This window comes from Burkholderia sp. AU31624 (assembly GCF_020420065.1).
Lineage (GTDB): Bacteria > Pseudomonadota > Gammaproteobacteria > Burkholderiales > Burkholderiaceae > Burkholderia.
In genome coordinates this window covers 56,565-171,907 of record NZ_JAIZRT010000011.1, presented here as the reverse complement: position 1 = coordinate 171,907, position 115,343 = coordinate 56,565, and the positions used below count along the sequence as shown (strand labels likewise).

Genomic DNA, 115,343 nt, shown 5'->3' with positions numbered 1-115,343 from the left:
CGGACAGCGCGACGCTCTTGCCCGGCAGCCATTCGAGGTTGCCGTGCTTGCCGAGATGGATGACCGCGTCGATGCGGTACGCATCGCGCAGCCAGAAATAGAACGCGAGATACGCATGCGGCGGCACGAGATCCGCGTCGTGGTAGCTCGCGTAGTCGTTCTCGCCGCGCGAGCGCGACGGCTGGATGCCGACGAACACGTTGCCCGCGCGCCAGCCCGCGATCGTGAAGCGCCCTTGCCGCAGCGTCGGGTCGGCTTCGGGCGGGCCCCAGCGTTCGTTCAGCGCGTCGCGCACGGCCGCCGGCAGGCGCGCGAAACGCGCGACGTAGTCGGCCAGCGGGAAGCTCTGGAATGCGGGGCGCAACGCATGCACGGCCGCGTCGTTGGTCACGCCTTCGGTGAGCCGCGCAATCAGCGCGTCGCCGTCGGGCGGCAGGTCGGCCACCGTGTAGCCCGCGTCGCGCAGCGCCGCGAGCACGCGCAGCGCGGACGCCGGCGTGTCGAGCCCGACGCCGTTGCCGATCCGCCCTTCGCTTTGCGGATAGTTCGCGAGAATCAGCGCGACGCGCTTGTCGGCGTTGTCGAGCGTGCGCAGCCGGCACCAGCCGCGCGCAAGCGCCGCGACGAACGCGATCCGCTCGGCGTCCGGCTGGTAGCGCACGACGTCGACCTCGGTGTGCGGGCAGCGGTACGCGAGCCCCTTGAAGCTCACCGCACGCGTGACGATGCGGCCGTCGACCTCGGGCAGCGCGATGTGCATCGCGATGTCGCGCGCATGCAGGCCCTGGTTGTCGGCCACCCACGCGTCGCGATTGCCGCCGGACAGGATCACCTGCAGTACCGGCGCGTCGCCGGCGAGCACGTCGTGCCCGGGGCTGTCGATCGCGCCCGCCGCGAATGCGGTCGTATTCAGCACGAGCGCGACGTCGTGCGTGTCGCAGAGCTGCGTGATGACTTCGCGGCTCACCGCGTCCTTCAGCGACGTGACCGCGATCGGCAGCGGATTCAATCCTTCGTCGATGAGCGCATCGGCCAGCGCATCGAACACGGCCGTGTTCGCGGCCTGCCAGTGCGCGCGATAGAACAGGATCGCAACGACGGGCGCGCCGGGCGTCCAGCGCGGCCGCCAGTCGTCGACGCTCGCGCGGTCGCGCGCCGGGTGATACAGCGCGGCGGCCGGCAGCGGGCGCGGCAACTCGGGTTCGTCGCCGAAGCCGAGCGTATGGAACGCAATGCTGCGCAGCAGCGCCTCGGCGTTGTGCACGCCGCCTTCACGCAGGTAGCGCCACCACAGCCGGCACAGGTCGGGCGCGACGGTGCTCTTCGCGACGAGGTTCGGGTCTTCCTGCAGGTCGCCCGAAAACATCGCGAGGTGCTGCCCGCGCTTCGACGCGAGCGACACGGCCTGCTCGATCCCGTACGGCCAGTACGCCTCGCCGCCGAGATGATCGATCACGACCGACTTCGCGTGTTGCAGCACGTCGTCGACGTAGAAGTCGACCGACGCCGGCTGCCGCAGGAACGTGACGTTCGCGAGCCGCACGCTCGGGAAGCCGGCCGGCAGATGCGGCACGACGCTCGCGAGCAGCGACAGCGTCGTGTCGGCCGAGCTCAGGATCACGATGTCGGCCGGTTGCTGGTCGATCCGGACGACACCCTGCGTATCGTCGACGAAGCCGCCCGGCGTGGTGCGCAGCAGATGCATCGTGCGTTACGCCTGTTGCGGCTCGGCCGCGCACGCGGCGTCGAACGCGCGTTGCAGCGCGGCTGCGTCGAGATCCTCGCCGATCAGCACGAAGCGGCTCGCGCGCGTTTCGCCGTCCTGCCAGCGACGGTCGAAATAGCTGTCGAAGCGGCGGCCGACGCCCTGGATCACGAGCCGCATCGGCGCGCCGGGCAGCGCGGCGAAGCCCTTTGCACGGTAAATCGTGTGCGCTTCGACGACGCGTTGCAGCGCGGCGATCGTCGCTTCGCGCGTGCCGGCGTCGCCCGACACGACTACCGAGTCGAAATCGTCGTGATGGTGATCGTGATCGCCGTCGTCGGCCGAGCCGTGATGGTCGTGACGCAGGTGGATCGTGTCTTCCGATGCCGATTCGAGGCCGAGCAGCATCGCGAGGTCGAGCTCGCCGCGCGTCGCGCGCACGATCTTCACCTGCGGCGGGATCTCGTCGCGAATCGCGGTTTCGATCTGCGCGAACTCGGTGTCGCCAACGAGATCGGCCTTGTTCACGATCACGAGATCGGCGGACGACAGCTGATCGGCGAACAGCTCGTGCAGCGGCGATTCGTGGTCGAGGTTCGGATCGGCGCGGCGCTGCGCGTCGACGGCTTGCGGATTTTCCGCGAACTGGCCGCTGGCGGCCGCCGGCCCGTCGACCACCGTCACGACCGCGTCGACCGTGAAGCTGTTACGGATCGTCGGCCAGTTGAACGCCTGCACGAGAGGCTTCGGCAGCGCGAGGCCCGACGTCTCGATCAGCACGTGGTCGATGTCCGCGCGGCGCTCGACGAGCGCTTCCATCACCGGGTAGAACTCTTCCTGCACGGTGCAGCACAGGCAGCCGTTCGCGAGTTCGTACAGCTGGCCCGCCGCTTCGCCCTGCGCGCCATCGGCATCCTCGCAGCCGATGCCGCAGCCCTTGAGGATTTCGCCGTCGATGCCGAGCTCGCCGAATTCGTTGACGATCACCGCGATGCGGCGGCCTTCGGCGTGCTGCAGGATGTGGCGCATCAGCGTCGTCTTGCCGCTGCCGAGAAAGCCCGTGACGATCGTGACGGGAAGCTTGCGTAGGGTCATGGTAGGTCCTGTGTCGAAAATGGAATCAGCCCGGGATCGTCGCGTCGAGGGCGGCGTGGCAGTTCATCTGGCGGATCGCGGGCATGCCGCCGCGCGGTCCGCACGGACAGTCGCGGGACGGGCGGGACGACGAATCGGACATGGTGCTTCCTTGCGAACGGTCGACATCGTGAATGCCAACACGGCTGCCGCTGGCCCGGCTCGCGCTGCCTGCCATTCGCCACGCCGGTCGGCCGGCGCGGGTTCGCGCGGGGACGGATCGGTGGAGGAAGCGGGCAATACGCGGGCGTCGGGCCGGCTGCGGCCGTGGACGATGCGCCGCCTCCCCGCGGCGCTGAACCCCAACGTTTCGGCCGGTATCCGGGCTGACGAACACGCCGCTTCGCCTTCCCGGATGCGCGGCATCCAGTGGCGGTCGTCCGCATGCACGCGGCATGCGGCGAAGCGGCGTTGCGTGGCGCTTCTCGCGCGACGCGTTCGCTTACCGTTGCGGGGGCAGCACAGGTTGGCTCGACTGCGGCGCAGGCAGGCTCCCTGTTTCCCGTTTAACTGCGCGCACCGGAGCGGCGCGCGCGAGCACCAAAACGCGTGCGAGTGTAGGCGGCGGTGCGGGGAGCGTCAAGGCGGAGCGGGCCGCCGGGCCCGGTTCGGGATGACCGCCGCGCGTGGCCGGAAGCCGTGCGCGGCGGTTCGCGCGGGGGAGGCGCTGTGCTATCGTAGCGCCGCGTTCGGTGCCCGCATGCGCATTCCGCGCGTGCAGTTAAACGGGAAACAGGAGGCGGACCCCCGCCCGGCCTGTGCTGTCCCCGCAACGGTACGCCGCCCGCGCGACGCGCTTCCCCGCGCACGCGCCCAGGCCGCCCACGATGCCACTGCCCGTCAACCGGGCGGGAAGGCTGCGGCCTGGCAAGCGGCCAGCCCGGATACCGGCCGACGCAAGGGGCGAGCCCGACGCTCGCCGAACGCCCGATCCGCGGGGGACGGATGAGGTGCGCATTCCGCCCGCGTCCGCGCGGGCTTCGTTCGATCCATCATGGTTGACCTGTCCGCTGGCCGCCGCCGCGCCGCCCGCCTGCCCTATTCCCTTGTTTCGACACGGTGTGCGCCGTGCCGCGTCCGATGAGCCGCGCCTGGCTCGTCGGCGCCGGCCCCGGCGACGCCGACCTGCTGACGCTCAAGGCCGTCCACGCGATCGGCGCGGCGGACGTGCTGCTCGTCGACGATCTCGTGAATCCCGACGTGCTGCGCCATGCGCGCGCCGATGCGTACATCGAGCACGTCGGCAAGCGGGGCGGTCATGCGTCGACGCCGCAGGAGACGATCGTCGCCGCGATGCTCGCGCATCTGCGCGCGGGGCGCAGCGTCGCGCGGCTCAAGGGAGGCGATCCGTTCGTCTTCGGCCGCGGCGGCGAGGAGCTGGCCGCGCTCGGCGCGGCGGGATTCCCGGTCGAGGTCGTGAACGGCGTCACCGCGGGCATCGCCGCGCCGGCCGCGATCGGCATCCCGGTCACGCAGCGCGGCGACGCGCAGGGCGTGATCTTCGTCACGGGCCACGGCGCGGGCGCCGACGAACCCGACTGGCGCGCGCTCGCGGCCACGCGCATGACGATCGTCATCTACATGGGCATCCGCCGGCTCGACGCGATTGCCACCGCGCTGCGCGATGGCGGCCTGCCCGGCGAGACGCCGTGCGCGGCGATCGAGCATGCGACGCGCGCCGAACAACGGCACGTGCTCGCGACGCTCGACACGCTCGTCGAACGCATCGGCACCGCCGGTATCGGTTCGCCGGCGATCGTCGTGATCGGGCGCGTCGCGGCGTTTGCCGACGATCCCGCGGTACGGGCCGCGCTCGGCGGCGGCGCATGATGCGTGTCGCGCTCGGCATCGGTTTCCGTGCAGGCGTGACGGCCGCGCAACTCGATGCCGCGATCCGCGCGGCGCTGATGCTTTACCCGGCCGCCGAACCCGCGCTCGTGGCCACGCTCGCCGACAAGGCGCGTGCCCGCGCGCTGCGCACGCTGTGCGCGCAGCGCGGCTGGCCGCTCGTCGCGTTCGATGCGGCGCAACTCGCGAGCCGCCCGGAACTGGCCGCGAGCGGCCCGTCGGCCGCCGCGCTCGCCCGCTTCGGCGTCGCGGGCGTGGCCGAGCCGTGCGCGCAGCTCGCGGCGCCGCACGGCCGGCTGCTGGGCCCCAAATCCATCCGGGACGGCGTGACGGTCGCACTCGCCGGCCCGCTCTGAACCCTTTGTTTCGCTTTCTTTCGACAGGACGAATCCGATGAAAACCGACGCCGAATCCCATCAACGGATGACCGAACGCCGCCGTGCCGGCCACGAGAAGAAGCAGGCCGCCGCCGTCAACGAAAAGGGCCTGCTGATCGTCAACACCGGCAACGGCAAGGGCAAGAGCACGGCCGCGTTCGGCATGGCCGTGCGCGTGCTCGGCCACGGCATGCGGCTCGGTGTCGTGCAGTTCATCAAGGGCGCGCTGCACACGTCCGAGCGTGACTTCCTCGGCGCGGTGGCCGAATGCGATTTCGTGACGATGGGCGACGGCTATACGTGGAACACGCAGAACCGCGACGCCGACATCGCGACCGCGCGCAAGGGCTGGGACGAGGCGCGCCGGATGATCGAGAGCGGCGATTACCGGATGGTGATCCTCGACGAGCTGAACACGGTGCTGAAGTACGAATACCTACCGCTCGACGAAGTGCTCGCGACGTTGACCGCGCGTCCCGAGTCGGTGCACGTCGTCGTGACCGGGCGGCATGCGCCCGATGCGCTGATCGACGCGGCCGACCTCGTCACCGAAATGCGGCTCGTCAAGCATCCGTACAAGGAGCAAGGCGTGAAGGCGCAGCGCGGCGTGGAGTTCTGAGTATGGCCGCCTGCCCCGCGCTGTTCGTCAGTGCGCCCGCGTCGGGCCAGGGCAAGACGTCGGTGACGGCGGGCCTCGCGCGGCTGCACCGCCGGCTCGGCCGGCGCGTGCGCGTCTTCAAGACCGGGCCCGATTTTCTCGATCCGATGCTGCTGGCGCGCGCGAGCGGCGCGCCCGTGCATGCGCTCGACCTCGGGATGGTCGGCGAGGCCGGCTGCCGCGCGCTGCTGGCCGACGCCGCGCGCGAGGCCGACCTGATCCTGATCGAAGGCGTGATGGGGCTGTTCGACGGCACGCCGAGCAGCGCCGACCTCGCGGCCGCGTTCGGCGTGCCGGTCGTCGCGGTGATTTCGGCGAAGTCGATGGCGCAGACCTTCGCGGCGATCGCGTTCGGGCTCGCGCGGTTCCGGCCGGGGCTGCCGTTTCATGGCGTGCTGGCGAATCGCGTCGGGTCGGCCCGGCATGCGGAACTGCTGCAACAGGCGCTGCCCGACGACTTGCGCTGGCTCGGGCACGTGCCGGCCGATGCGGGCATCGCGCTGCCGGAGCGGCATCTCGGCCTCCATCAGCCGGGCGACATCGACGATCTCGATGCGCGGCTCGATCGCGCGGCCGACGTGCTCGCGCAAACGGCGCTTGCCGAGTTGCCGCCGGCCGTTGCGTTCGCGGAACCGGATGCAGCGGCGCCGCTGCCGCGTGCGCTTGCTGGCAAGCGGATCGCGGTGGCGCGCGATGCGGCTTTTTCGTTCATCTATCCGGCGAATCTCGCGTTGCTCGACCCGCTCGGTGCGCAAGTGCGATTCTTTTCGCCGCTCGCCGACGAACCCGTGCCGGACGACTGCGACGCACTGTTCCTGCCGGGCGGCTATCCGGAATTGCATGCGGCGGCACTCGCGGCGAATGCCGCGACCGCGCGGTCGATTCGTGCGCACGCAGCGGCTGGCCGGCCGATCGTCGCAGAATGCGGGGGGATGGTGTATCTGTGTGAGTCGCTGACCGATGTCGACGGCGTGACGACGCCGATGCTTGGGCTGTTGCCGGGTCACGCGACGATGCAGCGCCGGTTCGCGGCGCTCGGCATGCAGCAACTCGACACGCGCAGCGGGACGATGCGAGGGCATACGTTCCACTACTCGCGGCTCGCGACGCCGCTGGAACCGGTCGCGCATGCCGCGCGTCCCGATGGCGCGGCGGGCTACGGTGAAGCCGTCTATTGTTGCGATGCGATCGTCGCGACGTACATGCACATGTACTGGCCGTCGAATCCGGATGCGGTCGTGGCGTTGTTCAGCGGGGAAGCGTTGTAGATTGCTCGATGCTGCGCCGCTTGCGTCGCGTCGATCATCAGGTCAGGGTTTTTCGCGGCCCGGCGCTTCCGAACGCGAAGTCCGGATCACGGTGCCGTCGGGCGAGAAATGCGCGTTGAACATCGCGTCGCCGGATACGCCGCCCTCGGCCCAGTGCCAGCTCCACACCTCTTCATGGCTCAACGCGTATTGCGCGACCTCGGTCGGCTTGCCGAGCAGTTGTCGCACGTCGTCCTTCGACATTCCGGGCACGACCTTCGTGATGTTCGCCGCCGTCAGCGCCTGCGTGATCGACACGAGCCGGCCATCGGGCCCAAAATCGAGCATGTAGGTGCTCGTGCCATAAGGACCGCGTGGATACTCGAACCGCTGCGAGCCGTCTTCGCCCTGCCTGACCATCTCGGGCTTGCCTGCCTGACGGAGCACGTCCTCGATCGTCGAAACGCCCGGCTGCAGGTTACCGAACGCCATCGGATCGGGCTTGATCGCATTGACCGCGTCAGCCACTTTCTGGTCGTCGCACCCGGCCACCAGAACGCCGACCGCACAGGCCGTCAGCACGGTCAGAATCTGTTTTCGCATTTTCGTCCACACCTGTATTCATCGAGCCGATTCGGCGTCGCGCGCAGCGTAGCACGCGACCTGTCCCGCCGATGTCAAGGAGCGTCAAATTCACGCGCATCCCGTCGCGTCCGATGTCGCGGACGCGACGGGATGCGCACCGGGTGGCAGCTTCCGCGCCGCCGCGCCGCGGTGTCAGGTCAGGAACGTCTCCGCCAGCTTCACCCAGTACGACGCGCCGGTCGGCAGCGCCGCGTCGTTGAAGTCGTAGCCGGGGTTGTGCACCATGCAGCCGCCCTCCCCGTCGCCGTTACCGATGATCAGGTAGCAGCCCGGCCGCTTCTCGAGCAGGAACGCGAAATCCTCGCTGCCGGTGAGCGGCACCATCCCGTCGATCAGGTTCGCGTCGCCCACCCACTCGCGGGCGACGTTGCGCGCGAACGCGGTCATTTCCGCATCGTTGACGAGCACCGGGTAGCGGCGCTGGTAGTCGATCGTCGCGGTCGCGCCGAACACGGCCGCCTGCGCATGCACGACTTCCTTGATGCGCGTCTCGAGCAGGTCGCGCACCTCCGGCTTCAGCGCGCGCACCGACAGGCGCATCTGCGCGCGATCGGGAATCACGTTCGGCGCCTCGCCCGCATGGATCGCGCCGACCGTGACGATCGCCATGTCGAGCGGCGACACGTTGCGCGACACGATCGTCTGCAGCGCGATGACGATCTGCGCGCAGACGACCACCGAATCGACCGCCTTGTGCGGCACCGCGCCGTGGCCGCCCCGGCCCTGCACGTCGACGATCACCGTATCCGACGACGCCATGAACGACCCCGGCAGGAAGCCGAACTTGCCCGTCGGGAAACCGGGCATGTTGTGCATCGCGAAGATCGCGTCGCAGGGGAACAGCTCGAACAGCCCTTCGTCGAGCATCTTCTTCGCGCCGCCGAGCCCTTCCTCGGCCGGCTGGAAAATCAGGTTCAGCGTGCCGGAGAAACGGCGCTCGCGCGCCAGATGCTTCGCGGCCGCGAGCAGCATCGCCGTGTGACCGTCGTGGCCGCACGCATGCATCTTGCCGGCGATCCTGCTCTCGTACGGCAGGCCCGTGGCCTCGTGGATCGGCAGTGCGTCCATGTCGGCGCGCAGGCCGAGACGCTGTGCGCCGCTGCCGACCTTCAACTGCGCGACGACGCCCGTGCCGCCCAGCCCGCGATGCACCGTGTAGCCCCATGACTGCAGTTGCTCCGCGACGAGGTCGCTCGTCGCGAATTCCTCGAAGCCGAGCTCGGGGTGGGCGTGGATGCGGTGCCGGATCTCGATCATTTCGTCGGCGAGGCTTGCGGGAATCACGCTGTGCGTCACGGTGTCGTCTCCTGTCCTGAGGGGAATATGCAGGCAAGGATAGTGGGTTCGGCGGCAACCGGGCAGATGGAAAGTCGTCGCGGTAGCAACCGGCGGTTGCCATATTCAGCATGATGCGCGGCACGCGCAAGCCGGCCATCCGGACGACTGCCGCGCGGAAGCCGAACGCGCAAAACTGTGTGCCACCCATCGATTTCTTGCGCATGAGGGCCCCGGTGACTATCGTTCAGAATCAAAAAATAGTTCTGATACATCAATATCTTGCGAATTCTTGTTCACTTTTTGACGATTGTACATTTTTTGTGTACGCTGACAAAAAGGTGAACAAGCGATTCCCTTTGATGCCCGTGAACACTTCCCTCTCCGTGTCGGAACAGCACGTGCTCGACGAAGCCTGCGCCGCGTTCGAAAACGCGACCCGGCGCTTTCGTGCCCGGCCCGTGCGTGTGCCGGCCGCCTGCAAGGCGCGCGCCGACGCCATGATCCGCTTCGACGTTGCCGGGCAGGCATTCGAGATGCCGGTCGTCATCAGCCTGCGCGTCGAATCGCTGGCGGGCGCGCTCGCGGAATTGCGCCGCCGCGGCGACACCGCAGCGCCCGGCGAACGGTCGCTGATGCTGGTCGCACCGTATCTTTCGGCGGAACTGGCCGCCGGCCTGACCGAGCAGGGCATCCCGTTTCTCGATACCGCCGGCAACGCATGCCTGATCGAACCGGAGGCGACCGTGATGATCGCGGGCCGGCCGAAGCCCGCACGCACACCGCGCCGACAGGCGTCGCGCGCGACGACGCCGAAGGGGCTGGCCGTGATGTTCGCACTCGCGACACAGCCGGGCCTGGTCGCGCAACCGTATCGGGCGATCGCCGCTGCATCGGACGTCGCACTCGGTACGGTCAATCTCGCGATGGACGACCTGATCGCGCGTGGCCTCGTCGGGCAACGCCGCAACGGCGAGCGCCTGATGCCCGACTGGCCGCGCTTCGTGCAGGAATGGGTCGCGCTCTATCCGAGCCGCTTGCGCGCGAAACTGCCGAGCCGCCGGTTTGCCAGCCTCGCGCCCGACTGGTGGCGCGGCGTAGATTTCGCGGCATTCGATGCGCGATTCGGCGGCGAGCCGGCAGCCGACCTGCTGACGCACGGCCTGAAACCCGCCGCGATCACCGTCTATACGCACGGCACCGCGTCGAACCGGCTGCTGCTTCAGGGCCGCCTGCGTCCGGACGAGCGCGGCGATGTCGAGATCGTCGAAGCGTTCTGGCCGCGGTCCGCGGAGCTTGCCTGGCGCGAGCAGGAAGTACCGGTCGTACCGCCGCTGCTGATCTACGCGGATCTCGTCGCGTCCGGCGACAGCCGCAATCTTTCCATCGCCGATCGCATCCATGACCGATACCTCGCCCAACCGCCCGCTTGAGGTCGACGCACGCCGGCCGCTGGAGCCCGCGGCGGTCGCGTTGCTGCAGGCCGTCGGCTCGGCCTGCGCGCGCCTCGACACGGCGTTCGTGGTCGCCGGCGCCACCGCGCGCGACATCCTGATGTGGCACGTGCACGGCATCCGGCCGGTGCGCGCGACGCGAGATGTCGACGTCGCAGTGTGCGCGGTGAGCTGGCCGTTTCACGCGCAACTCGTCGAGGCACTTGTCGCGACCGGGCAGTTCACGCGCGCACCGAAACAGCAGCAGAAACTGCTGTTCGAAAGCGGCGCGCACGGTTTTCGTACGGAGCTGGATCTCGTTCCGTTCGGGCCGCTCGAAACGCCTCCGGGCGAAATCGCATGGCCGCCCGACGGTGAATTCTTGCTGAACGTGCTCGGGTTTCAGGAAGCCGTGGACACCGCACAGCCTGTGTCGATCGATGCGCGCACCGTGGTACCGGTGGCCAGCCTGCCGGCACTGGCGCTGCTGAAGCTGCTCGCATGGAAGGACCGGCGTGCGCGCCAGAACAGCGATGCGTACGACCTGCTGTTCCTGCTGCGGAATTTTCACGACGCGGGCAATCGCGAACGTATCTGGGATGCCGCGCCGGACCTGCTCGAGATCCACGCGTTCCAGCCGGGACTCGCCGCTGCCGCGCTGCTCGCGCGAGAGGCGAAACGCATCGCTTCGCCGCAAACGCGTGACGCGATCCGTGCGCTGTTGTCGGACGAAGCAACTTATGCCGTGCTCGGCCAGGACCTGCTGGCACGTGCCTTTGCGCTGTTACCCGGTGAATTCAGCGATGACGCCGACCGGTATCTCGACGCATTTCGCAACGCCTTTCTCGCAGATGAACCCGCGTCGCGCGCTTGACGCGCCGATGCGCAACAGCCGAGCGATCGAACAGATCCCGAACGGCGCTCACGCCGCCCAGTCTTCGAGCGACAACCCCGCGACACGACCGAACTCGCGGCTGTTGTGCGTGACGAGTACCGCACCGGCGGCGATCGCATGGCCGGCGATCGATGCGTCGTTCGCGCCGATCGGCGTGCCGCGCGCGGCGAGATCGGCACGAATCGCGGCCGTTGCATCGACGGCCGCCGTATCCCACGACAGCACGCCGTCCAGCCGCGCAACAAAGGCCGTCACGAGTTCCGCATGCTTCGGCGACGCCTTCCTGCCGACCGCGCCGAACCGCATTTCGGCATAGGTGATTGCCGAGACGACGATCCGGTGCTGCGCATTGACGCACGATTGCAGCCGCGACAGCACCACGGGCGGCCGCTCGCGCATGATGAACGAACAGATGTTCGTATCGAGCATGTAGAGCGTGGTCACTGGCCGGACTCCGTCGGTGCGGCGCCACCGCCATCGGACAGGTCGAAGCGGCCGGACTCGATGACGGCCGGGCGTTCGGCGAGGAAGTCGGCGTCGGCCGGCGGTTCGCTCGCGAACGAGAGCCACGTGGGCCGCACCGGCCGCAGCAGCAGCGTGTCGCCTTCGCGGCGGATCTCGAGTTCCGTCACGCCCTCGAACTCCATGTCCTTCGGGATGCGGATGGCCTGGTTACGGGCGTTCTTGAAAATGGAAACGGTGCGCATGAGCCACTCCATGGGAGTACGATGCGTCCATTCTAGGCATATGCTGGCATATGTCAATGCGGGCGCGCGCGAATCGGATGTCGCGCCCCATGCTGTCGCGGATGTTTTTGCCATGTCGCGGGCCTGTCGTCGATGAGGAGAGCGATCCATTCTTCACGACGCAGGCCGCGCGGTCCATATCCCGGACGGCCGATGCCCGCGAGCCACGGTGCGGCGCGCACCCTCGCGCCGCACCCCGCCCCCGCGCCGTCACGGCAATTTGAAAGTGTCGAAGAATGTATCGCGCTCGATCACGGTGAGCGCCGCGCGCTTGTGCGGGAAGTCGAACTCCTTCAGCGTGTAGAACCCGAGCCGGTGCATGTACGCGATGTGCCGCACGTGATCGACGCGCGGCTCGCCCACGAGCCGCTGCGTGCGCGGTTCGTCGACGAACATGTAGTGCAGCACCCCGCTCCACCACGCATGCAGCTTGCCGGCGCTCTGGAAGCGCGAATCGCCGATCAGCAGATGCAGCCCGCGGTCGTAGTCGTGCGCGTCGTAGAACGGCGCGAGACGGTCCTCCTTCGCCCAGTAGAACTCGAAATAGCCGAACGGCGTGTCGTCGAAATAGCCGATCATCGGGTGCATGTGCGGATCGGCGAGCCGCTCGGCGAGATACGCCGCATGTTCGTCGCGCGTGCCGCGCTGGTCCCAGAAATGCGCGACGCGATCGAGGTTCATCCAGCCGCTGAACAGGTCCGCGTGCGCGTCGACATCGACGGTGCGCAGGCTGAACGTCATCCCGACCTGCGGCATGGTGCGTGCGTAGATCTCGCCGGCCGGCGACGGCGGCCGCACCGGGTGCCGGTGGCCGTTCGTGATCACATGGCGCAGCGGCATGCCACCCGACGCGGGCGCCTTCAGCCACGGCCGCGGGTTCTGCCAGAACGTCGCACGCGATACGGTGAAGCGCAGCGCGTCGCCGGCAACCTGCGCGCCGTCGATCACGCCCTCGCGTACCGCGCGCGCGACGTACGCCGCCACGGCTGCCGCGTCGGCGCCGCCGAGCGGCGCCGTGATCGTCGCCGCGTCGTAGCGCGTGTCGGTGTTGAACAGCGCGACGAATGCCGCGAGCAATACGTTCGGCGAGTCGTCGGGCCGCCACGCGTCGAGCGTGTGTTCGGCGACGGCCATCGCCTGCCCGGGTGCGGCGCCGTCGAGCGCGGCGGCCACTTCACCTTCGACGGCATCCGCGGCGCCGGCCGGTTTCGTCAACGTGTCTTCCATCACAGTGCTCCCGCGTCGTGGCGATCGGCGAGGACGTGCAGCCCCCGCTCGAGTGCCGGAAACAGGCTGCGCTGGAAGTTGTTCCAGCGCAGTTCGAGAATCGTGTCGTCCGGTGAGATCGGCGTGTCGAGCACATCGCAGATCACCTCGCCGGAATCGATGCCGTTGTCGACGTAGTGAAACGACGCGCCCGTCATCGTCACGGGCGCGACGGACGAGGTCGTGCCGTTCGACCAGTCGATCCGTTCGCCGCGCGCGCCGTGCAGCGCGTCGAGCGTCGCCCACGCGCCGCGCCGCTGGTACGGCGAACCGTCGGCGGTGATGCCCGGGTGGATGTTGGCGATGCGCCGGTGAAAGCGCGCGCCGGGCCGCACGAGCTCGTCGAGGATCACGAGCAGCCCGTCGAGCACGACGACGTCGGCGTCGAGTTCGAGCAGGCGCTCGAGCAGGCGGCGCTCGAACGCCTGTTTGCCAGCCACGCGCTCGCGCGCGTCGCGCGGCAGCCGCCGGTACGTCGATGCAATCGTGCAGAACAGTTCGTCGACCGGCCGGCCCTGCACCGCCAACCCTTCCGGCAGGATCCACGGACGGCCCGGCGTGCGGGCGAAGCCGTAGTCGGCGACTTTCGCGCGGTCGGCCGGCGAACCGTCGTCGTCGTCGACGATCACGCCCTTGAGCGTGTAACGCTCGCCGAGCGACGAGTCGTTCAGGCGTTCGACGAGATATTCGAGCGGCGCCTTCATGTAGCGCGTGCCGCCCCGATAAGCGACCGGCTGGCCGGCACGATCGGCCGCGCCGTTGCGCAGCGACTGGATGTAGACGAGATTTTTCTTCGGCATGGATGCGTCGTGGAAAAGCGGACGAAGGCGCCGCGGCCCGCCCGCGCCGGCCGCGAGGGCCGGCCGGCGCGACGCGGCGCGCCTCGTCACCAGTTGTATTTCGCGGTCGCGATCACGGTACGGTCGGTGCCGAACACACAGACGTTCATCGACTGGCAGCCGCTGATGTAGTGGCGGTTGGCCAGGTTCGTTCCGTTCACGGCGAAGCGCCAGTTACGCGTGTCGTAGTGCACGCCCGCGTCGAACAGCGTGACGCTCGATACCGTCAGCGAGTTGTCGGCCCCACCGGCCGATGCGCTCTGGTAACGAATGCCGCCGCCCAGGCCGAAGCCCGCGAGCGGCCCCGTGTGCCAGGTCCAGTCGGTCCACAGCGACGCCATCTGGCGCGGGCGCGGAATGTCGACCGGCCAGTTGTTCAGCGACACGTCGTTGGCCTTCACGTTCTTCACGTCCTGGTACACATACGAGGCAATCACCGACAGGTTGCGCGTGACCTTGCCGGTCGCGCTCAGCTCGATCCCGCGCGAACGCACCTCGCCCGTCTGCACCGACTTCGTGCCGGTCGGGTCCTGGCTCGGCAGCGCGGTCGTGAGCACGTTGGTCTGGTTGATCTGGTAGATCGCCGCGTTCAGCATCAGGTTCTTGCCGGGCGGCTGCCAGCGCAGGCCGGCTTCGATCTGCTTGCCGCGGGTCGGTTGCGGCAATCCGCCGCCGACCAGGTTCACGCCGATCAGCGGATTGAACGACGTCGCGTAGCTGACGTACGGCGACAGCCCGTAATCGCCCTGGTACGTGAGGCCGACGCGACCGGTGAACGCGGTGACGTTCGCCTTCGTCGACGTGCCGGCCGCGCGGTCGTCCATCCGCATGTTGACCCAGTCCTCGCGGCCGCCGAGCGTCAGCGTCCAGCGGTTCCATTTGATCTGGTCCTGCGCGTACAGGCCGAACGTGTTCATCGTCGTGTACGTGTTGGTGCGGAACGTCGAGTCGGGCGTGAACACCGCCTTCGTGACGGGCAGGTAGACCGGGTTGTAGATGTTCAGCGGCGGCGCGGCGGCGAGCCACTCGCTGTCGGTCGCGGTCTGGCGGTTGTACTGGAACCCGAGCAGCAGCGTGTGCTGGAGCGGCCCCGTGGCGAAGCGGCCTTCGAGGTTGTTGTCGATGTCGAAGCGGCTGTAGTTCATCTGGAACACGCCGGCCCAGCGCGACACGTCGGTCGTGCTGCCGTCGACGAAGCCGTTGCCGAATACCGAGCCGTTGTCGAGCGACAGGTGCATCAGGCGCGTGTTCTGGCGGAACGTCCACGCCGGCGTCAGGTTCCGCTCGAACTGATAGCCGACCGACCACTGCTTCTTGCGGTAGTAGTTGAAGTTCGGATCGCCTTCGTACACGTCCTTGTTGATCTGGCCGTTCGGGTTCGGCAGCACCGTCCCCTGCGCGGGCAGGAAGTTCGACGAGATGTCGCCCCAGTCCTGCAGATAGGTGGCCGACAGCGTCAGCGACGTATCCGCGTTCGGACGCCAGCGGAACGACGGCGCGAGCGCGACGCGCTGGTCGTTGTTCGGGCCGGTCAGCGCGTTGCCGTCGCGTGCGACGCCGACGAAGCGATACGCGTACTTGCCGTCCGGGTCGAGCTTGTCGCCGACGTCGATCATGAACTGCTTGCGCGCGTAGTTGCCGATCTGCACGCCGGCCTCGCGCACGCGCTCGCCGTCGGCCAGCTTGGTCTGCACGTCGACGATCGCGCCCGGGTCGCCCGCGCCGTACAGCACCGAGGTCGGCCCGCGCAGCACGCTGATGCTGTCGATCATGTACGGATCGACGCGCCAGCTCGCGAGGTTGATCGTGTTCGGCACCTGCAGCCCGTTCACGTACGCGGTCGGCGTGAAGCCGCGCAGCGCGGCGTACCAGTCGGAACGGTTGTCCGAGCCGTACGACGAGAAGCCCGGCACGTAGCGCAGCGCAGCGTTCACGTCGGTCGCGCCGGTCATCTCGATCTGCTGCGCGGTGACGACGTTGATCGTCTGCGGGATCTCGTTGATCGACGTGCTGGTCTTCGTGCCGGTGCGGCTGCGCTTCGCGACGAGCCCGACCGTGCCGTCTCCTTCCGAGGCCGCGTTGACGTTGATCGTCGGCAGCGTACCGGTCGACGCACTGGCCGCCGCACCGTTCTGCGCACTGCTGGTCGACGCCGCCGCGCCTGCGTTCACGGCCGGCGCCGTCTGGGCCTGTGCGTGCCCTGCCGCCACCCCGAACGCCACGCTCGCCGCGGCTGCGATCGCACGCAAACGCGTGCCTGTTGCCCACTCCATCTTTCTCTGCTCCACTTTTTTCATGCGGTCTCCGACCGCGCCTTTGTCAAAGAGCGAAAGCCATCCGGCTCGCGCTCGCCCCGTTTTCCTGTCGTTTTTCCTGTGTTGCCCGGGCCGCGCCTTCTTCATGGGCGGGCGCGATCCCGTCTTCCAGCGACGCGCAGATTTCGTCCGCGCGGCGCGCCAGTACCGACAGCAGCGTGTCGGACAGGCCGTGGCTGTCTTCGCAGCAGCCTTGCAGGTAGATGCGCGGCGCGAAGTGCTCGGGCGTCGCGAGCAGGTAGTCACGCGTGACGTCGCCGCGTGAAAGCGCATCGCCCAGGTGCGGCGCGAGCCCCTCGAGCAGCGCCGAATGCGTGTCGCGGCGGTAGCCGGTGGCCAGCACGAGCGCGTCGAAGCACTCGACGCGCGTGTCGCCGCTCATCCGGTCGCGCAGCGTCAGCTCGATGCGGCCGTCGGCGGTGCGCACCGCGGCCTCGATCGCGCTGTTCGCGAGCAGCGCATGACGCGGCGTGCCGTCGATGCGTTGCAGGTACAGCATTTCGTAGATCTGTTCGATCAGCGGCCGGTCGACCACCGCGTAGTTCGTGTCGCGATAGCGCTCGAGCAGCGCGCGTCGCGCGTCGTGCGGCTGCGCATAGACGACATCGGTGAACTCGGGGCTGAAGATCTCGTTGACGAACGGGCTGTCGTCCGCCGGCTTCAAGGCGCCTGCGCGCATCACGAGGCTCGCGTCGACGTGCGGGAAGCGGCGCGCGAGATCGATGAACACCTCGGCCGCGCTCTGCCCCGCGCCGATCACCGCGACGCGGCGGCGCTCGCCGTCCGGCGACGCGACGAGCCGGTCGATGTCGGTCAGGTACGACGACGAGTGGATCACGCGGTCGCGGCCGAGCGCGGCGAACGCGTCGGGGATCGCCGGCGTGCCGCCGACGCCGACCGACAGCGCGCGCGTGACCCGCTGGCGCTCGTGGCCGGCGGCGTCGCGCGACAGCACGCGCAGTGCGTCGATCTTCTCGCCGTCGCCGTGCACGGGCTCGATCGCGAGGACAGTCTCGCTGTAGTGGACGCTATCGTCGAACGCGTCGGCCACCCAGCTCAGGTAGTCGTGGAATTCGACGCGGGTCGGATAGAAGTTCTTCAGGTTGACGAATTCGTTCAGCCGGCCGCGTTCGAACAGGTAGTTGATGAACGTGTAGCGGCTGGTCGGATCGCGCATCGTGACGAGATCCTTCAGAAACGAGATCTGCATCCGGCAGTCGTCGAGCAGCATGCCGCGATGCCAGCCGAATTCAGGCTGGCGCTCGATGAAGCAATGGGCGAGCGGGCGCGCCGCGCGCCGTTCCTCGAGGCGGATGGCCAGCGCCAGATTCGACGGCCCGAAGCCGACGCCGATCAGGTCGAATACGGTTTCTCTCTGCATGTCTCAGCTCCCTTGTCGGTGAATCCGGCGCGTCAGACGTGACGGCCGGAGAAGAACGTCTCGCGCAGCGTGTGCATCCACAGCGGCTGCGCGTCGGCCAGCGCGAGACGGCGCTGCCGCGCGAAGCCATGCCGCGCGAGATGGTCGGCAACCCGCGCGTGGCCGGCCGGAACGGCACAGCCGACCGCTTCGGTACGCGGGTCGTCGAGAAACAGGTAATGCACGACGGACGGCAACCAGCCCGCCACGCAATGCGGGTCGCGCCAGCGCGACTCGCCGACCAGCATCCGCAGCCCGCGGTCGTAGTCGCGCGCCGCGACGTGCGGCGCGAGTGCGTCTTCCTTCAGCCAGTACGCCTCGACATACGCGAACGGTTCGCCGTCGAAGCAGCCGACGAGCGGAGTCACGTGCGGATCGATGTCGGGCGCGGCGCCTTGCGGGCCGTTCAAGCCGGGCTGCGCACCAGGCCAGCCGTCGCGCACGCGCGGTTCGTCGAACCAGCGCGCGAGGCGTTCGGCATCCTCGGCCGGCTGCCAGCCGCGCAGCGTGAAGCGCACGCCGAGCGCCGGCAGGTCGCGCGCGTAGACCTCGCCGCGCGGCGCGGGCGGCCGGCGCGGATGACGGCGGCCGTCGGTGAACATCGGCAACGTCGCGCACGGCAGATGCGCGCCGACGCGCCACAGATCGGCCTGCTGCGCCCAGCCTTCACGCATGCAGCGGCCGCCGTCGGCGAGCACGCCGCTCGCGCGCAGCGCATCGAGCGCGACCGCCGGCCACGCGGCCGGGTCGAGCCGGATCGCCGCGTGGCGCGCGCTGTCCGAAAACGCCGCGGCGAGTGCCGCCAGCAACGCACGCCGCTGGTCGGCCGCTGCCGCGCGATGGTTGTACGCGACGAGGCGCAGCGCGCCGTCGTCGCCGAGTTGTGCGCGCAGCAACTGCGCGCCGATGCCGTCGCCCTGCGCGACGCGGATCTCCGCGCCGTCGCGCACGGCGAACAGGCCGTCCGCGAATGCGAGGCGGTAGGTATCGAGCATCGTGAATCCGTCCGGACGCACTTCAGCCAGCATGGCGCGCCTCCTGTCCCGTTTCCGTGTGCGCATCGAGCCGCGCGCCGAGTGCCGCGAGCGTCGGCGACGCGAACACGTCGGCGACCGTCAGCGTGTGGCCGGCGCGGCTGGCCGCGTCGACGAAGCGCACGACATCGAACGACGTCGCGCCGGCTTCGAACAGGTCGGCGTCAGGTTCGGGCGCGGCTGTCGCGAAGGTGTCGGACCACAGCGCCGCGAGCACGGCCGCCGCATGCGGTGCGCGGAATGGCGCTGCGGCGCGTGCGTTGCTTTCGGTCTGCGCGCGATGCGACGCCTGTGCAACGACGCGCTTGTCCGGCGCACCGAGCACCGCTTCCGACGCGCCGGCGAAGCGCGCGACTTCGTCGTGATAGAGATCGACGAGCGCATCGACGAAACCGCGATCGAGCAGTTCGTCCGCATACGAGAACGCGGCGCTCACGCGGCCGTCCGGATGCTCGACGACGTCCAGCTCCAGCGTAAATACGACGCGATGGCGCACATCGTCGAATCCGGCCAGCGCCAGGCCGGCCCAGTCGCGCGCCGCGGCACCGGTCGGGCGCAGGTAGTTGAACATCACCTGGAACAGCGGATTGGCCTGCGCGGCACGCGGCGCGCGCAGCGCCGCGACGACGTCCGCGAACGGCACGTCCGCATGCGCGTAGGCCGTGAGCGCCGTGTCGCGCACTTGTGCGAGCACGTCCGCGCGACGCGCGGCCGGGTCGAGCCGCGTGCGCACGACGACCGAATTGATGAAGAGGCCGAGCGCGGCGCGGGCCGCATCGCCCGTCAGCTCGCGCGTCGAAGCCAGCACGCCGACCGGCTGGTCGGCCGCCCCCGTCGCGCGGAACAGCGCGGTGTTGAGCGCCGCATGCAGCAGCATCGGCAGCGTCGCGTGCGCGGCCGACGCCGTGTCGCGTGCGGCGCGGATCAGCGCGCCGTCGAATTCGAACGCGATGCGGGCCGCGCGCCATTGCGGCACGGCCGGCGCGTCCGCGCGCTGCGGCAGCACGCTTGCCGGCAGATCGGCCAGCGCGTCACGCCAGTAGGCGACGCGGGCCGGATGGCACGGTGCGGGCAGCACGAGCGGCTGGGCGGCCAGTTGGTCGGCCTCACCGGCCGGCACGGCACCGGCGCCGCCCTGCACGCGGGCGACATAGCGTGCACGAACCGCATCGAGCCACAGCTCGATCGATTCGCCATCCGACACGATGTGATGAATCGTCACCGACAGCACGTGGTCTTCCGCATCCAGACGCAGCACGCGCGCACGCCACAGCGGCGCATCGGCGGCCAGATCGAACGGTGCGAGTGCATCCTCGTCGGTCAGCGCTGCGGCGCGGGCGAGCACATCGGCTTGCGCGGACAGGTCGATCACCGGCAGTTCGACAGAAGCATTGGCATCGATCCGCTGGCCCGGCAGTGCGCCGTCACGCACCACGAGCCGCGCGCGCAGCGCCGGATGCTCGACGGTGACATCCGCGAACGCGGCACGCAGCGCATCGACGTCGAGCGGGCCGCGCACCCGCAGCGCGACCGGAATGTTGTACGCGGCGCTGTCCGGCTGTGCGCGCCACAGGAACCACAGGCCGAGCTGCGCCGGCGACAGCGGCCACACGCCGTGTGCATCGGGTTTGGCGACGGCCACGCCCGGCGCCGCCGCACCGGCATGCGCGGCGCGCGGCGCATCGGCCACCTGCAACGCATACTGCGCGAGCACCGGCGCCTCGAACAGCGCGCGCACCGGCACGTCGCGGCCGAGCCGTTCGGCCACGCGCGTCGCGACGCGCACGGCCGCGAGCGAATGGCCGCCGAGATCGAAGAAGTGATCGCCACGGCCCACGCGCTCGAGATTCAGCACGTCGCACCAGATCGCCGCGAGCGCGGTTTCGTCGCCGTCGTGCGGCGCTTCGTACGCACGTTCGACGCGTACCGGCGCCGGCAGCCGTGCGCGGTCGACCTTGCTGTTCGCGTTGCGCGGCAGCGCGTCGAGCACGATCAGCTGCGCGGGCACCATGTAGTCGGGCAGCGTGCGGCGCAGGTGCGCGTCGAGCGTCGCGGCTTCGACCGGCTGCGCGGCCGCCTGTGCGTCGGCGGTCAGTTCGACATACGCGACGAGTTGCGCCAGTGCGCCCTGCCCGTGCACGACCGCGCAGGCTTCGCGCACCGCGTCGTGCGCGGCAAGCTGCGCCTCGATCTCGCCGAGTTCGATGCGCAGCCCGCGCAGCTTCACCTGGTGGTCGACGCGGCCGATGAAGTCGAACACGCCATCCGCGCGTCGCCGCACGAGGTCGCCGGTGCGGTACAGCCGCGCGCCCGGCGCGCCGTACGGATCGGGCACGAAGCGCTCGGCCGTCAGCGCCGGGCGGTCGAGATAACCGCGCGCGACGCCGATCCCCTCGCCGCCCAGGTACAGTTCGCCGATCACGCCGACCGGCAGCGGATGCAGCCGTTCGTCGAGCACGTGCGCGGTGCGCGCGCCGACCAGCGTGCCGATCGGCAGGTACGCGGCGTCGCCGAGTTTCGCGAGATCGTCGCCGGGCCGGAACATCCATAGCGTCGGCGTGATGACCGTCTCGGTCGGGCCGTAGCCGTTGACCACGCGCACGTTCGGCAGCGCGCGGCGCAGCAGCGCGAACGCCTCGCGCGACGTCGCCTCGCCGCCGACGGTCAGCGAACGCAGCGTCGTCGGCGCACCATGCGCGAGCGCCCATTCGGCAAGCTGCGCGGCGCAGCCGGGCGGCACGTAGGTCATCGTCACGCCGTCGCGGACCATCATCGCGCAGGTCTGCGCGGGCGGCCACAGCACGTCGGCCGTCACCGACACGGCGGCGCCCGACATGTATTGCGAAAACCAGCCTTCGTGCGCGCCGTCGAAGTTGACCGACTGGAACAGCAGGAACACGTCGTTCTCGCCCGCGCCGTAGCGTTCGGCGATCGCCGCGCAATGCAGCGCGAACGACGCGTGGTCGACGATCACGCCCTTCGGCTTGCCGGTCGAGCCCGACGTGTAGATCGCATAGGCCGCGTGGCCCGGCAGCACGTCCGGAAGCATGACGTGCGCGGCTTCGTCGAGGGCATCGACTTCATCGGCGCGCCACACGCGCAGATCCGGCAGCTCGGGCAGCGACGCGGCGCTCGCGCCGTCGGTCAGCACGTGCGCGATGTTCGCGTCGTCGACGATCTGCGCGAGCCGTTCGCGCGGATGCGCGGGATCGAGCGGCACGAACGCGGCGCCCGATTTCAGCACCGCGATCAGCGCGACGAGCAGGTCGACCGAGCGCTGCAGCGCGACGCCGACGCGCATTTCCGGGCGGACGCCGGCCGCCACCAGATGGCGCGCCAGGCGTGCCGCGCGTGCGTCGACTTCACCGCGCGTCAGCGCGCGGTCGATGTCGGCCACGCCGCGTGCGTCGGGCCGTGCCTGAGCATGCGCGGCGATGCGGGCATGCACCGGCACGAACGGTTCGGATTCGGTCGCGCCCGCCGGGGCGTTCCATGCGAAGAGTTGCGCGCGTTCAGCGGCGGGCAGCCAGTCGAGATCGCCGATCGGCATGTCCGGGCGCGCGAGCGCATCGGCGAGCAGCGTGACGAAGCGTGCGGCCAGCCGGGCGATCGCGTCCGCCTCGAACAGGTCGAGCGCGTAGATGAAGGCGGCGTCGAACGTGCCGTCCGGCGTCGCTTCGACCGACAGCGTCAGGTCGAATTTCGCGGATGGCGTGCCCGACGGCAGCAACGCGGCCGCTGCCGCGCCGAGCGCCGGCAGCGCACGGCGCTCGCCGTACGCGGCCATCACCTGGAACAGCGGATGGTGGCTCGCGCTGCGCGGCACGCCGAGCGCATCGACCACCTGCTCGAACGGCACGTCCTGGTGCATCTGCGCGTCGACGAGCGCGCGCTGGGTGCGCGCGACCAGCGACGAGAAATCGCCGTGCGCGGGCACGTCGACGTCGATTGCCAGCGTGTTGACGAAGAAGCCGATCAGGCCGGCGACTTCCGCGCGTTCGCGGTTCGCGGCCGGCACGCCGACGCAGATCCGCGCGTCGCCGGTCGCGCGCGCCAGCAGCGCATCGAGCGCGGCGAGCAGCACCGCGAACGGCGTGGCGCCCGATGCGGCAGCAAATGCGCGCAGTTGCGCACCGATGCGCGTGTCGAGCGAAAACCCATGGCGGGCGCCGCGCGCACTGCGGCGTGCGGGTCGTGCCGTCGCGCCCGGCAGCGTCAGTACGCCACGTTGCGGATCGAGTCGTTCGCGCCAGAACGCGAGCTGGCGATCGCGCTCGCCGGCGTCGAGCCAGCGGCGCTGCCACAGCGCGTAATCGGCGTACTGGATCGGCAGCGGCGCGAGCGACACCGACCGGTTGGACGCATACGCGCGATAGAACGCCGCGAGCTCCTCGAGCATCACGCTCGACGACCAGCCGTCCGACACGATGTGATGCACGGTCAGCGCGAGCCAGTGATGCGTCGCATCGAAGCGCACCAGATGCGCGCGGACGAGCGGCGCCACGCCGAGATCGAACGGCTCGGCTTCGTCGGCCGTCGCGACGGCTGCCGCGCGCGCCGTGCGTTGCGCGTCCGGCAGCGCTTCAAGATCGGTTTCACGCCACGGGCAGCGCAACGGTGCGTGGATCGTTTGCGCGACGCCGTCCTGCGCTTCGTCGAAGGTCGTGCGCAGCGCCTCGTGGCGCGCGATCAGCGCATCGCACGCAAGACGCAGCGCATGCGCGTCGAGCGGGCCCGTCAGCGCCAGCCGCTCGGTGATGTGATACGCATCGGGCGCATCGATCAGCCGTGCGTGCAGCCACAGCCGCGTCTGCGCGAACGACGCCGGCACGCGGTCGTGGCGCGGCGTGCACGGCGGGATCGGCAGCACGCGGAAGTCGATGCCGGCCGCGCCGAGCTTGTCGATGAAGACCGCGCGCTGCGCGTCCGGCAGTTGCGCGAAACGCGTCGCGAGCGCGAGCCAGTCGGGTTGAACCTTCGTCATCCGTCGTCCTTATTGGGTTTCCAGTTCGCCAAGCAGCGCATCGATCGCGCTCGCCGCATCGGTCGCGCCGCGGGCCGCGCAGGCCGCGTCGATCGCCTCCGCGCAGCGCGCCAGCGTGCGCGTGTCGAACAGCGTGCGCAGCGGCAACGCGAGTCCCCAGTGCAGGTTCGCCTGCGCGTGGGCCTGCGTCGCGAGCAGCGAATGGCCGCCGAGCAGGAAGAAATCGCCGTCGCGGCCGATCGCGTCCACGTGCAGCACGCGTTGCCAGATCCCGGCGAGCGCACGTTCGGTGTCGGTCGCGAGCGCGACTTCCGTGGCCGCTTCACGCACCGGCGCGGGCAGCGCATGACGGTCGCACTTGCCGTTCGGCGTCACGGGCAACGCGTCGAGTTCGATCAGTTGCGACGGCACCATGTAGGCCGGCAGTTGCGCGCGCAGCGTGTCGAGTAGCGCCGCCCGGTCGAGCGGGCCCGCGTCGCCGCGTGCGACATAGCCGATCAGTTGCTCGTCGCGCACGATCACGACCGCGTCGTTCACGCCGGGCGCCGCGCGCAGCAGCGCCTCGATTTCGCCCGGCTCGATCCGCTGGCCGCGCAGCTTCACCTGCGTGTCGACGCGGCCGAGATAGTCGAGCGCGCCGTCGGCACGCCGGCGTGCGAGGTCGCCCGTGCGGTACATGCGCGCGCCCGGCACGAACGGATCGGGCACGAACCGCTCGGCGGTCAGCGCCGGACGGCCGAGATAGCCGCGCGCGAGGCCCGCACCCGCGAGATACAGTTCGCCGGTCGCGCCGGCCGGCACCGGCTGCCAAGCCGCATCGAGCACGTGCAGTTGCAGGTTCGCGATCGGATGGCCGATCGGCACCGCGGCCGCCTGCGCATCGCCGGGGCCGCAGGTCCAGTGCGACACGTCGATGGCCGCTTCGGTCGGCCCGTACAGGTTCACGAGCGTCGCGTTCGGCAGCAGCCGCGCCATCTTCGCGACGAGTTCGGGCGCGAGCGCCTCGCCGCTCGCGACGATCAGGCGCACGCTGTCGCACTGTGCAGCGGCCGAGAAATCGTCGAGATGCGCGGCGAACGCGGCGAGCATCGACGGCACGAAGTGCAGCACCGTCACGCCGTGCGCATGGATCGCGGCCGCGAGACGCGCCGGATCGCGATGGTCGCCGGGCGCGGCGATCGCGAGCTTCGCGCCGATCGCCAGCGGCCAGACGAATTCCCACACCGACACGTCGAAGCCGAACGGCGTCTTGTGCAACACGACGTCGTCGCGCGTCAGCCCGTAGGCGTGCTGCATCCACGCGATCCGGTTCGCGAGCGCGCCGTGCGTGTTGCCCGCGCCCTTCGGCTTGCCGGTCGAACCGGACGTGTAGATCAGGTACGCGAGCTGGGCGTCGTCGATCGCGGCGGTCACCTCGGCAGCGTCGCTTTCGGCTTCGTCGGCAAGCAGGTCCGCTACCGTCAGCAGCTGTGTCGCGACGCCCTCGCCGAGCGCGGCCTCGACCTGCTCGCGCAGATGGGCCTGCGTGATCGCGACGGCCGGCCGCGCGTCGCGCAGCATGTAGGCGATGCGCTCGGCCGGATAGTCGGGATCGATCGGCAGGTACGCCGCGCCGGCCTTCAGCACGCCGACCAGCGCCATCACCATGTCGAACGAGCGCTCGACGCACAGCGCGACCGGCGTGTCGGGCTGCACGCCGCGCCGGCGCAGCGCAGCCGCGATGCGTGATGTGCTGACGTCGAGTTCGCGATAGGTCGCGCGATGCACGCCGCCGTGAACGTCCGCGTATTCGAGCGCGACCGCGTCGGGCGTCGAACGTGCCGCATCCGCGAATTGCAGGTGCAGCGGCTGTTGCTGCGCAGCCGGCCACGCTTGGGCGGTGTCTTGCGCCCGCGCCAGTGCGTCACGGGTGGCTTCGTCGGCGATCGACAGCGTGCCGAGCCGCGCATCCGGCGTGCGGGCCAGTGCATCGAGTGCGCACACGAACGCGCGGTGCCAGGTCTCGACCTGCCGCGCGTCGACGCGCGCGGTGTCGTAGCCGTAGTCGATCGTCAGTTCGGCACCGCTCTCGATCACCAGCGTCAGCGCGAAATCGGTCGATTCGATGCTGCGCACGTCGCTCAATGCGAGTGCGCGCGGATCGGCGTCGCGCGCCGTGTCGTCGACCGGGTAGTTCTCGAACACGACCAGCGTGTCGAACAGTGCGCCGCCCGCGCCGCGCGCCCAGCGCTGGATGTCGGCGAGCGGCGTGTGCGCGTGCTCGGCGGCGGCTGCGTTCTCGCGTTGCAGCGTTTGCAGCCAGTCGGCCGCGCGTTGCTGCGGCGCGGGCGCCGTGATCACCGGTAGCGTGTTGATGAAGAGACCGAGCACCGAATCGACGTCCGCGAGGGCATCGGGGCGGCCCGCGACGGTCGCGCCGAACGCGACGGCCGGCTGGTGCGTCATCCGCTGCAGCGCGAGCGCCCACGCGCCCTGCACCAGCGTGTTGACCGTCACTTTCAGTGCGCGCGCCGTCTGCGCGACACGCGTCAGCGTGTCGGCATCGAGCGTCGCCCGCCACGTGACCATGTCGGCATCCGCGCGGTCGGCCGTGCGTTCCGCGATCAGCGTCGGTGCGTCGAGGCGTGCGAGGCGTTCGGTCCAGAAACGCTCGTCGGCGTCGCGGTCGCGCGTGCCGAGCCACGCGATGAAGTCGCGATAACGCAGTGCCGGGCGGCTCGCGAACGGCGACACGGCATCCGGGTCGCGATAGTCGCGCAGCACGTCGGCGAGCAGGCGCGCGGTGCTCCAGCCGTCGAGCAGCACGTGGTGACGCGTCCACACGACGCGCCACGCGTCATCGCTCACACGGATCAGCGTGAGCCGCATCAGCGGCGGCTCGCGCCAGTCGAAGCCGCGTGCGCGATCGGCGGCGAGCCAGGCGTCGAAATCGGCATCGAACGTGTCGCCACGCGTGCGCCAGTCGAGCTGTTCGACCGGCATTTGCGCGTGGCGATGCACGCACTGCAGCGGCGCGGCTTCGTCCGGCATCACGCTCGTGCGCAGGATGTCGTGGCGCGCGATCGACGCGTCGAACGCGGCCGCGAGCCGGTCGGCGTCAAGTGCTGCCGCGGTCGCGACGAGCTGGTTCACGTAGCTGGCGTGACCGGGGGCGAACAGCGCATGGAACAGGATGCCCTGCTGCATCGGCGACAACGGATAGACGTCGTCGATCGTGCGCCAGTCGAGCGGCGTGCGCTCGATCGCGGCCTGCGTGAGCCCGGCGGCCTGCGCGAGCGGGAAATCGCCCGGCGTCGCGCCACCGCCGCGATGCGCGACGCGCGACGCGCACGCGTCGACGAGTTCGCGCAGCGCCGCCGCGAAGCGTTCGGCGAATGCGTCGATCGTCGCGCGCTCGAATTGCGGTGCGCCGTAGACCCAGTGCACTTTCAGCGTGCGAGCGCCGTCGCGATCCGTGTCGAGGTACGCGTGGATCGCGAGCGTATTGCCGAGCGGCCCCTGCGGATCGCGCTCCACGCCGGTGCCGCCGAAGCGCGGCACGAGCGCGGCATCGCGGGGCGCGTCGAACTGGCCGAGATAGTTGAAGGTGACGCGCGGACGCGGCACGGCGGCCAGCGCCGCACGCGTCGCCGCATCGCCGTAGTGCGCGAGGACGCCGAAGCCGAGCCCCTTGTGCGGCACCGCGCGCAGCGCGTCCTTGACCGCGCAGAGCGTGTCGCTTGCCGTGGCCGCGACCGGCAGCGTCACCGGGTAATGGCTCGTCAGCCAGCCGATCGTGCGGCTGGCATCCACGTCGTCGAACAGCGCCTCGCGGCCGTGCCCTTCGAGTTCGACTCGGCACGATGCGGCACCGCTCACGCCGGCCAGCGCCCGTGCGAGCGCCGCGCCCAGCAGTTCGATCGTCTGCGTGCGATAAGCCGCGTGCGCGTCGGTGAGCGCCGCGCGCGTCAAGGCCGCGTCGATCGTCTGCACGACAGCGGCCGCATCGGCGTTCGTCGCCGCTGCGTCGGGATGATCGGGCACGATGTCGTCGCCCTGCGCCATGCCGGCCCAGTACGCGGCCTCGGCCGCGAACGGCGATGCCGGTTCCGTTGCCGCACGGGCAAGCCGTACCGCCCATGCATCCGCACGCAGGCCCGGCTGCGACAGTCGGACCGGCGCGCGTTCGCATGCGGCGCGATAGGCTGTGTCGAGGTCGTCGAGCAGGATGCGCCACGACACGCCATCGACGATCGCATGGTGAATCGCGAGATAGAGCTGCGTCGAGCCGTCCGGCAAGCGTGCCGCGCAGGCGCAGGCAAGCGGCCCGCGGCCGAGGTCGAGACGGCGCTGCAATGCGTCGAAGCGCGCGAGCGCGTCGGCTGCGTCGCGGGCGGCGACTTCGACGAACGGCAGCGCGTCGTACGGCTTTGCCGCATCGCTGGCGTGCCACGTGCCGTCCGCGCCGCGCGCGAAACGCTGGCGGAACGCGTCGTGATGCGTCAGCAACGCGTCGAACGCGCGCGCGAATGCGTCGGCGTCGAACGGCCCGCGTACGTCGAACGTGACCGACTGGTTCCAGTGCCCCGAATGCGGGATATCGAGCGCGAAGAAGCGCTGTTGGGCAGGCGTGAGGACCTGCGCCGTCACCGGCGCGCCGGCAGCGGCTGCGACCGCAGGTTTCACGGCGGCAGCGGCAGTCACGTCCTCCGTCTTCGCGATACGCGCGAGTTCGGCGACCGTCGGGCCGTCGAACAGCTGCTTCGGCGTGAAGCGCACGCCGCGCTTGCGCGCGCGGGCGATCACCTGCAGCACGAGGATCGAATCGCCGCCGAGCTCGAAGAAGTTGTCGTCGCGGCCGACCTTCGGCGCCTTCAGCACGGCCTGCCAGACTTCGGCGAGCACCGTTTCGACCGCGCCCTGCGGCGCATCGCCGGAGGCCGTCACGACCGGCGCGGCCGCCAGTTCGCGCAACGCAGCGCGATCGATCTTCCCGTTCGCGGTCACCGGCAGGCGTGCGAGTGCGACGAATTGCGCCGGCACCATGTAGTCGGGCAGCTTCGCGGCAAGCGCCGCGCGCAGGGCCGCCTCGTCGAATGTCGAACCGTCGCGCATCACGACGAACGTCGCGAGCCGCAGACGGCCGTCGTGTTCGATCGCGAGCGTTTCGGCCTGCGCGACCGGGCCGGCCGCACGCACCGCCGCACTCACCTCGCCCGGTTCGACGCGATAGCCGCGAATCTTCACCTGGTCGTCGATACGGCCGAGGAACGCGAGGCGGCCGTCCGCGCGCAGGCGCACGCGGTCGCCGGTGCGATACAGCCGCGCGCCGGGCGTGAACGGATCGGGTACGAAGCGCTCGGCGGTCTGCGCCGGACGCCCCAGGTAGCCGCGCGCGACGCCCGGCCCGCCCAGATACAGCTCGCCTGTCGCGCCGGCCGGCACGCACGCGCCGAACGCGTCGAGCACCAGCGCGCGCGCATTCGGCAGCGGCAGGCCGAGCGGCACGCCGCTCGCCGGATCGCGCGCGTCGGCGGCGATCGACGCCGTGTCGCAGGCGATCGCGCCGACGGTCGCTTCGGTCGGCCCGTAGTGGTTGATCACGCGGCAGGCCGGGGCCAGCGCGGCCAGGCGCGCGACGAGCGCCCACGTGAGCGTTTCGCCGCCGGTCACGAGCGCGTGGCGCGGCAGCACGTCGGCCGGCACACGTGCATCGAGCAGCGCTTGCAGGTGGCTCGGCACGATCTTCAGCACGCCGACGTCGCGGCGGCGCATTTCTTCGGCGAACAGGTCGGGATCGAACGCGCAGGCGGCCGGCAGCAGGTGCAGCGTGCGGCCCGCGCACAGCGCGCCGAACAGCGTCGTGTGGCCGAGGTCGGCCGCGACGGTCGACACCATCGCGAACGACGCGTCCGGGGCGAACGCGAGTTCGTCGAGCATCCCCTGCACGTAGTCGGCCAGCGCGCCGTGCGACACGACGACGCCCTTCGGCGTGCCGGTCGAGCCCGACGTATAGATCAGGTACGCGCCCTGCTCCGGATGCGGTGCGAGGCGCACGCCGGTGGCGTGGGCGAGCGTCGCGTCCTGCGCGAGCGCGTCGACGTCGAGCGGCTGTGCGTCGATGCCGGCAGGCCATGCGGCCGGGTCCGCGACGAGCGCCCAGCGCGCGCCGCAGTCCGCTGCCGCCGCGGCCAGTCGCGCGGCAGGCTGCGCGGGATCGAGCAACACGGCGAGCGCACCGGCCTTCAGCGCGCCGAGCAGGCCGACGACGAAGCGCGCCGAGCGTTCGATGCAGACGATGACGGATGCTTCGGCGGCCACGCCTCGCTGGGTCAGCGCGCGGGCGATCCGGTTCGACGCATCGTCGAGTTCGGCGAACGTCAGCGACGGCGACGCATCGGCGAGCGCAATGCGGTGCGGATACGCGGCCGCCTGCCGCGCGAACGCGGCGACGATGTCCGCATGTTCGACGCGCAGCGCACGGCCGTCGCGCGGCTGGCGCGAAGCAGCCGACGCGTCGCACGGCAATACGGCCGTCGTTTGGTGCGGATCGCGCGCGGCCGCACCGACGAGCGCCGCGTAGCTGTCGAGCCACGCCCGCGCCGTGTCGGCGTCGATGCAGTCGGTCGCATAGGCCGCGACCAGTTCGATGCCATTCGCATCGTCGGTGAAATCCACGGCAAAATCGAAGCGTGCAGCGAGGTCGGGCCCCGGCGTGGCAACAGCCGTCGCGCCCGGCAGCACGCTGTCGTGCCGCGCGTCGAACTGCTGCGCGAATTTCACGCGCAGCCATTCGTCGCCGCGCTTGACCGGCGGCTTCACCGCATCGACGACACGCTCGAACGGCACGTCCTGATGCGCGAGCGCATCGAGTGCCGCCGTGCGCGTCGCATCGACGAGCGCACGGAACGGCAGCGTCGGCGCCACGTGCACACGCAGCGCGACCGTGTTCAGGAACAGCCCGAGCAGCGCACGGGTTTCCGGGCGCTGGCGATGCGCGACCGGCACCGCGACGACGACGTCCGTTGCGCCGGTCAGGCGCGACAGCCATGCGTCGAGCCCGGCCAGCAGCACCGTGAAGACCGTTGCCTGCGCGTCGCGCGCGAGTTGCCGCACGTCGGCCGCGACCGCGTCGGGCAGCCGCACCGACACGCGCGCGCCTTGCAGCGTGCGTGTGGCGCCCGGCTGGCGATCGACCGGCAGCGCAAGCGGGCCCGGCACGTCGCGCAACGCGCCGCGCCAGTAATCGAGCTGCCGCTCGCCCTCGCCGTCGGCCAGCATGTCGCGCTGCCAGTCCGCGTAGTCGGCGTACTGGATCGGCAGGTCGGGCAGCGACGGCTCGCGGCCCTCGGCATACGCGCGATAGGCGGCCGACAGTTCGTCGAACGCGCAGCGCGAGCTCCAGCCGTCGGTGATCGCGTGATGGGCGGTCAGCAGCAGACGGTGACGGTCGTCGGCGAGTGCGACCAGCGTTGCGCGCAGCAGCGGGCCGCGTGCGAGGTCGAACGGCTCGGCCGCCTCGCGCTCGGCGAGACGGGCGGCTTGCGCGTCCCGCGCGGCGGGCGGCTGGTCGCGCAGGTCGAGGTCGGCGATCGACACCGGCAGATGGGCATGAATCCGCTGCATCACGACGCCGTCGTCGTTGTCGACGAGCGTCGTGCGCCAGGCTTCGTGGCGTCCGATCACGTGATCGAGCGCGCGCTGCAGCGCCGCGCGATCGAGCGTGCCGTCGATCGTCCAGTGTGCGGCGATGTGATACGCGGCGCTTGCATCGCGCGTTTGCGCAAGTACCCAGAAACGTTGCTGGGCGAGCGATGCGGCGCGGTCGACATACGGTGCGGTGGACACGGCCGCATCGGCCGGTACACGGCGTGCGGAAATCGTGGCCAGCGGCTCGCCGGTTTCGCGTTCCGCACGGTCGACCGCGTCGGCCAGTTCGACGAGCGCCGGATCGGCGAACAGCGTGTCGAGCCGCAGGTTCACGCGTACTTCGGCACGGATCGCGGCCTGCAACTGCATCGCCGCAAGAGAATCGGCGCCCAGCGCGAAGAAACGATCGTCACGCGACGGCGTGACGTCGAGGCCGAGCAGCGTCTGCCAGAGGCCGGCGAGCTGCTGCTCGGTCGGCGTGCGCGGTGCGTCGCCGCTGCCTTGCGCGGTGTCGCGCGCGGCGGCGATCTGCTCGCGCAGCGCGGCACGATCGAGCTTGCCGTTCAGCGTATACGGCAGCGCATCGCACCGCACGAACCGGTGCGGCTGCCAGGCGGCCGGCAGTTGCGCGGCCACATGCGCTTTCAGCGCCGCATCGTCGGCCGCCGCGCGCAGCGCGACGCATGCGATCAGCCGTATCGGCCCGTTGCCGGTTTCGGCGACCACGGCCGCGTCGGCCACGGCCGGATGCGAACGCAGGCACGCGGCGATTTCAGCGGGCTCCACACGCACGCCGCGCACCTGAACCTGGTCGTCGAGGCGGCCAAGGTAATCGAATGCGCCGTCGTCGCGCAGCCGTGCGAGGTCGCCGGTGCGGTACACGCGCGCACCAGGTTCGCCGTCCGCATCGGGAATGAAGCGTTCGGCCGTCAGCGCCGGGCGGCCGTGATAGCCGCGCGCGACGCAGACGCCGCCCAGCAGCAGCTCACCCACGCCATCGGCCTCGCCGCCGTCGACACGCGCGACGCGCGGCCCGATCACGCGGCCGATCGGCAACGACGCATACGCATCGTCGGCGGCCAGCACCGGCGTCTCGCCCGGCTCGACCGGCCACAGCATCGGCGAGATCACGGCCTCGGTCGGCCCGTAGCCGTTGATCAGGCGTACCGACGGGAACGTGCCGCGCACGAATTCGAACGCCTGCTGCGGCAGTGCTTCGCCGCCGAACGCGAGCACGCGCAGGGCCGGCGGCACGCCGTCGCGTGCGGCCACCGCCGCGAATTCGCGCAGGTATGCGGGCGGGAACGCGGCCACGTTGACCGATTCATTCACCAGCAGCGCATGCGCGGCATCCGGCGCGAACGGCTGCGGCGGCGCCACGACGATGCTGGCGCCGGTCGCGAGCGGCGCGAGCCAGCATTCATGCGCGGCGTCGAAATTGACCGATGCGAAATGCAGCAGGCGGTCGCCCGCCTCGATCGGCAGTGCGGCCGCGAGCGCGTCGCAGTGCGCGGCGAGCGGCCCGTGTTCGACGACGACCGCCTTCGGCGTGCCCGTCGACCCCGACGTATAGATCATGTAGGCGGCCGCACGCGGGTGAACGGGCACTGCTTCGTCATCCGCAACGATCTCCTGCCCGTCCGCCGCGCCGTCGGCCGCGTCAAACGTGTGGTCGAACGGCGTGCCGAGCGCCGCGCGGCCGGCCGCGTCGACGATCCCGTGGCGCAACTGCGCATCCTGGACGATCCAGTCGAGGCGCGCGGCCGGATGACGCGGATCGAGCGGCACGAACACGCCGCCCGCCTTCAGCACGGCCAGCAGCGCGACGAACAGTTCGGCCGAGCGCTCGACGCACACGCCTACCCGCACTTCCGCGCCGACGCCGGCCGCGCGCAGTTGCCGGGCCAGCCGCGACGCCCGCGCGTCGAGCGCGCCGCGCGACAGGCGCAAGTCATTCTGGAAAGGGACCGCGATCGCGGGTGCGTCGGGCGCGACGCGCGCCAGTTCGCGGATTCGGTGATGCAGCGCAGTCGGGAAACTCGTCATGTGCGTGAAGTCCTTCGGTCCGGCCGCTTCGGCCAAGTCTCGGGGCCGCTTGGGGGCGGCTTCACTGGTGTGACGAACGGCGCGGCCGATTTTTTACCGTTTCGTGCGCAACGCGCGTGCGGACGCTTTTTTTGAACGGGCCGCTAAATATTTGCGCGGCCCGTTCGTCTATCAGGGAGGAAAGCCGGAACGGGGCCCGCCTCGCCCGCCGCTTTCGCGTCAGTTTTGCCGTTTCCGCGTTTTCGCTTGCCTTCCCTTTACCGACGTTGCCGATGACAGCCGCCCACGAGCCTTCCTCCCCGCCGTCCCTCGACGCTTCCCCCGGCCGCCCCGCGGCGCGCCTGATCCTTGCGCTGTTGCGCGAAAGCCGCGTGTCGCTCGCGCTGGCGCTCACCGCGTGCGTGCTGAACGGCGTCGCGAGCGTGCTGCTCGTCGCGACGCTGAACCGCGCGCTGTCGCAGCCGGGCGCGGCCGACGCGTCGCTCGCGTGGCGCTTCGCGCTGTGCGCGGTGATCGCACTCGTCACGCGGATCGTGTCCGGCACGCTGTTTGCCCGCCTGTCGCAGGACACGATGGCGCGGCTGCGCGTGCATCTCGCGCGGCGCGTCGGCGCGGCCGAGCTGCGCGACATCGAGCGGATCGGCGCGGCGCCCGTGCAGTCGGTGCTGACCGACGACGCCACCAACGTGTCGATGCTGTTCTTCGCGCTGCCGAATCTGGTCATGCACGGCTCGATCGTGTTCGGCTGCCTCGGCTATCTCGCGTGGCTGTCGTGGCCGGTGTGCCTGCTGGCATTGGCCGCGATCATCGCCGGCTCGCTCGGCTATCACACCGGCGACCGCCGCGCGATCGCATCGCTCGAAGCGGCCGGCCAGGCGCAGGATCGGCTGTTCGGCTATCTCGGCTCGCTGTTTTCCGGCGCGAAGGAGCTGAAGCTGCACGATGAACGTGCCCGCCAGTTCGTCGACGGCCAGCTCGGCGCCGCGATCGGCGAAGTGCGCGACCACCGCCGCCGCGCGTTCAGCGCGTATGCGGTCGGGGTCGGCTGGATCATCTTCCTGTTCTATGTGTTCCTCGGCATCGCGTCGTTCTGGCCGCAGCTCGGCGTGCATGCCGATCCGGCCGCGGCCGCCGGCTACGTCGTCGTGTTCCTGTTCATGCTCGTGCCGCTCGACGGGTTGCTGAACAACCTGCCGACCGTCAACGCGGCCCGCGTGTCGCTCACGCGGATCGAAGGCGTGATGGCCGAATTCGGCGCGCTGCGCACGGTGCCGCCCGCGTCCGACGCCCCCGACGTGCCGCCGGCCGGCGCCGTCACGCTGCGCGGCGTCACGCATGCGTACTTCCACGAACGCGACGAACGGATGTTCAGCATCGGGCCGATCAACCTGACGATCCAGCCGGGCGAGCTCGTGTTCATCGTCGGCGGCAACGGCAGCGGCAAGACGACGCTCGCGAAGGTGCTGACGGGCCTCTACGAACCCGAGGAAGGCACGATCGAGGTCGACGGCCGCACGATCGGCTGGCGCGAGCGCGCCGCGTACCGGCAGCGCTTCAGCGCGGTGTTCAACGATTTCCACCTGTTCGATGCGTTGCTCGGCATCGTCGATCCCGACGATCCGTCCCGTGCGCAGGCCGATGCGCGCGCGAACGCGCTGGTCGCGAAGCTCGCGCTCGACCACAAGGTGAAGGTGGTCGACGGCGCATTCTCGACCCGCGCACTGTCGACCGGGCAGCGCAAGCGGCTCGCGCTCGTCGTCGCGTACCTGGAGGATCGGCCGTTCTACCTGTTCGACGAATGGGCGGCCGACCAGGACCCGTCGTTCAAGGCCGTGTTCTACGAGCAACTGCTGCCCGAGCTGCGGGCGCGCGGCAAGGCCGTGATCGTGATCACGCACGACGACCGCTACTTCGATCTCGCCGACCGTCTGTTGAAGCTCGACAACGGGCGCATCGTCAGCGATACGATGCCGGCGCGGTCTCGCGCGCAGGATGGTGTCGATGCGCTGAGCGCGTAATTCGACAGTCGATGGAAAAAATCGCCGACGTGCTGCAAGGGCAGTGCGTCGGCGATTTTCGTTTCAGGAAGCGATGTGGCTGGCGCGTTGCGCGACCGCAGAACGCCTGGGGCGATTCACCGCGCGTCCCGCGCACTTGCAGCGGCCGCCGTCGGCAAGGACGCCACTCGACCGAAGCGCATCACATCGAGCGCGACCGCCGGCCACGCGGCCGGGTCGAGCCGGATCGCCGCGCGGCGCGCGCAGGCCGACCACAATGCCCTGCCCGTCGAAGTCGAAGCAGCGTCGTCCGCCGATCGACCGCCGCGCACTCGGCTCAACGCATGGCCGGCAGCTTCAGCATCGTATCGGTCATCACGTCGGCCAGCTTCAGCGCCGACATCGGGCCGCCAAACCCCCAGATGTTCCGTTCGATGAGCGCGATCCGGTGTTCCTTCATGGCGGGCACGAAGCGCCACACCGGCGAATCGAGTTTCGCGGAAAGCGGCACGTCCAGCCCCGACGCGGTCACGAACAGCACGGCCAGCTCGCGCTGCCTGAGTAAATCGGCCGACGTCACGTACAGCGTGCCTTCCCGCGTCGGCTTCTTCGGCCACGGGTCGAGCCCGAGCGCCCGCGCGAGCCCCGCTGACGTGCTGTTGCCGGTATACGCCCAGTAGCGGTCGGGCAAGCCGAGATCCTGCAGCAGCGCGACACGCTCGCCCTTGCGGCCCGCGGCCGCGAGCCGCGCCGCATTGCGCGCGATGCCCGCATCGAGCTGCGCATCGACCGCCTGCGCACGCGCGTCGCGCCCTGTCACCGCACCGATCGTCCGAAAGATCTGCCGCATCCAGTCAAGCTGCGTGACCGGCACGCCGCCATCGGACACATTCGGGCTGAACTGGAACAGGATCGTCGGTGCGATTCGATCGAGCGCGTCGAAGATCGGCGCATGCCGGAAACCGACACCGATGATCAGGTCGGGCTTGACCGCCGCGATCGCCTCGAGCCCCGGCTCCTGGCGCGAACCGATATCGGTCACGTTCGCGAGCCGTTCGCTTTGATAGCCGAGCCAGCCCGGATAGAACGCGGTATCGGCCATCCCGACCGGCACGAGGTCGAGCGCGATCACGCTTTCCGCGAACATGAAGTCGAGCGCGACCACGCGCTGCGGGCGCACCGGCATCGTCGCGCTCGCCTGCGACACGACGGGGTTACCGGCCAGCGACACCGCCCCCGGCGCACGCGCGCCCTGCTCGCGATGGGCATCGAGGGTCGCGGCAACCGCGCCGGACGATGCGGCAAGCGCGCCGCAGCACGCGGCGCCGAGCGCCGCGAGTGTGCCGAGCGCGTGCCGGCGGCCGGCGTCCATCACCGGATCGCGTCCTGCTCGGCCAGCGCCGCGTCGTCCATCGTCAGTAGCAGGGGGCAGCTTCCACACAGTTGCGTTTCTCCAGGAATTTCATAGCGCAGGCAGCACACGCGGCGCGCACGAAACGGCGTCGGCAGCAGCGCCGAGCGCGGCACGGCATCGCGCACGGGCACGCGCAGCGGATTCGGCTCGCCATGCACGCAGCGCGAGCCGAACAGCCAGTCCGCATCGCGGACGGGATCGGCCGCGCATGGCAGCGCACGATACGTATCGAGCAGATAGTCGAGCAGGTTGCCCGCGTTGCTCCACAGCACGCGCGGCGTGACACGGCCCATCGCCGCGAGCAGGTCGATCACCGCGCCGAGATGCGCGACGAGCCCCCCATAGCGGGGCGCCGGGTCGTCGCACGGTACGCCGAGCGCATCGTGCGGGAAGTACAGCGCGGCGGGCATCCCGTCGTCGAGCGCGACGAACGTGCGCTCGGGCGACATGTCGAGCGGCCGGCCGAGCGTCAGCGCGGCGACGACGCCGGCCGGCGCCGCGCGGCCGAAATAGTATTTGCTCCATTGCGACATCAGCGCGCGCGCATGCTGCGCCGGATCGCCGCCGTAATGGCCGACCATCACGTCGAGGATTGCCTCGCGGTGATCGGGCAGCGTGATGACGGGTACGACGATCCGGCCCGGCGCATCGTGAGCGTCGTCCGGCATGCCGAGCCAGACGACGTCGAGGTGTTCGGCGAACGGTTCCGGCGCGAACGTCGAAAAACGCGTGGCGCGCGCGTCGTCGAGCGCGGGCGTCATCGCCCTGCGCGCCGGGCGCGGCGCCCCTCGAGGATCAGCAGTCCGAGCAGGTACGGCGCGCCGATCAGCGCGGTCAGCACGCCGGCCGGCACTTCGCGCGGCGCGACGACCGTACGCGCCGCGAGATCCGCCACGCCGAGGATCAGCGCGCCGCACGCGGCCGCGAGCCACAGCCGCGTCCGGTGCCGGCGCGCGCCGAGCATCGTCGCGACGTGCGGCGCCATCAACCCGATGAAACCGACCGGCCCGACCGCCGCGACAGCCGCGCATGCGGCGAGCGTCGCGATCGTCAGCGCGAGCGGCCGCAACGCGGCCACCGGCAGGCCGAGCGCGGCCGCCTGGTCGTCGCCGAGCGCGAGCATGTCGAGCGGTTTCGCGAGCCATGCGAACACGGGCACCGCGAGCACGCACCACGGCAGCAGCATCGACACCTCGCCCCAGCTCCGGCCATAGGTACCGCCGACGAGCCACACGACGAAGCGCGCGGGCTGCACGCTTTCCTGCGTGATCAGCCATTGCGCGAGCGTGGTCCACAGCGCGCCGATCACGATACCCGTCAACGCCACCGCGAGCGGCGCATAGCGATGCCGGTGATTCAACGCGAGCGTGACCGCGAGCGACAGCCCGCCGCCGATCAGCGCGGCCGCCGCGAGCGTCACATGGCCCATCAGCGGCCACGTCGACAACGCGAACAGCGTGACGAGCCCCGCGCCCTGCGTGACGCCGAGCACTTCGGGGCCCGCGAGCGGATTGCGCACGACGCTTTGCATCGCGACGCCGCTCACCGCCAGCAACGCGCCGGCAAGCAGCGCGCACAACAGGCGCGGCATGCGCAGGTCGATCAGCATCCGCGCGAGCGCATCGTGGCCGGACAGCGCAGCCGACCAGCGCGCGATCGACAGCCACTCGGGGCCGGCCGACACGCCGACGAACACGATCAGCACGCCCGCCACGACGAACAGCGCCGTGCGCAGCGGCCAGCCGAGTCGTTCGAGCCAGCCGACGAGCCGCGTCGAGCCGCCGCCCGATGCGCGTTCGGCATCCGCGTGCAGCACGCCCGACCACGCGGCGCCGCGCCGGATCATCGCCAGCATCAGCGGCGTGCCGACCAGCGCGATCGCGACGCCGGTCGACAGCGTCGCGTCGAGACCCGACGCGAGCACCGCACTGTCGGTGACGAGCACGAGCGCACCGCCCGCGAGCGCCGACAGCGGCACCAGCACGCCGAGCCGCGCCGCGCGCGCGCCGCGCACCTGGCGCAGCAGGTTCGGCGCGACGAGGCCGACATACGACAGCGGGCCCGCGATACTGACCGCCACGCTCGTGAACGCGACCGCGACGATCGTCGCGGCGAGCCGCGTCGCATCGACGCGCACGCCGGCCGCGGCCGCCGCATCGTCGCCGAGCGTGAGCGGATTCAGCGGCCGGATCACGAACGGCAACGCGACGAGCGGCACGACGAGCCAGCGCGCGGCGAGCGCGAGGCCCGTCGCGCCCGGCTGGTAGAGGCTGCCGTTGGTCCACAGCGCGGCGCCCGCGATGTTCTGCTCGAAGAACGCGAGCACGAGCGTCGACAGCGCCGCGAACAGCAGCATGCACACGCTGCCCGCGAGCACGAGGCGCAACGGCGTCGCGCGCCAGCCGCCGGCCGCGACGATCGCGCAGGCGGCCGCGGCCAGCCCGCAGACGAACAGCAGCGGCACCGATGCGACACCGGCCAGCGCCGGCACGAGCATCGCCGCGAGCAGGCCGAGCTGGGCGCCGCCCGTCACGCCGAGCAGGTCGGGCGACGCGAGCGGATTGCGCGTGAGCGACTGGAACAGCGCGCCCGCGATGCCGAGGCAGCCGCCCGCGACGAGCGCGGCCGCGACGCGCGGCAGGTTGAGGTCGAACAGGAACACGTGCGCGAGCGCGGCGGCATCGCTACCGGGCACCGCGTCCCACCACACGCGCAGATCGGGCGCGACGCGCAGCGCCGCGAGCAGCGCGATCAACGTGACGAGGCCGAACGCGATCGCGCCGGCCCGGCCCGATGCCGTGCCCTTCCCCGCCGCCGCGAGGCGCTTGCGCATCGCGAACGTCGTCATACCGCGAGATCCCGGTCGAAGACGCCGGCCGCCTGCGGCACGCCGTCGGTCGTCGGCCCGTAGGCCGGCACGCACATCGGCGCGCCCGTCTGCGGATGCGAAAGCTTCAGCATCTCGACGCCGAACGCCGCGCGCAGCCGCGCCGGATCGAGCATCGCGTCGGGCGTGCCCTGCGCGACGAGGCGGCCCGCGCGCATCAGTACGATTTCATCGCTGTACGCGGCCGCCTGGTTCAGGTCGTGCAGCACCCACACGATCGTCAGCCCGCGCGTGCGGTTCAGCGTGCGCAGCGCATCGAGGATGTCGAGCTGGTGATGGATGTCGAGATAGGTCGTCGGTTCGTCGAGCAGCACGATCGGCGCCTGCTGCGCGAGCGCCATCGCGATCCACGCGCGCTGACGCTCGCCACCCGACAGCGCGCCGACGTCGCGGTCCGCGTCGCCCGCGAGGCCGCTCGTCTCGAGCGCCTCGTCGATTGCCGCGTGATCGGCCCGCGACAGGCCGCGCAGGAAGCCGCCGTACGCATAGCGCCCGTACGCGACGAGCTCGCGCACGGTGAGGCCCGACGGAATCTGGTTGAACTGCGCGAGCATCGTCAGCTCGCGCGCGAGCGCGCGACGGCGAAACGCCGCAAGCGGCCGGCCATTGACTTCGACATGGCCGGCACGGGCGGGCTGCAGGCCCGCGAGCGTGCGCAGCAGCGTGCTCTTGCCGCAGCCGTTCGGTCCGCACAGCGCGGTTACGCGGCCGGCCGCGATCGACAGGTCCAGCCCGTCGATCACGACATGGTCGCGATACCCTACCGACAGCCCGCGCGCGGCAAGCGCGGCGGTACGACGCGTCATCAATCCTCCGTTCGGCCGCGCGGGACCGTATAACTCTGCGCCATCGCGACGACGACCTTGCGCGGCCCCTCGAACGGGTCGCGCGCATGCGCGGTCAGCATGTTGTCGAGCATCAGCACGTCGCCCGTGCGCCACGGGAACACGATGCGCTGCTGGTCGAGCACGCCGCGGATCTCCGCAAGCGCGTCGGCTTCGAGCGGTTCGCCATCGCCGTAATACACGTTGCGCGGCACGTTCTCGAGCCCGACCGCGTCGACGAGCGCTTCCTGCATGTCGTCGTCGAGCGCCGACAGGTGAAACAGGTTCGCCTGGTTGAACCACACGCGCTCGCCGGTGCGCGGATGCCGTGCGACGGCCTGGCAGCGTTCGCGGGTGCGCAGCAGCAGCTCGCCGTCATCGTCGGTGCGCCATGCGCATTCGATGCCGCGCGCCGCGCACATCCGCTCGACTTCGGCCGGCTCGTCGGTGCCGAACGACTGCTGCCACGGCAGGTCGAGCCCCTGCCCGAAATTGCGCACGTACAGCAGCTCGCGCTTCTCGAAACGCGCAATCAACGCCGGATCGAGCGCGCGATAGACGGCGCGGCTGTCCGCGATCGGCGTCGCACCGCCCTTCGGCGCGGCGAGCGCGCAGTGGAACCAGATCCGCAGCGGCCATTCGCGCGTATACGACTGCTCGTTGTGCAGCGGAATCGCGCGGTGCGGCGGATATTCGGTCGACGTGTAGACCGCGCCCTCGACCTGGCTGCGCGGCGTCGATGCGTATTCATAGCCGATCAGCGGATCGCCGAACGATGCCGCGAACTGCTGGAACGCGTCGATCGACGGCACGTGAAAACCCGTGAACAGCACGCCGCCCGCCCGTTCGAGCGTGTCGGCCGCGATCTCGCGCGCCAGCGGCGCGACGTCGTCGATCGACATGCCGTCACTGCCGCGCGGCGACACGACGGTGGGCAGCCCCGGCTCGATACGCAGGTCGTCGAGCGTCGGCAACGAAAGCAGGGTCATGCAACGTCCTCTTCAGGTGGCGCGCCGGATCTCGGCGCAGCGGGTCACGACGCGCGCGAGGCGCGCTCGCCGTCCATCGCGCGGCGCAGGCTCGCGGGGCGCATGTCGGTCCAGACGGTCTCGATGTGCGCGAGACAGTCGGCTTTCGGGCCGCTCACGCCGATCTCGCGCCAGCCGGCCGGCACGGGCCGGAACGTCGGCCAGATCGAATACTGTTCTTCGTCGTTGATGACGACCGTATAAACGAGGTCGTCGGTGTCGGCGGAAGGCGTCGTGGCTTGCGTCATGATCGGAAATCGCTGAGGCGGTTGAAGGTGGCGAAGCGGCGGTTTCGGCCGCTCCTGTCTGATAGACGTTTGGCCGGCGCGGATTTTTACCGGCGCCGTGCGCGGCCGCCCAGGAACACCGGGCACGCGACGCCGCGATGGCACGCGTCGAGGCATTCCGCGCAGTGGCGCTCCGCGTCGCGCACCATGAAATGCACGAGCGTCTGCGACACGTTCAGCGCGCGCGCCGCGGTCTGCAGCGTCTCCTCGCGCAGCCGCACCATCTCGAACGCCGCGCGGCTGCGCGCCGGCAGGTCGTCGAGCGCCGCCCACACGCGCCGCAGCGTGTCGCGCGTCAGCAGCGCGGCTTCCGGCGTCGGCTCGGGCGACGGCACGTCGAAGCCGTCGTCCTCTTCCGTGTGATAGACGTTCTCGAGGCTTTGCCGGCGGCACGCATCGATCGACGCATTGCGCACCATCCGCGTCACGTAGGCGACCGGCTGGCGCACCGCGTCCTGGTTCGGGAATTCGACGAGCTTCACGAACACGTCGTGCACGACGTCCTCGGCGCGGCTTGCACAGCCGACGAAGCCGCGCGCGACATTGACGAGCATCGTACGATGCGAGATCAGCACGTCCAGCAGCGCGCCCTGCGCACGGGGCTCCGCGGCGCGGCGCGCACGCGGCGGCCGGTCGGGAAAACTGCCGAGGAACGGGTTTGCCGCTGCCGCCGCCGGTCGGTCGAGCACTTCCGCCATCGCCATCGATCTGCTCCGTCAAATTCCGAGATAGCGAAATTTAACGTAAACGCAAATCATTCTCAATACGATTACGAAATGACCCTTTCGGTTGTCAGGATTTGTCTGAACAATCAGCGAAATCGTTGTCGGGTCAGATAGGACGCATGCCGCCGGTCGTGGCAGGCGGCGATCGATGCGTCCGTCCGGCGGATACGGCTGCCGCTGCGTTCACGGGATTCTGACGAAACGCCTGGGGCGTCGTGTCATGTGCGGTAGCAACTTCTTACCACGTGAAATTTTGAGGGCCCGTACGATCGACGTGCCGTTTCCCCAAGGGAGAACCACATGAAATCCATCGTGTTATCCGCCGTCATGATTGGCGCGCTGTCGAGCGTGATGCTCACTGGATGCGTCGCCTATCCTGGGCCGGCCGAAGTCACGATCGGCTGGCATGGCGATCGTTACTGGGACGGAAATCGCTACTGGGAGCGCCGCGACTGGGAGGCTCAGCATCGCGGCGGGCATGACGACCGCCGGGACGATCGCCGGGACGACCATCGCGACGATCAGCGGCCTCAGTGGTAACGCGCTGCCGCTCCCGTGACCCACTATTCAACGACAGGACCTCAAACATGAAGACGCTACTCAAGACCCTGACCGTCGCGGCGCTCGCCGCCGCCGTACTCGTGCCGGCGATCGCCGAAGCCCATCCGCACCGCGTGTGTCACTTCGAGCATCACCATCACAAGGTTTGCCGCTGGGTGCGCTGAGCATCGCGCAGCAGATGCGAAAAACGCCGGCTTGCCGGCGTTTTTTTCGTCTTACCGATGCTGTTCTCCGCGGGGTAGCGCCCGACCGGCTGGCGCCCGGCATACCGCGTCAATAGATGAACAATCGTATCGTCGCCGTTCCGTTGAACGGCCCGATCTTGGGTGGGCCGAACGCCTTCAGCACGGCATCGAGCGTCACGCTCTGGTAGTTCACGCTTCCCGGCATCTGGGCGAGCACGAACTGTTCGTTGAACGCGATCGCCTTGCCGTTCCGGTCCTCGATGCCGATGCCGAAATTGCTGTTGGCGTCCGGTACGAGCAGCCCGTTACGCACCGTCTGCGACGTCTCGAAGTAGCCGTCCACGCGCACCGGGACGTTGCATTGCTTCGTCAGCGCGAGACTGAACGACTTGCGCGGCACCGCAGGCGAAAAACCGTTGCCCGTCGCCTGAACCTGACCGAACTTCACGATGCCGGGCTCGGGTGTGACCTTCACGTCGACCATGCAGGGTGTCGGCTTGAGATTCTGCAGACCGCTCAGCTTGTAGCGGAAGCTTCCCTTGCTGTTCAGCCCGCGCTCGCCGTCGAACTGAAACACCGCGTAGATATCCGAAGGCGGTCTCGTCCACGCTCCCCGCTTGCGAATGACCACCTGATACGTAATGCTGATGGGCCATTTCGGACACATCCCGGCATTGACCTGCCGGTCGTTCATCTCGCAGATTTTCACGGAGCGGTGCGTGTCGATGCCGTTCCCCGGCTGGCTGCTGCGTCCGTAATAGTCCGTGCCCTCGAAGCGAATGCCGACTTCGAGCCCCCACGCGGCCGGATTCTGTTTCTCCGGGTTCGCGTAGAAGTAGATCTGCTCGGGGAAATCCTGCAGCCCGCCGATATCCTTGTAGCAATAGCCCGTCGTCGTGCGCGGCGGCGATACCCAGATCACGTAACCATCCGGCGCGTCGGTCGGATACGACGCGACGTTGCCGATCGTCTCGGTCAGCGACAGCCCGCCGTTGTCCGCAATACACTTCAGCGCCCACGCCGGCTGCGCAACCGCGACGAACAGCGCGAGCACACACCACCTGATCCAGGCCGGCATGGGCGAAGCGATGCGGTTTCGTCGAACGGCGCTCATTTCTTCACGCTCTTGCAAGCCCCTGCCTCACACGCATACTCCACCGCCACCTGGCCACCGTAATCATCGACATGCGTGACGAACAGCGTCGACGGCGTCGCGGCCTTGAACGGCACGTCCGTCCTGCTCATCGGGCTCACCATCACCGGCTCCAGCGGCACCTGCGTCTTCTGCGCCCCCGAAGCCAGGTTGACGATCGTGATGTGATACGGCGTCGGATTGTCGAACACGAGCGTGTGCGCGGCCGAGTCGACCCGCACCGTCATCGGCAGCGTCCAGTCCTCGTCGCGCGCCGGCTGCACGGCCTTCGGGCGATAGAACAGCTTCATCTGCGTATGCAGCGCGATCTGCAGCGTGTTCGGCGTATCCGTCTTCGGCGGCACTTCGCGGATGTTCAGGTAGAACACCGTTTCGCGATCGGCCGGCAGTTCGGTGCCCGGCAGCTTCGCGATCCGCAGCACGTTGCGCTCGTTCGCCTCGACGCGCTGCAGCGGCGGCACGACCATCAGCGGCGACGTGATCTTGTTGCCCTTCGCGTCCTCGAGCCACGACTGCACGAGATACGGGTACATCGTGCTCTTGTTGGTGATCGTGACGATCGCGGCCTGTTCGCCTTCGTTGAAGATCACGCGCGTGCGATCGGGCACGATCGCCGCCTGCGCGGCGCCTGCGAACAACGCGCCGGCGGTCGCGAGCACGCACCATGCGCGCCGCGAAAAGAAAAGGGAAAGGGAGAAGGAATGTTTCATCGCGGGATCCGTGAATTCATCGTTCGACCCGTGCGGCCGCTGCATGCGACTCACCGGGCGTCTGGCACGTCACCGGAATCGGCGTGCCTTCGAGTTGGAGCTGGTTCGGCAGCGTGTCGATCGTGCAGAGCGTGCGTTCGCCCGCCCGCACCGCCAGCGTGGATTTCGGCTGAACCTGGGTCAGGAACGCCGCACCGCCCTCGCCGACGATGCCGAGCTCCTTGCCGTTCGCCACGTCCTGCACCGATGCACCGAACGGCAGCGGCTTGCCGGCCGGGTCGGTCAGCGTCAGGTACAGGTTGCTGCCGCGCGCGGCGGAAAACTTCACGAAGCCGATCGCGCCGTCGGTCAGCACCATGCGCTGGATCGGGTTCGTCACCTGCACTTCGAGCGGCAGCTTCTCGACGTTGACGGTCGCGTCGTACACGTTGTACGGCGAGATGCCGTCGAGCACCGCATAGCCGCGCGAATCGGTGTGCGAGAGCGTGCCGGACAGCGGCACGTCGGGCACGCCGTCGGTCGACACCAGCAGGCGCGTGTCGCCCGCATTGCCGTTCGCGTGTGCCGACACGCCGTATTGCGTCGCGACGAACGAACCGTCGACTTCGAGCGATGCCGCCGCATACGCATTGGCGAGCGTCGACGCCTGCGCGGTCAGCTGATACGCGGACGAGCGCTGGCGGTAGCTCGCGTTCGCCGACGCGCGTCCGTCGGTCGCACCCGCGTTGACCTGGTAGGTCCGGCCGTTCGGATCGTCGTAGATGTAGCCCGCGTTCACGCTCGTGCTGCCGCTGCCCGTCGTCAGGTTCGACGTGACGGTGTGACGGCCGCCGATCGGCAACGTCGCGGTAACCGAGACCTGGTTGCCGCTTGCACCGGCGCTCTGCGTGCGGAACGCCGACACGCTCACGTTCAGGTTGCGCAGCGTGCCGATCGAGAACGCCCGCGTCAGCGTGAGGCCGACGCGCTGCTCGTTCGCGCGTTCCCAGTAGGTCGTCTGGTCGTACGAGAAATAGGTCGAGGTATCGCCGAAACGTTTCGACAGCGTCGCCGAGTAGCGCTGCTTGCTGTTGGCAAGGCCGTACGCGGTCGGGTCGCCCGAGAACTGCGCGAAGTTCGTGTACTCGCGTTCGGAGAAGCGATAACCGAAGAAGCGCACGTCGGCATCGAGCCCGTCGAAGTGCTTCGAATAGTTGATGCGGTACGAGTTGCCGTTGCGCGTCGCGCCGTTCCACCACAGCTTCGCCCGCGCATGCGTGACGTCGGCCGACAGCGCGCCGAACGCGCCGAAATCTCGGCCCAGGCCGAGCGCGATCGACGTATAACCCGACGCGGCGATGAAGCCGCCGTACGCCGTGACGTCGAACGGCAGACCGTAGGCGATTTCGCCAAAGCCGAAGAACGGCGTGATGCCGGCGCCGCCGAACTGGCGCGGCTTGCCGACGGCGGCCTTGTAGCGCAACTGCCCGGCGCGTGCGAGGAACGGCACGGCGGCCGTCGTCACCTGGAAGCGCTGCACGCTGCCGTCCTCTTCCTCGACCGCGACGTCGAGCGTGCCCTGCACGCTCGTATTGATGTTCTGCAGCGCGAACGCACCCGGCGACACGCGCGTCACGTACAACACGCGGCCTGCCTGCGACACGGTCACGGTCGCGTTGGTGCGCGCGACGCCCGAGATCAGCGGCGCATAGCCGCGCAGCGACGGCGGCAGCATGCGATCGTCGCTGCGGATCGACGCGCCCGTCAACGCGAACGTGTCGAAGATGTCGGAAGTCAGGTAGTCGTCGCCGAACGTCACCGTCGACTGGATCGACGGCAACGCACGAAATGCATAAAGCCGGCTGAAGCGGAACGTGCGGTCCGCGTAGGCCGTATTGCCCACGTTCGATTGCGCCTGGTAGTCGCCGCGAAAGCGCCATGCATCCCAGTTCGCGCCCACCGTGCCGTAGGCCTGGATCGAATTCGTCTGGCGGCCGCCCGTCCCGAAGTTGCGGTTCGTGTTCGCGATCACGCGATAGTCGAGCATCGCCCCCGGAATCCCTTCGGACCAGCGCGACGGCGGCAGGTAGGTCGAATCGGTGAATTCGAGTGCGGCCTGCGGAATCGTGATCTTGAGCCGCCCGTCGCTTTTGAGGTAGCGCACGGTCGCGCCCTCGATCGCGCCGAGGTCGACGCAACGTCCGCCCTGGAAGCGCGGCAGGTCCTTCAGGAGCGACGGCTTCAGCCCGAACTGCGCGACGAGTTCCGGTGGCAGGCACGGCTTGCCCGCCCCTGATGTATCGACGGCGATGAATTCGATCGCCTGCAGCCCGTAGAACAGGTCGTTGACCTGCACGTCGAGCATGTACTCGCCCGGCAGCGTGAAGTCCGCCTGCGAGAACTGCGACAGATCGACGTTGTTCGAGCCGTCGATGTTCAGGAACGACGAATTGAATTCCGTCGCATGGCTCTGGCTGCCGACCATCAGCACGGAGACGCAAAGGAAGGAATGTCTGATTCGCACGCGGCGCTACCGGAAGTCCAGGGAGGGAGAAAAGGAGGAAAAACGAACGAGGAAGGGTGCGCGCACCCTTCCCCGGTACGGCGGCTTACTGGTAGCGAACCGTGAAGTTCGCGACGCCTTCGGCGGTACCCGGCGTCACGCCGGCTGCGGTCGCCTCGTACATCGCAGCGAAGCGCGCGATGTTCGTGCCGTTCTGCAGCACGGTCGGTGCCTTCTGCTCGGCGCCGTTGTCGAGGTATTCACCCGACGCTGCCTGCAGGCGGATACCGACGTTGGTCGCCGAACCGATCGTCGCGAGCAGCTTCGGCTGGCCTGCGCTCGACGTGCCCGTGAACGTGAAGTACGCGTTCTGCGCGACGCTCGTGTCGCAGTCGGTCAGCTTGATGTCGAAGTTGGTCGGCGTGGACTTGTCGCCAGCCTGCTTGAACACGTTGGTCGGCACCTTGCCGAGGTTCACGGTCTGGTTGACCGAACCCGAATCGATGCCGCATGCGCCCGCGACGATCTCGCCCGTGAAGTTGATCGTGCCGGTGCCCGCTGCGAAGGCCGAGGTCGACAGGGCCGCGAGTGCGACAGCGGTCAGGATGGATTTTTTCATGACGTTTCCCGTAAGGACTGCAAATGGAGTAGTTGACGTGGCGGACACAAACGGCAGCGCATGGTGGCTTCCGTCCGACACGAGGCGGCATTATCGAGATAATCGTGAAAGTTTTCTGTAAATCATTGTCAAATGCATCTGACAATGTCCGATTTACCCCTCTAAATCCACACTCTTTCCTGTCGACTTACAATCCTTCAACTTTTATCCGCAGTCCTTTTTTATTTTCAGGAAGCAATTGAAGATTAAGGAAATTTTCGATCGACAGCCGTAGCCACCCTGCTCACCCATGCTGGGATTGGCTCTCGCGAAATCATCGTCGAAAAGGACAAAGCATTGTCCAATGCCGCCATCGTTGCAGAACGACAACGCCAATATCAAATCATTTTCAACAAACAGGAAATTAAACGGCGATTCAATCAATTCCATTCTTTCGCGCAAACGATTGCGACATGAATACAAACGTTTTACTGCGACACTTTGCCGCTCTCATTATTTCCAATATATTGATTAATCAGATCGTCAATTCCGGATCGTAAATCACATGCATGCGCGGTCGCCGGAACCCGTCATCCGGTCCGGATCGCGGCAGCGCAGGAAGGAAAAATGGACCGCACACGTTTGCGCGGAATGGCGACACGAGCGGTCGCATGGCGAGGGCTGTTCCGGAACGCGCACGTGCGCGTTCCGGCAGGATGAAAAACGTCCTGGCCAGCCTGTCAGTGAAGGGGAAGATATCGCCGGAACAGCGGTATGGATCGAAGAAAGCGGCGGCGGCACGTCGAAGCGCACCGCCGCCCTCATGCCGCCCGACGCGTTGTCGCGTCAGGCGACAGGCATCACGCGGATGCCGCGGCCTCCACCGACGCCGGCGACCAGCCGCCGCCGAGCGCGCGGTACAGCGTGATCGCATTCGCGAGCCTGAGTTGCTTGAGCCGGATCAGCTCCTGCCCCGACTCGTACGTGCTGCGCTGAGCGTCGAGCAGTTCGAGATACGTCGCGACACCGCCCGCGTAACGGCGCTCGGCGAGCTTCAATCGCGCGCCGTCGGCCGCATACACGTCCTGTTGCGCGGCAAGCTGGCGATCGATCCAGTCGCGCGCGGCGAATGCGTCGGCCACTTCTCGGAATGCGGTCTGCACCGTCTTCTCGTAATCGGCCACCGCGATGTGCTTGCGCGCATTCGCGACGTCGAGGTTCGCCTGATTGCGGCCGCCCGCGAAGATCGGCAGCGTGACGCGCGGCGCGAACGTCCACACGCTCGTGCCGCCGGCGAACAGGCTCGAGAACGCATCGCTGACCGAGCCGTAGTCGCTCGTCAGCGTGATGCGCGGGAAGAACGCCGCGCGCGCGGCGCCGATCTGCGCGTTGGCGGCCTTGAGCCGTGCCTCCGCCTGCCGGATGTCCGGCCGCCGTTCGAGCAGTGCACTCGGTGCGCCGGGCGCCACGGGCGCGATCGACAGTGCGTCGAGCGCGGTCGTGTCATCCGGCACGTTGCGCGCGAAGTCGCCCGCGAGCAACTGCAGCGCGCGCACGGATTGCGCATGCTCGCGCTGCAGTGCGGCCTGCGACGCGCGCGCGGATGCCACCAGCATCTCGGCCGAACGCAGCTCGATCGCGTCGCTCGTGCCGGCCGCATAACGGCGCTGCGTGAGCGCGGCCATGCGTTGGCGCGCATCCAGCGTGCGCTGCGCCAGCGCAAGTTGCTCGTGCAGCGCGCGCTCCGATACGTACGCGCCCGCCACGTCGGAGATCACGCCGATGCGTACCGTGCGTTGCGCGTTGGCCGTCGCGAAATAATCGGCGAGCGCCGCGTCCGACAGGCTGCGCACGCGGCCGAACAGGTCGAGCTCATATGCGCTGATGCCGACGCCCGCGCGATACAGCCCGCTGATCGCGCTTTCGCGCACGACCGGGTCGTACTGGCGGGTACGGTCATAGCCCAGATTCGCATCGACCGACGGCATCCGGTCCGCGCGCTGCACGCCGTACAGCGCGCGCGCTTCCTCGAGGCGGCCGGCCGCGACCCGCAGGTCGCGGTTGTTCGCGAGCGCCGCGTCGATCCACGCCTGCAGCGCGGCATCGGTAAAGTAGCTGCGCCAGTCGTCGAGCAGCGCGGCGTCGGCGGGCGACACCTCGGCCGCCGGTGCGGCACTGCCGTCGACCGGCGCATAGGTCGCCGGCACCGGCGCCGCCGGCCGCTCGTAACGCGGCGCGAGCGTGCAGCCGGCCAGCGCGAGCGCGGCGGCCAGCGCAACCTGGGCCCGCAGCGCGGCGCGTGCATTCAGCGCAAACATCATTGAGAACCCTCCATCGTCACCGGCTGTGCCCCGCCGCGCCGGCGCGGGCCGACGTCGAACAGGCGGCCGACGATCACGAAAAACAGCGGGACGAGGAACACCGCGAGCACGGTCGCCGTGATCACGCCGCCCAGCACGCCGGTGCCGATCGCCATCTGCGCGCCGGACGCGGCGCCCGACGCGAACGCGAGCGGCAGCACGCCGACACCGAACGCGAGCGACGTCATCACGATCGGCCGCAGCCGCAGGCGTGCGGCCTCGAGCGCCGCGTCGACGAGCGACATGCGCTGCGCGACCAGGTCCTTCGCGACTTCGACGATCAGAATGGCGTTCTTCGCGGACAACCCGATCGTCGCGATCAGCCCCACCTTGAAGTAGATGTCGTTCGGCATCATCCGCAGCGTGACGCCGAGCACCGCGCCGATCACGCCGAGCGGCACGACCAGCATCACCGCGAACGGAATCGACCAGCTCTCGTAGAGCGCCGCGAGCGCGAGGAACACGACGAGCACCGACAGCGCGAACAGCATCGGCGCCTGCGCCCCCGACAGCCGCTCCTCGAACGACTGCCCCGACCACGAGAAGCCGGTGCCCGCCGGCAGCTTCCCGGCGAGCCGCTCGATCGCGCTCATCGCCTCGCCGCTGCTGTGGCCTGCCGCGGCCGAGCCGTTGATCGTGAACGACGGAAAGCCGTTGTAGCGCGTGAGCTGCGGCGGCCCGAGCGTCCAGTGCAGCGTCGCGAACGCCGCGAGCGGCACCATCTCGCCGCGCGTGTTGCGCACGCGCAGCTTCTTCACGTCGTCCGGATCGAGCCGGTGCAGCCCGTCGGCCTGCACGATCACGCGCCGCACCTGCGTGCCGTGCATGAAGTCGCCGATATAGTCGGAGCCGAACATCACCGCGAGCGTCGTGTTGATCTCGTCCATCGACACGCCGAGCGCGGACGCCTTCGCGCGATCGATGTCGAGCTTCAGTTGCGGCGCGTCCTGCGTGCCGGCGAACATCAGGTCGGTCAACGCCGGATCCTTGCGGCCCGTCTCGAGCAACTGCTCGCGCGCGGCGCTGAACGTCGCGTAGTCGAGCCCGCCGCGGTTCTGCAGCCGGAAGTCGAAGCCGCTCGACGAGCCGAGATCGGGCAGCGCCGGCGAGTTCATCGCGAACACCGTCGTGTTCGGCGTGCTCGCGAAGCGCTCGTTGATGCGCGCGATGATCGCCTGCACGTGCGCTTCGTCGGCCTTGCGCTCCTTCCAGTTCTTCAGCGTGACATAGATCATCCCGCCGTTCGGCCCTTCGCCGTACAGGTTGAAGCCGCCGAGCGCGTACGTGAACGCGATCGGCTCATCGCGGCGGATGGCCGACTCGACTTCCCGCACGCTCTGCATCGTTTCCGCGAGCGGCGTGCCTTGCGGCCGGATCACCATCACCATGAAGTTGCCCTGGTCCTCGTCCGGCAGGAACGCGGTCGGCAGTTGCGTGAGCATCAGTGCCGCAGCGCCGGTCAGCGCACCGTATACGACGAGCCAGCGCACCGGCTTCTTCAGCATCGTGCCGACGCGCGTCGCATAGCGCTGCGTCGCGTTCGCGACGAAGCGGTTGAACCAGCCGAAGAAGCCGCGCTTCTCGTGATGGTCGCCCGACACGGGCTTGAGCAGCGTCGCGCACAGCGCGGGCGTCAGCGACAGCGCAAGGAAGGCCGAGAAGCCGATCGACACCGCGAGCGACAGCGCGAACTGCCGGTAGATGTTGCCCACCGCGCCGCCGAAGAACGCCATCGGCAGGAACACCGACGTCAGCACCACGGTGATCCCGATGATCGCGCCGCTGATCTGCTTCATCGCCTTGACGGTCGCGTCGTAAGGCCCGAGCCCCTCCTCGACCATCAGCCGCTCGACGTTCTCGACCACGACGATCGCATCGTCGACGAGGATGCCGATCGCGAGCACCATCCCGAACATCGTCAGCACGTTGATCGAGAAACCGGCCGCATACATCACGCCGAACGTGCCCGCGAGCGCGACCGGCACGACGAGCGTCGGGATCAGCGTCGCACGCAGGTTCTGCATGAACAGGAACATCACGAGGAACACCAGCACGCCGGCCTCGATCAGCGTCGTGACGACCTTGTTCATCGATACGCGCACGAACGACGACGTCTCGAACGGGATCTGGTACTTCACGCCCGGCGGGAAATACGCGGACAGCTCGTCCATCGTCGCGCGCACGCGCTTCTCGGTGGAGACCGCGTTCGAGCCCGGCGCGAGCTTGATGCCCATCCCGGTCGCGACCTTGCCGTTCACGTACGACGGATAGTTGTAGTCGTTGCCGCCGAACTCGATGCGTGCGACGTCGCGCAGGTAAAGCGCGGCGCCGTCGGCCTGCGTGCGCAGCGCGATCGCGCCGAAATCGGCCGGCGTCTTCAGCGGCGCGTCGGCGAGCACGGTCGCCGCGATCGGCGCGCTTTCCGGCACCGCGGAGCGGCCGATGTCGCCGATCGTCACGCGCGCGTTGTGCGCACGCACGGCCGATGCGATATCCGACGCGGTGAGGCCGTGACCGGCCATCTTCACCGGGTCGGGCCAGATCCGCATCGCGTACTCGGTGCCCCAGACCTGCACCTTGCCGACGCCCTCGACGCGACGCAGCGCCTGCACGACGTTCGCCGACGCATATTCGCCGAGCTGCACGGCGGTCATCCGCCCGTCGTCGGACGTCAGCGACACCACGAGCTGGATGTTGTCGGCGGCTTTCTCGACCTGGATGCCGTCGCGTCGCACCGGTTCCGGCAGCCGCGCCTCGACCGTCTTCAGCCGGTTCTGCACTTCGACGGCCGCGAGATCGGCGTTCACGCCCTGCTTGAACGTCAGGTACAGCGACGCCATCCCGGCGCTGCTGGTGGCCGACGTGTACATCAGCCCCGGCGCGCCGTTCATTTCGCGCTCGATCAGCGCGGTCACCGATTCCTCGACGACCTGCGGGGACGCGCCCGGATACGTCGCATAAAGGCTGACGACGGGCGGCGCGATGTCCGGGTACTGCGCGACGGGTAGCGCGCGGATCGCGAATGCGCCGCCCAGCATGATGAAAATTGCGATCACCCACGCGAAGACGGGGCGATCGATGAAGAAACGTGCCATGGTGGTGTGGTGTTGACCAGTCAGGTTTGACGGGCGGCCGCCTGCGAAGCGGCCGCGGCCGGCGCCGCCTTCGACGGCGGCGCCTGCTCGACGGGCTTGACGGCCGTGTCGGGCGCGAACTGCGCGGCGTTGTCGACGATCACGCGCTCGCCGCCCGCGAGGCCGCGCGTGATGCGCCAGTCATGGCCGCTCATCTGGTCGGCCGTGACCTCGACGTCCTTGACCTTGCCGTTCGTGCCGACGACGCGTACCGACGTGCGGTCGGCCGTGCGCAGCAGTGCATCGCGCGGCACGAGGATCGCCCGCTGGTCGACCGCCGTATCGAGCGCGATCCGCACATACGCGCCCGGCAGCAGCTCGCGCTCCGGATTCGGGAACAGCGCGCGCATCGCGACGGTGTCGGTGGTCGGATCGACCGCGAGATCGCTGAACAGCAGCCTGCCCTTCAGCGGATACGCGGTGCCGTCGGCGCGCAGCAGCGTCACCGCGATGTCGTGCTGCGCGATGCCCGTCGCCCGCCCGCTCTTCACCGCGCGGCGCAGCGCATCGACGTCGGCCGCCGGTTGAGAGAAGTTCACGTAGATCGGATCGAGCTGCTCGACGGTCGTGAGCGGCGTCGCCTGGTCCTGGCCGACGAGCGCGCCTTCGGTCACGAGCGCGCGCCGGGCGCGGCCCGCGATCGGCGCGGTGACGGTCGCATAGTCGAGCTGCAGCTGCGCCCGCGCGAGCTCCGCCTTCGCGGACGCGACGTCGGCCTTCGCCTGCGTGTCGGCCGCGACGGCCTCGGTGTGGTCGCGTTCGCTCACCGCGCGATCGCGCACGAGATCGTCGTAACGGCGGCGCTTGTCGCTCGCCGCGAGCGCGGCGGCCTGCGCCTTCGCGAGCGCGCCCTGCGCGGCGTCGCGCGCGGCCTTCAGCGGCGCGGGATCGATGCGGAACAGCACCGCGCCCTGCTTCACTTCCTGGCCTTCCTCGTAAGTGCGCGCGGTCACGATGCCCGCGACCCGCGCACGCACTTCCGCCTGCCGGTACGCGTCGAGCCGGCCCGGCAATTCGACGGTCATCGGCACGGCCGTCGGGCGCACCGTTACGACCGTCGCCTGTTTCGCGGCCTCCGGCGCGGCGTCCTTGTCGCCCTTTCCACATCCGGCCAGGGCCAGCGCGGCCGCCAGCGCGAACGGCGCCAGTCGGTGGCGCAACAGGGAGCGATTGTTATTCATGTGTGACCTCGGATCGTTCGCCACCGATAAAATGCGGCGGCTCAGGGTGGCCGATTATAATCAGTCACGACTGATTAAATACGCGCCGTTTCAATCTGACCGTCACACTGTCTCAATAAAACGACAGCGAACTGTAAGGAATTTCAGGACATGGCTCGCAAGACCCGCGAAGAATCGCTCGCCATCAAGCACCGGATCCTCGACGCCGCCGAGCTCGTGCTGCTCGAGAAAGGCGTGGCGCAAACCGCGATGGCGGACCTCGCCGAGGCCGCCGGGATGTCGCGGGGCGCCGTCTATGGCCATTACCGCAACAAGATGGAAGTGTGTCTCGCGATGTGCGACCGCGCGTTCGCGCGCACGTCGGAAGGCTTCGACGCCGGCGAAGGGCTGCCCCCGCTCGCCACGCTGCGGCGCGCCGCGTCGCACTATCTGCAGGAATGCGGCGAGCCGGGCCCGATGCAGCGCGTGCTCGTGATCCTCTATACGAAGTGCGAGCAGAGCGAAGAGAACGGCGCGCTGCAGCGGCGCCGCATGCTGCTCGAATTGCAGATGCTGCGGATCACGAAGGCGCTGCTGCGCCGCGCGATCGCGGCCGGCGAAGTCGCCGCCGATCTCGACGTGCACCTGGCCGCCGTCTATCTCGTGTCGCTGCTCGAAGGCGTGTTCGCGTCGATGATCTGGACCAACCGGCTGCGCGGCAACCTGTGGAACGACGCCGAGGCCATGCTCGACGCCGGCTTCGACACCGTGCGCACGTCCGCCGCGCTGCGAGGCCGCGCGCACAAATTGCCGGACTGACGGAATTTGTCGTAATAAATGCTGATTTAGCCCGATTTACCGCACTGCGAAACGAATGAGCTGACCCCCTTTAAAATTTTTAACGTTTCGCGGAACATCGGTAGACTGACGCTGTCATCTTTCTTTAGCGTCTTCGTGATAACCGGGTACGACCCGGCATGCACGCCGCCGTTCGAAGCGGGTCCGCCCCGCGCGTTGGGTCGAACGGAAACGATACAGGCCCCTGGCGGGGCCTGTTTTGTTGCACGCCCGCCGCCCGCCCCGTCGCTGCCCGACGGATGTGCCGCCGGTGGACCCTGCCCACACCCCTTTGAACCGCTTTCCTGGATGTGGACACCTTGGTCAAGTCTGCCGCTACCCCTGATGCTTTCGCGCCCGGCCGCGCGCAGCGCATTGCGCGCGCGCTCGTGCCGGCCGCCGTGCTCGGCGCCCTCGCCGCACTCGGCTTCGCCGCGCTGCCGGCCGTGTCGCAACTGCCGGGCGCCGTCGATTCGGGCACGGCCGCGCTGCCGCAGCGCGTGCTGTCCGACACGCCGTTTCCCACCGCGCAGCATTTCGTGACGAGCGAGCTCGCCCGCACGATCGGCGAGCGCAACGATGCCGGCGAACGCAATGACCGCAGCCAGCAGCCGGGGCTGTTCGCGCCGCTCAGCGCGCACCGCAACGAGATGCTCGGCTACGCGAACCTGTTCCAGTTCGCGGCCCCTGAAAACCAGCACGGGATGCGCGCGGGCGACATCGAGCTCACGCTGTCCGATACGCTGAACCGTCTCGACGTGCCGCCCGAGGTGCGCATCCAGCTCGGCGATCTCGTCAGCGGCAAGGTCGCGATGCGGGCGAGCGCGCAGCGCGGCGACTACTACCGCGTCGCGTTCGATACGAGCGACGGCACGCCGCGCCTCACCGCGCTCGAACTGCGCGTCGCCGGCCGCACGTTCGGCGCGATCTGGTTCCGCGCGCCGGGCGCCGAGCACGGCGCGTACTACGCGCTCGACGGCTCGCCGCTCGAAGCCGCCGCCTTCACGATGCCGGTCAAGTGGACACGCATCAGCTCGTTCTTCGGCGAACGCATTCACCCGCTGTCGCAGGCGATGGCGTTCCACACGGGCGTCGATCTCGCCGCGCCGAGCGGCACCCCCGTCGATGCGGCGGCCGACGGCGTCGTCTCGTTCGTCGGCACCGATCCGGGCGGCTACGGCCGCTACGTGATCGTCGATCACGCCGATGGTTACTCGACCTACTACGCGCACCTGTCCGCGTTCGCGCACGGCCTCAAGACGGGCGAGACCGTGAAGCAGGGCCAGCGCATCGGCTCGGTCGGGATGACGGGCGCCGCGACGGGCCCGCACCTGCATTTCGAGGTGCGCGTCGCCAACAATCCGGTCGATCCGCTCGTCACGCTCGCGAGCGCGCAGACGGCACTGTCCGACATGCAGCTCACCGCCTTCCGCCAGGAAGCGGCGCAATGGCGCTTCCGTCTCGCGTCGATCCGTACGACGCCGTTCGCGTTCGCGCAGAACGACGGGCCGCTGTGGGGCGATTTCGCGACCGATTCATCGACGCTGCGCGCCGTCTTCAATACGCATTACTCGGCATCGTGATGCACGTGCTGCGCGCCGTCGTTCGACTCGCAGCGGCGCACAGCAGGCGCTCAACCTTCCGTGCCCCTGCCCCCGAGCGGGGCTGGCCTGCGTGACGCGCTGTCCGCTGCGCGGACTTAACGACACGCCGTCTTCGGCCATTCGAAACGGCCGCGGCATGCCGTCACCGCGCGGGTTCCGTATATTCGGCCGCCGCGTGCGCGGCGCGTTCCGCGCGCGGGCGCCGCGACAGCAGCCAGCGTGCCGCGCCGTCGAGCGACGTGCACAGCACCAGATAGATCAGCGCGACGAACAGGAAGATCGGTGCCGGATACACCATCAGCCGGTTGTTCACCTGCGTCGCGACGAACGACAGCTCCGGCACGCCGACGATATACGCGAGCGACGTGTCCTTCACGAGCGCGACCCACTGGTTGACGAATGAAGGCGTCATGATCCGGATCGCCTGCGGCAGCAGCACGTAGCGCACCGTCTGCCAGCGCGTGAGCCCGAGCGACAGCCCGGCCTGCCATTGCCCGTCGCCGGCCGCGACGATGCCCGCATGCACCGCGTGCGCGAGATACGCGCCGCCGATCAGCGCGAGCGCGCACACCACCGTCGCGAGCCCCGGCACGTCCATGTGCAGCAGCATCGGCATCAGGAAGTAGGTCCAGAAGATCAGCATCAGCACCGGAATCGCGCGGAAAAAGCCGATGAACGCGAGCAGCAGCACGCGCACGGGGCCGCGCGCAAGCGCCATCGCCACGCCGAGCGCGATGCCGAGCACGGCCGAGGCGACGGCCGACGCGATCGCGAGCAGCAGCGACAGCGCGGCGCCGCCGAGCGGCCCTTCCGGGAACGCGCCCACGAGCAGGTACGGCAGATTGGCGAACAGCAGCGAGAGATCCATCGTCAGCGCCCCGCTTCCAGCCGGTCGCGCCATTGCGTGGCCGCATACGCGAGCGCTTCGATCGCGGCCACCGCCGCGACGTACAGCACGGTCGCCACGCCGAAGGCGGCGAAGGTCTTGAACGTCTCGGTCTCGACCTGCCGCGATGCATACGACAGCTCGGCCACGCCGATCGCCATCGCGAGCGACGAGTTCTTCACGAGATTCATGTATTGGCCGAACAGCGGCGGCAACGCGATGCGCACCGCCTGCGGCAGCACCACGTAACGCAGCGACTGCATCGGCGTGAGGCCGAGCGCGGCCGCTGCGTCGTGCTGCGCGCGCCGCACGCCGCGCAGGCCGGCTTCGCACTCCTCGGCGACGAACGCGGCCGTATAGGCGCTCAGCCCGACCCAGCCCGCGACGAATTCGAACGACGGCCACGCAAGCGTGAACGGGCCGATGCTCAACGCATGACGCGCGTTCAGCCACGCGATCCATGGTTCGGGCAGCAGCGACGCGATACCGAAATACCAGAACAGCAACTGCACGAGCAGCGGCGTGTTGCGGAACGTGACGACGTACGCGGCCGCCATCGCGCGCGGCGCCGTGCCGCGCGCATGGCGCATGACCGCGAGCAACAGCCCGCCGGCGGTCGCGACGACGGCCGACGCGGCCGCGAGGCCGAGCGTCAGCAGGAAACCCTGCCAGAGCCAGGACAGGTATTTGGGAGCCAACCCGAGCATGCTGTGTTGCGGGCGCGAAGCGCGCGATCGGAAGAATGCGAAAAGCGCCGCTCGGCCGATGATGCTTTGGCCAGTCGCGGCGCGCGTGCGATGCGGATCAGGTCTTGTCGCCGATCCGGAAGATGCGCGTGAGCGGCGTCTTCGTCGTCGGCCCGAACCATGCGTCGTAAATCTGCACGGCGCGGCCGTTCGCCTCGAGCCCCTTCAGCGTGTCGTTGACGAAGCCGAGCAGGCGCGTCTCGCCCTTCGGCACGCCGACGCCCATGTAGTCGTTCGAGATCGTGAACGCCGGGATCTCGTAGTTCTGCTTGTCCGGCACGTTCGCGAGCAGCCCGATCAGCTTCGGGCCGTCCTGCGTGATCGCCTGCACGTTGCCGGCGCGCAGCGCGGCGAACGCGAACGGCGTGTCGTCGTACGCGACGATCGTCGCCTTCGGGAATTTCTCGCGCAGCGTGATCTCGTTGGTCGTGCCCTTGTCGGCGCCGACGCGCAGCGCGTTCAGCTGGTCGGCCGATTTCAGCACGCCCTTCTTCGCGAGAAACTGCTGGCCCGACGAGAAATACGGAATGCTGAAGTCGACCTGCTTCGCGCGCTCGTCGGTGATCGTGAAGTTCGCGAGCACGAGATCGACCTTGCCGGACGTCAGGAACGGAATGCGGTTCGCCGGGTTGGTCGGCTGGAGCTGCAGCTTCACGCCGAGCTTGTCGGCGAGTGCCTTCGCATAGTCGACGTCGAGGCCGACGATATGATTGCTTTTGCCGTCGACATAGCCGAACGGCGGGTTGCTGTCGAACGTCGCGACGCGCAGCACACCGGCCTTCTTGATGTCGTCGAGACGGTCCGCATGCGCGACGGTGCCTGCGGTGATGAGCGCGGCTCCGACGAGCCACGTAGCGAGCGTGTGGAATTTCATGAGCACGACCTGATTTGTTATGAAGGCCGCCGCGGATCGCGCGGCGGCCCGGTTCGAAGAACATCGCGACGGAGTGTGTCGTCGCGAAGCCGCTAACGTATCAGCGCATGCCGCGAATCCGAACCAACAAATGGTGCTTTGCTCAGCGGGTTTCGTGATGAAGCGCGCCCGTCGCGGCGCGCGCCATCACGGGAACGTGAACGTGAATTCCGCGGCCCCGTTTGCGTTTCCGGGCCGCAGCTCGCCATCCGCACCGGTTCGGATGTACCGGGCACTGAGCGGGATCGTCGCCGTGTCGGCTTCGCGATGCATCGGATAGGTCGGGGCCGTGCCCGGCTCGCCGTAGGCGATCCGCTCGTTCGTATCCCGGTGCGTCATCACGATGTTGAACCCGTGCGCAACCGACCGGCCGGCCGGCGCGCTCAACTGCAGCAATGTCTTGTCCGGATTCGGCTGCGCTGCCTTGTCGCGGAAACTGATCTTCGGTTTGGCCGCGGCCGCGCATTGGCTGAGCGTGATATCGAAGCTGACCGGCTCCGACATCGCGTTCAAAGTCGGGAAATTGTCGATCGCGACATTTCCGAGCGTTACCGGCTTGATCCAGTTCGACTGGATCTCGCAGCGATTCGGCACCTGGATCTCGCACTCGCTGCCGATGCAGACGTTGCCCGCGCCGACGAAGGTTATCGCCTGTGCGCACAAGGGCGTCTGTTCAGGCACCGTCACCGTGCTCCCTACCGATGCGACGCCTTTCGGCAAGTCGATCGCATAAATCTCGACGGTCGGATTGCCCGGCAGGTTCTTGACGACCAGCTTGCCTTCCGGCAACTGCGAGGCCGGCTTTTCGAGGACGAGATACTGCCGGAAGATCATCGCCTGCGTGTTTTCGGTACCGCTTTGGTTCCCACGACCGAGATTGTGCTTCACGGTCACCATCGGCAGCGAATCTTGCGGCAGGGTATTCTCGTCTTCGTTGCCGGATACGCCTGCCCACTTGAAGCCGATACCGTTCACGTTCGTCTTCGCGACTCCGTCCGTGACAATAGGCGTTGTCTTCCAATGCCCGGCCCCCACCAGTTCGTGCTCCCCGGTCGCAGTGCCGTATGTGAACTTAACGAAGAGCGAAACGGTGCGTTGATACAGGATCGTGTCGACGGGTGTCGCACTCGTCAACGCATTGATCATCTTCCAGGGTGACGCGTTGGTGTTGCTGAACGCGCATTTCTGCGCCGTCGAGCCACTGGCGGTCTGCGCGTTGACGTGCGGGCCGAATGCAAGCACCAGATATCCCGCCATCGCCAGGCGACGTACGGCCCGGCCGACTCGCCCGGACCTGCGCCATTGAATCGTCTTCATGCTGCCTCCCGTTGCGGCAGCGGCAGGCGCCGGTCATGCTCGCCCGCCGCCCGTTGCATTACTCGATCACGCCGAGATTGATACCGGCAACCTTCTGCAGCCCGGCCTCGCCGGACGCAATGCTGTTGCGGAACGTGCCCCGGTTGATGCCGACCAGACCGCCAAAGGTCTGACTCGACGATCCGTTGATCCGCCCGCTCGCGGCCGAGCGTTCGATGAGCCCCGCGTTCAGGCCGGCCAGGCCGCCGAGGGTCGCGTAATTGCCGGCGCCGACCGTTCCCGACGCCGACGCATCGCGCACGGTACCGAGGTTTTCTCCGGCAAACCCGCCCACCGTGCTCGACGAGCCGCCCGTCACGTTGCCGGTTGCCGACGCGGTGTCGATCTCGCCGGATGTCGTGTTGGCGCCGGCGAAGCCCCCCACCGATGCACCGACACCGCCGTATACGTCGCCGCTCGCATCGACGTTGGTCAGTTCGGCCGCGTTGCTGCCGACGAAACCACCCGTCTTGCTGTAGTTGCCGCCGGTCGTCTTGCCACGCGCGACCGAGTGTGCAATCCGGCCGCCGAGATGGCTGCCGACGAAGCCGCCATTGGTGCCCTGCCCACCGGTGACCGCGCCGTGCGCTTCTGCCATGTCGATGAACGCATACATGCCCAGGTTGATGCCAACGAAACCGCCGGTCGAACCCGTCGATGCGCTCATGACGGCGCCCAGCGCCTTGCTGTCGGTCACGATGCCCTGGTTCAGCCCGACGAAGCCGCCGATCGCTTGCGCATATCGGCCGTCGACGACACCGCTTGCGCTCGAATTGGCAATCTTGCCGGTATTGACGCCGACGAGTCCGCCCGCCGTACCGCCCGAGCCCCCTGTCACGCGCCCCACAGCCGTTCCGTCGTCGATCCTGCCAAGCAGATTCGCGCCCACGAGCCCACCGACGTTCACGCCGGCGATATTGACGCCCGACGTGGTGCCCCGACTCGTCGACCTCAGAATGTCGCCGCCCCGATTCATGCCGACGAGACCGCCGATCGACGCCTGGTTCGATGCGCCGCCCGTGACGGTGGCGTTGGATTCGCTGTCGGACACGATCCCTGCCCCCATCAAATCGATGCGGTTTTCGCCGACCAGGCCGCCAACGGCATACGACATCCCGTTCCCGGCCACGGATCCGGCAAATGACGACTGCGAAAGCTCGCCGCTATTGATGCCGACGACGCCACCCAACGCATTGCCGCGGTTCGCACCGGCACTCACCTGCATGCCCGTCGCGGCCACGTTCGTGATCTTGCCGACGTTTTCGCCCACCAGCCCGCCGATGGCCACCGGACCGACACCGGACGCGGCACTGACGCGCAACGACGCCAGCTTGAGGTTGGCGAGCGTACCGGCGTTGCGGCCGAACAGCCCCGCGTACGGATCGCTGCTCGTGATGACGAGGTTGCTGATCGTATTGCCGAGGCCATCGAACACGCCGGAGAACGACGCCCCCGACCCGATGGTCCTGAACGTGGGGCAGGAATACCAGGAGCAGGAGCCGGCGATGTTGTTGCCGAGGACGTACAAGCCGTCGAGATTCGTATTGATGCCCTGCAACTGCTGCAGGTTCTGGATCACGGTGTAGAGATAGCCGTTCGACTCGAAGCCGGCTCCGGTGCCCGACAGCGTCACGGCCGCGGCGCCCGTCAGCGAATACGCGACGCCGTAGTCGAGCGTCAGCAGCGCATTCGCGCCGGTCAGTGCGATCGGCGCCGCGATCCGCACGCTGTTCTTCGCGTCGATGGCCACCCGCGCGTTCGCCCCCGTCGCGCGCAGCGCACCGTTGACCGACACGTCGCCGTTCCGGCTGGCCAGCGCCAACCGGTTGCCGCTTGCCCAGGTCACCGGTCCGTCGACCGACATCCCGCCGCGTTCGGCGACCAGTTCGACATCGGTCGTCGCGAGGTTGCGCGACAGCGTATCGGCCACGATGGTACCCGGCTGGTTCGCGCCCGCCTTGACCGACACGTCGGACGATGCGATGCGCCAGGTGCCGCCGCGCCCGTTGGTCGCGCGCGTATCGACCATCGCGCCCAGCGCCACCTTCACGTCGGCGCCGCGGGTGTGGACCGTGCCGCCGTTGCCCGGCGTCGTCGCGCTCGCGTTCATCACGCCCGCGACGTTGACGGTGCCGGCGTCGTGACCGTCCAGCGAGATCCGGCCCGCGACACTCCTGAGCGTGCGCGCCTCGATGGTGCCCTGGTTGTTGACCACCGTGCGCAACACCGTATCGACGGTCTTCGCGCCCATCAGCACCCGCCCACCGTCGGCCTTCAGCAACTGCTCGTTGCTGACCAGTGCGTTCATGGTTCCCTGATCGATCTGCACGCTGAGCAGCTTGCTGCCGTCGAAGTTCAGCGTGGCGTCACTGCCGGCGCCCAGCGCGACGGTGCCCATCTGCGCCTGGACGATCCCCCGGTTGACGACTTTCGCGCCGAGCAGCGCGATCGCGCCGCCTTCGCTCGCGACGAGATTGCCGAAGTTCTGCACTTCGCTCGGCGACTGACCGGAGAACCGGAAGCGGCCGGCTTCGAAGTCTTCGTTCTTGATGTCGAGCGTCGTCGCCACCAGACCACCGACGTTGACCTGTGCGCCCTTGCCGAACAGGACGCCGTTCGGGTTGACGAGGAATACGCGGCCGTTCGCGTCGATGTTGCCGTGGATTGTGCTGCCGTCCTGGCCGATCACCCGGTTCAGCGCAAGCGACTTGTCGGACGGCTGGTTGAACGTGACGCGCTGCCCGCTGTCGACGTTGAACGACTGCCAGTCCGTCACCAGCTTGTCGCTGTGCTGGTTGATCGACATCTGCTTCCCGTTGTCGTAGCGAAGAATGTCGGCCTTCCCGGACACGATGTTCTCGCCCGCCGGAAGCGCCTGGGCGGACGTCGCCGCGCCGCCCGCGAGCAGCGCGAGCACCGCGACGACACGCGCGCGCGTCGCCGACTTGCCGTGCCGGCGTACCCGTTCGCCGGCCACCTGCCAAACGCCCTGCCCGGCGTTCCATACCAAAGCGTATGTCTTGTTCATTCTCGTTTTCCTTGTTGTGGTTGAAACCCTGTCGATTCCCCGACAGGACGGGTACTGCAACTCCCGGCGCGCAGCAGCAACGGCACATGGTGCCGCGTGCCGCCGCTCCGCTACGGCTCCAGCTGCCTCCGGTATTCCTGGGATGCCCCGCTGTCGTCGACCGCGTCGAACACGATCTCGCCCGATCGCACGCCGCTTGACTCACCGATCGGGACGCGGGTCAGGCCGAACGGCGGAACCTCCACAGCCTCACCGACCAATGCGACCGGCTCCCCGTGCAACAGCACGCGCGTGAGCGTCACGTAGTACGGTGTGGGATTGGTGGCGACGATCGATGGGGAGTCCTGCTGATCCGTGCGCGTCCAGGTCAGTGCGCTCGGCGCCTGATCCGGATCGCCGGCAAGGCCGGGCGGCCGATACAGGAGCTTCAGGCGCAGCCGGTACGCGATGCGCAGCGTGTTGTCGCTTGCCGGTGCGGCCGGCGGTACTTCGAGCAGGTTGATCCAGAAGCAGGATTCGCGATCCAGCGGCAAGTCGCCTCCGATGGACTGCACGCGGATCGCCAGCGACTGCGCCGGATCGAGTCGAGCGAGCGGCGGCGAAACGACGAACGGCACGCGCAGGTGGTCGGGATCGGCATTCGCGTCGCCCACGTCGAGCCACGACTGAACCAGGATCGGCGCGGCGCCACCGTTGCGCGCGACGATCGTCAGCGCACGGGCATCGCCGGGATAGATGAAGCGGGTTCCGACCACGGACAGCGCCGCGTGCCCGTTGATTGTCCCGACGCTCGCCGCGCAAGCCGCCACCGCCGCACGCACGATGCGGGCAAAGCCGGCCCAGCGACCTGTACGGCGCGGCGGCCGGGACGCCGCCAGGGCGGAACGGACATCGAGAACACGCATCGAACTATGGCTCCACGTGCTGGCCGCGCGCCGTCGCCGCAACAGGCACAATCGCTGGAAGTGCGCGGCAGACACGCGTCAGCGTCACATAGCCGCGGGACGTACGTTCCGGCGCCGGCACCGCATAGTCGATCACGCACCGCTGATCGGCGCGCGTGCCCCATTCGACACGGATCTGCCCGTCGTCGTCGGCACTGCGCACCAGCAGGCGGCTACCCTGCCCGACCGCGCCCAGCAAAGTGCCGGTGCGTGCGTCGAGCGCACGCGCCGCGAACGGCAGTGGCCGGCCGTCGTCGGTCTGCGCGTCGATCAGCAGCGCGCGCGCCTTCAGTGTGTCGTACGACAGCATGACGACCGAGCCCGAGCGGGGTGCGACGCTGCGCGATACCGTCTTGAGTTCGACATCGTCGGCGATATCCTTCGGATCGATGTCGATCTTGTTGAGCTGATACGGCGTGAGGCTCGGTACGATCGCGTAGCCGAACCGGTCGACGCGCGCGTTCGAGTTCCCCACCAGGGCACCGCGCGCGTGCGGTGCGTGCACGACGCCGACCGTCTCGCTCAAGGTGGGCGCCAGCGTCAGGCCGCCCGGGTGCAGCACCAGGCCGCCCACCGCGTTCGCGGACGCCTGCTGGTAGCCGCTTCCCAAGCCGACGTTCGCCGACAGCGACACGGCCGGCAATTGATAGCCCACGCCGAAACTGCCCGACGACGCGCGGTTGTTGCCGTCGTAGCTCGACGACAGCGAGTACGATCCGGCGCTCTGCTCGCCGAAACGGCCGGCCAGGCTCGCGGTGGCACTGGTGCCGGCGCTGGTGTCATGCGTCGTGAGCGTGCTGAAGATCGGCGCGCGCCGCGTGTTGCGTCCCAACGGAATCGAAACGTTCAGGCTCACGAGCGTGCTGCCCGCCCCGCCGCCGAACGACGGTTGCCGAGCGGACAGGTTGCGCACGCGCTGCACCGACGCCGTTACGGTCGCATCGCGCCATTGCGTGCTGTAACCGAGCGTGAAGCTGAGCGATTGCCCGCCTCCCGCCCAGTAGCTGAGTGCCGATCCGTTCGCGTAGACGCTGCCCGATCGCCCGATCTGCTGACTCACGTTGAGATCGACCCGATTGCGCAGCCGCGCGAATGCCTCGGCGCCCACGCGCTGATCGCTCCGGCCGTTCAGTATCAACGCATCGCGCAGGCCGAGATAGCCCTTGGTCGAGTAGCGATACGCGAGCAGCGAAAAGTTCGTGCCGCTGTTCGGCAGGTTCTTGCTGTACGACACGCGGATACTCGAACCGGTCAGGCGCTCGCTGCCCGGCGGCTGGGTTCGCGCGATCGTGACGTCCGCTGCGAAGCCGCCGATCGACGTATTGAGCCCGACACCCATCAGCACCGACTGGTAGCGGCTCGCAAACGCGGCGCCGCCGTAGGCCGTCAGTGCGTTGCTGACGCCGCGCTGCACCGTGAACTGGCCGACGTATTGCGTGCCAATGCCGCCGCCGACGTCGATCGCCCGGCCCGCCATCGCGCTGAATCGCGTGCTGCCGGGACGCAGCAATTGGACCGCAGTCGCGAACGGCACCACGAAGCTGCGCGTTTCACCGTTGGCCTCGGTCACCGTCACGTTCAGGTCGCCGCCGTAGCTCATCGCCTGCAGGTTGTCGATCGCGAACGGCCCCGGCGCGACGGTCGTCTCGTGAACCAGATAGCCGCGCTGGTAGATCGCCACCTTGGCATTCGACTGAGCGACGCCGCGCACCACGGGCGCGTAGTAGCGCTGTTCGTCGGGCAGCATGCGGTCGTCGCTGGCGATCTGCACGCCGCGGAACGACACGGCGTCGAACAGTGTGCCGCTCGTCGAGCTCTCGCCGGCCAGCAACTGCGCGTTCCAGTCGGGCAGATCGGTTTGCGCGTAGACGTAGCCGCGCTGATAACGGGCGCCGCCTCGCTGCGACCAGGTGAGGTTGCCGTTGTGGCGAATCCGGAACCGCCCGGCGCTCGCCGCCATCGAGAGGCCTGTGTAGAACTGCGTGAATTCGTACCCGCCCGAACGCGTCGTGAACACACTTGCGTTGTAGTTCAACCGCGCGGCGGGCACGCCGTTCGTCCAGTTGGCCGGATCGACGTAGGTACTCTGACCGGCGAAACGCATGTAGAACCGCGGAACCGTCAGATACAGTTTCTGCTCGGCCGCATCGAACGACAACATGGCGCCGGGAACGTATCGGGACAGGGCCTCGCAGATCAGCCCGTCGGGCATCGGATTCGGAGGCTGGCTGCCGTCCTGCCCGCGCGCGCTCCGGTCAAGATCGACACCTGCCCGCTGCAGCAGCAGCCGGTCGTAGCAAGGCAACACGTCATCGCGCGCGTCGCGATGGAAAGTGATGCCCTCCACGCCGCGCCACTGCCCGTTGACGATCAGATCCACACGATGCAGCCCCGGCTCGACGGCGTTCGGACGCTCGAACGGCGTCGTGTCAATCGGCTCGCTGCCATGGCCGTGCATCAGCATCGAGTCGTCGAAATGCGTCTTGCCGGCCGCCGGCGGTACGTCCGTGGTCTCGCTGCGCTCGTCGTCCCGCGCCACCGCGACGGCCGTATCCGCGACGGCGTTTGCACCCGACGTCATCGCGATCGACGCAAATACCGACGCGACCGCCATCAGGCAAGGCCGCTGCGGTAGTCGCAGCGGTAACTCCGATACGCATGAAGAATGGAAACCTGCTGAACTGCGCATGTTGTTACAGTTATTTCGCATACCGATCCAATACATCGGGATCGGCATGCCGGGTGGTGCCTTCTGGATGGATGCGTTGCGTGAAAAAACTGCTCAGTCGGTCAGTTTTTTGGTTATCGTGCTGCGTCCGCCGTAATCGTCGATGGCCATATAGCGCACGGCCCTCGCGCGATGCGACTGCGTGAAGACACCCGGCAGCGGAAAGCGTTGGGTACCGAACGGCGCGACCATCCCGCCACCAGCTTCGACGAAGGTGCCGCCGACCTCGGCCTCGACCATCCCGAACGACACGTAGTACGGCGTCGGGTTCGACACCTCGAGCGTGATCCGTCGTCCGCCCGCGCGCTGCGCATCGGCAGACGCTCTCCAGACCAGCGCGTCCTGCGCCATGTCGACGTCGTTCTCGAGCGCCGAGGGCCGGTAGAACAATTTGATGCGGGTTCTGAACGCGAAGCGCAACTGGTTGTCCGCGTCTTGCTGCACCGTCGGCACCTCGAGCACATTCAGCCAGAACACCGATTCACGGTCGGACGGCAGCGACGCCTGCATGTTCGTGATGCGCAACACCGCGCCCCGCCCCGCTTCGACGCGCACCAGAGCAGGTGCAACGACAAACGGCGTACGCATCTGCTCGGGCGGAACGTCGGCGCGACCGTCGTCGATCCAGCTCTGGGCGAGGACCGGTTGCGTGCCGGAATTTTCCATTCGGACCGTCACGTCGCGGGCACGCTCGGGAAAGATCACCCGGGTACCGTTCAACAGTAGGGCTGCCTGCGCCAGCGTGGCGCAGGCAGCCCACGCCACGACACCGGCCACGACTCTTGAATAAGGAATCCGAATTGACAATGTCATGACGTGTAACGGGAATGGGACCGATCAGTGGTAAGCGAGCACGTACCGGATGAACGAGTTGCCGGAACCTGCCTTGATGCCAGCCGGCAAGGCCGTCGACACGTATGCCGCCTTGTAGGTCAGGGTCGCGGTGTTGTTCTCGACGGTCGCGATCTGCGGGTCGGTCTGCGGCGTGCCGAGCATGATCTTGCCGTTCTTGGTGTTACCCGCGTCCTTGATCTGGATTTCGATGCCCTCCGCCGGTTTGGTGCCGATGAGCTTCAGGTTGCCGGTCGACGGGTTGATGTTGACCGACACCGGATCGAATTCCATCACGACCTTCGTGCCGTTAGTACAGCCCGTATTGCCGCCAATCTTCACACTGAACTCGACGTCATTCGACGTCTTGCCGATCGCGTCGAACATGGCCGGGTCGACGCGATCGCCAAGTTGCACCTCTTGCCGATTGCTGGAGCCAGGTGCCTGGCCGTTGACGTTGCAGGTGACGTCGGAGATGCTGCCGTAGAAGGCCAGCTCACCGTCGAACGCGTGGGCAAGCGACGGTACCAGCGCGGCGCTGGCGATGCCTGCTGCAACGCAACCCCGAAGCAAGTTCATTTTCATCTTTGGAATTCCTCTCAAATGGATGGTTTTTCTCGAAACATTCCGACCGGCTCAGGAGTTTCCATGGGACTTGAAATCCCGAAATACAGATCGCATCGCGCCATCTCGAATAAATGAATTTTTATCCTCGAAAAACGACGACATCGCAATTCTATTTGCCCGGAAATTTTCCTCAAATAGTACGAGTAAGAAATATGAATTCCATTTAGCCATTCGAGCGCCTTGTCTCGCGGCGATGATTGTGGCAGGCAACTCACTGCGGCGCTGCTTGCGGCTGCAACGTATCGCGCATGCGCCACTGACAATGCGATATCGCACGTCGACATAAGAAATAACAATCAATTTGATTGAATAAATAATCAAAACAATGTGACTTTAACTGGAAAATCTTGAGAATTTTCCATTTCTCAAAATTTCAAAATAAGAAAAGTCAAATCCCCACTCTCCAGCATGAGTAAGTTGCGCAAGATCGAGAGTCGACGTGTCGATCGGGTTTTCGAAATCGAAATCCCGTCGCGGCGTCGCATTTCACCGAGGTCGCATGCAGTCAGATCGCACACGAACCGGCTGCATGCGGCACCACTGGCGGGCAGGAACCTGTTGGCGTATGGAAGGAGTGGGACCCGTCGCTTCGCGACGAGATGTGCGTTGCCGCACCGGCCCGGAGCGCGGCACCGCGCCGTGCCCTGCTACATCACCCGGCGAGCGCGGCCGCCGCCTCGTCGATCAACGCTGCGACCGCAACCGGTTTCGACGTGAGCGACGCATGGCTTGCATCGAGCGTGATGACCTTGCGCGCGTCCATCCGCGCCGACATCCGCGGCTGGTTCTCCGGCGCGATCATCCGGTCGTCGCTCGAGATCGGGTACCACGACGGCTTCACGCGCCAGGCCGGCGCGTGAATGGTGTCCGCGAACGTGCTCGCCACCGGCGTCTTCCGCGTGACGGCCATCACGAGCGCTTCTCTCCTTGACATGGCAAGTCATCGAACCGCCACCGGCCCGGCCGATCCGGGTCATCACGCGGACATGCAGCAGCCGGCATAGGCGAGCCGCCGTGCGCGACCGACCCCGCCGCGACCGGCGTGAGACGCAGCGCATCAAAAAAGACGCCCGCTGCAAGCAGCGGGCGCGAATCCCAGTCAAGGAGGTGTCACACGAACTACAGGCCCAGATTAAGGAATTCGCCCGTCATGGACAACGAATCGATTTCAATATCGATATGACGGGATTCGCTCACGCCGGCACCTCCCGCGTCGAGCAGTGGATGCCGCCGCCGCCCGACGCGATGCCGAGGATGTCGACCTGCACGATTGCCCGGTTCCCCGCATACGGCCGGATCGCGGCGACTGCGGCCGCGTCGGCGGCCGCGTCATTGAACTTCGGCATCACGATCGCTCCGTTGCAGGCGTAGAAATTGATGTAGCCGGCCGCGAAATTCGTCATCTGCCGGTCGGTCAGGCGGGTGCCGGCCGACGTGCCGAAATTGACCGGCGGCACCAGCTCGACGATCTGCAGCGGTCGGCCATTCGCATCGGTCTGGCCGGCAAGCCGTTGCCGGTTCGCGTCCGTCAACGCGCGCTCGCCGGTCGAGTTCGACACGTCGTAACAACACGCGACCACGCCGGGCGCGAGAAAGCGCGCGTAGAAATCGACGTGCCCGTTGGTGATGTCGGTCTCGCCGGCCGGGGTCGCCGCGCCGCCGGCACCGCCCACGCCGCTGCCACGCGGATAGGTCGCCGTACCGGGCAGCCAGATGATCTTCCGCACGCCGAGCGTGCGCTGCAGTTCGGCGAGCACCGTGTCTTTCGCCGTCGGCAGCAGCGTCGCATTCGCGATCACGCCGTTCGGGATGTCGAACAGCTGCGGATTCCGGTTCACGTGCAGCACGGACGATTCGGTGAGGATCGCCGTCGCGTCGCCGTCGAATTCGATCGCGCCGCCTTCGAGCGTCAGCGTGCTGCGGATCAGGCTCGCGCCTTTCCGCTGCGCCATCCAGCCCGCCACCGCGTTGTCGCGGCTGAACGGCTGGAAGAACTTGCCCGCCTTCGACCGGTTGCTCGCGGCCGCGACTTCCGGCGGGACCGTCGCGCCCGGGCTCATGCCGGCGCCGTCGGTGTTCGCATTGCCCCAGCCGTTGAAATTGAAGCCGACCGCATTCAGCGCATCGCCGTTCGTCGTATCCCTGACGAACAGGCACCCCGTGTCGCGCACCCAGAAATCGTTGAAGCCGTCGGCGAGCGGCACGAGGTTGATCCCGCCGGCTCCCGCGGCGCGGGCCGCATAGCGCGCGTGCAGGTCGGGGTTCGCGACGCTCGCAGTCGCGAGCAGCGCGCGGGCCGCGTCGAGATCGGCCGGCAGCACCAGCATGTCGACCGGTTCGGTCGCGCCGATCGCTTTCGCGACGTCCATCAGGTCGGCCCGCACGCGCTCGATGCCGGCATCCGTGCTTTGCGGCGTGACGGGCATCCAGATGCCATCCGCGCCGGACGCGAATGCCATGTAGGTCGACGCATGCGGCGCATCTTCGGCCGGCAGCCGGTACTTGACCTGCCGCGTCGACGGCGTCGTGCCAGATGTCGTGCCTGGCGACGTGGAAGCCGCGCCGGATGCACCATCGCCGCTGCCACCGCAAGCGGTCAGGCTGCCCAGCAGCGGCACGCCGAGAAAGGCGGCCGAATACCGGATAAAGCCGCGCCGGCCGTTATCGGCTGTGCGCTGCATGCGCTCACCGGTGTTCGCATGGGTACGTCGTTTCATCATGTTTCAACTCCCTTGTGCGGTCGGCGCGCACGCGTGCACGCCGGCTTCCGTCTCGCAAGACGGACTCCGCATTTTCTTCAGTAGTCCTGAATGAATGGCTGCCTGCTACGGTCGTACGGGCCGGTCACGCATGCCGGCCCGCGGCCGCGCTCAGGCCGGCTGCTGTTGCGTCGTGCAGTGGATGCCGCCGCCGCCCGCGGCAATGCCGTCGATGTTCAGCTGGATGATCTCGCGCCCCGGAAACAGGTCGACGAGCGTGTCGCGCGTATTGCGGTCGGCGCGGCTGTCGCCGAACGCCGGCGCGATCACCGCACGATTGCACACGTAGAAGTTGATGTAGCCGGCCGCGAACTCATCGTTCTCGTATTGATGCCGGACGGACTTCGGCCCCGGCAGCACGACGACTTTCAACGGGCGGCCCTTTGCATCGGTGGCTTTCCGCAGGATCTCCAGATGCTGCCGCGTCACCGCGTGGTCGTATGAAGACGGATCGGTATCGAGCCCGGCCACCACCACACCCGGGCTCGTGAAGCGCGCATAGAAGTCGGTATGTCCGTCGGTGATGTCCTTGCCCGCGATGCCCGGCAACCAGATGATCTTCCTCAGCCCGAGCAGCCGGCTCAGCTCCGCCTCGCACTGTGCCTGGCTGACGCCCGGATTGCGGTTCCGGTTGAGCACGCAGCTGCGCGTGATGATCGCCGTGCCCTCGCCGTCTACCTCGATGCCGCCGCCTTCGAGCACCAGCCGCGTGTCGAGCAGCCGCGCACCGGCGCGCTCCGCCACGAACGGCGCGACTTCCGCGTCCTGGTCGTGCTCCTGCTTGTTGCCCCAGCCGTTGAAATTGAAGCTCACGCCGCCGAGCTGGCCCGACGCGTTCTTCACGAACACGGGCCCCGTGTCGCGCATCCACAGATCGTCGACCGGGTGCTGGACGAGCTCGACCGATGATCCGCACAGCCGCGATGCGATCGCATAGTCCTGCTCGCGCACCAGCATCTTGAGCGGCTCGTGCGCGGCGATCGCCTTCGCGATCGCGGCCAGGTTCGCGCGCGCAACGGGCAACAGCCGCGCGCCCCAGATGTCCTCGCTCGGGCCGAACGCCATCCAGGTCGCCGTATGCGGCGCGCCCTCGTCCGGCATGTGCCAGGTTGCGCCCTGCTGCGCGTGCGCGGCGCGGCCGAGCAACCCGCCCAGCGCGCCGGCGGCGAGCGCCGCCCCCGATACGGACAGGCCGCGTTTCAACAGTTGACGTCTCGTTGTCATGGCATTCCTCATTCGCTTGCCGATTGCTTCGTTTGCTTCGGTGGTTTCAATCGTTCGGCGGCTTCATGATGCGCGGTCACGGCCGCGCCGTCTTGAAGCCGAGCCAGGTCCGGCCTTCCAGACGCATCGCGGCCGGCGATTCGGCGATCGGCGTGAACAACGTACGCCGCGTCGCCTCGTCCGGATAGATGCCCGGATCGCGTACCAGCGCCGGGTCCATCAGCTTCAGCGCGCCCTGGTTCGCATTCGCATAGCGCGTCGAATTCGAGATCTTCGCGATCACGTCCGGACGCAGGATGTAGTTGATGAACGCATGCGCGTTGTCCGGATGCTTCGCGGACGCCGGAATGACCATCGCGTCGAACCACATCAGGGTGCCGATCCGCGGAATGGCGTACACCACGTCGCGTTTCGGATCGCGCGCCTTCGCCTTCTGCGCGGCCAGGTTGATCGCGCCGGAGAAGCCGACCGTCACGCACAGCTCGCCGTCGATCAGCTCGTTGGCATCGGACGAATTGACGAACTCGCGGATGAGCGGCCGGATCTTCATCAGCATCGCCTGCGCGGCCGCATAGTCCTGCGCGGACGGGTGCATCGGATCGCGGCCGACATAGCGCAGCGCCAGCGGCAGCACGGTGCTCGCGGAATCCTGCAGGCCCAGCCCGCACTTCGCGGCGACGCGCGCCGCGATCTCCGGCCTGAACAGCAGGTCGAGGCTGTCGGCCGGCATGTCCTTGCCGAGGATCGCGCGCACCCTGGCGCGGTCGTAGCCGACGCCCACGGTGCCCCACATGTACGGCACGCCGTACTGGTTGCCCGGATCGGATTGCGCCATCTGCTTCAGCAGCGACGGATCGAGATACTTCAGGTTCGGCAGCCGGTTCCTGTCGAGCTTGCGAAACACGCCGGCCTGGATCTGCTTGGCCATGAAGTCGTTGGTCGGCCACACGAGGTCGTAGCCGCTGTTGCCGGTCAGCAGCTTCGACTGCAGCGTCTCGTCGCTCTCATACGCATCGTAGCGCACCTTGATGCCGGTTTCCTTCTCGAAGCCGGCCAGCGTATCCGGCGCGAAGTAATTGCTCCAGTTGTACAGGTTCAGCACCTTCTCTTCGTCGGCGCGGGCCGTGCCGGCCATCACGCACAGTGCGAGGCCCGGCACCGCGAAGCGCAACCCTCCTTTCCGTTTCATCGGGCCTCCCTCATCGATAACACGACGACACGCCGTCGCTGGTCAGCAACGTGCGGTACATCTCCGGGCGGCGATCGCGGAAAAAGCCCCACGATTGCCGGTCGGCGCGGATCGCGTCGAGATCGAACGTGTGCACGAGCACGGCTTCATCGGTGCGGTTCGCCTCGGCCCGCTTCTCGCCGGTGTGATCCGCGATGAAACTCGACCCGTAGAACACGCCGGTGAGCCCCTGCTGCGCCGGATTGCCGTTGCCGAAGCCCACTTCGCGGCCGATCCGGTTCGCGGCCACGACCGGCACCATGTTGGCGGCCGCGTGGCCCTGCATCGTGCGCTGCCAGTGGCCGGACGAATCGAACGCACTGCTGAACGGCTCCGAGCCGATGATGGTCGGAAAGCACAGGATCTCGGCGCCCATCAGCGCGAGGCTGCGCGCGGTCTCCGGGTACCACTGGTCCCAGCAGATGCCGATGCCGATCCGGCCGAAGCGCGTGTCCCACACCTTGAAGCCGGTGTCGCCCGGCGTGAAATAGAACTTCTCCGTATAACCCGGCCCGTCCGGGATATGCGTCTTGCGATAGACGCCGAGCACGCGACCATCCGCGTCCGCGACGGCGACCGAGTTGTACGCGGCATTGCCCGCGCGCTCGAAGAAGCCGATCGGCAGCACGATGCCGAGCTCGCCGGCCAGCGCCGCGAAACGGGCGATCTGTGCGTTGCCTTCGAACGGCTGCGCGAGTTCTAGATGACGCACGTTCTGGTCGAGGCAGAAGTACGGCATCGCGAACAGCTCCGGGCACAGCACGAGATTCGCGCCCTGTGCGGCCGCCGCGCGGATCAGGCGCTCCGCGGTGGCCATGTTGTCTTCGAGATTCCAGCTGCCCGACGCCATTTGGACGGCGGCGACGGTGATGTGTTTGGACGGCATTGCGATTGCTCCTCGGTCGAACCGGAAACCGCTGACGAAACGCCGCTCAGTGCGCGACGGACGGCTGCTGCTGCGTCGAGCAGTGGATGCTGCCCCCGCCGATCGACAACGTCGGGATCGGCAGCATCTCCACGTTACGCCCGGGAAACGCGCGGCCGAATGCCTCGCGCGCCGCCTGATCCTGCTCGACGCCGAACGCGGACACGATCACCGCGCCGTTCACCAGAATGTAGTTCGCGTAGCAATCGCAGTAGCGCTCGGAGCCGAAGCGTTCAGTGACGATCGGCGACGGCAGGTCGAGCAGCTCGAAGCGACGCCCCGCCGCATCGGTCGCCCGCTCCAGCGCGCGACGGTTTTCCCGCATCACGTGAAAATAGTCGCCCTGCTCCGGCAGCGCGGTCTGGCACAGCATCCGGCCGGGTGCGATGAACGACGCGATGCCGTCCACGTGCCCGTTTGTCTCCACTTCATCGGGATTGCCCGGCAGCCAGATGATCTTCTCGACGCCCAGCATCCGGCGCAGCTCCGCCTCGATCTCCGCGCGGCTCAGGTGCGGATTGCGATTCGGATGCAGCAGGCAGCTCTCGGTGGTGACCAGCGTGCCCTGCCCGTCGACATAGAACGCGCCGCCCTCCAGCACCAGGTGCGAATTGAAGATCTCCGCGCCGGCCGCGCGGGCGATGTCCTGCCCGGCCTGCTGGCAGCCGTCGTACGGCTGGTATTTCTCGCCCCAGCAGTTGAAGCGGAACACGGCCGCGCCGAGCCTGCGCTGTTCGCTCACCAGGAAGACCGGCCCGCAGTCGCGCAGCCAGTTGTCCTCGGCCGCGACCGGCAGCACGTCGACGCTCGCGCCGACCATCTCGCGCGCGGCGTCGGCCTGGCTGTAGTGCGCGGCCACCACGCAGCGCTGGTAGCGGGCGATCGTCCGCGCGACCAGCGCGAATTCGCGGCACACCTGCGCATAGTGGCTCCCCCACAGATCCTCGCGATCGTGGAGAACCGGCCATCCGAGCCACGTGGCGTCCATGGATTCCCATTCCGCGGGCATCCGGTAACCGCGCTGGCGAGCATCAAAGCGACCCATCGTTCAGCCTCCGTTGTGATTGATGGCCGATTGTGCGTCAGGTTAAACTTGATGAATATTGATATTTATTGGCCAAATCAATCAATCTGCCTCATACCTCTATGCAACGCGTTCCGTCCCTGAAACTGCTGACTGGCTTCGAAGCCGCGGCCCGATTGGGTAATTTCTCGCGCGCGGCCGACGAGCTGCACCTGTCGCAATCGGCGATCAGCCATCAGATCCAGCAGCTCGAAGCGCAACTCGGACAGCCGCTGTTCCGCCGGCGCGGCCGCGGCGTCGAACTGACCATCGCCGGCGAGGTCCTGCAGCGCAGCGTGCAGCGCGCGATGGACACGTTGCGCGGCGGCCTCGACCGCATCGCGACCTACCTGAACCCGGGGCTCGTCGTGCTCGTGTGTCCCGCGCCGTTGCTGCATGGTTGGCTGCAGCCGCGCCTCGAGCAGTTGCAGCAGGCGCTGCCCGACCTGTGCCCGCTGCTGTCGACCGACGAAACCGCGCGCTACGTCGACGAGATCGACGTCGACATGACGATCGGCACGCGGCCAATGCTGCAGCCCGGCCTGCTCGATATCCCGTTCATGCACGACGAATGGGTGACGGTGTGCGCGACGCCGCTGGCGGAACAACTCGAACGCGTGCCGCGCGACGCGCACCCGCAGCACGCAGGCGTCATCTGTCTCGAAGCCAGCCTGACCGACGAGCGCCTGGCGACCGTATTCCGCGAGCGGCTGTCGGCGTTCCGGATGCATGCGATCTACGACGACCAGCGGCTCGTGCTGGACGCCGTGCTGCGCGGCCGCGGCATCGCGTGCCTGCCGCGCCTCGTCGCGCAGGCGGGCATCGACCAGCGCACGCTGAGCGTGCTCGCCGATTACCCGCGCCTGCCCGGCACCACGTGGTGGCTGTCGCGCATGGAAGGCCCGTCGCGCTCGCCGATCGTCGAGCGGATGTTCGAATGGCTGGTCGAGCAAGGCAGCCGGTCGAGCGCATCCGATCCGGCGCCCGACCACGCGACGCCTCCGCCCGCGTAATCGCACGCCGCAAAAAAAAAGTCCCGCCGGATGGCGGGACGTCTGTCGACCTTCAAATGCACATGCGCAGCCGATCACGGCTCGTGACGCAGATACCCCTCCTTGCTCGGATCGCGCATCCGCCACGACACGAGCAGCGAAATCGCGCACAGCACGGTCACGTACCAGTAGAAGGTTTCCTCGCTGCCGATCGACTTGAACCACAGCGCGACGTACTCGGCGGAACCGCCGAAGATCGCGTTCGCGACCGCGTACGACAGGCCGACGCCCATCGCGCGCACTTCCGGCGGGAACATCTCGGCCTTGATCAGCCCGCTGATCGACGTGTAGAAGCTGACGATCGCGAGCGCGACGGTGATCAGCACGAATGCGGCCACCGGGCTCGTCACGTCCTTCAGCGCATGCATCAGCGGCACCGTGCCGATCACCGCGAACGAACCGAACAGGATCATCGACGTGCGGCGGCCGATCTTGTCGGACAGCGCGCCGAACACCGGCTGCATCAGCATGTAGACGAGCAGCGCGACGGTCATCACGTTGCTGGCCGTCTTCGCATGCATGCCGGCCGTGTTCACGAGGTACTTCTGCATGTACGTCGTGAACGTGTAGAAGATCAGCGAGCCGCCGGCCGTGAAGCCGACCACCGTGAAGAACGCGCCCTTGTGCTGCCACACGCCGCGGATCGTGCCCGCGTCTTTCTTGTCGCGCGATGCGGTCGTCGACGTCTCGTCGAGCGACTTGCGCAGGTACAGCGAGATCAGCGCGGCCGCCGCGCCGACCACGAACGGAATGCGCCAGCCCCACGCCTTCAGTTCATCGGCCGACAGCGTCTGCTGCAGGATCACGAGCACGAGCAGCGCGCACAGCTGGCCGCCGATCAGCGTCACGTACTGGAACGACGCGAAGAAGCCGCGACGGCCCTTCAGCGCCACCTCGCTCATGTAGGTCGCGCTCGTGCCGTATTCGCCGCCCACCGACAGCCCCTGGAACAGCCGCGCGACCAGCAGCAGCGCCGGCGCGAGTGCGCCGATCTGCGCATAGGTCGGCAGCACCGCGATCACGAGCGAGCCGCCGCACATCATCAGCACCGAGATCATCATCGCGTTGCGGCGGCCGTGGCGGTCGGCGATGCGGCCGAACAGCCAGCCGCCGATCGGACGCATCAGGAAGCCGGCCGCGAACACACCGGCCGTGTTCAGCAGCTGCGTCGTCGTGTTGCCGCTCGGGAAGAACGCCGGTGCGAAGTACAGCGCGCAGAACGAGTAGATGTAGAAGTCGAACCACTCGACGAGGTTGCCTGACGAGGCGCCGACGATGGCGAACACGCGCCGCCGGGTGTCATGCGCGGACAGCGCAGCTTGGTCGGTCTGGACGTCCATGGATGGGTCAGTTCCTTTTTAGTGCTTTCTGGGCGAGACGGCTGAGGGCCGCCGCGTGCGATCGTACGTGGCACCGGTTCCGGCGCACGGCGCTACGGGATTTTAGCGAAATGTAAAGTAACGGGCTCTCCGGGTTCGTCCGGATGTAGAAAATTTTTCTCCCACCACGCGTTCGTCATATGAAAACGCCAGCCGCAAGGCTGGCGTCCGATGCAAACATTCCGCAGGCAACACGTTCAGATCCGCACCTCCGGCGGCACGTAGCGGCACTCGTAGCGCTTGCGCACGGTGCCGGCCTCGTCGACGCTTTCCAGGAACACGTCGAATTGCCACAGCCGCGCCATGTGCTTGAGCACCTCGTCGCTGTCGTTCGACAGGTGGCGGTTGTCGGTCATGAAGTGGCGCAGCGTGAGACTGCGATCCCCGCGTGTATTCACCGCCCACACCTGGATGTTCGGCTCGCGGTGATGGATGTCGTACTGCCGCGACAGCGCCTGCCGCACGTACTGGTAGCCCGAATCGTCGTGGATCGCCGACACCTCGAGCGAATCGCGCATGTCGTCGTCGAGCACCGAGAAGAGCCGCATGTCGCGGATCAGGCTCGGCGACAGGTACTGCGCGATGAAGCTCTCGTCCTTGAAGTTGCGCATCGCGTAGTGCATCGCCGACAGCCACGGGGTGCCCGCGATCTCCGGAAACCACTTGTAGTCCTCTTCCGTCGGCGCTTCGCAGATCCGCCGGATGTCGCTCATCATCGAGAAGCCGAGCGCATACGGGTTGATCCCGCTGTAGTACGGCTTCGTGACGGGCGGCTGGTAGACCACGTTGCTGTGCGAGTGCAGGAACTCCATCATGAAGCTGTCTTCCAGCTTCCCCTGGTTGTACAGCGTGTTCAGCAGCGTGTAGTGCCAGAACGTCGCCCAGCCTTCGTTCATCACCTGCGTCTGCCGCTGCGGGTAGAAATACTGGCCGATCTTGCGCACGATGCGGATCACTTCCCGCTCCCACGGTTCGAGCAGCGGCGCATTCTTCTCCGCGAAATACAGCAGGTTCTCCTGCGGCTCGGGCGGATAGCGGTCTTCCTGCTCTTCCATCAGCTCGGGCTTCTTGCCCGGCAGCGTGCGCCACAGTTCGTTCACCTGCGATTGCAGGTACGCCTCGCGCTCGCGCCGCAACGCGGCTTCCTTCGACAGCGAAGGCTTCTGCGGCCGCTTGTAGCGGTCGACGCCGTAGTTCATCAGCGCATGGCACGAATCGAGCAGTTCCTCGACGCGATCGAGGCCGTAGCGCTCCTCGCATTCCGCGACGTAGTTCTTCGCGTACACGAGATAGTCGATGATCGCGTGCGCGTCGGTCCACAGCCGGAACAGGTAATTGCCCTTGAAGAACGAGTTGTGCCCGTACGCCGCGTGCGCGATGACGAGCGCCTGCATCGTCATCGTGTTCTCTTCCATCAGGTACGCGATGCACGGGTTCGAGTTGATGACGATTTCGTACGCGAGCCCCATCTGGCCGCGACGGTAGCTCTTCTCGGTCGACAGGAAATGCTTGCCGAACGACCAGTGACGGTAGTTGACGGGCATCCCGACCGATGCATACGCGTCCATCATCTGCTCCGCGCTGATCAGTTCGAGCTGGATCGGGTAGATATCGAGCTCGTATTGTTCGGCAACCTGCGAGATGTGCGTGTCGTATTCCTCGAGCAGTTCGAACGTCCAGTCGGACGGGCACGGCAGCGGCTTGCGTTCGGCAACGTTCATACGCGCTTCCTTTCGCCCGGAGCCGGGCAAGTCGGCGGCCGGCGGCGGTGGTTCGGCCTGCCCGCGTTGCTGCGATGCGGCAGGGCCGGCCGTGTCGTCGCCGGAAGGGCGCGGCGCATAGCCGCGCGACTCGTTGTGCAGATGGCGGGTCGTCATGACATTTCCACCTGCTTTTCGAACAATTCGCGAAACACCGGGTAGATGTCGGCAGCCGATTCGACTTTTTTCATCGCGAGGTGCGGCTGAGACAAGGCCAGTTGCGCGTATTCCAGCCACAGGTTCTGCTCTTCCGGCGCGACCTGGATATACGCGAAGTAACGCGTCTTCGTGAGGATATCCTCTTCCAGGATTTTGCGACACTTGGGCGAATCGTCGGTCCAGTTGTCGCCGTCGGACGCCTGCGCGCCGTAGATGTTCCACTCGGTCGGCGAGTAGCGCTCGTTCATCACCTTGCGCATCAGCTCGAGCGCGCTCGACACCACCGTGCCGCCGCTCTCGGTCGAATGGAAGAAGGTGTCCTCGTCCACTTCCTCGGCTCGCGTGTGGTGACGGATGAACACGACCTCGATGCGCTCGTAGTTCCGCTTGAGGAACAGGTAAAGCAGGATGAAGAAGCGCTTCGACAGATCCTTGCGCTGCTCGTCCATCGAGCCCGACACGTCCATCAGGCAGAACATCACGGCCTGGCTCGACGGTTGCGGCTGCTTCACGCGGTTGATGTAGCGCAGGTCGAACGGATCGATGAACGGAATCCGCCAGATGCGCCCCTTCAGGTGATGGATCTCGGCCTCGAGCACCGCGATCTCCGCGCGCCGGTCTTCCGGATCGCGCTTCATCGCCTCGAGCTGCGCCTCGAGTTCGCGCAACTCGTTGACGAGCGGCGAGCCGAGCGCGATGCGACGCCCGAGCGCGCTGCGCAGCGAACGCACGACGTCGATGTTGTTCGGCGTGCCTTCCGCCGACCAGCCCGCGCGCACGTTCTTCCAGCTCGGCACCGTCAGCAGGTGCGTCTTCACGAGGCGCGGGAGTTCGAGATCGTCGAAGAAGTACTGCATGAACTCGTCGCGCGACAACTCGAACACGAAGTCGTCCTGCCCTTCGCCCTCGTTGCTCGCCTGACTGCCGCCCCCGCCGGAACCACCCTGCGGACGCGGGATCTTGTCGCCGCGCACGTAGTCCTCGTTGCCGGGGTGCACGTATTCACGACGTCCGCCAGGGGCGTGCCGAAAATTCGGCTCCGCGATGTCCTTGCGCGGGATCGTGATGCTTTGCGTGCTCTGGATATCCTTGATGCTACGGTCGCGCACCGCGTCGGACACGGCACGACGAATGTAGTTCTTGACGCGACGCAGAAAGCGTTCGCGGTTGGCGATACTCTTGTTCTTGCCGGCCAGCCTGCGGTCGATGATTTGATGAAGCACTCCCGGTCTCCCGCTCGAAAGTCGATATGCCGGGACGCTCGCCGCACATGCCGTCTCCCGTCATGCCGGCGGCGTCTCTGAAAACACCCGTACGGCGACGCCGTACGGGCGCGGTACCGCGCGTGTCATGACGACTTGCGCACGCGCAGGTACCAGTCGCAAAGCAGCCTCACCTGCTTCGGCGTATAGCCCTTCGCGACCATCCGGTTCACAAAGTCCTCATGCTTGCGCTGCTCCTCCGCCGAACCCTTGGCGTTGAACGAAATCACCGGCAACAGTTCCTCGGTGTTCGAGAACATCTTCTTCTCGATCACGACGCGCAACTTCTCGTAGCTCGTCCACACGGGGTTCTTGCCGGCATTCGCCGCCCGCGCACGCAACACGAAGTTCACGATCTCGTTGCGATAATCCTTAGGATTACTGATGCCGGCCGGCTTCTCGATCTTCTCCAACTCCGCGTTCAGCGCGGCGCGGTCGAAGCTCTCGCCCGTGTCGTGATCGCGGAATTCCTGGTCCTGGATCCAGAAGTCCGCATACGTGACGTAGCGGTCGAAGATGTTCTGGCCGTACTCCGAATACGACTCGAGGTACGCCGTCTGGATCTCCTTGCCGATGAATTCCGCGTAGCGCGACGCGAGCACGTCCTTCACGAAGGACAGGTACTTCTGCTCGGTTTCCGGCGGGAACTGCTCGCGTTCGATCTGCTGTTCGAGCACGTACATCAGGTGCACGGGGTTGGCCGCCACCTCGCTCGAATCGAAGTTGAACACGCGCGACAGGATCTTGAACGCGAAGCGTGTCGACACGCCCGTCATCCCTTCGTCCACGCCCGCGTAGTCGCGGTATTCCTGGTACGACTTCGCCTTCGGATCGGTGTCCTTCAGGTTTTCGCCGTCATACACCTGCATCTTCGAGAACAGGCTCGAATTCTCCGGCTCGTGCAGGCGCGACAGCACCGAGAACTGCGACATCATCTTCAGCGTGCCCGGCGCGCACACGGCTTCGGCCAGCGACGAGTTCCGGATCAGCTTCTCGTAGATCTTGGTCTCTTCCGACACGCGCAGGCAGTACGGCACCTTCACGACGAAGATCCGGTCGAGCAGTGCCTCGTTGTTGCGGTTGTTGCGGAACGCCTTCCACTCCGACTCGTTCGAGTGCGCGAGGATGATCCCGTCGAACGGAATCGCGCCGAAGCCCTCGGTGCCCTTGAAGTTGCCTTCCTGCGTGGCGGTGAGCAGCGGGTGCAACACCTTGATCGGCGCCTTGAACATTTCGACGAACTCGAGCAGCCCCTGGTTCGCCAGGCACAGGCCGCCCGAGTAGCTGTACGCGTCGGCGTCGTCCTGCGCATACTGTTCGAGCTTGCGGATATCGACCTTGCCGACCAGCGACGAGATGTCCTGATTGTTCTCGTCACCCGGCTCCGTCTTCGCGATGCCGACCTGCCGCAGGATCGACGGATAACGGCGCACCACGCGGAACTGGCGAATGTCGCCGTTGTATTCGTGCAGCCGCTTGACGGCCCACGGACTCAGGATGTTCTTCAGGTAGCGGCGCGGAATGCCGTACTGTTCCTCGAGGATCGGGCCGTCTTCGTCGTAGTCGAACAGCCCGAGCGGCGATTCGTTGACGGGCGAACCCTTCAGCGAATAGAACGGCACGCGCTCCATCAGTTGCTTCAGACGCTCGGCGATCGACGACTTGCCGCCGCCCACCGGGCCAAGCAGATAGAGGATCTGCTTCTTCTCTTCGAGCCCTTGCGCAGCGTGTCGGAAGTAGGCGACCACCTGCTCGATCACCTCCTCCATTCCGTAGAACTCACGGAATGCGGGATAGACCTTGATGACCTTGTTCGCAAAGATCCGCGACAGGCGCGGGTCGTTGCGGGTATCGATGTGTTCAGGTTCCCCGATTGCTTCCAGCATGCGTTCACCAGCCGTCGCGTACGCGGATGGATCGTTCTTGCAGAGCGCGAGATACTCCTCCAGCGAGAGCTCTTCCTCTCGCGTTTTTTCGAAGCGGTTCGCGAAGCTGCTGTAAATATCCATGCTACCTCCCTCGCCTGAGTCTGAAGACGTGCCTGCCTTCGTACGACTGCGCAGAAGCAAGCGCGTTCGAATTCATCCTAAACCCTTTCTTATTTTTTTTCACGAACTCTTCGTATGAAGTTCGTCATTCTCGACAACACCGCTTGGACAACACATTTCGTCGTTTTACAATCGACCTCCCGAGCCGCAGAAACTGCATCCGTCGCGTCTCGTCGAACAACGGAACGTCTTGTGTGTTGGACACCTCCGACGTCGTCGCTTCTCCCCTTCATCCCTATACGTTCGAGCGGTCGTTTTCGACGACACGTTGCGCGCGCCGTTACAAATTTTTTTCGCAGCGCCCTTACGGAAATACCCGTACGACGGATGCGGGAACATGACGCACCACCTGTGCACGCATCCTTCGAGGCACGTTTCACCCGGCATGCGACGCGGCACGATCGTCATTCATGCCTGTCACATTTCTTCCGTCGCGGAAACGACGACGCCCGCATGTTGCGGGCGTCGTTCGTCACCAAATGGGGATAGATGCGCGGCGCGCGCGAATCAGAAGGTTTCCCAATCGTCCGCGTCGGCGGTAGCGGCCGCTTGCGCGGGTGCTGCAGAAGCAGCGACAGGCCGGCGTACCGGCGCCGGTGCGGCGACGCGTTTCGGGGGTGCGTCGCGCTCGTCGCGCGCGGCAGCCTGGACGGACACCGCCACCGTTGCGGCGGCCGCACGCGGCGCGTGACGCACGGCAACCGGGGCCGCGACACCCGGGCGTGCCTCGTCTTCATTGAGCTGGAAGACCGCTGCCGTTTCACGCAGGCGCCCGGCCTGTTCGTCGAGCGATTGCGCGGCAGCCGCGGCTTCCTCGACGAGCGCCGCATTCTGCTGCGTGACCTCGTCCATCTGCGCGACCGCGCGCGCCACCTGGTCGATCCCGCCGCTCTGCTCCTCGGACGCCGCCGCGATCTCGCCCATGATGTCCGTCACGCGCTGCACCGCACTGATCACGTCGCTCATCGTGCGCCCCGCTTCGTCGACCAGCGTGGAACCCGACCGAATGCGCTCCACCGATGCGTCGATCAGCGCCTTGATCTCCTTGGCCGCGGTCGACGAACGCTGGGCCAGGCTGCGCACTTCGCCCGCGACGACCGCGAAACCGCGGCCTTCCTCGCCTGCCCGCGCCGCCTCGACTGCGGCATTCAGCGCAAGAATGTTGGTCTGGAACGCGATTCCCTCGATGATCGCGATGATGTCGGCGATCTTCGCCGAGCTGTCGTTGATCTCGCCCATCGTGCCGACCACCTGGCCGACCACCGTATTGCCCTTGTTTGCAATCTCCGACGCGTTCGCGGCCAGCGAACTCGCCTGGCGTGCATTGTCCGCGTTCTGTTTCACGGTGCCGGTCAGCTGCTCCATGCTCGACGCGGTTTCCTGCAGCGCCGCGGCCTGTTCCTCGGTGCGCGACGACAGGTCGATGTTACCGGCCGCGATCTGGCGCGCCGCGGTCGCGATCGACTCGCTGCCGCCGCGCACGGTGCGCACCGTGTCGACGAGCCCGCGCTGCATCTTGCCGAGGCCTTCGAGAAGCTGGCCCATCTCGTCACGGCGATCCACGACGATCGGCCGGCGCAGGTCGCCGGCGGCAATCGCATCGAAATGCGCGAGCGCATCGGCAATCGGACGGCCGATCGCGCGGCTCAGCGTCAGCCACGACACCACCGCGGCGGCAAGGCCGGCCACCAGCGCGGCGATCGCCAACACGCGCACCGTGTCGAATGCCGATTCCGCACGGTCGAAGCCGGCTTGCGCATCGGTGAACTGGAAGTTGCGCAGCGCCTCGCTCGCCACCGAGAGGTCGTTGTAGCTCGCCTGGAGCTGCTTCGCGCCTTCGCCGATCCGGTCGGCCTGATTCGCTCCGATCACGCTTGCGAACGCGTCACACGCGTGCTGCAACGCCTGCCGCTTCGCGGCGACGTCCTGCGCGAGCCGGTCTTCCTCCGGGCCGCGCGGCAACGCGAGGTATTTCTGCCACCATGTATCGGACTGCGCACGCATCGCGCGGCTTCGTTCGACAGCCGCCGCCGCGTCGGGCGTGCCGGCCAGCAACGCCCCACGGTCGAGCGCCAGGCGTTCGCGCGCGGCGTAGATCTCGGCCACCGAAACGTCGACCGCGCTGGGCATCTGGTTCGTGAAAACATCGCGCGTCGTGTCGTTTGCGCGCGTCATGCCGTACACGCCAAGCGCGCCGATCACCCCGAGGAGTACCGCCAGAAACGCCATCGTGAGACCGATGCGCGCACGAATCGTCAGGTTTTTGAACACCATCATCCTTCCTGTGTTGCGTCGTGATGGACGGGACAGCCCGTCGCTTCGAAGCATTGCTTCACTTGGTGCATTTACGACCATGCACCGCACAACTTGATGGTGTTTCCGCTATTTTTTCGAATTATTCGTCTGTTTATTACAAACAGCTAAATGAATAATGCGTGTTTCAGCGCACGTTGGAAGCCAGGGGATGAGCGGCGCTCCGCTGCCGGCGCGCGTCGCAGATAGGCGGCCGGCCGTCGTTTGCGACGAACCGGCCGCGATGCTTGATCAGGCCCTATTCGGCCAGTTCGGCCAGCGTGGGAATCGACGGCTGCGCGCCCGCTCGCGTGACCGACAGTGCCGCGGCGCGTTGCGCGAAGCGGATGGCCGTATCGACGTCCGCACCGGCCGCGAGCTGCGCGGAAAAGCCACCGATGAAGGTATCGCCGGCCGCCGTCGTGTCGACGGCCTGCACGGCCGGCGCCGGATAATGCCGCGCCGCGCCATCAGCCGTCAGCGCCAGCACGCCGCGCGCGCCGAGCGTGACCAGTACGTTGCGCGCGCCGCCTGCCTGCAGCCTGCGCGCGGCGGCTTCCGCCTCCGCCGGTTCGCGCACCGGCAGCGCGGTCAGCGCGGCCGCCTCGACCTCGTTCGGGATCAGGTAATCGACGAGCGGCAGCCAGCCGTCCGGCAGCGGTGCGACGGCCGGGGCCGGATTGAGCACCACGGTGCGGCCGAGCCGCCGCCCGGCCGACAGCGCCGCGAACACCGCGTCCGGCGGCGTCTCGAGCTGACAGATCAGCACGTCGGCCGACGCCAGTGCGGCCTCGTGCCGCGCGACCGTCTCGGTCGTGACCTCGCCATTGCCGCCCGCGACGATCACGATCGCGTTCTGGCTCGCATCGTCGACGACGATCAGCGCGACGCCGGTCGACGCCGACGCGCTCGTCGCGAGCCCCGCACAGTCGATCCCCTCGGCTTCGAGCCCCGCGCGCAGGGCCGCGCCGTGCGCATCCGCGCCGACGCAGCCGATCATCGCGACCTGCGCGCCGAGCCGGGCGGCCGCGACGGCCTGGTTGCCGCCCTTGCCGCCCGCCGCCTGCGCGAACGCATGACCGGCGAGCGTTTCGCCCGGCAGCGGCAGGCGCGGCGCGCGCACGACGAGATCCATGTTGAGGCTGCCGACCACCGTCACGCGGCCGGTGCCTGCCGTGGGCGCCGTCATGCGCGACCGCCGGAGGCCGGCGGCTCGCGGTAGACCGCCGTCGATTCGCGCAGCACGAGGCGCGGCGACACGACGCGGCGGCGGCTCGGCACGGCGGTCGAGCCGCCGCCGATGCGCTCGATCAGCGTTTGCGCGGCCATTTCGCCGAGCGCGCGCACCGACTGGCCGACCGTCGACAGGGCCGGATACGTGTAGCGGGAGAATTCGATGTCGTCGAACCCGATGATCGAACAGTCGTCGGGCACGCGCATGCCGCGCTCGGCCGCCGCGCGCAGCGCGCCGACGCCCATCAGGTCGTTGCCCGCGAAGATCGCGCTCGGCCGCACCGATTCGAACAGCCGCGACGCCGCGTGATAACCGCCGAGGCACGAGAAGTCGCTCTCCGCGATCGCGCCCGGCACGATGTCGACCCCGCGCTCGGCCATCGCGCGGATGAAGCCGTGCACGCGCATGGCGCTGACCGCCGTGTCGGTCGGCCCCGTGATGCAGCCGATCTTCGCGTGCCCGAGCTCGAGCAGGTGACGCGTCGCCAGGTACGCACCGCGCTCGTGGTCGATCTGCACGAGGTCGGCCGCGAGCCCCTCGATGTTGCGGTCGACGACGACGAGCGGCGCGTGGATATCCGCGAGCGTCTGCGCGAGCACCGCATCCTCGCCCGCCGATGCGACGATCAGCCCGTCGATACGCTTTTCCTGCAGCACGCGCAGGTAGTTGCGCTGCTTGACGGGATCGTCGTCCGAGTTGCAGAAGAACACGCAATAGCCATTGGCCGCGCACTGATCCTCGATCCCGCGCGCTAGCTCCGCGAAGTACGGATTCGTGCTGTTCGGCACGACAAGGCCGATGGTCGCCGTCGCACGCGCCTTCAGCGAGCGCGCCACGGCCGACGGCACGTAATTCAGCTCGCGGATTGCGCCCTCGACCTTCGCACGCACATCCGCGGACACCGGCCGCGAATTGTTCACCACGTGCGAGACGGTCGTAAACGACACGCCCGCCATGGCCGCCACATCCTTGATCGTCGCCATTTCCCGTTTCTCTCTGGTCTGTTCTGTCTGTCTTTCTACCGCACGCGGGTGCGCCGGCTGCGATACGTATCGAGCACGACCGCCACCACGATCACCGCGCCGGTGATGATCCGTTTCGTCGGCTCGTTCGCACCGATCTGCGCCAGCCCCGCGGCCAGCACGGAGATGATCAACACGCCAAAGAACGTGCTGATCACCGAGCCGCGCCCGCCCATCAGGCTCGTGCCGCCGATCACGACGGCGGCGATCACCTGCAGTTCGAGACCGACGCCCGCATTCGGGTCGGCGGCCTCGAGCCGCGAAATCTGGAACAACGACGCCAGCCCTGCGAGGGCGCCCATCAATGCGAATACGAGAATTTTATACGGCCTCGGGTTAACCCCTGCAAGTCGGACCGCTTCTTCGTTCGTGCCGATCCCGACGAGATAGCGTCCGAACACGGTGCGCGTCAGCACGAACTGGGCCGCGATCATCACCGCGACCGCGATCAGGAACGCCGGCGAGATGCCGAGCGCGATCGGGTTCGACAGGAAATCGAACGCGTCGCCGATATAGGCCGTGCGCGAATTCGTCAGCTGGTATGCGAGGCCGCGCGCGGCCTCCAGCACGCCGAGCGACACGATGAACGACGGGATCCGCCAGCCGACCGTGACCGCGCCGGTCAGCGCGCCCGTGACGGTCGCGACCGCAATGCCGATCAGCGCGGCCGGCAGCGGCCCCCACTGCCATTTCAGCGCGGCGACGCTGACCATCGACGCGGCGAGCGCGAGCACCGAGCCGACCGACAGGTCGATCCCGGCGATGATCAGCACGAAGGTCATCCCGACCGACATCACGACGAGATCGGGAATCTGGTTCGCGATCGTGCTGAACGTATCGTAGGTCAGGAAATGCGAGCTCAGCACCGAAAACAGCGCAATCATCGCGGCGAGCGCACCGGCGAGCCCGAGGTAGTTCGACAGGCCGAGCCGCGTGCCGGACAGCGTGCGCGCACGGCGCCCCGTCACGTCCTGCTGCGCGCCTGCATCGGTCGGGGTTACGGGAGGCTGGGTCATGGTCGTCCTGTATTCGAAGTACCGGGAGCAGCGCCTTGCGCGTGCCCCGCGTCCGGATGCTGCGCGCCGCCCGGCGGCGTGTCGCGGCCGAAGCCGGCGAACGCCGCGGCCAGCAGCGCATCCTGGGTCCAGTTGCCGCGCTCGAACACGGCGGTCATGCGCCCGGCCGACATCACGCCGATCCGGTCGCAAATCAGCATCAGCTCGCGCAGGTCGCTCGACACGACGACGAGCGCGCGGCCTTCGCGCGCGAGCGCGCCCATCAAAGTGTAGATCTCGAACTTTGCGCCGACGTCGATCCCGCGCGTCGGCTCGTCGAACAGCAGCACGCCCATGTCGCGTGCGAGCCAGCGGCCGATCACGACCTTTTGCTGGTTGCCGCCCGACAGTTCGCCGACCGCCTGCGTCGCGCCGTGCGCGCGGATCCGCAGCGCGTCGATCTGCTGCTCGGCGAGCGCCGTTTCGCGCGCGCCGTCGACGATCCCGCCGCGCGCGAGCCGGTCGAGCTGGCCGAGCGACACGTTCGCGGTGATCGACTGCGTCAGCAGCAGCCCTTCGCCCTTGCGATCCTCGGTGATCAGCGCGATGCCCTGCTTCACCGCCTCGACGGGCGAACCGATCCGCACCGGCTTCGGTGGCTGGCCGATCGCGATCGTCCCCGCGTCCGGCGCATCCGCGCCGTAGATCAGCCGCAGCAGCTCGGTACGTCCCGCACCGATCAACCCCGAGATGCCGAAGATCTCGCCCGCGCGCACCTCGAGCGACACGTCGCGCACCGCCGTCCCGCGGCTGAGGCCCGACACGACGAGCCGCGGCGCGCCGATATGACGCTCGCCGAGATCGATGTGCTCGCCGATCTCGCGCCCGACCATCAGCGTGACGAGCCCGTCGGACGTCGTCGCCGCCATGTCGCCCGCGTGGACGAGCCGGCCGTCGCGCAGCACCGCGACGCGCTCGGCGACCCGTGCGAGTTCCTCGAGCCGGTGCGAGATGTAGACGATCGCGACGCCGCGCGCCTTCAGCCGGTCGATCTGCTCGAACAGCAGTTCGACTTCACGCGCGGTCAGCATCGCGGTCGGTTCGTCGAGAATCAGCACACGGCAGTCGCCGATCAGGTTGCGTGCGATCTCGACCATCTGCTGGTGGCCGATGCCGAGCGCGCCGACCGGCGTATCGGGATCGACCGCGTCGAGCCCGACCTGCGCCATCGCGGCCCGCGCATCGTCGCGCAGCCGCGTGCGATCGATGATCCCGAAGCGCCGCGGCAGGCGGTTCAGGAACAGATTTTCGGCGACCGTCAGTGTCGGCAGCAGGTTCAGCTCCTGCATCACCATGCGCACGCCGAGTGCCTCGGCCTGCGTCCGGCTCGCCGGCGCATACGGCGTGCCGCCGAGCTGCATCGTGCCGGCGGTCGGCTCGACGAGCCCGCCGATGATCTTCGACAGCGTGCTCTTGCCGGCGCCGTTCTCGCCCGTCAACGCAAGCGCGTGGCCCGCCTCGAGCGTCAGCGTGACGTCGGCGAGCACGGGTTCGGCATAGGTTTTGCCGATGCCGGAGACGGACAGCACGGGAGCGGCTGCGCGGGAGGGTTGGAAAGTCGGGTCCATCGCGATCCTGGTTGCGGCCGCGCGCACGCGGCGCGCGGGTGTGACGCTCACAAGTGCATGTGCATGCAGTGGCCGTGATCGCGCTCACCCCGGATAACGGCCGCCGCGCCCGATTCTTGAGGGCGGCGGCCGAATCGGGGCCGCGTCACTTCGTCACGAGATCCACCGGCGTCTCGACCACGCCCGACATGTCGGCCTGCTTGCGATGCTCGGCAATCGCCTTGAGCGCCGTGTCGATACCGAACACGGCCTGCTTCGCCGCGTACTGATCGGCGGTCGCGAGCACGCGGCCGTCCTTCAGCATCGGCTTGATCGCGTTGATGTTGTCGTAGCCGACCACGAGCACCTTGCCCTGCTTGCCGGCCGCGCGCACGGCCGACACGGCGCCGATCGCCATGTTGTCGTTGCCGCACAGCAGCGCCTTCAGGTTCGGGTATTCGTTGAGCATCGCGGCGGCGACCGCATTGCCCTTGTCGATCTCCCATTCGCCGGACTGCACCGACACGACCTTCATCCCGCCCGCCTTCATCGCGTCCTGGAAGCCGGCCGTGCGCTGCTGCGCATTGGTCGTCGTCGACACGCCTTCGACGATGCCGACCTGGTCGCCCGCCTTCAGCCGCTTCGCGAGGTAATCGCCGATCTTGCGCGCGCCCTTGCGGTTGTCCGGGCCGACGAACGGCACGTTCAGGTTCTTCGATTTCAGCACGTCGGGATCGAGCCGGTTGTCGATGTTCACGACGATGACGCCCGCGTCGACCGCCTTCTTCACGACCGGCACGAGCGCCTTCGAATCGGCCGGCGCGAGCACGATCGCGTCGACCTTCGACACGATCATCTGCTCGACGATGCGGATCTGGTTCGCGGTGTCGGTTTCGTCCTTGATGCCGTTGGTGATCAGGTCGAACTGGCCCGCGTTGTGTTTCTGGTATTCCTTCGCGCCCGTTTCCATCGTCAGGAAGAACTCGTTGGCGAGCGACTTCATCACGAGCGCGACCTTCGGCTTGGCTGCCGATTGCGCGTGGACGGCCGGTGCGGCGGCGACCGCGACGGCGGCGAGCGCGGCGGTCAGGAAGCGACGGCGAAAGCGAACATTCATACTCATCTCCTGGCGACTGGCCCCAAGGGCCGGACGATTATTTGACTGTTGTTTTAATGTGAGCAAACGTTTGCGCCACACTACCCGGGCAATGGCCATCGATGCTGCTGTCGGTACCACGGAATGGAAGCGAGGCAGACGGCCGACTGCCTGGCGCGCTGTCGTTTACGCGCCGCCGCCGGCGGGACGCCGGCGGAGTGAAGGCTATGCTGTACCGATTCGCGTCGGCGTGCAACCTGTCTGATCAATATTTAAGGGTTTATTCGGAGCGCGTGTCACGCCGGGCCCCGCGGCGCCGGTTCGTCTTCATCGGCCGACGGCGGCTCGCCGAAGCGGTTCGCATGCGGCGTGCCGGCGATGAAGCCGTTCATCACGAACAACGCGAGCGCGCCGACGATCGGCACGAACAGCAGCAGCATCCACCATCCCGACTTGTCGATGTCGTGCAGCCGCTTCACACCGACCGCAATCGACGACCACACCGCGACGACCGCGATGACGACGGCCACCAGCATCACCAGCGGCGGCAGATCGTCTTCCGGCGCACCGCGGGAACCCGCATCGAAAATCGCGCTGAGTACGGTGGAAACCAGCGCGTAGATCCACCACGGCAGGCGTCCGATCCGGCCTTCGAACGAAAAGAGAAGCCATTTCAGATTCATTGTTTACCTCTTCGTCACGCGTGTTGCGGGCTGCGCGGTTGGTCTCCAGGCGTGCCGGGACCGGCGATCCGCGTGCTTTGTTTCTTGAGGGCGGACGGGCTGCCGGCTTTGCTTTTCGCACTCCATTCCGGTGTTGCGCGTTGCGTCGCTGGTGCGATCCGGCCGCAGGATGGCGACCAACGGACGGCCCGAGCGCGCGTCACCCGGCATTCACGCGCATTGAATCACATTTGCCGGCCAATGGATCGCTCGATATGGCAGATGGCCGAACCCGACACGAGGCGTGCACGCGCACCCTCTTGTTCTTGTCGTTGGGTCGGCAAGCGAATACATGTCGTTCGCCGCGCGCGGCGAAGAATCGGACGGAAACCGCGATGGCGGTCGATGATACGGTGAGTCGAATCACCCAGGCAGCGGCATATCGCCTGCCGCTGCCCAATACATGACAATCCGCGCCGGTATGTCGCGCCATCCGCGGTGAGCGCGCGGATGACGCACGACGCGCTGCCGTCAAACGGATTCGCGCAACAGCCCCGCGATTTCCGCTTCGTTCAGATGCGGCGCGAACATCTCGATCAGCCGGTACGCATACGCGCGCAGGAACGCGCCCTTGCGCAGCCCGACCCGCGTCGTGCTCGCTTCGAACAGGTGCTGCGTATCGAGCGCGACGAGCCCCGTGTCGCGCTGCGGATCGTAGGCCATCGCCGCGACCACGCCGATCCCCATGCCGAGTTCGACATAGGTCTTGATCACGTCCGCGTCGATCGCGGTGAGCACGACGTCGGGCACGGCGCCCGCCTGCGTGAACGCCTGGTCGATGTGCGAGCGGCCCGTGAAGTCCTGGTCGTACGTGATGATCGGGTACTCGGCGATTTCCTCGAGCGTCAGGTTCTCGCGGCCGACGAGCGGATGGCCCTTCGGCACGACGACCGTGTGGTGCCACGAATAGCACGGGAACGTAACGATGTCCGGATAGCGGTCGAGCGCCTCGGTCGAGATGCCGAGATCGGCCTCGCCGTTCAGGATCATCTGCGCGATCTGCTGCGGGCTGCCCTGGCGCAGCGCGAGATGCACCTTCGGGAACACGTCGGTGAACTGGCGGATCACCTTCGGCAGCGCGTAGCGCGCCTGCGTGTGCGTCGTCGCGACGACAAGGTGGCCGCTGTCCTGGTCGGCGAACTGGCGCGCGACGCGGCGCAGGTTCTCGGCGTCGAGCAGCATCCGCTCGATCAGCTGGTGCACGGCCTTGCCGGGCTCCGTGAGCCCCGTCAGCCGCTTGCCGCGCCGGATGAAGATGTCGACGCCCAGCTCATCCTCGAGATCCTTGATCTGCTTCGACACGCCCGACTGCGACGTGTACAGCACGTTCGCGACTTCCGTCAGGTTCATGTTCTGGCGCACCGCTTCGCGCACGAACCGCAATTGCTGAAAATTCATGGGTATGCCTCTTAGGCTGTCGTTGTTTGATTGTCGATTCCGAGCGTATCCCGCCCCCTGCCCTGCATTTTCTCGTCAACGCGCGGGAAACACACGCACCGCGCGCGGCACCGCCGTCGCCCCGTCGCCGACCTGCAGCGACAGCGCCCGCCATGCATCACGATCGAGTTCGGCCTCGAGCGCGCCGCCCGCGCGCGCCTCGAGCTCCACGCGCACCGAGCCGCCCAGCGGGATCACGCGGCGCACGTCCACCGCGATGCCGTCGCGGTGCCCTGCTTCGCCAACCGGCCACAGCTGCAGGTCGTGCGGGCGCACATAGGCGTTCGCGGGGCCGGCGAAATCGGCGTCGACCTCGATCGGCGCGGCCGCCCCCTCGGCGACGAAGCCGCGCCCGGCGACCGTGCCCGGCAGCCGGTTGGCCGCGCCGAGGAACTCGTAGACGAATGCGCTCTGCGGATGATCGTAGACGTCCTGCGGGCTGCCGACCTGCTCGACGTGGCCGCGATTCAGCACGACGATGCGGTCCGCGACTTCCAGCGCCTCCTCCTGGTCGTGCGTGACAAAGATCGTCGAGATGTGCAGGTCGTCGTGCAGACGACGCAGCCAGCCGCGCAGCTCCTTGCGGACCTTCGCGTCGAGCGCGCCGAACGGCTCGTCGAGCAGCAGCACCTTCGGCTCGACCGCGAGCGCCCGGGCCAGCGCGATACGCTGGCGCTGGCCGCCCGACAGCTCGGACGGATAGCGCTGCGCGAGCCAGTCGAGCTGCACGAGCTTCAGCAGTTCGTGCACCTTCTCGCGGATCGCGGCTTCCGACGGCCGCTCGCGGCGCGGCTTCACGCGCAGCCCGAACGCAACGTTCTCGAACACGGTCATGTGGCGGAACAGCGCGTAGTGCTGGAACACGAAACCGACCTGGCGGTCGCGTGCGCCGACCGACGCGACGTCGAGCCCCTGCAGCACCACCTGGCCGGCATCCGCGTGCTCGAGGCCCGCGATCACGCGCAGCAGCGTGGTCTTGCCGCAGCCGGACGGCCCGAGCAGCGCGACCAGCTCGCCGGGCGGAAAGTCGAGCGATACGTTGTCGAGCGCCGTGAAATCGCCGAAGCGCTTCTGAAGGTTACGGACGGTGATACCCATTCTGGTTGCCTCTTTACGATTTCGACGAAACGGCGCCGACGGGGCCGGCATGTGCGGGAACGGCGTCGTGCGCGTCGGCCAGTTCGGCCGCAAGATGACGCTCGGCGATCAGCTTCAGCGCGAGCGTGACGAGCGCGAGCAGCGCCAGCACCGACGCCACCGCGAACGCCGCCGCGAAGTTGTATTCGTTGTACAGGATCTCCACGTGCAGCGGCATCGTGTCGGTCACGCCGCGGATGTGGCCGGACACGACCGACACCGCGCCGAACTCGCCCATCGCGCGCGCATTGCACAGGATCACGCCGTACAGCAGGCCCCACCTCACGTTCGGCAGCGTCACGCGGCGGAAGATCTGCCAGCCCGACGCGCCGAGCACGCGCGCGGCTTCTTCCTCGTCGGTGCCTTGCGCCTGCATCAGCGGAATCAGCTCGCGCGCGACGAACGGGAACGTGACGAAGATCGTCGCGAGCACGATGCCCGGCACCGCGAAGATGATCTGCACATCGTGATCCTGCAGCCACGGCCCGAACCAGCCCTGCGCGCCGAACAGCAGCACGTACACGAGGCCCGAGATCACCGGCGACACCGAGAACGGCAGGTCGATCAGCGTCGTCAGCAGCGCCTTGCCGCGGAATTCGAACTTCGCGATCGCCCACGATGCGCACACGCCGAACACGAGATTCAGCGGCACCGCGATCACGGCGACGGTCAGTGTCAGCTTGATCGCCGACCACGCATCGGGATCGGCCAGCGATTCGAAATAGAAGCCGACGCCCTTGCGCAGCGCCTCGACGAACACCGCGGCGAGCGGCACGACGAGGAAAAACGCGAGGAACGCCAGCGCGATGCCCGTGAGCAGCCAGCGCACGACGCGCGACTCGCTGACGGGGTCGAGCCGCTTCGTGGCACGCGCGGCCGGCGACGGGGTTTTCAGCACGACGGTGGCCTCCTGGCTCATTGCTGGCCTCCTGCTGCTGCGGCGGCGGTGACGGTGGCGGGCGCCGGGCCGCTCGCGCCCTTGCTCGTACGGCGCTGCAGATACCACTGCAGCGTGTTGATCAGCAGCAGCATCAGGAACGACACGACCAGCATCACGACCGCCAGCGCGGTCGCGCCCGCGTAGTCGTACTGCTCGAGCTTGGTGATGATGAGCAGCGACGTGATCTCGGATTTCATCGGCACGTTGCCGGCGATGAAGATCACCGAGCCGTATTCGCCGAGCGCGCGTGCAAACGCGAGCGCGAAACCGGTGAGAAGCGCCGGCAGCACGGCCGGCAGCACGACACGGCGGAACGTCAGCCAGCGCGACGCGCCGAGGCACGCGGCGGCCTCCTCCTGCTCGCGCTCGAAATCCTCGAGCACCGGCTGCACCGTGCGCACGACGAACGGCAGCCCGATGAAGGTCAGCGCGACCAGCACGCCGGCCGGCGTGAACGCGATCTTGATGCCGAGCGGCGCGAGATACTGGCCGACCCAGCCGTTGGTCGCGTAAACGGCCGCGAGCGAAATGCCGGCGACCGACGTCGGGAGTGCAAACGGCAGGTCGACGACCGCATCGACGAGCCGCTTGAACGGGAACGTGTAACGCACGAGCACCCACGCGACGAGGAAACCGAACACGGCATTGATCAGCGCGCCGCCGAGCGCGGCCGAGAACGTCAGCCGATACGACGCGAGCACGCGCGGCGACGTGACGGCGGTGACGAACTGGTCCCACGACAGCGTCGCGGTCTTCAGGAACGTGGCGGCGAGCGGTATCAGCACCACGAGGCTCAAATAGGCCACCGTGATGCCTAGCGTCACGCCGAAACCGGGCAGCGCGCTCGGCTTGCGAAAGGTGTACGTCGTCATCGGATGCTCTTGCTGGGTCGATGCTGCTCATGGGTCCGACGCAAACGCCGGCGCAGTGAATCGCGCCGGCGGCCCCGTCGGGGATGCGGCGCGCTATCGTGGCGCGCCGCCGTTGTTATGGCGTTACTGCGGCTTGTAGATCGAATCGAACACGCCGCCGTCCGCGAAATGCGTCTTCTGCGCATTCGTCCAGCCGCCGAAGGTATCGTCGACCGTGTACAGCTTCAGCTTCGGGAACTGCTTCGTCAGCTCCGCCGGCACGTTCTTCGAACGCGGCCGGTAGTAGTTGCGTGCCGCGATCTCCTGGCCCTGCGGGCTGTACAGGAAGTTCAGGTACGCCTCGGCCAGCTTGCGCGTGCCCTTCTTGTCGACCACCTTGTCGACCACCGCGACGGGCGGCTCGGCCAGGATGCTCACCGACGGCACGACGATCTCGAACTTGTCGGTGCCAAACTCCTTGACCGACAGGAATGCCTCGTTTTCCCATGCGATCAGCACGTCGCCGATCCCGCGCTGCACGAAGCTCGTGGTCGCGCCGCGCGCGCCCGAATCGAGCACGCCTGCGTTCTTGTAGAGCTTCGTGATGAATTCCTTCGCCGTCTGCTCGTTGCCGCCCGGCTTGTGCAGCGCGTACGCCCACGCGGCCAGGTAGTTCCAGCGCGCGCCGCCCGACGTCTTCGGGTTCGGCGTGACGATCGAGATGCCCGGCTTGGTCAGGTCGTCCCAGTCCTTGATCCCCTTCGGATTGCCCTTGCGCACCAGGAACACGATCGTCGACGTGTACGGCGACGCGTTGTCGGGCAGACGCTTCTGCCAGTCCTTGTTGACGAGCCCCTTGTTCGCGAGGGCGTCGATGTCGTACGCGAGCGCCAGCGTGACGACGTCGGCCTGCAGGCCGTCGAGCACCGAGCGCGCCTGCGCGCCCGAGCCGCCGTGCGACTGCTTGAAGTTGACGGTCTCGCCCGTCTTCGCCTTCCACTCCTTGCCGAACGCCTGGTTGAAGTCCTGATACAGCTCGCGCGTCGGGTCGTACGACACGTTCAGGAAGGTCGTATCGGCCTGTGCGTGCGTCGCGACGCCCAGCGCCGCCGCCGCGCCCAGCGCGAGTGTTGCGATCAGGCGGCCCACTCCGCCCACCAGCCCCGTATTGCGCTTGCCCATCCTTGGTTCTCCAGTGTTGTCGGTATTGCGATGTCGGGCCAGTCTAACGAACGGGTTACATGATTAAAAATAATCGTTCCTTATTTTTTAATACTCAAAAGTGCTAACGCAGACGGGATGGACGGTTGCGGCGGATGAACCGACGTCCGGGCGTCGTGAAATCGCGTCGGAACCGGCGTGATCGCGTCGAACCTCAAGTAACACTTGAAATTCGCGGACTACTGTATAAAAATACAGCTCACTGTCTATCCATACAGTTGAGCCATGACCAAACTCACCGCCCGTCAGCAGCAAGTGTTCGACTTGATCCGTCGCGCGATCGAGCGCTCCGGATTCCCGCCCACCCGTGCCGAGATCGCGGCCGAACTGGGCTTCAGCTCGCCGAATGCGGCCGAGGAGCACCTGCGCGCACTCGCGCGCAAGGGTGTGATCGAGCTGGCCGCCGGCGCGTCGCGCGGCATCCGCCTGCTCGGCATCGACGATGCCCCGCACCAGTTCACGCTGCCGCACGCCGGCCTGATGCAGTTGTCGCTGCCGCTCGTCGGCCGCGTCGCGGCCGGTAGCCCGATCCTTGCGCAGGAGCACATCTCGCAGCATTACGCGTGCGATCCCGCGCTGTTCTCCAGCAAGCCCGATTACCTGCTGAAAGTGCGCGGCCTGTCGATGCGCGACGCCGGCATCCTCGACGGCGACCTCCTCGCCGTGCAGAAGCGCACGGAAGCAAAGGACGGCCAGATCATCGTCGCGCGTCTCGGCGACGACGTCACGGTCAAGCGCCTGATGCGCCGGCCGGGCGGTCTCGAGCTGATCGCGGAGAACCCCGATTACGAAAACATCTTCGTCAAGGCCGGCAGCGCGGAATTCGCGCTGGAAGGCATCGCCGTCGGGCTGATTCGCTCGGGCGAACTCTGACATTCCGTCTCGCTGAGGAGAACATCATGGAACGCCTTGCCCGTCTGCTGCCTTTCCGTCAATTCGGCCGCCTGCGTCACCTGCGCGGCCGCACGCCCTGCGCACCGCTGTCCGCGGCGGCGCCTGTGCAAGAAGAAGTCGCAGTCGAACGGCAGGCGTCCCTGCTGCCGTCGGCGCTCCCCGCTTTCGCGCGGGTATCGCTGAACGCCGGCCTGAATCACGCCGAACCCGCGCGCCGTGCACCGGTGCGCGTCTATCACGGCCGGTCGCGCCTGATCATGGTCGGCACGATCGATGCCGTGTGCCGGATGATCGATCGCTGCATCGCAGAGGAACGATCGGCCACGCCAGGCGGTCTCTGATTGCGGAACATCCCCGCACCGGAGGCAACGTGACCGGATCTTCGGGCCGCGCATGGCGGCTCAAACCCGTGCTGATCGTCGTGATGGCCGTCGCCATCGTTGCGGCGATCGGCTATGCCTACGCGTCGCCGTACGTGGCGCTCGGTCGTCTGAAATCGGCGATCGATGCGCGCGATGCGCAGGCCATCAGTGAATATGTCGATTTCCCGTCGCTGCGCATCAGCCTGAAGCAGCAGGTCACGGAAGAGTTGATGCGCCGGATCGACGCGGTGAAGAAGAACAATCCGTTCGCGGTGCTCGGCGCGCTGATCGGGTCCGCTCTGATCGGCCCGCTGGTCGATGCGTACGCGACCCCGGAAGGCGTAGCCGCGCTGATGAGCGGATTGCCACCGCGTGGCAATCCAGGAGAGCGTCCACCGGAATGGTCGAATCTGCCGCCAGGCAGCAATACGCCGGCGGCGCCGGCGGCCAATCCGGCTCCTCCGGCAAGCGCAGCCGCTCCGGGTAGCAACACGGCCGCTACCGCTGCGTCATCGCCATCCGCCGCTGCTGCACCGGCCAGCCCGGTCGATGCAACGCATGTGCCGCACCCGCAGCAAACCAGCGCCGGGTACCGGAATATCGATGAATTCGTCGTGACCTACCAGCGCAGTGCCGACGGCACGCGCTATGCGGCGATATTCCACCGCTTCGGCCTGTTCTCGTGGAAGTTGTCCGCAATCGACCTGCATGCTTGAGCGGTCCTGAGTGGCCACGGTCAGCGCCCGCCCCACGGACGTGGCATGACGCCCGACCGGCGCGATCCGCAGGTCAGGCAGTCATCGAATCATTGGATCATTTGCCGTTCGCCGTGGCCGCTTCACGCTCCCGCGCGATTTCTTCCTTCTGCTCCTGCGCCGACGAACACGCCACCAGAATGCTGCAGTTCACGCGATCGAGCAGTTGCGTGTTGCCCGACCCCATCCACCATCTGGACAACCCGCTACGGCACCGATGGCCGACGACGACGAGGTCGGCCTTCAGCTCCGTCGCGAGATTCGCGATTTCGTCGATCGGATAACCGAACGCGAAATGGCCCTCGGCCTGCACGCCGCGCTCGCGCAGCCAGTTCACCCCTTCCTGCAGGATTTCACGCGCGGTTTCCTCGAACCGGCCACATGCGACGTCGGTCAGCAAACCCGCGCTCTGTGCAATGCTCGAGCGCATGTCGACCACCGACAGCAAATGCGTCTCGGCCTTGAGGTCCATCGCGAGATTGGCGCCGCAACGCAGTGCCTTGCGTCCTTCGAGCGTGCCGTCGTAACACAGCAAAATCTTGTTGTAGCTAGCCATGAAACCTCCCTATCGCAACAACGAGCCTACGCATTCATCATGGTGCGCCGCAATTCAGGACGCAAGGGATGGAAAACGCTGATTCGCCCCGCTCGGCTCGTGCGCGATGATGCAGTGCACGATCGGTGCGTACAGGCATCGCACCGTGCAGGCATGCCCTGAAGAGACGCAGCCGATGCACTAGAATGGCCCGTTCGTACTCCAGCGGGCCATCAGGCGCCGGCGTCGTGCGCTTCGGTCATGCCCGTGTGACACGCAATCGTCCGATCGGTTCGTCAACCGGCCACGCATCCGGCAGCGGAGCGCTTCCGCGCCGCCTACAACGACAACATGCCCATGTCCGTTGCACCGATCGATTTCCGGAACGTCGAGAAGCACTATGGCGACAAACTCGTCGTCAACGGCCTGTCCTTCACCGTCCAGGCCGGCGAATGCTACGGCCTGCTCGGGCCGAACGGCGCCGGCAAGACCACCACGCTGAAAATGCTGCTCGGCCTCACGCATCCCGATGCAGGCACCATTTCGCTCTGCGGCGAACCGGTTCCATCGCGTGCGCGGCATGCGCGCCAGCGCGTCGGGGTCGTCCCGCAGTTCGACAATCTCGACCCCGACTTCACCGTGCGCGAGAACCTGCTCGTCTTCAGTCGCTACTTCGGCATGTCGGCGCAGGCCGCGCACGCGCTCGTGAAGCCACTGCTCGAATTCGCGAAGCTCGAGAACAAGGCCGATGCGAAGGTCGGCGAGCTGTCGGGCGGCATGAAGCGCCGCCTGACGCTCGCCCGCGCGCTCGTCAACGATCCCGACGTGCTGGTGCTCGACGAGCCGACGACGGGCCTCGACCCGCAGGCGCGTCACCTCATGTGGGAGCGGCTGCGCTCACTGCTCGCACGCGGCAAGACAATCCTGATCACCACGCACTTCATGGAAGAAGCCGAGCGCCTGTGCGACCGCCTGTGCGTGATCGAGGAAGGCCGCAAGATCGCCGAAGGCGCGCCGCACGCGCTGATCGAATCGGAGATCGGCTGCGACGTGATCGAGATCTACGGGCCCGATCCGGCCACGCTGCGTGACGAACTGTCGGCGTTCGCGAAGCACACCGAGATCAGCGGCGAGACGCTGTTCTGCTACGTGAGCGATCCGGAACCGCTGAGCGCGCGACTCAAGGGTCGCACGGGGTTGCGCTATCTGCATCGCCCGGCCAATCTTGAAGATGTGTTCCTGCGGCTCACCGGCCGCGAAATGCAGGACTGATCGATCATGGATGTCCGCAACTATTCGACCGCCGCACCGTCGGCACCGCCGCGCGTGTCGCGCTTCGCGATCGCGATGCCCGCGAACGCGACCAACTGGATCGCCGTCTGGCGGCGCAACTATCTCGTCTGGCGCAAGCTCGCGCTCGCGTCGATGTTCGGCAATCTTGCCGATCCGATGATCTATCTGTTCGGGCTGGGGTTCGGGCTCGGGCTGATGCTCGGCCATGTCGACGGCGTGTCGTATATCGCATTCCTCGCGGCCGGCACGGTCGGGTCGAGCGTGATGATGTCCGCGAGCTTCGAGTCGATGTATTCGGGGTTCTCGCGCATGCACGTGCAGCGCACGTGGGAAGCGATCATGCATACGCCGCTCGCGCTCGGCGACATCGTGCTCGGCGAGATCGTTTGGGGAGCCAGCAAGGCGATGCTGTCGGGGGCCGCGATCATGCTCGTCGCGGGGGCGCTCGGCTATGCGCGGTTTCCGTCGATGCTCGCGGCGCTGCCCGTGATCGCGCTCGCGGGCCTCGCGTTTGCCAGCATCGCGATGATCGTCACGGCGCTCGCGCCGTCCTACGATTTCTTCATGTTTTATCAGACGCTCGTGCTGACGCCGATGCTGCTGCTGTCGGGCGTGTTCTTCCCGATCACGCAGTTGCCGCCGATCGCACAGCATGCGGCGCAGGCGCTGCCGCTCGCGAATGCCGTCGAGCTGATCCGGCCCGCGATGCTCGGCCGGCCGGCGACCGACGTCGCGCTGCATGTCGCGGTGCTCGCCGGTTACGCGGTCGGCGGATTCCTGCTTTCCGCGTGGCTGTTCCGGCGGCGGATGATGCGCTGACGGCCGGCGCACGGGCGCCGGCTTTCTGCGACGGCCTTACTCGTCGTCGTCGCTCCACGGGATCTCGACGTCGGTCAGGAACGCGACGGTCGCGAGCGGGCCGCCTTCCTGGCGGCCGAGCTTGCCGTCCGCGCGATGCCATTCGACGCGGAACTGCGTGCCCGGATCGTCGGCCAACAGATACACCGTGCGCAGCTCTTCCTTGTCGGCTTCGTCCACCGGGCCGTCGAACGACACCAGCATTTTCTGCGGCCACAGGCCGTTGACCGGATCGTAAATGCGGTCGCCTTGCGGAATGTCGATGCTGGCCTCGACGCCGATCGTTGCGGAGGCCTCGATGATCATCGTGCCGAGTGCGTTCAGCACGGCAGTCGCCCGCGCGGAATTGGCCTGGCGGATCGCGAGATCGCCGCGCGTCAGCGCCTTTTCGAGTCGAGGATGGATCTTCGGTTGGGTCATGCGTTTTCCTGTTTGCTTCTTGTAAATGGCGCCGCACGCGTGAAACGGCGGCGCCGGATGAATACGACGATTGCGCCCTGCTGGCGCGCCGCCCGCGCGCGTCAGAACCCGAGCGCGACCGCGAGCAGGCCGCTCGCGATCCCGAACACGACGACGAGCGTCGCGACGATCGCCAGCATGTAAGGCTTGAACGAACGCGCGAGCATCGCGAGCGACGGCACGCTGATCGGCGGCAGCGTCATCAGCAGCGCGGCGGCCGGGCCGACGCCCATGCCGAGCGACAGCATCGCCTGGATGATCGGCACCTCGCCGGCCGTCGGAATCACGAACAGCATGCCCGCGACCGCGAATGCAATGATCCAGCCGAGATGATTGCCGATGTCCGGGCCGATATGCGGGAACAGCCACGCGCGCGCGGCGCCGAGCAGCAGCACGAGCACGATGTATTCGGGCACGAGCCGCACGGCCATGCGCGCAAGCAGCTTCATCCAGCGAACGAACGGATTGCCGGCCGCGGCCTGCTCGGCCGCCAGCGCGGCGAGCTGCGCATCGTCGATGCTGCGGTCTTCAGGGCGTGCGATACGGTTCAGCAAATAGCCGATCCCGAACACCATCGCGATGCCGAGCACGAGGCGCAGCGCACTCCAGTGCCAGCCGAGCACGAAGCCCATGAACACCAGCGCCGCCGGGTTCAGCACCGTGTTGCCGAGCCAGAACGCGACCGCGCCGCCCGGCGATGCATGGCGCGCACGCAGCCCCGCGACGACCGGCGCCGCACAGCACGTGCACATCATGCCGGGCAGCGACAGCAAGCCGCCTGCGGCGACGCTGCCGAAGCCGGTGCGGCCGAGCACGCGCGCGACCCAGTGCGCGGGCAGCAGCGCCTGCACGGCCGAACCGAGCAGCAGGCCCAGCACCATCGCCTGCCAGATCGCCTTGCCGTACGCCCACGCATAGTCGAGCGCGGCCTTCAGCGACGGCTCGGGCGCGGTCGCCGACGTGCCCATCAGGATCGACTGGCCGATCGAATGGTGCTCGGCGGCGACGAACGCCTTGTTGTAGTACGGAAACCATTTCACATAAAACAGTCCCGCGACCGCGATCAGCAGGAAGGTCATCCAGCCGAGGGCGGGACTGGGTTGGGTGCGTGTGGTCGTCATCGTGTGGTCGTCGATTGGTCTTGGTCGGTTTCGGATGTCGCGCCCGCGGCGAGCGCGGCCGATGCGGGCAACCCGGCCTGCGCGAGTTCGGCCAGCAGCGCGCGCGCCTGATCGCGCCCGTCCGCGGCATTGGGCCGGAACGTGAACGTCAATGCCCGGTTCGGCTTGTTGTACGTCGCGCGATAGGTGCGCGCATAGGCGGGATCGTAATGCTTGTCGATCAGCTCGGTGAACAGTTCGGCCCGTGCGTCCGCATCGATCAGCGCCTTCCAGTGCGTCACCTGCTCACGGCTATGCAGGCCGATCAGCCGATGAAGCTGCGCCTTGAACGCGTCCGGTTCGTCGAACAGGTGGGCGTAATCGTCGAGGAGAAATGCGATGCGCTCGTCGTGCGCCGCGTCGACATGCACCCACGGCCCTGCGTGAAACGCCTCGATCAACGCGATCGGCAACTGCACGAGCCCGATCCTGCGGCTTTCCGATTCGACGAACACGGGCCATTCGGGGTCGAAACGTCCAAGCGTTTCGACGAGCCCGGAATCGAACCCCTTCTGCGCCGGCTGCGGCTTGCCCGGCAGCGCGCCGAGCAGCGAACCGCGATGGCATGCAAGCGCCTCAAGATCGAGTGTCTGCGCGCCCACGTCGCGCAGCGCGTTCAGCAGACGCGTCTTGCCGCAGCCCGTATGGCCGACGAGCGCGATATAGCGAAAGCGCGTCGGCAGCGAGTCGAGCGTCGCGCACACCGACTGGCGGTACGCCTTGTAGCCGCCGTCGAGCTGGCGCGCCTTCCAGCCGATCAGGTTGAACCAGGTCGTCATCGAGCCCGAGCGCTTGCCGCCGCGCCAGCAGTAGATCAGCGGCCGCCAGTTGCGCGGGCGGTCGGCGAACGTCGTGTCGAGATGGCGCGCGATGTTGCGCGCGACGATGGCCGCACCGACCCGGGTCGCCTCGTACGGCGACACCTGGCGGTACATCGTCCCGACGAGCACGCGCTCCTCGTTGCTGAGCACGGGCGCGTTCAGCGCGCCGGGAATATGATCCTCGGCGAACTCGAGCGGCGTGCGCACGTCGATGATCTCGTCGAACTCGCCGGCGCGATCGAGGGTGACAATCAGGTTCTTCAATTTGGCGTCGAACAGGGGCGATGCGGCTCGATGAGCCGCATGGGCACGGAAGGCGGATTGGCGATTATCTCACGGGCCGGCCTCTCGGGCCCCGCGCGGCAGTCGGCGGCGCCGACGCGGCCTGCATCGCGTCGATCAGATGGTCGCGGAATGCGCGAACCGACGCGGGCAGATCGCGCCCCGCCATCGTCTGCACCTGGATGCTGCGCTCGCGCAGCTGCGGGTTCGTCACGGGCACGACGACGAAGCCGTCCGCGGCGCAACGGTCACGCACCGACAGCAGCCCCGTGAACATCACCGCGCCCGTGCGCCGCGCGTAACCGTACATCGCCGCCGTGTTGTTGCTCGTCAGTTCGGGCTCGAGCAGCAGCCCGTCGAGCGCGCACGCGATGTCGATCAGCTGGCGCACCGTCGTGCCGGCCTCGGGCAGCACGTGCGGGTGACGCGCGACATCGGCGAGCGACACGGCTTCCCGCGTCGCGAGCGGATGGTCGTGCCGCACCAGCGCGAAGATCGGCGCGCGCTCGGTGTGGTCGACGCGCACGCCCTTCTCCGGCGCGAGGCTGAAGCTCAACGCGACGTCCACATCGCCATCGCGCACACGCCGCGTCGCGGCCGCCGGCGACACCACCCATACGGAGAAATCGACACCGGGATGGCGCGCCTTGAAGCTGGCCAGCGTGCCGGGCAGGAAATCGATCGCGAACCCTTCCGAGCACGCGATCTTCAGCAGGCTGCCGTGCAGTGCGTCGAGCCCGCCGATGTCCTTCATCACGTGCTCGGCCTCCAGCAGGCTGCGCTGCGCGAACGCCAGCAGCCGCTCGCCGGCCTCCGACAGCGCCATTCCGCGCGGCCGGCGCTCGAACAGCGGTGCGCCGAGCTCGCTCTCCAGTTTCGCGATCTGGCGACTGATCGCCGATACGGCCACGTGCAGCCGCGCGGACGCGTCGCTGATCGAGCCGGTGCGCGCCACCTCGACGAAATACCGCAACGCCAGGCCATGCAGGAAAGCCGCCATCGCTCTGTCTCCGCCCGGCTGCCGGGCTTGCCGCTTTGCCTTTTTGGCAAAGAAAGGTTCGAAATTCGATCATTGTGACAAAAAAAACGACTTCCTAGAATCGATCGCACTTCACGCTGCGTGCCCGATCCGGCGCGTGCAGGAACCCGTCAGAGGAGACCCGACTTGAGCCGTACCGCCGCCATCCAGCACGCGCTGAACCAGTTCGAATCCGGTGCGATCTTCACGACCCTGAGCCGCCGCGTCGGCCTGCGCACCGAAAGCCAGGACAGCGGCAACGAAGCCGCGCTGCGCGCCTACCTGACCGACGAGATCGCACCCGAGGCCGCGCGCCTCGGCTTCACGTCGCGGATCGTCGACAACCCCGTCGACGGCGGCGGCCCGTTCCTGCTCGCCTCGCGCCACGAAGACGACGCGCTGCCGACCGTGCTGATCTACGGCCACGGCGACGTCGTGCGCGGCTACGACGCACAGTGGCGCGCGCCGTTGTCGCCGTGGACGCTGACGGCCGACGGCGACCGCTGGTACGGCCGCGGCAGCGCCGACAACAAGGGCCAGCACACCATTAACCTGGCCGCACTGGCGAGCGTGCTCGACGCGCGCGGCGGCCGGCTCGGCTTCAACGCGAAGCTGCTGATCGAGATGGGCGAGGAAACGGGTTCGCCGGGGCTCGACGCACTGTGCCGCCAGGAGCGCGACGCGCTCGCGGCCGACGTGCTGATCGCCTCCGACGGCCCGCGCATCGCCGCCGCGCGCCCGACGGTGTTCCTCGGCTCGCGCGGCTCGGTCAATTTCAAGCTGAGCCTGCGCGCCCGCGACGGCGCGCATCACTCCGGCAACTGGGGCGGGCTGCTGCGGAACCCGGCAATCGTGCTCGCGCATGCGCTCGCGAGCGTCGTCGATGCGCGTGGCGCGATTCGCGTCGCGGGGCTGCGTCCGCCGCCGATCCCGGCGGCCGTGCGCGATGCACTCGCCGATCTTTCCGTCGGCGGCGGCCCCGGCGATCCGGCGCTCGACGCCAACTGGGGCGAGCCCGGCCTCACCGCGCCCGAGCGCGTGTTCGGCTGGAACACGTTCGAGATCCTCGCGTTCAAGGCCGGCAACCCCGAGCACCCCGTCAACGCGATCCCGCCCGCCGCGTATGCGCACTGCCAGTTGCGCTTCGTCGTCGGCACCGACTGGGAGGCGCTGCACGCGCATTTGCGCACGCATCTCGATGCGCACGGCTTCGCCGACATCGAGATCGACGTCGAGCGCGGCGCACCGGCGACGCGCGTGCCGCCGGACGATCCGTGGGTGCGCTGGGCCGTCGCTTCGCTCGCGCGGACCACCGGCAAGAAGCCCGCGATCCTGCCGAATCTCGGCGGCACGCTGCCGAACGACGTGTTCGCCGACACGCTCGGGCTCCCGACGCTGTGGGTGCCGCACTCGTACCCGGCGTGCTCGCAGCACGCACCGGACGAGCACCTGCTCGCGAGCGTCGTCAGCGAGGGGCTGCAGATGATGGCCGGCCTCTTCTGGGATCTCGGCGACGACGCGCCGGCCGCTCGCCGCGCGGCGCCCGCCGCGGCCGGCGCCGCCCTGTAACGCGCTTCGCCCCTTTCACGGGACCTGCACACACGATGAATACGACCACCCTGACCTCGCAGGAAGCCGCCCGCCCCAGCGCCGCGAAGATCCGGCGCATCATCTTCGCGGCGTCGATCGGCAACGCACTCGAATGGTTCGACCTGATCGTCTACGGCTTCTTCGCCGTAACGATCGCCAAGCTGTTCTTCCCCGCCACCAGCGAAGCGACGTCGCTGATGCTGACGCTCGGCACATTCGGGCTGTCTTACCTGATCCGGCCGATCGGCGGCTTCATCCTCGGCGCCTACGCGGATCGCGCGGGCCGCAAGGCGTCGCTGCTGCTGTCGATCGCGATGATGATGGCCGGCACGCTGCTGATCGCACTGATGCCGACCTATGCATCGATCGGCCTGCTCGCGCCGCTCGGGATCATGCTGTCGCGGCTGATGCAGGGCTTTTCCGCGGGCGGCGAATTCGCGAGCTCGACCGCGTTCCTCGTCGAGCACGCGCCGCAGCGGCGCGGTTTCATGTCGAGCTGGCAGTTCGCGAGCCAGGGCCTCGCGACGCTGCTCGCATCTGGCTTCGGTGCGCTGCTGACCTCCACGCTGACAACCCCGCAACTCGAAAGCTGGGGCTGGCGCGTGCCGTTCCTGTTCGGGCTCGCGATCGGCCCGGTCGGGCTGTATATCCGCCGCTACGTCGACGAAGGCGTCGAGTTCAAGACGCAGGCACGCTCGGAAGCGCCGGTGCGCGAGCTGTTCGCGGAACAAAAGGTGCGGGTGCTGCTGTCGATCGGCGCGCTCGTGATCTCGACCGCGATCAACTACATGATCCTGTACATGCCGACTTACGCGATCAAGCAGCTCGGCCTGCCCGCCTCGACGGGCTTCGCGGCCACGCTCGCGACCGGCTTCGTGCTCACGCTCGTCACACCGGTCGTCGGCCACCTGTCCGATCGTACCGGGCGGATCCGCATGATGGCGGTCGCGGCGGTCCTGATGCTCGTCACCGTGTACCCGACGTTCGCGTGGCTCACGCGTCACGCGTCGTTCGCGACGATGCTCGCCGCCCTGGTCTGGATCGGCGCGCTGAAGGCGATGTATTGCGGCGCGCTGCCGGCGCTGATGGCCGAGCTGTTCCCGTCGCAAACCCGCGCAACGGGGCTCGCGGTCAGCTACAACACGGGTGTCACGCTGTTCGGCGGCTTCGCGCCGTTCGTCATCACCTGGCTGATCAGCGCGACCGGCAACCGGCTGTCGCCGGCGCTCTATCTGATGGGGTGCGCGCTGCTGAGCCTCGCCGCGCTGTTCGTCGCGCGCACGCGGCTCAAGATGCGATAACGGAAGAACCGATGGCGCAGCGATGCGCTGCCGGTGCGGCCCGTCGCGGCATCGCTGCCGCGCGGGCCGGGCGCCACCTGCTTCCGGTCAAGGCGCCGGGTTCGGCTGCAGTTCGTGCAGCGCGTCGATCTCGGCGAGGATCTCGTCGGACAGCTTCACGTCGACGCTGCCGATGTTCTCCTTCAACTGCTCGAGCGACGTCGCCCCGATCAGGTTGCTGCGCGTGAACGGCCGGCTGTTGACGAACGCCAGCGCGAGCTGCGCGGGCGACAGCCCGTGACGTCGCGCAAGCGCGACATAGCGCGACGTCGCCTCGACGGCCTGCGGCCTGCTGTAACGCTGGAAGCGTTCGAACAACGTGATGCGCGCGCCGGCCGGACGCGCACCGTTCTCGTACTTGCCGGACAGCCAGCCGAACGCGAGCGGCGAATACGCGAGCAAGCCGACGCCATCGCGATGCGTGAATTCCGACAGCCCGTTCTCGAACGTGCGGTTCAGCAGGCTGTACGGATTCTGGATGCTCGCGATGCGCGGCAGCCCGAGCTTCTCGGCTGCGCGCAGGAACTGCGCGACGCCCCACGGCGTTTCATTCGACACGCCGATCGCGCGCACCTTGCCGGCCTTCACGAATTCCGCGAGCACGCCGAGGGTTTCCTCGATCGGCACCGTATAGGCGTCGTCGACCCACGGATAGGCGGGACGACCGAACGTGGTCGTGCTGCGATCGGGCCAGTGCAGCTGGTAGAGATCGACGTAGTCGGTCTGCAGGCGCTTGAGGCTGCCGTCGAGCGCTTCGGTCAGGTTCTTGCGGTCGAACTGGTTGCCTTCGCCGCGGATATGGCGCGGATTGTGCGGCTGCCGCGCCGGCCCCGCGATTTTCGTCGCGAGCACGATGCGCTCGCGCTGCGCGCGATGCTGCGCGAGCCAGGTGCCGATGTACGCCTCGGTGCGCCCCTGCGTATCGGGTTTCGGCGGCACCGGATACATCTCCGCGGCATCGATCAGCGTGACGCCCTGCCCGATCGCGTAGTCGATCTGCTCGTGCGCATCGCGCTCCGAATTCTGCTCGCCCCACGTCATCGTGCCCAGGCCGATCAGGCTGACCTCGATGCCCGAATCGCCAAGTGTGCGGTATTCCATGCTGCTCCTGTCGCGTCGGTGGAAAGCAGGAACGCTATCACATTGAAGCGACTGCTTCAGACCGGCTCTGTCTACGCTTACAGGCGGCCTTCGGCGCCGGCAAGGCGATTCACGCGCCGGCCCGGACGATGGCGCTGCCGCCCACCGTCACTGCGGCCGCTGGATGAAACAGGTTGCCGACGCATGCGCGACGATCTTGTCGTCCGCGGTCTTCAGCGTGCCCTCCGCGACGCCCAGCGAACGCGACAGGTGGATCACGCGCCCTTCCGCGACCAGGTCGACGTCGCGCGGCACGGGCCGCAGCATCTTCACATGCAGATCGACCGTGCCGTAGCCGACGCCCGCATCCAGCATCGAATGCACCGCGCACCCGGTGACCGAATCGAGCACCGTCGCGGCGAACCCGCCGTGCACGCCGCCGAGCGGATTCAGGTGCCGGCCGTCCGCCCGCGCCGAAAACTTCACGTAGCCGAGTTCGACGTCGAGCGGACGCATCGGGATCGTCTCGGAAATCGACGCGAGCGGTGCATCGCCCGATACCGCCGCGCGCAACAGATCGAGACCGGACAAGGAAAGCGGGTTCATCGGGTTGTCTCCGGGTTGAAAGCGCGTCGCCGCGCGAGTAAGTTCCAAATTGGAACTCATTATTGACAACGACGGCGGCCGTTGTCAACGTGGCCGGGCCCGTTACAACCGAAGGCGGGTTCTATAATCGAACCCGCTGTTTCGCTGAACTGCCGCCAAGGATGCAAGAGACTCGACGATGAAATGGGATGACATCGGCACGCTGAACTGTTCGGTCGCGCGTACGCTCGCCGTGCTCGGCGACCGCTGGACCATGCTGATCCTCCGCAACGCGTTCCTCGGCTGCCGCCGCTTCGACGCGTTCCAGACCCAGCTTGGCCTCACGCGTCATGTGCTGGCCGAGCGGCTCGCGCGACTCGTCGACGAAGGCGTGCTGGTCAAGCGCGCGTATCAGGAGCGGCCGCCGCGGTTCGAATACCGGCTGACGGACAAGGGCCTCGACCTCTACCCGACCCTGCTCGCGCTGACGGCGTGGGGCGACCGCTGGAAAGACGACGGCCAGGGGCCGCCGGTGCAGTTGCGTCACCGCACTTGCGGCCATCTGATGCATGCGGTCACCGTATGCTCCGCATGCGGCGAGCCGCTCGACGCACGCGACGTGCAGCCGGAGCGTGGCCCCGGGTGGATTGCAGTCGAGGCAGCCGGGGCGCCTGCGGACGAGAATTGATGCAGCGTCGTGCGTCCATAATGAACGCGCAACGCACACGGATCGTTAGTCGCACTCACGCTGCTGTTGCGTGCCTGCGTCGAGCCCACCCGGCTGCACTCGCGCAGGGCTTGCATGCCGCGACTCTCCCACCACCGCACGCGCAATCGCGCGCTGCTTTCGACTCCAGCCGCTGATCAACCCGATCACGCACTCGGATCCTGCACAACGCAACTTTGCGTCACCGTCTCTGCCATCGCGTCCATCGCGATGATTCATCCCGTCTCATCCACACGTGACCGGGCCGCCACGTCTGCGTTACACTCACGGCCCGCTGTCTCGAAATTGTTCGCTGTCCAAGATGTTGTCGCGCAATCGCCTCGCCGCTGCCTGTCTCGCCGCCTCCCTGCTCGCCACTCCGTTCGCCGCCTTCGGCAAGACGCAAAGTGAATCGCTGCTTCAACAGGCGATCGACTTGGTGTCGCGTTGGCTGCCGGCCCCCACTCACGAAGCACCCGCGACCCAGGTCGTCGAATCGGCGTTTTCGCCCGACGGCGGTGCCGAAGCGCTCGTGCTGAAAGCGATCGGCGCCGCGCGCAGCTCGATCCGCGTCGCCGCCTATTCGTTCACGTCGCCGCCTGTCACGCGTGCACTGCTCGCGGCCAAGCGACGCGGCGTGAATGTCGCGGTGGTCGTCGACGACAAGGGCAATCGCGCAAAAAGCAGCAAGCAGGCGCTGAACCTGCTCGTCAACGCAGGCATCCCGACGCGCACGATCGACGCCTATGCGATCCATCACGACAAGTACCTCGTGATCGACGCCGAGCACGTCGAAACGGGCTCGTTCAACTACAGCGCATCGGCGGCCAGCCGCAATTCCGAGAACGTCGTCGTGGTGTGGAACAACCCGCAACTCGCGTCGCGTTATCTCACGCACTGGCAAAGCCGCTTCGACCAGGGCACGCCGTACCGCTCCAGCTACTGAGGCAGGCCGCGCGGCGCGCGCCCCGTGTTCGATCCGCCGTATTGCTGATGATCGGCGAGCGCGGCGCGCAACTCAATTCAGCCGAATGGCCAGCGCGCCGCCGCACTCAATGGATGTCGGGCGTCCGCCCGGTCGCCGCACCGGCCTGCGTCGTCGGCGCACAGCGATTCGCCTGTCCGCTCGCGCCGCTTGCCGACGACGTCGGCAAGCCGCCGGGCAGCGCGCTGCTCACGCAAACGACGCCGAATGCCAGCGTGTTCTGGACCATCGGATAAAGAAGATACAGCGCAAACGCGAGATAGCCCGCGTACAGAAATCGAACCATGGTGCGGTGGGCGGCGATGAACGAATGGACTCGCCCTGTTTACGGCAATGCGCCGGGGTACCTTGAGGTATTGCGCATCGGGGCGAAACGCGGTCCCATGGCGCCTGCTTCTCACCCCATCTGCATCGATTCGTGCCGGGTCGCCCCCCGGTCGGCGGAATCGCAACGTGGCGATGCGCCGAACAATGCGCGATACTGTCCGACATACGATCCCGTAACCGGCCTCGCAGCCGCGACAAAAGACAAGGCCCATGCAAATCGCACCGAAACCGGCCGACGAGGCGGCCCGGCTCGATACGCTTCATTCGCTCTCGATCCTCGACACGCCACCGGAAGAGCGCTTCGATCGCCTGACGCGTCTTGCACGCAGGCTGTTCGACGTACCGATCGCCCTCGTCAGCCTCGTCGACGACGATCGGCAGTGGTTCAAGAGCCATGCCGGGCTCGATGTCACGCAAACGTCGCGCGACGTGTCGTTCTGCGCCCATGCGCTGCACGAGGGCCATACGATGGTGATCCAGGATGCGCTGAACGACAACCGCTTCCACGACAACCCGCTCGTCACCGGCGCGCCCGGCATCCGCTTCTACGCCGGTCGACCGATCACGGCGCCAAACGGTGCGCCCATCGGCACACTCTGCCTGATCGACACGCGGCCGCGCTCGCTCGAACCCGACGAGCTCGCGCTGCTCGGCGATCTCGCCCACATGACCGAGCGCGAGATCGCCGCGCTGCATTTCGCGACCACCGACGAGCTCACGCAACTGACCAACCGGCGCGGCTTCGAGATTCTCGCCCGCCACGTGCTGAGCCTGTGCGATCGCCTCGACCGTCACGCGGTGCTGCTGTTCTTCGACCTGAACGATTTCAAGTCGATCAACGACCGCTTCGGCCACGCCGAAGGCGACCACGCGCTCAAGGCCTTCGCCGACACGCTGACGGGCGCGCTGCGCGACAGCGACGTGATCGCCCGGCTTGGCGGCGACGAATTCGTCGTGCTGCTGAGCGCCACCGATCCGGCCGACGTTGCCGAGCCGGTCGAACGCGTGACGCGGGCGCTTGCGCTGCGCAACGCGGCCGACGCACGCGGCTATGACATCCGGTTCAGCGTCGGGCATGTCGATTACGATCCCGCACAGCATCGAGACGTGACCGACCTGCTCGCATCGGCCGATCAACGGATGTACGAGGACAAGCAGCGCGGCAAGACGGCCGGCAAGTAAGCGCGGGCGGACCAGGCGCAGGCGCATGTCGCCGCCCTGCCGCCCCGCCGCTCAACTGCGGTTGCGTGGTTGCATCAGCTTCCGCACGGCGGCGCGCTGGCCATGGCCTCCGCGATCTGCTCGGGCGTCAGGTCGCGCTGATGCGTCGCGAGCGACCAGCGATGGCCGAACGGATCCTCGACCTGTCCGTAGCGATC

Annotated in this window: 89 protein-coding genes, 1 pseudogene and 2 riboswitches (2 of these 92 cut by a window edge); of the genes and pseudogenes, 23 read left to right on the top strand and 67 right to left on the bottom strand. The window is 67.8% G+C overall.

Annotated features, from left to right (window positions below):
- Positions 1-1,705, bottom strand: the 5' end (the start) of a protein-coding gene (gene cobN, locus LGM89_RS32760; protein ID WP_226275213.1) for a cobaltochelatase subunit CobN. It extends 2,105 nt beyond the left edge of the window; 1,705 of the gene's 3,810 nt are visible here — the first part of the coding sequence; it begins with the start codon at positions 1,703-1,705; its stop codon lies beyond the left edge, outside the window.
- 6 nt (positions 1,706-1,711) lie between these two features.
- Positions 1,712-2,800 carry a cobalamin biosynthesis protein CobW gene (cobW, locus tag LGM89_RS32755; protein WP_089494834.1) on the bottom strand — a complete coding sequence of 363 codons (1,089 nt, stop codon included), beginning with the start codon at positions 2,798-2,800 and terminating at the stop codon, positions 1,712-1,714.
- A 333-nt stretch (positions 2,801-3,133) separates the two neighbouring features.
- Positions 3,134-3,399: riboswitch (cobalamin riboswitch) on the bottom strand.
- A 113-nt stretch (positions 3,400-3,512) separates the two neighbouring features.
- A riboswitch (cobalamin riboswitch) is annotated at positions 3,513-3,750 on the top strand.
- Positions 3,751-3,919: 169 nt separating this feature from the next.
- Between cobW and cobA the strand changes: the two genes are divergently transcribed.
- The 4 genes from cobA to LGM89_RS32735 are packed head-to-tail and all read left to right on the top strand — an operon-like array spanning position 3,920 to position 6,990.
- Complete coding sequence (gene cobA / locus LGM89_RS32750; RefSeq protein WP_226275212.1) at positions 3,920-4,669, top strand: uroporphyrinogen-III C-methyltransferase; 750 nt, start codon at positions 3,920-3,922, stop codon at positions 4,667-4,669.
- Positions 4,666-5,043, top strand: a complete 378-nt coding sequence (locus tag LGM89_RS32745; protein WP_226207745.1) for a cobalamin biosynthesis protein — start codon at positions 4,666-4,668, stop codon at positions 5,041-5,043. The genes cobA and LGM89_RS32745 overlap by 4 nt, the downstream gene beginning before the upstream one ends.
- A 37-nt stretch (positions 5,044-5,080) precedes the next feature.
- Complete coding sequence (gene cobO, locus LGM89_RS32740; RefSeq protein WP_089425397.1) at positions 5,081-5,683, top strand: cob(I)yrinic acid a,c-diamide adenosyltransferase; 603 nt, start codon at positions 5,081-5,083, stop codon at positions 5,681-5,683.
- Between the two features lie 2 nt (positions 5,684-5,685).
- On the top strand, positions 5,686-6,990 hold the full coding sequence (locus LGM89_RS32735; protein WP_226275211.1) for a cobyrinate a,c-diamide synthase: 1,305 nt from the start codon (positions 5,686-5,688) through the stop codon (positions 6,988-6,990).
- Positions 6,991-7,032: 42 nt separating this feature from the next.
- On the opposite strand, the gene bamE is transcribed toward LGM89_RS32735, so the two are convergent.
- Positions 7,033-7,572: an outer membrane protein assembly factor BamE gene (gene bamE / locus LGM89_RS32730; RefSeq protein WP_226275210.1), complete on the bottom strand. Its 540-nt coding sequence runs from the start codon at positions 7,570-7,572 to the stop codon at positions 7,033-7,035.
- A 174-nt stretch (positions 7,573-7,746) separates the two neighbouring features.
- Positions 7,747-8,910 (bottom strand): M20 aminoacylase family protein, encoded by a 1,164-nt coding sequence (locus LGM89_RS32725; protein WP_226275209.1) that lies wholly within the window; start codon positions 8,908-8,910, stop codon positions 7,747-7,749.
- 341 nt (positions 8,911-9,251) lie between these two features.
- On the opposite strand from LGM89_RS32725, the gene LGM89_RS32720 reads away from it, so the two are divergent.
- A complete protein-coding gene (locus tag LGM89_RS32720) occupies positions 9,252-10,322 on the top strand; it encodes a type IV toxin-antitoxin system AbiEi family antitoxin (protein ID WP_226275208.1) in 1,071 nt (356 codons plus the stop codon).
- Positions 10,291-11,196, top strand: a complete 906-nt coding sequence (locus LGM89_RS32715; protein WP_226275206.1) for a nucleotidyl transferase AbiEii/AbiGii toxin family protein — start codon at positions 10,291-10,293, stop codon at positions 11,194-11,196. The genes LGM89_RS32720 and LGM89_RS32715 overlap by 32 nt, the downstream gene beginning before the upstream one ends.
- 48 nt (positions 11,197-11,244) lie before the next feature.
- On the opposite strand, the gene LGM89_RS32710 is transcribed toward LGM89_RS32715, so the two are convergent.
- The 9 genes from LGM89_RS32710 to LGM89_RS32670 all read right to left on the bottom strand — a co-directional run bounded on the left by LGM89_RS32710 (position 11,245) and on the right by LGM89_RS32670 (position 33,496).
- Entirely contained in the window at positions 11,245-11,661 is a 417-nt protein-coding gene (locus LGM89_RS32710) for a PIN domain-containing protein (protein WP_083265877.1), read from the bottom strand.
- On the bottom strand, positions 11,658-11,924 hold the full coding sequence (gene vapB, locus LGM89_RS32705; RefSeq protein WP_089494829.1) for a type II toxin-antitoxin system VapB family antitoxin: 267 nt from the start codon (positions 11,922-11,924) through the stop codon (positions 11,658-11,660). Before vapB ends, LGM89_RS32710 begins: the two co-directional genes overlap by 4 nt.
- Positions 11,925-12,173: 249 nt before the next feature.
- Positions 12,174-13,190, bottom strand: a complete 1,017-nt coding sequence (locus LGM89_RS32700) for a GNAT family N-acetyltransferase (RefSeq protein WP_226275205.1) — start codon at positions 13,188-13,190, stop codon at positions 12,174-12,176.
- A complete protein-coding gene (locus LGM89_RS32695; RefSeq protein ID WP_089494827.1) occupies positions 13,190-14,029 on the bottom strand; it encodes a formyltransferase family protein in 840 nt (279 codons plus the stop codon). The genes LGM89_RS32700 and LGM89_RS32695 overlap by 1 nt, the downstream gene beginning before the upstream one ends.
- An 86-nt stretch (positions 14,030-14,115) precedes the next feature.
- Entirely contained in the window at positions 14,116-16,365 is a 2,250-nt protein-coding gene (locus tag LGM89_RS32690; protein ID WP_226275204.1) for a TonB-dependent siderophore receptor, read from the bottom strand.
- 22 nt (positions 16,366-16,387) lie between these two features.
- Positions 16,388-17,764: a lysine N(6)-hydroxylase/L-ornithine N(5)-oxygenase family protein gene (locus LGM89_RS32685; RefSeq protein WP_226275203.1), complete on the bottom strand. Its 1,377-nt coding sequence runs from the start codon at positions 17,762-17,764 to the stop codon at positions 16,388-16,390.
- Between the two features lie 32 nt (positions 17,765-17,796).
- Positions 17,797-18,831 (bottom strand): GNAT family N-acetyltransferase, encoded by a 1,035-nt coding sequence (locus tag LGM89_RS32680; protein WP_226275202.1) that lies wholly within the window; start codon positions 18,829-18,831, stop codon positions 17,797-17,799.
- Positions 18,821-23,821: a non-ribosomal peptide synthetase gene (locus LGM89_RS32675; RefSeq protein ID WP_226275201.1), complete on the bottom strand. Its 5,001-nt coding sequence runs from the start codon at positions 23,819-23,821 to the stop codon at positions 18,821-18,823. The genes LGM89_RS32680 and LGM89_RS32675 overlap by 11 nt, the downstream gene beginning before the upstream one ends.
- Positions 23,822-23,830: 9 nt before the next feature.
- The gene (locus LGM89_RS32670; RefSeq protein ID WP_226275197.1) at positions 23,831-33,496 is read right to left on the bottom strand and encodes a non-ribosomal peptide synthetase; all 9,666 of its coding nucleotides are present in this window, start codon (positions 33,494-33,496) and stop codon (positions 23,831-23,833) included.
- A gap of 272 nt (positions 33,497-33,768) precedes the next feature.
- Between LGM89_RS32670 and LGM89_RS32665 the strand changes: the two genes are divergently transcribed.
- Entirely contained in the window at positions 33,769-35,514 is a 1,746-nt protein-coding gene (locus LGM89_RS32665; protein ID WP_226275192.1) for a cyclic peptide export ABC transporter, read from the top strand.
- A gap of 316 nt (positions 35,515-35,830) precedes the next feature.
- On the opposite strand, the gene LGM89_RS32660 is transcribed toward LGM89_RS32665, so the two are convergent.
- The 7 genes from LGM89_RS32660 to LGM89_RS32630 all read right to left on the bottom strand — a co-directional run bounded on the left by LGM89_RS32660 (position 35,831) and on the right by LGM89_RS32630 (position 42,637).
- The gene (locus LGM89_RS32660) at positions 35,831-36,868 is read right to left on the bottom strand and encodes an ABC transporter substrate-binding protein (protein WP_089494820.1); all 1,038 of its coding nucleotides are present in this window, start codon (positions 36,866-36,868) and stop codon (positions 35,831-35,833) included.
- Positions 36,865-37,668, bottom strand: a complete 804-nt coding sequence (gene fhuF, locus LGM89_RS32655) for a siderophore-iron reductase FhuF (RefSeq protein ID WP_226275188.1) — start codon at positions 37,666-37,668, stop codon at positions 36,865-36,867. The genes LGM89_RS32660 and fhuF overlap by 4 nt, the downstream gene beginning before the upstream one ends.
- Positions 37,665-39,755 (bottom strand): Fe(3+)-hydroxamate ABC transporter permease FhuB, encoded by a 2,091-nt coding sequence (fhuB, locus tag LGM89_RS32650; protein WP_089494818.1) that lies wholly within the window; start codon positions 39,753-39,755, stop codon positions 37,665-37,667. The genes fhuF and fhuB overlap by 4 nt, the downstream gene beginning before the upstream one ends.
- Entirely contained in the window at positions 39,752-40,600 is an 849-nt protein-coding gene (locus LGM89_RS32645) for an ABC transporter ATP-binding protein (RefSeq protein ID WP_089494817.1), read from the bottom strand. The genes fhuB and LGM89_RS32645 overlap by 4 nt, the downstream gene beginning before the upstream one ends.
- Positions 40,600-41,607: a TauD/TfdA family dioxygenase gene (locus LGM89_RS32640; RefSeq protein WP_226275186.1), complete on the bottom strand. Its 1,008-nt coding sequence runs from the start codon at positions 41,605-41,607 to the stop codon at positions 40,600-40,602. Before LGM89_RS32640 ends, LGM89_RS32645 begins: the two co-directional genes overlap by 1 nt.
- Before the next feature lie 44 nt (positions 41,608-41,651).
- Positions 41,652-41,894 (bottom strand): MbtH family protein, encoded by a 243-nt coding sequence (locus LGM89_RS32635; RefSeq protein WP_011351933.1) that lies wholly within the window; start codon positions 41,892-41,894, stop codon positions 41,652-41,654.
- A gap of 86 nt (positions 41,895-41,980) precedes the next feature.
- Entirely contained in the window at positions 41,981-42,637 is a 657-nt protein-coding gene (locus tag LGM89_RS32630; protein WP_226275184.1) for an RNA polymerase factor sigma-70, read from the bottom strand.
- A gap of 321 nt (positions 42,638-42,958) precedes the next feature.
- Between LGM89_RS32630 and LGM89_RS32625 the strand changes: the two genes are divergently transcribed.
- Both LGM89_RS32625 and LGM89_RS32620 read left to right on the top strand, forming a co-directional pair.
- On the top strand, positions 42,959-43,198 hold the full coding sequence (locus LGM89_RS32625) for a hypothetical protein (RefSeq protein ID WP_071334430.1): 240 nt from the start codon (positions 42,959-42,961) through the stop codon (positions 43,196-43,198).
- A gap of 47 nt (positions 43,199-43,245) precedes the next feature.
- Complete coding sequence (locus tag LGM89_RS32620; RefSeq protein ID WP_163008971.1) at positions 43,246-43,383, top strand: HHHH-motif protein; 138 nt, start codon at positions 43,246-43,248, stop codon at positions 43,381-43,383.
- Positions 43,384-43,492: 109 nt separating this feature from the next.
- On the opposite strand, the gene LGM89_RS32615 is transcribed toward LGM89_RS32620, so the two are convergent.
- The 7 genes from LGM89_RS32615 to LGM89_RS32585 form a co-directional block, all read right to left on the bottom strand.
- On the bottom strand, positions 43,493-44,518 hold the full coding sequence (locus LGM89_RS32615; protein WP_089494814.1) for a fimbrial protein: 1,026 nt from the start codon (positions 44,516-44,518) through the stop codon (positions 43,493-43,495).
- On the bottom strand, positions 44,515-45,267 hold the full coding sequence (locus LGM89_RS32610; RefSeq protein WP_226275181.1) for a molecular chaperone: 753 nt from the start codon (positions 45,265-45,267) through the stop codon (positions 44,515-44,517). Before LGM89_RS32610 ends, LGM89_RS32615 begins: the two co-directional genes overlap by 4 nt.
- Positions 45,268-45,283: 16 nt before the next feature.
- Positions 45,284-47,737 (bottom strand): fimbria/pilus outer membrane usher protein, encoded by a 2,454-nt coding sequence (locus LGM89_RS32605; protein WP_226275283.1) that lies wholly within the window; start codon positions 47,735-47,737, stop codon positions 45,284-45,286.
- Positions 47,738-47,855: 118 nt separating this feature from the next.
- Positions 47,856-48,368, bottom strand: a complete 513-nt coding sequence (locus tag LGM89_RS32600) for a fimbrial protein (RefSeq protein ID WP_089425375.1) — start codon at positions 48,366-48,368, stop codon at positions 47,856-47,858.
- 839 nt (positions 48,369-49,207) lie between these two features.
- Positions 49,208-50,665: an efflux transporter outer membrane subunit gene (locus LGM89_RS32595; RefSeq protein ID WP_089495287.1), complete on the bottom strand. Its 1,458-nt coding sequence runs from the start codon at positions 50,663-50,665 to the stop codon at positions 49,208-49,210.
- Positions 50,665-53,802 carry a multidrug efflux RND transporter permease subunit gene (locus LGM89_RS32590; RefSeq protein ID WP_226275169.1) on the bottom strand — a complete coding sequence of 1,046 codons (3,138 nt, stop codon included), beginning with the start codon at positions 53,800-53,802 and terminating at the stop codon, positions 50,665-50,667. Before LGM89_RS32590 ends, LGM89_RS32595 begins: the two co-directional genes overlap by 1 nt.
- 20 nt (positions 53,803-53,822) lie before the next feature.
- Positions 53,823-55,022, bottom strand: a complete 1,200-nt coding sequence (locus LGM89_RS32585) for a MexX/AxyX family multidrug efflux RND transporter periplasmic adaptor subunit (protein ID WP_226275166.1) — start codon at positions 55,020-55,022, stop codon at positions 53,823-53,825.
- Between the two features lie 150 nt (positions 55,023-55,172).
- Between LGM89_RS32585 and LGM89_RS32580 the strand changes: the two genes are divergently transcribed.
- Together LGM89_RS32580 and LGM89_RS32575 are read left to right on the top strand one after the other, a co-directional pair.
- Positions 55,173-55,820 (top strand): TetR family transcriptional regulator, encoded by a 648-nt coding sequence (locus LGM89_RS32580; RefSeq protein WP_089494810.1) that lies wholly within the window; start codon positions 55,173-55,175, stop codon positions 55,818-55,820.
- A gap of 338 nt (positions 55,821-56,158) precedes the next feature.
- A complete protein-coding gene (locus tag LGM89_RS32575) occupies positions 56,159-57,421 on the top strand; it encodes a M23 family metallopeptidase (RefSeq protein WP_089494809.1) in 1,263 nt (420 codons plus the stop codon).
- Positions 57,422-57,584: 163 nt separating this feature from the next.
- Here LGM89_RS32575 and LGM89_RS32570 read toward each other — a convergent pair whose 3' ends face one another.
- The 7 genes from LGM89_RS32570 to LGM89_RS32540 all read right to left on the bottom strand — a co-directional run bounded on the left by LGM89_RS32570 (position 57,585) and on the right by LGM89_RS32540 (position 67,854).
- The gene (locus tag LGM89_RS32570) at positions 57,585-58,310 is read right to left on the bottom strand and encodes an amino acid ABC transporter permease (protein WP_089456601.1); all 726 of its coding nucleotides are present in this window, start codon (positions 58,308-58,310) and stop codon (positions 57,585-57,587) included.
- 2 nt (positions 58,311-58,312) lie between these two features.
- Positions 58,313-59,035: an amino acid ABC transporter permease gene (locus LGM89_RS32565; protein ID WP_089494808.1), complete on the bottom strand. Its 723-nt coding sequence runs from the start codon at positions 59,033-59,035 to the stop codon at positions 58,313-58,315.
- A 97-nt stretch (positions 59,036-59,132) separates the two neighbouring features.
- Positions 59,133-59,948, bottom strand: coding sequence for an ABC transporter substrate-binding protein (locus LGM89_RS32560; protein WP_085038977.1), 816 nt, complete (start codon positions 59,946-59,948; stop codon positions 59,133-59,135).
- Between the two features lie 186 nt (positions 59,949-60,134).
- Positions 60,135-61,304: a fimbrial protein gene (locus LGM89_RS32555; protein ID WP_226275164.1), complete on the bottom strand. Its 1,170-nt coding sequence runs from the start codon at positions 61,302-61,304 to the stop codon at positions 60,135-60,137.
- Between the two features lie 58 nt (positions 61,305-61,362).
- Positions 61,363-64,371, bottom strand: a complete 3,009-nt coding sequence (locus tag LGM89_RS32550) for a filamentous hemagglutinin N-terminal domain-containing protein (protein WP_226275162.1) — start codon at positions 64,369-64,371, stop codon at positions 61,363-61,365.
- A 110-nt stretch (positions 64,372-64,481) separates the two neighbouring features.
- Complete coding sequence (locus LGM89_RS32545) at positions 64,482-65,276, bottom strand: molecular chaperone (protein WP_089494805.1); 795 nt, start codon at positions 65,274-65,276, stop codon at positions 64,482-64,484.
- Between the two features lie 4 nt (positions 65,277-65,280).
- Positions 65,281-67,854, bottom strand: a complete 2,574-nt coding sequence (locus LGM89_RS32540) for a fimbria/pilus outer membrane usher protein (RefSeq protein ID WP_226275159.1) — start codon at positions 67,852-67,854, stop codon at positions 65,281-65,283.
- Here LGM89_RS32540 and LGM89_RS32535 point away from each other — a divergent pair.
- Positions 67,823-68,140, top strand: a complete 318-nt coding sequence (locus LGM89_RS32535) for a hypothetical protein (protein ID WP_226275157.1) — start codon at positions 67,823-67,825, stop codon at positions 68,138-68,140. The genes LGM89_RS32540 and LGM89_RS32535 overlap by 32 nt on opposite strands.
- On the opposite strand, the gene LGM89_RS32530 is transcribed toward LGM89_RS32535, so the two are convergent.
- From LGM89_RS32530 to LGM89_RS32495, 8 genes and pseudogenes are all read right to left on the bottom strand, one after another.
- Positions 68,098-68,856, bottom strand: a complete 759-nt coding sequence (locus tag LGM89_RS32530; RefSeq protein WP_089494803.1) for a molecular chaperone — start codon at positions 68,854-68,856, stop codon at positions 68,098-68,100. The genes LGM89_RS32535 and LGM89_RS32530 overlap by 43 nt on opposite strands.
- Before the next feature lie 24 nt (positions 68,857-68,880).
- Positions 68,881-69,459, bottom strand: a complete 579-nt coding sequence (locus tag LGM89_RS32525; RefSeq protein WP_089494802.1) for a fimbrial protein — start codon at positions 69,457-69,459, stop codon at positions 68,881-68,883.
- Between the two features lie 694 nt (positions 69,460-70,153).
- Positions 70,154-70,435: pseudogene (locus LGM89_RS32520) on the bottom strand (alpha/beta hydrolase); the annotation flags it as partial.
- A gap of 259 nt (positions 70,436-70,694) precedes the next feature.
- On the bottom strand, positions 70,695-72,221 hold the full coding sequence (locus tag LGM89_RS32515; protein ID WP_226207766.1) for an agmatine/peptidylarginine deiminase: 1,527 nt from the start codon (positions 72,219-72,221) through the stop codon (positions 70,695-70,697).
- Between the two features lie 150 nt (positions 72,222-72,371).
- Positions 72,372-73,484, bottom strand: a complete 1,113-nt coding sequence (locus LGM89_RS32510) for an agmatine/peptidylarginine deiminase (protein WP_089494800.1) — start codon at positions 73,482-73,484, stop codon at positions 72,372-72,374.
- Positions 73,485-73,560: 76 nt separating this feature from the next.
- Positions 73,561-74,673: a polyamine ABC transporter substrate-binding protein gene (locus LGM89_RS32505; protein ID WP_226275155.1), complete on the bottom strand. Its 1,113-nt coding sequence runs from the start codon at positions 74,671-74,673 to the stop codon at positions 73,561-73,563.
- 10 nt (positions 74,674-74,683) lie between these two features.
- On the bottom strand, positions 74,684-75,598 hold the full coding sequence (aguB, locus tag LGM89_RS32500; RefSeq protein WP_089494798.1) for an N-carbamoylputrescine amidase: 915 nt from the start codon (positions 75,596-75,598) through the stop codon (positions 74,684-74,686).
- 46 nt (positions 75,599-75,644) lie between these two features.
- Positions 75,645-76,646, bottom strand: a complete 1,002-nt coding sequence (locus tag LGM89_RS32495) for an agmatine/peptidylarginine deiminase (protein ID WP_226275281.1) — start codon at positions 76,644-76,646, stop codon at positions 75,645-75,647.
- Positions 76,647-76,783: 137 nt separating this feature from the next.
- On the opposite strand from LGM89_RS32495, the gene LGM89_RS32490 reads away from it, so the two are divergent.
- Complete coding sequence (locus LGM89_RS32490; RefSeq protein ID WP_226275153.1) at positions 76,784-77,713, top strand: LysR family transcriptional regulator; 930 nt, start codon at positions 76,784-76,786, stop codon at positions 77,711-77,713.
- A 74-nt stretch (positions 77,714-77,787) separates the two neighbouring features.
- On the opposite strand, the gene LGM89_RS32485 is transcribed toward LGM89_RS32490, so the two are convergent.
- The 16 genes from LGM89_RS32485 to LGM89_RS32410 form a co-directional block, all read right to left on the bottom strand.
- Positions 77,788-79,092, bottom strand: a complete 1,305-nt coding sequence (locus LGM89_RS32485; protein WP_089494796.1) for an MFS family transporter — start codon at positions 79,090-79,092, stop codon at positions 77,788-77,790.
- A gap of 236 nt (positions 79,093-79,328) precedes the next feature.
- Positions 79,329-81,008 (bottom strand): SpoVR family protein, encoded by a 1,680-nt coding sequence (locus tag LGM89_RS32480; protein ID WP_226275143.1) that lies wholly within the window; start codon positions 81,006-81,008, stop codon positions 79,329-79,331.
- The gene (locus LGM89_RS32475) at positions 81,005-82,273 is read right to left on the bottom strand and encodes a YeaH/YhbH family protein (RefSeq protein ID WP_089456163.1); all 1,269 of its coding nucleotides are present in this window, start codon (positions 82,271-82,273) and stop codon (positions 81,005-81,007) included. The genes LGM89_RS32480 and LGM89_RS32475 overlap by 4 nt, the downstream gene beginning before the upstream one ends.
- Before the next feature lie 125 nt (positions 82,274-82,398).
- Positions 82,399-84,321: a PrkA family serine protein kinase gene (locus tag LGM89_RS32470; RefSeq protein WP_011351905.1), complete on the bottom strand. Its 1,923-nt coding sequence runs from the start codon at positions 84,319-84,321 to the stop codon at positions 82,399-82,401.
- A 546-nt stretch (positions 84,322-84,867) separates the two neighbouring features.
- On the bottom strand, positions 84,868-86,634 hold the full coding sequence (locus LGM89_RS32465) for a methyl-accepting chemotaxis protein (RefSeq protein ID WP_226275142.1): 1,767 nt from the start codon (positions 86,632-86,634) through the stop codon (positions 84,868-84,870).
- A 277-nt stretch (positions 86,635-86,911) separates the two neighbouring features.
- Positions 86,912-87,841 carry a ribokinase gene (rbsK, locus tag LGM89_RS32460; protein ID WP_226275139.1) on the bottom strand — a complete coding sequence of 310 codons (930 nt, stop codon included), beginning with the start codon at positions 87,839-87,841 and terminating at the stop codon, positions 86,912-86,914.
- Positions 87,838-88,869, bottom strand: a complete 1,032-nt coding sequence (locus LGM89_RS32455; protein ID WP_039358736.1) for a LacI family DNA-binding transcriptional regulator — start codon at positions 88,867-88,869, stop codon at positions 87,838-87,840. Before LGM89_RS32455 ends, rbsK begins: the two co-directional genes overlap by 4 nt.
- A gap of 35 nt (positions 88,870-88,904) precedes the next feature.
- Positions 88,905-89,924, bottom strand: a complete 1,020-nt coding sequence (locus LGM89_RS32450) for an ABC transporter permease (RefSeq protein ID WP_046545645.1) — start codon at positions 89,922-89,924, stop codon at positions 88,905-88,907.
- Positions 89,921-91,531, bottom strand: a complete 1,611-nt coding sequence (locus LGM89_RS32445; RefSeq protein WP_226275137.1) for a sugar ABC transporter ATP-binding protein — start codon at positions 91,529-91,531, stop codon at positions 89,921-89,923. Before LGM89_RS32445 ends, LGM89_RS32450 begins: the two co-directional genes overlap by 4 nt.
- 145 nt (positions 91,532-91,676) lie before the next feature.
- Positions 91,677-92,627, bottom strand: a complete 951-nt coding sequence (locus tag LGM89_RS32440; RefSeq protein WP_089494791.1) for a sugar ABC transporter substrate-binding protein — start codon at positions 92,625-92,627, stop codon at positions 91,677-91,679.
- A 275-nt stretch (positions 92,628-92,902) separates the two neighbouring features.
- A complete protein-coding gene (locus LGM89_RS32435) occupies positions 92,903-93,289 on the bottom strand; it encodes a DUF805 domain-containing protein (protein WP_089494790.1) in 387 nt (128 codons plus the stop codon).
- Between the two features lie 510 nt (positions 93,290-93,799).
- Positions 93,800-94,726: a CysB family HTH-type transcriptional regulator gene (locus tag LGM89_RS32430; protein WP_226207771.1), complete on the bottom strand. Its 927-nt coding sequence runs from the start codon at positions 94,724-94,726 to the stop codon at positions 93,800-93,802.
- A gap of 75 nt (positions 94,727-94,801) precedes the next feature.
- Positions 94,802-95,863, bottom strand: coding sequence for a sulfate/molybdate ABC transporter ATP-binding protein (locus LGM89_RS32425; RefSeq protein ID WP_089431032.1), 1,062 nt, complete (start codon positions 95,861-95,863; stop codon positions 94,802-94,804).
- Positions 95,864-95,876: 13 nt separating this feature from the next.
- Positions 95,877-96,821: a sulfate ABC transporter permease subunit CysW gene (gene cysW / locus LGM89_RS32420; protein WP_089425349.1), complete on the bottom strand. Its 945-nt coding sequence runs from the start codon at positions 96,819-96,821 to the stop codon at positions 95,877-95,879.
- Positions 96,818-97,714 (bottom strand): sulfate ABC transporter permease subunit CysT, encoded by an 897-nt coding sequence (cysT, locus tag LGM89_RS32415; protein ID WP_226207772.1) that lies wholly within the window; start codon positions 97,712-97,714, stop codon positions 96,818-96,820. The genes cysW and cysT overlap by 4 nt, the downstream gene beginning before the upstream one ends.
- 123 nt (positions 97,715-97,837) lie before the next feature.
- Positions 97,838-98,875 carry a sulfate ABC transporter substrate-binding protein gene (locus LGM89_RS32410; RefSeq protein ID WP_089440023.1) on the bottom strand — a complete coding sequence of 346 codons (1,038 nt, stop codon included), beginning with the start codon at positions 98,873-98,875 and terminating at the stop codon, positions 97,838-97,840.
- A gap of 264 nt (positions 98,876-99,139) precedes the next feature.
- On the opposite strand from LGM89_RS32410, the gene lexA reads away from it, so the two are divergent.
- From lexA to LGM89_RS32395, 3 genes are read left to right on the top strand one after another with little or no spacing between them, the layout of a single operon-like run.
- Positions 99,140-99,787: a transcriptional repressor LexA gene (lexA, locus tag LGM89_RS32405; RefSeq protein ID WP_009689103.1), complete on the top strand. Its 648-nt coding sequence runs from the start codon at positions 99,140-99,142 to the stop codon at positions 99,785-99,787.
- Between the two features lie 26 nt (positions 99,788-99,813).
- A complete protein-coding gene (locus LGM89_RS32400; RefSeq protein WP_006476078.1) occupies positions 99,814-100,149 on the top strand; it encodes a hypothetical protein in 336 nt (111 codons plus the stop codon).
- A 29-nt stretch (positions 100,150-100,178) separates the two neighbouring features.
- Positions 100,179-100,886, top strand: coding sequence for a DUF2939 domain-containing protein (locus LGM89_RS32395; RefSeq protein WP_226207807.1), 708 nt, complete (start codon positions 100,179-100,181; stop codon positions 100,884-100,886).
- 97 nt (positions 100,887-100,983) lie between these two features.
- On the opposite strand, the gene LGM89_RS32390 is transcribed toward LGM89_RS32395, so the two are convergent.
- Positions 100,984-101,481 carry a universal stress protein gene (locus LGM89_RS32390; RefSeq protein WP_039358765.1) on the bottom strand — a complete coding sequence of 166 codons (498 nt, stop codon included), beginning with the start codon at positions 101,479-101,481 and terminating at the stop codon, positions 100,984-100,986.
- Positions 101,482-101,817: 336 nt separating this feature from the next.
- Here LGM89_RS32390 and nodI point away from each other — a divergent pair, with 336 nt between their 5' ends.
- Positions 101,818-102,732, top strand: a complete 915-nt coding sequence (nodI, locus tag LGM89_RS32385; RefSeq protein WP_244115410.1) for a nodulation factor ABC transporter ATP-binding protein NodI — start codon at positions 101,818-101,820, stop codon at positions 102,730-102,732.
- A gap of 6 nt (positions 102,733-102,738) precedes the next feature.
- Positions 102,739-103,572, top strand: a complete 834-nt coding sequence (locus LGM89_RS32380; protein ID WP_089494787.1) for an ABC transporter permease — start codon at positions 102,739-102,741, stop codon at positions 103,570-103,572.
- Between the two features lie 36 nt (positions 103,573-103,608).
- On the opposite strand, the gene LGM89_RS32375 is transcribed toward LGM89_RS32380, so the two are convergent.
- From LGM89_RS32375 to LGM89_RS32360, 4 genes are all read right to left on the bottom strand, one after another.
- Entirely contained in the window at positions 103,609-104,031 is a 423-nt protein-coding gene (locus LGM89_RS32375; RefSeq protein ID WP_021157006.1) for a hypothetical protein, read from the bottom strand.
- Positions 104,032-104,132: 101 nt separating this feature from the next.
- Entirely contained in the window at positions 104,133-105,191 is a 1,059-nt protein-coding gene (locus tag LGM89_RS32370; RefSeq protein ID WP_089494786.1) for a permease, read from the bottom strand.
- Entirely contained in the window at positions 105,188-106,315 is a 1,128-nt protein-coding gene (gene mnmH / locus LGM89_RS32365) for a tRNA 2-selenouridine(34) synthase MnmH (RefSeq protein ID WP_089494785.1), read from the bottom strand. Before mnmH ends, LGM89_RS32370 begins: the two co-directional genes overlap by 4 nt.
- Before the next feature lie 64 nt (positions 106,316-106,379).
- The gene (locus LGM89_RS32360; RefSeq protein WP_226275135.1) at positions 106,380-107,333 is read right to left on the bottom strand and encodes a LysR family transcriptional regulator; all 954 of its coding nucleotides are present in this window, start codon (positions 107,331-107,333) and stop codon (positions 106,380-106,382) included.
- A gap of 165 nt (positions 107,334-107,498) precedes the next feature.
- On the opposite strand from LGM89_RS32360, the gene LGM89_RS32355 reads away from it, so the two are divergent.
- Positions 107,499-108,920 carry a M20 family metallopeptidase gene (locus LGM89_RS32355; RefSeq protein WP_226275133.1) on the top strand — a complete coding sequence of 474 codons (1,422 nt, stop codon included), beginning with the start codon at positions 107,499-107,501 and terminating at the stop codon, positions 108,918-108,920.
- A 35-nt stretch (positions 108,921-108,955) separates the two neighbouring features.
- Complete coding sequence (locus tag LGM89_RS32350) at positions 108,956-110,242, top strand: MFS transporter (RefSeq protein WP_226275131.1); 1,287 nt, start codon at positions 108,956-108,958, stop codon at positions 110,240-110,242.
- Positions 110,243-110,329: 87 nt separating this feature from the next.
- Here the strand turns inward: LGM89_RS32350 and LGM89_RS32345 are convergent, their stop codons facing one another.
- The gene (locus LGM89_RS32345; RefSeq protein WP_226275129.1) at positions 110,330-111,382 is read right to left on the bottom strand and encodes an NADP(H)-dependent aldo-keto reductase; all 1,053 of its coding nucleotides are present in this window, start codon (positions 111,380-111,382) and stop codon (positions 110,330-110,332) included.
- A 147-nt stretch (positions 111,383-111,529) separates the two neighbouring features.
- Positions 111,530-111,967, bottom strand: a complete 438-nt coding sequence (locus tag LGM89_RS32340; RefSeq protein ID WP_039358790.1) for a PaaI family thioesterase — start codon at positions 111,965-111,967, stop codon at positions 111,530-111,532.
- A gap of 178 nt (positions 111,968-112,145) precedes the next feature.
- On the opposite strand from LGM89_RS32340, the gene LGM89_RS32335 reads away from it, so the two are divergent.
- Together LGM89_RS32335 and LGM89_RS32330 are read left to right on the top strand one after the other, a co-directional pair.
- The gene (locus tag LGM89_RS32335; RefSeq protein WP_226275127.1) at positions 112,146-112,634 is read left to right on the top strand and encodes a winged helix-turn-helix transcriptional regulator; all 489 of its coding nucleotides are present in this window, start codon (positions 112,146-112,148) and stop codon (positions 112,632-112,634) included.
- A 340-nt stretch (positions 112,635-112,974) separates the two neighbouring features.
- Positions 112,975-113,598 carry a phospholipase D family protein gene (locus tag LGM89_RS32330; RefSeq protein WP_034201824.1) on the top strand — a complete coding sequence of 208 codons (624 nt, stop codon included), beginning with the start codon at positions 112,975-112,977 and terminating at the stop codon, positions 113,596-113,598.
- A gap of 106 nt (positions 113,599-113,704) precedes the next feature.
- Here the strand turns inward: LGM89_RS32330 and LGM89_RS32325 are convergent, their stop codons facing one another.
- On the bottom strand, positions 113,705-113,923 hold the full coding sequence (locus LGM89_RS32325) for a hypothetical protein (RefSeq protein WP_226275125.1): 219 nt from the start codon (positions 113,921-113,923) through the stop codon (positions 113,705-113,707).
- A 251-nt stretch (positions 113,924-114,174) separates the two neighbouring features.
- Between LGM89_RS32325 and LGM89_RS32320 the strand changes: the two genes are divergently transcribed.
- Positions 114,175-115,146 (top strand): sensor domain-containing diguanylate cyclase, encoded by a 972-nt coding sequence (locus LGM89_RS32320; protein ID WP_226275123.1) that lies wholly within the window; start codon positions 114,175-114,177, stop codon positions 115,144-115,146.
- 74 nt (positions 115,147-115,220) lie between these two features.
- On the opposite strand, the gene LGM89_RS32315 is transcribed toward LGM89_RS32320, so the two are convergent.
- Positions 115,221-115,343, bottom strand: partial view of a VOC family protein gene (locus LGM89_RS32315; protein ID WP_046545626.1) — the final stretch only. 351 nt of this gene lie beyond the right edge of the window; only the last 123 of its 474 coding nucleotides appear in the window; the start codon falls outside the window, past its right edge; it ends in the stop codon at positions 115,221-115,223.

Excerpts from the sequence above, each read along its gene's own strand:
- cobW (WP_089494834.1), bottom strand. The coding sequence starts at position 2,800 with ATGACCCTACGCAAGCTTCCCGTCACGATCGTCACGGGCTTTCTCGGC.
- cobA (WP_226275212.1), top strand. The coding sequence starts at position 3,920 with ATGAGCCGCGCCTGGCTCGTCGGCGCCGGCCCCGGCGACGCCGACCTG.
- LGM89_RS32745 (WP_226207745.1), top strand. The coding sequence starts at position 4,666 with ATGATGCGTGTCGCGCTCGGCATCGGTTTCCGTGCAGGCGTGACGGCC.
- cobO (WP_089425397.1), top strand. The coding sequence starts at position 5,081 with ATGAAAACCGACGCCGAATCCCATCAACGGATGACCGAACGCCGCCGT.
- LGM89_RS32735 (WP_226275211.1), top strand. The coding sequence starts at position 5,686 with ATGGCCGCCTGCCCCGCGCTGTTCGTCAGTGCGCCCGCGTCGGGCCAG.
- bamE (WP_226275210.1), bottom strand. The coding sequence starts at position 7,572 with ATGCGAAAACAGATTCTGACCGTGCTGACGGCCTGTGCGGTCGGCGTT.
- LGM89_RS32720 (WP_226275208.1), top strand. The coding sequence starts at position 9,252 with ATGCCCGTGAACACTTCCCTCTCCGTGTCGGAACAGCACGTGCTCGAC.
- LGM89_RS32715 (WP_226275206.1), top strand. The coding sequence starts at position 10,291 with ATGACCGATACCTCGCCCAACCGCCCGCTTGAGGTCGACGCACGCCGG.
- vapB (WP_089494829.1), bottom strand. The coding sequence starts at position 11,924 with ATGCGCACCGTTTCCATTTTCAAGAACGCCCGTAACCAGGCCATCCGC.
- LGM89_RS32700 (WP_226275205.1), bottom strand. The coding sequence starts at position 13,190 with ATGGAAGACACGTTGACGAAACCGGCCGGCGCCGCGGATGCCGTCGAA.
- LGM89_RS32695 (WP_089494827.1), bottom strand. The coding sequence starts at position 14,029 with ATGCCGAAGAAAAATCTCGTCTACATCCAGTCGCTGCGCAACGGCGCG.
- LGM89_RS32690 (WP_226275204.1), bottom strand. The coding sequence starts at position 16,365 with ATGAAAAAAGTGGAGCAGAGAAAGATGGAGTGGGCAACAGGCACGCGT.
- LGM89_RS32685 (WP_226275203.1), bottom strand. The coding sequence starts at position 17,764 with ATGCAGAGAGAAACCGTATTCGACCTGATCGGCGTCGGCTTCGGGCCG.
- LGM89_RS32680 (WP_226275202.1), bottom strand. The coding sequence starts at position 18,831 with ATGCTGGCTGAAGTGCGTCCGGACGGATTCACGATGCTCGATACCTAC.
- LGM89_RS32675 (WP_226275201.1), bottom strand. The coding sequence starts at position 23,821 with ATGACGAAGGTTCAACCCGACTGGCTCGCGCTCGCGACGCGTTTCGCG.
- LGM89_RS32670 (WP_226275197.1), bottom strand. The coding sequence starts at position 33,496 with ATGACGAGTTTCCCGACTGCGCTGCATCACCGAATCCGCGAACTGGCG.
- LGM89_RS32665 (WP_226275192.1), top strand. The coding sequence starts at position 33,769 with ATGACAGCCGCCCACGAGCCTTCCTCCCCGCCGTCCCTCGACGCTTCC.
- fhuF (WP_226275188.1), bottom strand. The coding sequence starts at position 37,668 with ATGACGCCCGCGCTCGACGACGCGCGCGCCACGCGTTTTTCGACGTTC.
- fhuB (WP_089494818.1), bottom strand. The coding sequence starts at position 39,755 with ATGACGACGTTCGCGATGCGCAAGCGCCTCGCGGCGGCGGGGAAGGGC.
- LGM89_RS32645 (WP_089494817.1), bottom strand. The coding sequence starts at position 40,600 with ATGACGCGTCGTACCGCCGCGCTTGCCGCGCGCGGGCTGTCGGTAGGG.
- LGM89_RS32640 (WP_226275186.1), bottom strand. The coding sequence starts at position 41,607 with ATGACCCTGCTTTCGTTGCCGACGCTCGACGACCTGCGTATCGAGCCG.
- LGM89_RS32635 (WP_011351933.1), bottom strand. The coding sequence starts at position 41,894 with ATGACGCAAGCCACGACGCCTTCCGCCGACACCGACGACCTCGTTTAT.
- LGM89_RS32630 (WP_226275184.1), bottom strand. The coding sequence starts at position 42,637 with ATGGCGATGGCGGAAGTGCTCGACCGACCGGCGGCGGCAGCGGCAAAC.
- LGM89_RS32625 (WP_071334430.1), top strand. The coding sequence starts at position 42,959 with ATGAAATCCATCGTGTTATCCGCCGTCATGATTGGCGCGCTGTCGAGC.
- LGM89_RS32620 (WP_163008971.1), top strand. The coding sequence starts at position 43,246 with ATGAAGACGCTACTCAAGACCCTGACCGTCGCGGCGCTCGCCGCCGCC.
- LGM89_RS32615 (WP_089494814.1), bottom strand. The coding sequence starts at position 44,518 with ATGAGCGCCGTTCGACGAAACCGCATCGCTTCGCCCATGCCGGCCTGG.
- LGM89_RS32610 (WP_226275181.1), bottom strand. The coding sequence starts at position 45,267 with ATGAAACATTCCTTCTCCCTTTCCCTTTTCTTTTCGCGGCGCGCATGG.
- LGM89_RS32600 (WP_089425375.1), bottom strand. The coding sequence starts at position 48,368 with ATGAAAAAATCCATCCTGACCGCTGTCGCACTCGCGGCCCTGTCGACC.
- LGM89_RS32595 (WP_089495287.1), bottom strand. The coding sequence starts at position 50,665 with ATGTTTGCGCTGAATGCACGCGCCGCGCTGCGGGCCCAGGTTGCGCTG.
- LGM89_RS32590 (WP_226275169.1), bottom strand. The coding sequence starts at position 53,802 with ATGGCACGTTTCTTCATCGATCGCCCCGTCTTCGCGTGGGTGATCGCA.
- LGM89_RS32585 (WP_226275166.1), bottom strand. The coding sequence starts at position 55,022 with ATGAATAACAATCGCTCCCTGTTGCGCCACCGACTGGCGCCGTTCGCG.
- LGM89_RS32580 (WP_089494810.1), top strand. The coding sequence starts at position 55,173 with ATGGCTCGCAAGACCCGCGAAGAATCGCTCGCCATCAAGCACCGGATC.
- LGM89_RS32570 (WP_089456601.1), bottom strand. The coding sequence starts at position 58,310 with ATGGATCTCTCGCTGCTGTTCGCCAATCTGCCGTACCTGCTCGTGGGC.
- LGM89_RS32565 (WP_089494808.1), bottom strand. The coding sequence starts at position 59,035 with ATGCTCGGGTTGGCTCCCAAATACCTGTCCTGGCTCTGGCAGGGTTTC.
- LGM89_RS32560 (WP_085038977.1), bottom strand. The coding sequence starts at position 59,948 with ATGAAATTCCACACGCTCGCTACGTGGCTCGTCGGAGCCGCGCTCATC.
- LGM89_RS32555 (WP_226275164.1), bottom strand. The coding sequence starts at position 61,304 with ATGAAGACGATTCAATGGCGCAGGTCCGGGCGAGTCGGCCGGGCCGTA.
- LGM89_RS32550 (WP_226275162.1), bottom strand. The coding sequence starts at position 64,371 with ATGAACAAGACATACGCTTTGGTATGGAACGCCGGGCAGGGCGTTTGG.
- LGM89_RS32545 (WP_089494805.1), bottom strand. The coding sequence starts at position 65,276 with ATGCGTGTTCTCGATGTCCGTTCCGCCCTGGCGGCGTCCCGGCCGCCG.
- LGM89_RS32530 (WP_089494803.1), bottom strand. The coding sequence starts at position 68,856 with ATGACATTGTCAATTCGGATTCCTTATTCAAGAGTCGTGGCCGGTGTC.
- LGM89_RS32525 (WP_089494802.1), bottom strand. The coding sequence starts at position 69,459 with ATGAAAATGAACTTGCTTCGGGGTTGCGTTGCAGCAGGCATCGCCAGC.
- LGM89_RS32515 (WP_226207766.1), bottom strand. The coding sequence starts at position 72,221 with ATGATGAAACGACGTACCCATGCGAACACCGGTGAGCGCATGCAGCGC.
- LGM89_RS32510 (WP_089494800.1), bottom strand. The coding sequence starts at position 73,484 with ATGACAACGAGACGTCAACTGTTGAAACGCGGCCTGTCCGTATCGGGG.
- LGM89_RS32505 (WP_226275155.1), bottom strand. The coding sequence starts at position 74,673 with ATGAAACGGAAAGGAGGGTTGCGCTTCGCGGTGCCGGGCCTCGCACTG.
- aguB (WP_089494798.1), bottom strand. The coding sequence starts at position 75,598 with ATGCCGTCCAAACACATCACCGTCGCCGCCGTCCAAATGGCGTCGGGC.
- LGM89_RS32495 (WP_226275281.1), bottom strand. The coding sequence starts at position 76,646 with ATGCCCGCGGAATGGGAATCCATGGACGCCACGTGGCTCGGATGGCCG.
- LGM89_RS32490 (WP_226275153.1), top strand. The coding sequence starts at position 76,784 with ATGCAACGCGTTCCGTCCCTGAAACTGCTGACTGGCTTCGAAGCCGCG.
- LGM89_RS32485 (WP_089494796.1), bottom strand. The coding sequence starts at position 79,092 with ATGGACGTCCAGACCGACCAAGCTGCGCTGTCCGCGCATGACACCCGG.
- LGM89_RS32480 (WP_226275143.1), bottom strand. The coding sequence starts at position 81,008 with ATGACGACCCGCCATCTGCACAACGAGTCGCGCGGCTATGCGCCGCGC.
- LGM89_RS32470 (WP_011351905.1), bottom strand. The coding sequence starts at position 84,321 with ATGGATATTTACAGCAGCTTCGCGAACCGCTTCGAAAAAACGCGAGAG.
- LGM89_RS32465 (WP_226275142.1), bottom strand. The coding sequence starts at position 86,634 with ATGGTGTTCAAAAACCTGACGATTCGTGCGCGCATCGGTCTCACGATG.
- rbsK (WP_226275139.1), bottom strand. The coding sequence starts at position 87,841 with ATGACGGCGCCCACGGCAGGCACCGGCCGCGTGACGGTGGTCGGCAGC.
- LGM89_RS32455 (WP_039358736.1), bottom strand. The coding sequence starts at position 88,869 with ATGGCGACGATCAAGGATGTGGCGGCCATGGCGGGCGTGTCGTTTACG.
- LGM89_RS32450 (WP_046545645.1), bottom strand. The coding sequence starts at position 89,924 with ATGACCCAGCCTCCCGTAACCCCGACCGATGCAGGCGCGCAGCAGGAC.
- LGM89_RS32445 (WP_226275137.1), bottom strand. The coding sequence starts at position 91,531 with ATGGACCCGACTTTCCAACCCTCCCGCGCAGCCGCTCCCGTGCTGTCC.
- LGM89_RS32440 (WP_089494791.1), bottom strand. The coding sequence starts at position 92,627 with ATGAATGTTCGCTTTCGCCGTCGCTTCCTGACCGCCGCGCTCGCCGCC.
- LGM89_RS32435 (WP_089494790.1), bottom strand. The coding sequence starts at position 93,289 with ATGAATCTGAAATGGCTTCTCTTTTCGTTCGAAGGCCGGATCGGACGC.
- LGM89_RS32430 (WP_226207771.1), bottom strand. The coding sequence starts at position 94,726 with ATGAATTTTCAGCAATTGCGGTTCGTGCGCGAAGCGGTGCGCCAGAAC.
- LGM89_RS32425 (WP_089431032.1), bottom strand. The coding sequence starts at position 95,863 with ATGGGTATCACCGTCCGTAACCTTCAGAAGCGCTTCGGCGATTTCACG.
- cysW (WP_089425349.1), bottom strand. The coding sequence starts at position 96,821 with ATGAGCCAGGAGGCCACCGTCGTGCTGAAAACCCCGTCGCCGGCCGCG.
- cysT (WP_226207772.1), bottom strand. The coding sequence starts at position 97,714 with ATGACGACGTACACCTTTCGCAAGCCGAGCGCGCTGCCCGGTTTCGGC.
- LGM89_RS32410 (WP_089440023.1), bottom strand. The coding sequence starts at position 98,875 with ATGGGCAAGCGCAATACGGGGCTGGTGGGCGGAGTGGGCCGCCTGATC.
- lexA (WP_009689103.1), top strand. The coding sequence starts at position 99,140 with ATGACCAAACTCACCGCCCGTCAGCAGCAAGTGTTCGACTTGATCCGT.
- LGM89_RS32400 (WP_006476078.1), top strand. The coding sequence starts at position 99,814 with ATGGAACGCCTTGCCCGTCTGCTGCCTTTCCGTCAATTCGGCCGCCTG.
- LGM89_RS32390 (WP_039358765.1), bottom strand. The coding sequence starts at position 101,481 with ATGGCTAGCTACAACAAGATTTTGCTGTGTTACGACGGCACGCTCGAA.
- nodI (WP_244115410.1), top strand. The coding sequence starts at position 101,818 with ATGTCCGTTGCACCGATCGATTTCCGGAACGTCGAGAAGCACTATGGC.
- LGM89_RS32380 (WP_089494787.1), top strand. The coding sequence starts at position 102,739 with ATGGATGTCCGCAACTATTCGACCGCCGCACCGTCGGCACCGCCGCGC.
- LGM89_RS32375 (WP_021157006.1), bottom strand. The coding sequence starts at position 104,031 with ATGACCCAACCGAAGATCCATCCTCGACTCGAAAAGGCGCTGACGCGC.
- LGM89_RS32370 (WP_089494786.1), bottom strand. The coding sequence starts at position 105,191 with ATGACGACCACACGCACCCAACCCAGTCCCGCCCTCGGCTGGATGACC.
- LGM89_RS32360 (WP_226275135.1), bottom strand. The coding sequence starts at position 107,333 with ATGGCGGCTTTCCTGCATGGCCTGGCGTTGCGGTATTTCGTCGAGGTG.
- LGM89_RS32350 (WP_226275131.1), top strand. The coding sequence starts at position 108,956 with ATGAATACGACCACCCTGACCTCGCAGGAAGCCGCCCGCCCCAGCGCC.
- LGM89_RS32345 (WP_226275129.1), bottom strand. The coding sequence starts at position 111,382 with ATGGAATACCGCACACTTGGCGATTCGGGCATCGAGGTCAGCCTGATC.
- LGM89_RS32340 (WP_039358790.1), bottom strand. The coding sequence starts at position 111,967 with ATGAACCCGCTTTCCTTGTCCGGTCTCGATCTGTTGCGCGCGGCGGTA.
- LGM89_RS32335 (WP_226275127.1), top strand. The coding sequence starts at position 112,146 with ATGAAATGGGATGACATCGGCACGCTGAACTGTTCGGTCGCGCGTACG.
- LGM89_RS32330 (WP_034201824.1), top strand. The coding sequence starts at position 112,975 with ATGTTGTCGCGCAATCGCCTCGCCGCTGCCTGTCTCGCCGCCTCCCTG.
- LGM89_RS32325 (WP_226275125.1), bottom strand. The coding sequence starts at position 113,923 with ATGGTTCGATTTCTGTACGCGGGCTATCTCGCGTTTGCGCTGTATCTT.
- LGM89_RS32320 (WP_226275123.1), top strand. The coding sequence starts at position 114,175 with ATGCAAATCGCACCGAAACCGGCCGACGAGGCGGCCCGGCTCGATACG.